At 68.7% G+C, this 110725-nt stretch carries 110 protein-coding genes and 1 pseudogene (2 of these 111 running past the window's edge); 74 read left to right on the top strand and 37 right to left on the bottom strand.

Going from position 1 to position 110725, the window contains the following annotated elements; all coding sequences use genetic code 11:
* Window positions 1-216, top strand: the 3' end of a protein-coding gene (locus tag BLW83_RS09990; protein ID WP_090848052.1) for an aldehyde dehydrogenase family protein. The gene continues 1236 nt to the left of window position 1, outside the view; the window shows 216 of its 1452 coding nt (coding positions 1237-1452); the start codon falls outside the window, past its left edge; it ends in the stop codon at window positions 214-216.
* 120 nt (window positions 217-336) lie between these two features.
* On the opposite strand, the gene BLW83_RS09985 is transcribed toward BLW83_RS09990, so the two are convergent.
* Window positions 337-1992 carry a long-chain fatty acid--CoA ligase gene (locus BLW83_RS09985; protein WP_245728765.1) on the bottom strand — a complete coding sequence of 552 codons (1656 nt, stop codon included), beginning with the start codon at window positions 1990-1992 and terminating at the stop codon, window positions 337-339.
* Window positions 1993-2168: 176 nt separating this feature from the next.
* Between BLW83_RS09985 and BLW83_RS09980 the strand changes: the two genes are divergently transcribed.
* The 16 genes from BLW83_RS09980 to BLW83_RS09905 all read left to right on the top strand — a co-directional run bounded on the left by BLW83_RS09980 (window position 2169) and on the right by BLW83_RS09905 (window position 15422).
* Entirely contained in the window at window positions 2169-2987 is an 819-nt protein-coding gene (locus BLW83_RS09980; RefSeq protein ID WP_218139111.1) for a CoA transferase, read from the top strand.
* A 142-nt stretch (window positions 2988-3129) separates the two neighbouring features.
* A complete protein-coding gene (rplO, locus tag BLW83_RS09975) occupies window positions 3130-3618 on the top strand; it encodes a 50S ribosomal protein L15 (RefSeq protein ID WP_090848050.1) in 489 nt (162 codons plus the stop codon).
* A gap of 144 nt (window positions 3619-3762) precedes the next feature.
* On the top strand, window positions 3763-5133 hold the full coding sequence (gene secY / locus BLW83_RS09970) for a preprotein translocase subunit SecY (protein ID WP_090848049.1): 1371 nt from the start codon (window positions 3763-3765) through the stop codon (window positions 5131-5133).
* Between the two features lie 66 nt (window positions 5134-5199).
* Window positions 5200-5859 carry an adenylate kinase gene (locus BLW83_RS09965; protein ID WP_090848048.1) on the top strand — a complete coding sequence of 220 codons (660 nt, stop codon included), beginning with the start codon at window positions 5200-5202 and terminating at the stop codon, window positions 5857-5859.
* 182 nt (window positions 5860-6041) lie between these two features.
* Window positions 6042-6410: a 30S ribosomal protein S13 gene (gene rpsM, locus BLW83_RS09960; RefSeq protein ID WP_090848047.1), complete on the top strand. Its 369-nt coding sequence runs from the start codon at window positions 6042-6044 to the stop codon at window positions 6408-6410.
* A 15-nt stretch (window positions 6411-6425) separates the two neighbouring features.
* Window positions 6426-6815, top strand: a complete 390-nt coding sequence (rpsK, locus tag BLW83_RS09955; protein ID WP_073067198.1) for a 30S ribosomal protein S11 — start codon at window positions 6426-6428, stop codon at window positions 6813-6815.
* Window positions 6816-6929: 114 nt separating this feature from the next.
* Window positions 6930-7946 carry a DNA-directed RNA polymerase subunit alpha gene (locus BLW83_RS09950; RefSeq protein ID WP_090848046.1) on the top strand — a complete coding sequence of 339 codons (1017 nt, stop codon included), beginning with the start codon at window positions 6930-6932 and terminating at the stop codon, window positions 7944-7946.
* Window positions 7947-8083: 137 nt separating this feature from the next.
* Window positions 8084-8497, top strand: a complete 414-nt coding sequence (gene rplQ / locus BLW83_RS09945) for a 50S ribosomal protein L17 (protein ID WP_090848045.1) — start codon at window positions 8084-8086, stop codon at window positions 8495-8497.
* A 227-nt stretch (window positions 8498-8724) separates the two neighbouring features.
* The gene (locus BLW83_RS09940; RefSeq protein ID WP_090848044.1) at window positions 8725-9336 is read left to right on the top strand and encodes a helix-turn-helix transcriptional regulator; all 612 of its coding nucleotides are present in this window, start codon (window positions 8725-8727) and stop codon (window positions 9334-9336) included.
* A 72-nt stretch (window positions 9337-9408) separates the two neighbouring features.
* Window positions 9409-10002, top strand: a complete 594-nt coding sequence (locus tag BLW83_RS09935; RefSeq protein ID WP_090848043.1) for an acyl-homoserine-lactone synthase — start codon at window positions 9409-9411, stop codon at window positions 10000-10002.
* Window positions 10003-10064: 62 nt separating this feature from the next.
* Entirely contained in the window at window positions 10065-11420 is a 1356-nt protein-coding gene (locus tag BLW83_RS09930; RefSeq protein WP_090848042.1) for a replication-associated recombination protein A, read from the top strand.
* A 46-nt stretch (window positions 11421-11466) separates the two neighbouring features.
* Window positions 11467-11841, top strand: coding sequence for a fluoride efflux transporter CrcB (gene crcB / locus BLW83_RS09925; RefSeq protein WP_090848041.1), 375 nt, complete (start codon window positions 11467-11469; stop codon window positions 11839-11841).
* Entirely contained in the window at window positions 11838-12887 is a 1050-nt protein-coding gene (locus tag BLW83_RS09920; protein ID WP_090848040.1) for an RluA family pseudouridine synthase, read from the top strand. Before crcB ends, BLW83_RS09920 begins: the two co-directional genes overlap by 4 nt.
* On the top strand, window positions 12884-13534 hold the full coding sequence (locus tag BLW83_RS09915) for an HAD-IA family hydrolase (protein WP_090848039.1): 651 nt from the start codon (window positions 12884-12886) through the stop codon (window positions 13532-13534). Before BLW83_RS09920 ends, BLW83_RS09915 begins: the two co-directional genes overlap by 4 nt.
* The gene (locus tag BLW83_RS09910; protein WP_090848183.1) at window positions 13531-14268 is read left to right on the top strand and encodes an ATP12 family chaperone protein; all 738 of its coding nucleotides are present in this window, start codon (window positions 13531-13533) and stop codon (window positions 14266-14268) included. Before BLW83_RS09915 ends, BLW83_RS09910 begins: the two co-directional genes overlap by 4 nt.
* Window positions 14269-14384: 116 nt before the next feature.
* Entirely contained in the window at window positions 14385-15422 is a 1038-nt protein-coding gene (locus tag BLW83_RS09905; RefSeq protein ID WP_090848038.1) for an amino acid ABC transporter substrate-binding protein, read from the top strand.
* A gap of 102 nt (window positions 15423-15524) precedes the next feature.
* On the opposite strand, the gene BLW83_RS09900 is transcribed toward BLW83_RS09905, so the two are convergent.
* Window positions 15525-16397 carry a D-amino-acid transaminase gene (locus tag BLW83_RS09900; RefSeq protein ID WP_090848037.1) on the bottom strand — a complete coding sequence of 291 codons (873 nt, stop codon included), beginning with the start codon at window positions 16395-16397 and terminating at the stop codon, window positions 15525-15527.
* Between the two features lie 170 nt (window positions 16398-16567).
* Between BLW83_RS09900 and BLW83_RS09895 the strand changes: the two genes are divergently transcribed.
* The gene (locus BLW83_RS09895) at window positions 16568-17530 is read left to right on the top strand and encodes an L-malyl-CoA/beta-methylmalyl-CoA lyase (RefSeq protein WP_090848036.1); all 963 of its coding nucleotides are present in this window, start codon (window positions 16568-16570) and stop codon (window positions 17528-17530) included.
* 127 nt (window positions 17531-17657) lie between these two features.
* On the opposite strand, the gene BLW83_RS09890 is transcribed toward BLW83_RS09895, so the two are convergent.
* A complete protein-coding gene (locus BLW83_RS09890) occupies window positions 17658-17927 on the bottom strand; it encodes a TFIIB-type zinc ribbon-containing protein (RefSeq protein ID WP_090848182.1) in 270 nt (89 codons plus the stop codon).
* 135 nt (window positions 17928-18062) lie between these two features.
* Window positions 18063-19709: an MFS transporter gene (locus tag BLW83_RS09885; RefSeq protein WP_090848035.1), complete on the bottom strand. Its 1647-nt coding sequence runs from the start codon at window positions 19707-19709 to the stop codon at window positions 18063-18065.
* A 146-nt stretch (window positions 19710-19855) separates the two neighbouring features.
* Between BLW83_RS09885 and BLW83_RS09880 the strand changes: the two genes are divergently transcribed.
* Complete coding sequence (locus tag BLW83_RS09880; protein WP_090848034.1) at window positions 19856-20278, top strand: hypothetical protein; 423 nt, start codon at window positions 19856-19858, stop codon at window positions 20276-20278.
* Window positions 20279-20283: 5 nt separating this feature from the next.
* Here BLW83_RS09880 and BLW83_RS09875 read toward each other — a convergent pair whose 3' ends face one another.
* Window positions 20284-20562, bottom strand: a complete 279-nt coding sequence (locus BLW83_RS09875; protein ID WP_090848033.1) for a GlsB/YeaQ/YmgE family stress response membrane protein — start codon at window positions 20560-20562, stop codon at window positions 20284-20286.
* Between the two features lie 368 nt (window positions 20563-20930).
* Here BLW83_RS09875 and BLW83_RS09870 point away from each other — a divergent pair, with 368 nt between their 5' ends.
* Together BLW83_RS09870 and BLW83_RS09865 are read left to right on the top strand one after the other, a co-directional pair.
* A complete protein-coding gene (locus BLW83_RS09870; protein WP_090848032.1) occupies window positions 20931-21725 on the top strand; it encodes a L,D-transpeptidase in 795 nt (264 codons plus the stop codon).
* 162 nt (window positions 21726-21887) lie between these two features.
* Complete coding sequence (locus tag BLW83_RS09865) at window positions 21888-22871, top strand: lytic transglycosylase domain-containing protein (protein WP_245728763.1); 984 nt, start codon at window positions 21888-21890, stop codon at window positions 22869-22871.
* On the opposite strand, the gene BLW83_RS09860 is transcribed toward BLW83_RS09865, so the two are convergent.
* Together BLW83_RS09860 and BLW83_RS09855 are read right to left on the bottom strand one after the other, a co-directional pair.
* Window positions 22868-23590, bottom strand: coding sequence for a CDP-alcohol phosphatidyltransferase family protein (locus BLW83_RS09860; protein ID WP_090848031.1), 723 nt, complete (start codon window positions 23588-23590; stop codon window positions 22868-22870). The genes BLW83_RS09865 and BLW83_RS09860 overlap by 4 nt on opposite strands.
* Before the next feature lie 70 nt (window positions 23591-23660).
* A complete protein-coding gene (locus tag BLW83_RS09855) occupies window positions 23661-24149 on the bottom strand; it encodes an Lrp/AsnC family transcriptional regulator (RefSeq protein WP_090848030.1) in 489 nt (162 codons plus the stop codon).
* A gap of 119 nt (window positions 24150-24268) precedes the next feature.
* Here BLW83_RS09855 and BLW83_RS09850 point away from each other — a divergent pair, with 119 nt between their 5' ends.
* The 25 genes and pseudogenes from BLW83_RS09850 to BLW83_RS09735 all read left to right on the top strand — a co-directional run bounded on the left by BLW83_RS09850 (window position 24269) and on the right by BLW83_RS09735 (window position 48389).
* Window positions 24269-24613 carry a DUF2849 domain-containing protein gene (locus BLW83_RS09850; protein ID WP_090848029.1) on the top strand — a complete coding sequence of 115 codons (345 nt, stop codon included), beginning with the start codon at window positions 24269-24271 and terminating at the stop codon, window positions 24611-24613.
* Window positions 24606-26279 (top strand): nitrite/sulfite reductase, encoded by a 1674-nt coding sequence (locus tag BLW83_RS09845; RefSeq protein ID WP_090848028.1) that lies wholly within the window; start codon window positions 24606-24608, stop codon window positions 26277-26279. Before BLW83_RS09850 ends, BLW83_RS09845 begins: the two co-directional genes overlap by 8 nt.
* Window positions 26276-26980, top strand: a pseudogene (locus BLW83_RS15830) (phosphoadenylyl-sulfate reductase); the annotation flags it as partial. The gene BLW83_RS09845 and the pseudogene BLW83_RS15830, both read left to right, overlap by 4 nt.
* A 111-nt stretch (window positions 26981-27091) precedes the next feature.
* Window positions 27092-27535: a DUF934 domain-containing protein gene (locus BLW83_RS15825; protein WP_218139117.1), complete on the top strand. Its 444-nt coding sequence runs from the start codon at window positions 27092-27094 to the stop codon at window positions 27533-27535.
* 43 nt (window positions 27536-27578) lie between these two features.
* Window positions 27579-28418, top strand: a complete 840-nt coding sequence (locus BLW83_RS09835) for a ferredoxin--NADP reductase (protein ID WP_177172540.1) — start codon at window positions 27579-27581, stop codon at window positions 28416-28418.
* Window positions 28419-28660: 242 nt separating this feature from the next.
* A complete protein-coding gene (topA, locus tag BLW83_RS09830; protein ID WP_090848026.1) occupies window positions 28661-31300 on the top strand; it encodes a type I DNA topoisomerase in 2640 nt (879 codons plus the stop codon).
* A gap of 134 nt (window positions 31301-31434) precedes the next feature.
* Window positions 31435-31884, top strand: a complete 450-nt coding sequence (locus BLW83_RS09825; protein ID WP_090848025.1) for an MliC family protein — start codon at window positions 31435-31437, stop codon at window positions 31882-31884.
* Window positions 31885-31952: 68 nt separating this feature from the next.
* A complete protein-coding gene (locus BLW83_RS09820) occupies window positions 31953-32657 on the top strand; it encodes a CoA transferase subunit A (protein WP_090848024.1) in 705 nt (234 codons plus the stop codon).
* Window positions 32657-33286 (top strand): CoA transferase subunit B, encoded by a 630-nt coding sequence (locus tag BLW83_RS09815; RefSeq protein WP_090848023.1) that lies wholly within the window; start codon window positions 32657-32659, stop codon window positions 33284-33286. Before BLW83_RS09820 ends, BLW83_RS09815 begins: the two co-directional genes overlap by 1 nt.
* A 226-nt stretch (window positions 33287-33512) precedes the next feature.
* A complete protein-coding gene (locus tag BLW83_RS09810; RefSeq protein WP_245728762.1) occupies window positions 33513-34649 on the top strand; it encodes a Hint domain-containing protein in 1137 nt (378 codons plus the stop codon).
* A 73-nt stretch (window positions 34650-34722) separates the two neighbouring features.
* A complete protein-coding gene (locus BLW83_RS09805; RefSeq protein ID WP_090848021.1) occupies window positions 34723-35307 on the top strand; it encodes a hypothetical protein in 585 nt (194 codons plus the stop codon).
* Window positions 35308-35387: 80 nt separating this feature from the next.
* Window positions 35388-35780, top strand: coding sequence for a tol-pal system-associated acyl-CoA thioesterase (gene ybgC / locus BLW83_RS09800; protein WP_090848020.1), 393 nt, complete (start codon window positions 35388-35390; stop codon window positions 35778-35780).
* A gap of 131 nt (window positions 35781-35911) precedes the next feature.
* Window positions 35912-36604: a protein TolQ gene (tolQ, locus tag BLW83_RS09795; protein ID WP_090848019.1), complete on the top strand. Its 693-nt coding sequence runs from the start codon at window positions 35912-35914 to the stop codon at window positions 36602-36604.
* Between the two features lie 44 nt (window positions 36605-36648).
* Complete coding sequence (locus tag BLW83_RS09790; protein ID WP_245728760.1) at window positions 36649-37050, top strand: ExbD/TolR family protein; 402 nt, start codon at window positions 36649-36651, stop codon at window positions 37048-37050.
* A complete protein-coding gene (gene tolA / locus BLW83_RS09785) occupies window positions 37043-38590 on the top strand; it encodes a cell envelope integrity protein TolA (protein ID WP_090848178.1) in 1548 nt (515 codons plus the stop codon). Before BLW83_RS09790 ends, tolA begins: the two co-directional genes overlap by 8 nt.
* A 68-nt stretch (window positions 38591-38658) precedes the next feature.
* Entirely contained in the window at window positions 38659-40041 is a 1383-nt protein-coding gene (gene tolB, locus BLW83_RS09780; protein WP_425433943.1) for a Tol-Pal system beta propeller repeat protein TolB, read from the top strand.
* An 11-nt stretch (window positions 40042-40052) separates the two neighbouring features.
* Window positions 40053-40562, top strand: a complete 510-nt coding sequence (locus BLW83_RS09775) for an OmpA family protein (RefSeq protein WP_090848017.1) — start codon at window positions 40053-40055, stop codon at window positions 40560-40562.
* A 2-nt stretch (window positions 40563-40564) separates the two neighbouring features.
* Window positions 40565-41470 carry a tol-pal system YbgF family protein gene (locus tag BLW83_RS09770; protein ID WP_090848016.1) on the top strand — a complete coding sequence of 302 codons (906 nt, stop codon included), beginning with the start codon at window positions 40565-40567 and terminating at the stop codon, window positions 41468-41470.
* 3 nt (window positions 41471-41473) lie between these two features.
* Window positions 41474-42736 (top strand): tRNA lysidine(34) synthetase TilS, encoded by a 1263-nt coding sequence (gene tilS, locus BLW83_RS09765; RefSeq protein WP_245728759.1) that lies wholly within the window; start codon window positions 41474-41476, stop codon window positions 42734-42736.
* Between the two features lie 61 nt (window positions 42737-42797).
* Window positions 42798-44696, top strand: coding sequence for an ATP-dependent zinc metalloprotease FtsH (gene ftsH, locus BLW83_RS09760; RefSeq protein WP_090848015.1), 1899 nt, complete (start codon window positions 42798-42800; stop codon window positions 44694-44696).
* Between the two features lie 108 nt (window positions 44697-44804).
* Window positions 44805-45113 carry a chorismate mutase gene (locus BLW83_RS09755; RefSeq protein ID WP_090848014.1) on the top strand — a complete coding sequence of 103 codons (309 nt, stop codon included), beginning with the start codon at window positions 44805-44807 and terminating at the stop codon, window positions 45111-45113.
* A complete protein-coding gene (folD, locus tag BLW83_RS09750; RefSeq protein ID WP_090848013.1) occupies window positions 45103-45999 on the top strand; it encodes a bifunctional methylenetetrahydrofolate dehydrogenase/methenyltetrahydrofolate cyclohydrolase FolD in 897 nt (298 codons plus the stop codon). The genes BLW83_RS09755 and folD overlap by 11 nt, the downstream gene beginning before the upstream one ends.
* A gap of 109 nt (window positions 46000-46108) precedes the next feature.
* Complete coding sequence (fsa, locus tag BLW83_RS09745; protein WP_090848012.1) at window positions 46109-46765, top strand: fructose-6-phosphate aldolase; 657 nt, start codon at window positions 46109-46111, stop codon at window positions 46763-46765.
* Window positions 46762-47451, top strand: a complete 690-nt coding sequence (locus tag BLW83_RS09740; protein ID WP_090848011.1) for a DUF484 family protein — start codon at window positions 46762-46764, stop codon at window positions 47449-47451. Before fsa ends, BLW83_RS09740 begins: the two co-directional genes overlap by 4 nt.
* Entirely contained in the window at window positions 47448-48389 is a 942-nt protein-coding gene (locus BLW83_RS09735) for a tyrosine recombinase XerC (protein ID WP_090848010.1), read from the top strand. The genes BLW83_RS09740 and BLW83_RS09735 overlap by 4 nt, the downstream gene beginning before the upstream one ends.
* Before the next feature lie 4 nt (window positions 48390-48393).
* On the opposite strand, the gene BLW83_RS09730 is transcribed toward BLW83_RS09735, so the two are convergent.
* Genes BLW83_RS09730 through BLW83_RS09705 form a run of 6 tightly spaced genes read right to left on the bottom strand, consistent with a single transcriptional unit; the run spans window position 48394 to window position 54294 of the window.
* Window positions 48394-48798, bottom strand: coding sequence for a Na+/H+ antiporter subunit G (locus tag BLW83_RS09730; protein WP_090848009.1), 405 nt, complete (start codon window positions 48796-48798; stop codon window positions 48394-48396).
* Window positions 48795-49046 carry a K+/H+ antiporter subunit F gene (locus tag BLW83_RS09725; protein WP_425433948.1) on the bottom strand — a complete coding sequence of 84 codons (252 nt, stop codon included), beginning with the start codon at window positions 49044-49046 and terminating at the stop codon, window positions 48795-48797. The genes BLW83_RS09730 and BLW83_RS09725 overlap by 4 nt, the downstream gene beginning before the upstream one ends.
* A 20-nt stretch (window positions 49047-49066) precedes the next feature.
* Window positions 49067-49558: a Na+/H+ antiporter subunit E gene (locus tag BLW83_RS09720; RefSeq protein ID WP_090848008.1), complete on the bottom strand. Its 492-nt coding sequence runs from the start codon at window positions 49556-49558 to the stop codon at window positions 49067-49069.
* Window positions 49555-51108: a monovalent cation/H+ antiporter subunit D gene (locus BLW83_RS09715; RefSeq protein WP_090848007.1), complete on the bottom strand. Its 1554-nt coding sequence runs from the start codon at window positions 51106-51108 to the stop codon at window positions 49555-49557. Before BLW83_RS09715 ends, BLW83_RS09720 begins: the two co-directional genes overlap by 4 nt.
* Entirely contained in the window at window positions 51105-51452 is a 348-nt protein-coding gene (locus BLW83_RS09710; RefSeq protein ID WP_090848006.1) for a Na+/H+ antiporter subunit C, read from the bottom strand. The genes BLW83_RS09715 and BLW83_RS09710 overlap by 4 nt, the downstream gene beginning before the upstream one ends.
* Before the next feature lie 13 nt (window positions 51453-51465).
* Complete coding sequence (locus BLW83_RS09705; protein ID WP_090848005.1) at window positions 51466-54294, bottom strand: monovalent cation/H+ antiporter subunit A; 2829 nt, start codon at window positions 54292-54294, stop codon at window positions 51466-51468.
* A 203-nt stretch (window positions 54295-54497) separates the two neighbouring features.
* On the opposite strand from BLW83_RS09705, the gene ruvC reads away from it, so the two are divergent.
* The 7 genes from ruvC to BLW83_RS09675 all read left to right on the top strand — a co-directional run bounded on the left by ruvC (window position 54498) and on the right by BLW83_RS09675 (window position 60679).
* A complete protein-coding gene (gene ruvC, locus BLW83_RS09700; protein ID WP_090848004.1) occupies window positions 54498-54992 on the top strand; it encodes a crossover junction endodeoxyribonuclease RuvC in 495 nt (164 codons plus the stop codon).
* Complete coding sequence (gene ruvA, locus BLW83_RS09695) at window positions 54989-55687, top strand: Holliday junction branch migration protein RuvA (RefSeq protein WP_090848003.1); 699 nt, start codon at window positions 54989-54991, stop codon at window positions 55685-55687. Before ruvC ends, ruvA begins: the two co-directional genes overlap by 4 nt.
* Window positions 55688-55712: 25 nt before the next feature.
* Entirely contained in the window at window positions 55713-56582 is an 870-nt protein-coding gene (locus tag BLW83_RS09690) for a M48 family metalloprotease (RefSeq protein WP_090848002.1), read from the top strand.
* Complete coding sequence (ruvB, locus tag BLW83_RS09685) at window positions 56579-57625, top strand: Holliday junction branch migration DNA helicase RuvB (protein ID WP_090848001.1); 1047 nt, start codon at window positions 56579-56581, stop codon at window positions 57623-57625. The genes BLW83_RS09690 and ruvB overlap by 4 nt, the downstream gene beginning before the upstream one ends.
* 53 nt (window positions 57626-57678) lie before the next feature.
* Window positions 57679-58098, top strand: coding sequence for a PaaI family thioesterase (locus BLW83_RS09680; protein ID WP_090848175.1), 420 nt, complete (start codon window positions 57679-57681; stop codon window positions 58096-58098).
* Between the two features lie 160 nt (window positions 58099-58258).
* A complete protein-coding gene (locus BLW83_RS15720) occupies window positions 58259-58414 on the top strand; it encodes a hypothetical protein (RefSeq protein ID WP_177172539.1) in 156 nt (51 codons plus the stop codon).
* A gap of 69 nt (window positions 58415-58483) precedes the next feature.
* Window positions 58484-60679: a primosomal protein N' gene (locus BLW83_RS09675; RefSeq protein ID WP_090848000.1), complete on the top strand. Its 2196-nt coding sequence runs from the start codon at window positions 58484-58486 to the stop codon at window positions 60677-60679.
* A 160-nt stretch (window positions 60680-60839) separates the two neighbouring features.
* On the opposite strand, the gene BLW83_RS09670 is transcribed toward BLW83_RS09675, so the two are convergent.
* Window positions 60840-61604: an N-formylglutamate amidohydrolase gene (locus tag BLW83_RS09670; RefSeq protein ID WP_245728758.1), complete on the bottom strand. Its 765-nt coding sequence runs from the start codon at window positions 61602-61604 to the stop codon at window positions 60840-60842.
* A 141-nt stretch (window positions 61605-61745) separates the two neighbouring features.
* On the opposite strand from BLW83_RS09670, the gene pyk reads away from it, so the two are divergent.
* From pyk to BLW83_RS15465, 7 genes are all read left to right on the top strand, one after another.
* A complete protein-coding gene (pyk, locus tag BLW83_RS09665; protein ID WP_090847999.1) occupies window positions 61746-63194 on the top strand; it encodes a pyruvate kinase in 1449 nt (482 codons plus the stop codon).
* Window positions 63195-63230: 36 nt separating this feature from the next.
* Window positions 63231-63455 carry a hypothetical protein gene (locus BLW83_RS09660; RefSeq protein WP_073067106.1) on the top strand — a complete coding sequence of 75 codons (225 nt, stop codon included), beginning with the start codon at window positions 63231-63233 and terminating at the stop codon, window positions 63453-63455.
* Window positions 63456-63573: 118 nt separating this feature from the next.
* Window positions 63574-63774, top strand: coding sequence for a 50S ribosomal protein L35 (rpmI, locus tag BLW83_RS09655; protein ID WP_090847998.1), 201 nt, complete (start codon window positions 63574-63576; stop codon window positions 63772-63774).
* Window positions 63775-63787: 13 nt separating this feature from the next.
* Complete coding sequence (gene rplT / locus BLW83_RS09650; RefSeq protein ID WP_090847997.1) at window positions 63788-64147, top strand: 50S ribosomal protein L20; 360 nt, start codon at window positions 63788-63790, stop codon at window positions 64145-64147.
* A 207-nt stretch (window positions 64148-64354) separates the two neighbouring features.
* Window positions 64355-65731 (top strand): cytochrome P450, encoded by a 1377-nt coding sequence (locus tag BLW83_RS09645; RefSeq protein WP_090847996.1) that lies wholly within the window; start codon window positions 64355-64357, stop codon window positions 65729-65731.
* 29 nt (window positions 65732-65760) lie between these two features.
* A complete protein-coding gene (gene pheS / locus BLW83_RS09640) occupies window positions 65761-66843 on the top strand; it encodes a phenylalanine--tRNA ligase subunit alpha (protein ID WP_090847995.1) in 1083 nt (360 codons plus the stop codon).
* Window positions 66844-66953: 110 nt separating this feature from the next.
* Window positions 66954-67409 (top strand): hypothetical protein, encoded by a 456-nt coding sequence (locus tag BLW83_RS15465; RefSeq protein WP_143042814.1) that lies wholly within the window; start codon window positions 66954-66956, stop codon window positions 67407-67409.
* A 121-nt stretch (window positions 67410-67530) separates the two neighbouring features.
* Here BLW83_RS15465 and BLW83_RS09635 read toward each other — a convergent pair whose 3' ends face one another.
* Window positions 67531-68043: an AmiS/UreI family transporter gene (locus BLW83_RS09635; RefSeq protein ID WP_090847994.1), complete on the bottom strand. Its 513-nt coding sequence runs from the start codon at window positions 68041-68043 to the stop codon at window positions 67531-67533.
* 165 nt (window positions 68044-68208) lie between these two features.
* On the opposite strand from BLW83_RS09635, the gene pheT reads away from it, so the two are divergent.
* Together pheT and BLW83_RS09625 are read left to right on the top strand one after the other, a co-directional pair.
* Window positions 68209-70614: a phenylalanine--tRNA ligase subunit beta gene (gene pheT / locus BLW83_RS09630; protein WP_090847993.1), complete on the top strand. Its 2406-nt coding sequence runs from the start codon at window positions 68209-68211 to the stop codon at window positions 70612-70614.
* Between the two features lie 238 nt (window positions 70615-70852).
* Window positions 70853-72559 (top strand): putative bifunctional diguanylate cyclase/phosphodiesterase, encoded by a 1707-nt coding sequence (locus BLW83_RS09625; protein WP_090847992.1) that lies wholly within the window; start codon window positions 70853-70855, stop codon window positions 72557-72559.
* A gap of 33 nt (window positions 72560-72592) precedes the next feature.
* Here the strand turns inward: BLW83_RS09625 and trxA (BLW83_RS09620) are convergent, their stop codons facing one another.
* Genes trxA (BLW83_RS09620) through BLW83_RS09595 form a run of 6 tightly spaced genes read right to left on the bottom strand, consistent with a single transcriptional unit; the run spans window position 72593 to window position 82303 of the window.
* Window positions 72593-72913: a thioredoxin gene (gene trxA / locus BLW83_RS09620; RefSeq protein ID WP_090847991.1), complete on the bottom strand. Its 321-nt coding sequence runs from the start codon at window positions 72911-72913 to the stop codon at window positions 72593-72595.
* 38 nt (window positions 72914-72951) lie between these two features.
* Window positions 72952-76389, bottom strand: a complete 3438-nt coding sequence (gene addA, locus BLW83_RS09615) for a double-strand break repair helicase AddA (protein ID WP_090847990.1) — start codon at window positions 76387-76389, stop codon at window positions 72952-72954.
* Window positions 76382-79318: a double-strand break repair protein AddB gene (gene addB, locus BLW83_RS09610; RefSeq protein ID WP_245728757.1), complete on the bottom strand. Its 2937-nt coding sequence runs from the start codon at window positions 79316-79318 to the stop codon at window positions 76382-76384. Before addB ends, addA begins: the two co-directional genes overlap by 8 nt.
* Window positions 79315-79995: a nucleotidyltransferase family protein gene (locus tag BLW83_RS09605; RefSeq protein WP_090847989.1), complete on the bottom strand. Its 681-nt coding sequence runs from the start codon at window positions 79993-79995 to the stop codon at window positions 79315-79317. Before BLW83_RS09605 ends, addB begins: the two co-directional genes overlap by 4 nt.
* Window positions 79992-81461 (bottom strand): tRNA (adenosine(37)-N6)-threonylcarbamoyltransferase complex ATPase subunit type 1 TsaE, encoded by a 1470-nt coding sequence (gene tsaE, locus BLW83_RS09600; RefSeq protein ID WP_090847988.1) that lies wholly within the window; start codon window positions 81459-81461, stop codon window positions 79992-79994. The genes BLW83_RS09605 and tsaE overlap by 4 nt, the downstream gene beginning before the upstream one ends.
* A gap of 11 nt (window positions 81462-81472) precedes the next feature.
* Window positions 81473-82303 carry an IclR family transcriptional regulator gene (locus tag BLW83_RS09595; RefSeq protein WP_177172537.1) on the bottom strand — a complete coding sequence of 277 codons (831 nt, stop codon included), beginning with the start codon at window positions 82301-82303 and terminating at the stop codon, window positions 81473-81475.
* Window positions 82304-82485: 182 nt separating this feature from the next.
* Between BLW83_RS09595 and BLW83_RS09590 the strand changes: the two genes are divergently transcribed.
* Window positions 82486-83964: a nucleobase:cation symporter-2 family protein gene (locus tag BLW83_RS09590; RefSeq protein WP_090848172.1), complete on the top strand. Its 1479-nt coding sequence runs from the start codon at window positions 82486-82488 to the stop codon at window positions 83962-83964.
* A 157-nt stretch (window positions 83965-84121) separates the two neighbouring features.
* Here the strand turns inward: BLW83_RS09590 and BLW83_RS09585 are convergent, their stop codons facing one another.
* The 3 genes from BLW83_RS09585 to BLW83_RS09575 all read right to left on the bottom strand — a co-directional run bounded on the left by BLW83_RS09585 (window position 84122) and on the right by BLW83_RS09575 (window position 87233).
* Window positions 84122-85090 (bottom strand): NAD(P)H-dependent flavin oxidoreductase, encoded by a 969-nt coding sequence (locus BLW83_RS09585; RefSeq protein ID WP_090847986.1) that lies wholly within the window; start codon window positions 85088-85090, stop codon window positions 84122-84124.
* 233 nt (window positions 85091-85323) lie between these two features.
* Window positions 85324-86382, bottom strand: a complete 1059-nt coding sequence (locus BLW83_RS09580) for an aldo/keto reductase (protein WP_090847985.1) — start codon at window positions 86380-86382, stop codon at window positions 85324-85326.
* Between the two features lie 65 nt (window positions 86383-86447).
* Complete coding sequence (locus BLW83_RS09575; protein ID WP_090847984.1) at window positions 86448-87233, bottom strand: quinoprotein dehydrogenase-associated SoxYZ-like carrier; 786 nt, start codon at window positions 87231-87233, stop codon at window positions 86448-86450.
* 126 nt (window positions 87234-87359) lie between these two features.
* Here BLW83_RS09575 and BLW83_RS09570 point away from each other — a divergent pair, with 126 nt between their 5' ends.
* From BLW83_RS09570 to argC, 3 genes are read left to right on the top strand one after another with little or no spacing between them, the layout of a single operon-like run.
* A complete protein-coding gene (locus BLW83_RS09570; protein WP_090847983.1) occupies window positions 87360-88412 on the top strand; it encodes a quinoprotein relay system zinc metallohydrolase 2 in 1053 nt (350 codons plus the stop codon).
* Window positions 88413-88416: 4 nt separating this feature from the next.
* The gene (locus BLW83_RS09565; RefSeq protein ID WP_245728756.1) at window positions 88417-88761 is read left to right on the top strand and encodes a DUF779 domain-containing protein; all 345 of its coding nucleotides are present in this window, start codon (window positions 88417-88419) and stop codon (window positions 88759-88761) included.
* Between the two features lie 45 nt (window positions 88762-88806).
* Entirely contained in the window at window positions 88807-89712 is a 906-nt protein-coding gene (argC, locus tag BLW83_RS09560) for an N-acetyl-gamma-glutamyl-phosphate reductase (protein WP_090847982.1), read from the top strand.
* A 105-nt stretch (window positions 89713-89817) separates the two neighbouring features.
* Here the strand turns inward: argC and BLW83_RS09555 are convergent, their stop codons facing one another.
* The 4 genes from BLW83_RS09555 to BLW83_RS09540 all read right to left on the bottom strand — a co-directional run bounded on the left by BLW83_RS09555 (window position 89818) and on the right by BLW83_RS09540 (window position 92488).
* Window positions 89818-89976: a Trm112 family protein gene (locus BLW83_RS09555; protein ID WP_090848170.1), complete on the bottom strand. Its 159-nt coding sequence runs from the start codon at window positions 89974-89976 to the stop codon at window positions 89818-89820.
* Window positions 89977-90017: 41 nt separating this feature from the next.
* Complete coding sequence (locus BLW83_RS09550; RefSeq protein ID WP_090847981.1) at window positions 90018-90662, bottom strand: LON peptidase substrate-binding domain-containing protein; 645 nt, start codon at window positions 90660-90662, stop codon at window positions 90018-90020.
* 28 nt (window positions 90663-90690) lie between these two features.
* Window positions 90691-91602 (bottom strand): thioredoxin, encoded by a 912-nt coding sequence (gene trxA / locus BLW83_RS09545; RefSeq protein WP_090847980.1) that lies wholly within the window; start codon window positions 91600-91602, stop codon window positions 90691-90693.
* A gap of 94 nt (window positions 91603-91696) precedes the next feature.
* A complete protein-coding gene (locus BLW83_RS09540; protein WP_090848169.1) occupies window positions 91697-92488 on the bottom strand; it encodes an exodeoxyribonuclease III in 792 nt (263 codons plus the stop codon).
* A 39-nt stretch (window positions 92489-92527) separates the two neighbouring features.
* Here BLW83_RS09540 and BLW83_RS09535 point away from each other — a divergent pair, with 39 nt between their 5' ends.
* A complete protein-coding gene (locus BLW83_RS09535) occupies window positions 92528-93502 on the top strand; it encodes a glutathione S-transferase family protein (protein ID WP_090847979.1) in 975 nt (324 codons plus the stop codon).
* A gap of 221 nt (window positions 93503-93723) precedes the next feature.
* Window positions 93724-94542: an LEM-3-like GIY-YIG domain-containing protein gene (locus BLW83_RS09530; RefSeq protein ID WP_090847978.1), complete on the top strand. Its 819-nt coding sequence runs from the start codon at window positions 93724-93726 to the stop codon at window positions 94540-94542.
* Between the two features lie 125 nt (window positions 94543-94667).
* Here BLW83_RS09530 and BLW83_RS09525 read toward each other — a convergent pair whose 3' ends face one another.
* Window positions 94668-95354: a response regulator transcription factor gene (locus tag BLW83_RS09525; protein ID WP_090848168.1), complete on the bottom strand. Its 687-nt coding sequence runs from the start codon at window positions 95352-95354 to the stop codon at window positions 94668-94670.
* A 140-nt stretch (window positions 95355-95494) separates the two neighbouring features.
* Here BLW83_RS09525 and ribA point away from each other — a divergent pair, with 140 nt between their 5' ends.
* From ribA to BLW83_RS09510, 3 genes are all read left to right on the top strand, one after another.
* Window positions 95495-96565: a GTP cyclohydrolase II gene (gene ribA, locus BLW83_RS09520; RefSeq protein ID WP_090847977.1), complete on the top strand. Its 1071-nt coding sequence runs from the start codon at window positions 95495-95497 to the stop codon at window positions 96563-96565.
* 109 nt (window positions 96566-96674) lie between these two features.
* Window positions 96675-97205 carry a L,D-transpeptidase family protein gene (locus BLW83_RS09515; RefSeq protein ID WP_090847976.1) on the top strand — a complete coding sequence of 177 codons (531 nt, stop codon included), beginning with the start codon at window positions 96675-96677 and terminating at the stop codon, window positions 97203-97205.
* Between the two features lie 37 nt (window positions 97206-97242).
* Window positions 97243-97860, top strand: coding sequence for a rhomboid family intramembrane serine protease (locus BLW83_RS09510; RefSeq protein ID WP_090847975.1), 618 nt, complete (start codon window positions 97243-97245; stop codon window positions 97858-97860).
* Between the two features lie 43 nt (window positions 97861-97903).
* Here BLW83_RS09510 and BLW83_RS09505 read toward each other — a convergent pair whose 3' ends face one another.
* From BLW83_RS09505 to BLW83_RS09490, 4 genes are all read right to left on the bottom strand, one after another.
* The gene (locus BLW83_RS09505) at window positions 97904-98602 is read right to left on the bottom strand and encodes a DUF2268 domain-containing putative Zn-dependent protease (protein WP_090847974.1); all 699 of its coding nucleotides are present in this window, start codon (window positions 98600-98602) and stop codon (window positions 97904-97906) included.
* A gap of 29 nt (window positions 98603-98631) precedes the next feature.
* Entirely contained in the window at window positions 98632-101268 is a 2637-nt protein-coding gene (locus BLW83_RS09500; protein WP_090847973.1) for a DNA translocase FtsK, read from the bottom strand.
* Between the two features lie 7 nt (window positions 101269-101275).
* Window positions 101276-102457 carry an aminotransferase class I/II-fold pyridoxal phosphate-dependent enzyme gene (locus BLW83_RS09495; RefSeq protein WP_090847972.1) on the bottom strand — a complete coding sequence of 394 codons (1182 nt, stop codon included), beginning with the start codon at window positions 102455-102457 and terminating at the stop codon, window positions 101276-101278.
* Window positions 102458-102637: 180 nt separating this feature from the next.
* Window positions 102638-103966, bottom strand: a complete 1329-nt coding sequence (locus BLW83_RS09490; RefSeq protein ID WP_090847971.1) for an amidase — start codon at window positions 103964-103966, stop codon at window positions 102638-102640.
* 112 nt (window positions 103967-104078) lie between these two features.
* Between BLW83_RS09490 and BLW83_RS09485 the strand changes: the two genes are divergently transcribed.
* Window positions 104079-105302, top strand: coding sequence for a UbiH/UbiF/VisC/COQ6 family ubiquinone biosynthesis hydroxylase (locus BLW83_RS09485; RefSeq protein ID WP_090847970.1), 1224 nt, complete (start codon window positions 104079-104081; stop codon window positions 105300-105302).
* 104 nt (window positions 105303-105406) lie between these two features.
* On the top strand, window positions 105407-106003 hold the full coding sequence (locus BLW83_RS09480; protein WP_090848167.1) for a LolA family protein: 597 nt from the start codon (window positions 105407-105409) through the stop codon (window positions 106001-106003).
* Between the two features lie 139 nt (window positions 106004-106142).
* On the opposite strand, the gene BLW83_RS09475 is transcribed toward BLW83_RS09480, so the two are convergent.
* Window positions 106143-106730 carry a transglycosylase SLT domain-containing protein gene (locus BLW83_RS09475; protein WP_090847969.1) on the bottom strand — a complete coding sequence of 196 codons (588 nt, stop codon included), beginning with the start codon at window positions 106728-106730 and terminating at the stop codon, window positions 106143-106145.
* 192 nt (window positions 106731-106922) lie between these two features.
* Between BLW83_RS09475 and BLW83_RS09470 the strand changes: the two genes are divergently transcribed.
* Window positions 106923-108104, top strand: coding sequence for an acetyl-CoA C-acyltransferase family protein (locus BLW83_RS09470; protein ID WP_090847968.1), 1182 nt, complete (start codon window positions 106923-106925; stop codon window positions 108102-108104).
* Window positions 108105-108467: 363 nt separating this feature from the next.
* On the opposite strand, the gene BLW83_RS09465 is transcribed toward BLW83_RS09470, so the two are convergent.
* From BLW83_RS09465 to mepA, 3 genes are all read right to left on the bottom strand, one after another.
* On the bottom strand, window positions 108468-109067 hold the full coding sequence (locus BLW83_RS09465; RefSeq protein ID WP_425433947.1) for a queuosine precursor transporter: 600 nt from the start codon (window positions 109065-109067) through the stop codon (window positions 108468-108470).
* Between the two features lie 259 nt (window positions 109068-109326).
* Window positions 109327-110244: an esterase-like activity of phytase family protein gene (locus tag BLW83_RS09460; protein ID WP_090847966.1), complete on the bottom strand. Its 918-nt coding sequence runs from the start codon at window positions 110242-110244 to the stop codon at window positions 109327-109329.
* Window positions 110217-110725, bottom strand: partial view of a penicillin-insensitive murein endopeptidase gene (gene mepA, locus BLW83_RS09455; RefSeq protein ID WP_090847965.1) — the 3' portion only. The gene runs 343 nt beyond the window's last position; only the last 509 of its 852 coding nucleotides appear in the window; its start codon lies off the right edge, out of view; it ends in the stop codon at window positions 110217-110219. Before mepA ends, BLW83_RS09460 begins: the two co-directional genes overlap by 28 nt.

Below are 110725 nucleotides of genomic sequence, written 5' to 3'. Positions count from 1 at the left end.
CTGACCAACTATGTGCAGACCGCGGACGGCGCCCGTCGCAACCGGCTGGCAAGGCAGCTGCAATCGGGCATGGTCGAGATGAACGGGACCAGCCGCGGCCGCGGCTCGCCCTTTGGCGGCGTCAAGGCGTCGGGCCGCGCCCGCGAAGGCGGCGTCTGGGGGCTTGAGGAATTCATGGACTCCAAGCAGATCTCGGGCTGGGATCCCGACGCTTGACCTGAACCGGCGATGCGCTGGACTGACGGCGCATCGCCCTGCATTCTTCATCACCGGAAATATCCTCCGGGGGCGCGGGGGTGGAAAACCCCCGCTCCGGTCGCGCAGCGCGGCGCGGCCTTAGCCGTTCTCAGCCTCCATCTCGGCCAGGGCGTCATCCCACAGCACATCGCCATAGGTCTCGCGCAGGGTCGCCTTGACCACCTTGCCGGTGGCGCCCAGCGGCAGGGTTTCCACAAAGATCACCCGGTCGGGTTTCTGCCAGCGCGGCACCTTGCCGTCGTAAAAGGCCAGCAGCTCGTCCTCGGTCAGGTCGCTTTGCGGGCGTTTCTGGGCGCAGATCACCGGGCGCTCGTCCCATTTCGGATGCCGCGCGGCGATGGCGGCGGCATTGGCGACCTTGGGGTGGGCGACGGCGATATTTTCCAGATCGACGGTGGAAATCCATTCGCCGCCCGACTTGATGATGTCCTTGGCGCGATCGCGGATCACCATGTAGCCGTCGGGGTCGATGGTGGAAATATCGCCGGTGTCGAACCAGCCGTCCCAGGTCAGCGTCGATTTTTCCTGACCGAAGTAATGGTCCACGATCCAGTGGCCGCGGATCTGCAACTGGCCCTCGGTCTCGCCATCGTCGGGCAGCAGGGTGCCGTCGGCGTTAACCACGCGCAGCTCGACGCCGTAGGGCGGGCGGCCCTGTCCGTTGCCGATCTGGTCCTGCTCGGCGGCGCTCAGCGCGGCATGTTTGGCCAGGGGCGCGTTCAGCGTGCCCAGCGGGCTGGTTTCCGTCATGCCCCAGGCGTGGATCAGCTCGACCCCGTAGCGGTCGCGGAACGCCGCGCGCATCGAGGGCGGCAGCGCCGAGCCGCCGACGATGGTGCGCCGCAGGCTGACCGGCTTTTCGTCCATCCCGTCCAGCGCGTTCAGCAGCCCCAGCCAGATTGTCGGCACGCCGGCGGCGATGGTCACCGATTCGTCGATGATCAGCCGCGCAAGGCTGTCGCCGTCCAGCCGCGGCCCCGGCAGCACCAGCCGTGCGCCCACGGCGGCGGCGGCATAGGGCGTGCCCCAGGCGTTGACGTGGAACATCGGCACCACCGGCATCAGCGAATCGGATGCGCTGATCGCCAGCCCGTCGCGGTTGTTGACGCAAAGCGCGTGCAGCAGCGTCGAGCGGTGCGAATACAGCACCCCCTTGGGGTTGCCGGTCGTCCCCGAGGTATAGCACAGCGACGAGGGCGCGGTTTCATCCACCTCGGCCCAGGGGGCGGCGGGGTCGCCCTCGGCCAGCAGGTCTTCGTAAAACAGCAGCCCGGGCAGTTCGGCCGCGGCCGATTCGTCGCGCGGCCCCAGCATGACCACGCCGCGCAGCGTGGTCAGCTGGTCGCGGATCGCGGCGATGACCGGGACAAAGCCCCGCTCGATGAACAGCATCCGGTCGGTGGCGTGGTTCACGATATAGGCCAGCTGCTCGGGCGCCAGCCGCGGGTTCAGCGTGTGGCAGACCATGCCCATGCCGGGAACGCCGAAATACAGTTCCAGGTGCCGGCGGTTGTTCCATGCCAGCGTGCCCACGCGGTCGCCGGGTTCCAGCCCGCGCCCTTGCAGGGCCGAGCCGATGCGGCGGGCATTCTCGCCGACCGTGGCCCAGTCGGTGCGTTCAAAGCCGCCCTCGGTCAGCGCCGACACGATCTCGGTGTCGCCATGATAGCGCGCGGCATGGTCGATCAGCGATCCCACGGTCAGCGGCTGGTGCATCATCTTGCCCAGAAGCATGGTTTCCCTTTTCCTCTGCCTTCGTTTCTGCCTGATACACTTTGCGCAGGGCCGACGCCTTGCCGCAAGGTCCGCGCCATCGTGACGCAAGGTCCGGCACAGCGGCCGCAGCCGGGCGCTGCTGTTGAACCCGCCGCCGGCTCATGCAAGCTGGCGTGAAACCAGCGGAGACGATGATGACCGACGACCTGCCCCTTTCCGGCCTGCGCGCCATCTGCATGGCCATCAACGTGCCCGGGCCCGCTGCCGCCGCGATCCTTGCCGCGCAGGGGATGGAGATCGTCAAGATCGAGCCTCCCACCGGCGACCTGACCGGCCACGCCATGCCCGGCTGGTATGCCGAGATCAACCGCGCGGCCAGCGTCGAGACGGTCGACCTGCGCGCCGACGACGGCAAGGCGCGGTTTCACGAGCTGCTGCGCGGGGCGGACCTGCTGATTTCCAGCCACCGCCGCGCGGCGCTGGAGCGGCTGGGCATCACCGTGCCGGCGCTGGCGGCGCTGAACCCGGCGCTGTGCTGGGTCGAGATCGTGGGCGACACCGATGCCCCCGACGTGCCCGGACACGACCTGACCTATCAGGCCGCCGCGGGGCTGTTGCAGGGGGCCGCGATGCCGCGCACGCTGCTGGCCGATCTGGCGGGGGCCGAGGCCGCGGCCGGCGCCGCGGCGGCGCTGCTGCTGGGGCGCGAACGTGGCCGGCCGGGCCGTCATGCGCCCGTGGGGCTGCGGCAGGCGGCCGAGCGCTTTGCCGCGCCCGTGCGCCACGGCGTGACCGTGGCGGGCGGGATCCTGTCCGGGGCGCGGCCGGAATATGCGATCTATGCGCTTGCGGACGGCCATGTCGCCTGCGCCGCGTTCGAGCCGCATTTCAAGGCGCGGCTGGATGCGCGGGCCGGGGACGACCCTTCCGGGTTCTTTGCGGCGATGACGATGGCGGAATGTCGCGCGCTGGCCCAGGCCGAGGATCTGCCGCTTGAGGTGTTCGCAGGCTGACCCGCGGGGCCTTGCATTGCGGCCGCGGCCGCTATAGACCCCGGCAGTCGCCGAGGGCCATGCCCCGGCTGCACAGTGATTCATCAGTCCGCGTGCGCCCCTTTGTCGCTGTTGGGGTGTTTCCGGCAAGGGAGATAGCGACATGAAACTGAACGAGCTTCGCGACAACGACGGCGCCAACCGCAAGAAAAAGCGCATCGGCCGCGGCCCGGGTTCGGGCAAGGGCAAGACCGGCGGTCGCGGCATCAAGGGCCAGACCTCGCGTTCCGGCGTCGCGCTGAACGGCTACGAAGGCGGCCAGATGCCGCTGTATCGCCGCCTGCCCAAGCGCGGCTTTTCCAAGCCGAACCGGCTGGAATTCGCCGTCGTCAACCTTGGCCAGCTGCAAAAGATGGTCGAGGCTGGTAAATTCGCCGCTGGCGCCGAACTGGACGAGGATGCGCTGGTCGCCGCCGGTGCCACCAATCACAAGCGCGACGGCATCCGCCTGCTGGCCAAGGGTGAGCTGAAAACCGCGCTGAAACTGACGCTGGCCGGGGCTTCGGCTGCGGCGGCCGCGGCGGTCGAGGCTGCGGGCGGTTCGCTGACCCTGACGCGCGCGGTTGCGGCGGCAGAGCCTGCGGCCGAGTAAGCGGCGGAATGGCTGTTGAAGCGGCGCCCGGCGCCGCCTAGATAGCGGACAGGTTTTTCCAGCGCCGCCGAACCGGCAACGGTCGGCGGCGCTGCCAAATCCGGCCCCGCCGGTGTGGGTCGGCCGACAGACAAAGGGGCAGTCATGGCGTCAGCCGCAGAACAGATGGCCGCGAATCTCAGCTGGGGGCAGCTGGGCCGCGCGACCGAGCTTCGCCAACGCATCTGGTTCACGCTGGGGCTGCTGATCATCTATCGGCTTGGCACCTATATCCCGGTTCCGGGCATCGACGGCAGCGCGCTGCGCAGTTTCATGGAACAGGCGCAGTCCGGCATCGGCGGCATCCTGTCGATGTTCACCGGCGGCGCGCTGGGGCGGATGGGCGTGTTTGCGCTGGGGATCATGCCCTATATCTCGGCCTCGATCATCGTGCAGCTGATGACCTCGATGGTGCCCTCGCTTGAGCAGCTCAAGAAAGAGGGCGAGCAGGGCCGCAAGAAGATCAACCAGTATACCCGCTATGGCACGGTGCTGCTGGCGCTGTTTCAGGCTTACGGCATCGCCGTCAGCCTTGAAGCGGGCGGCATGGCGCAGAACCCGGGGCTGTTCTTTCAGGCGTCGGTGATCATCACGCTGGTCGGGGGCACTATGTTCCTGATGTGGCTGGGCGAACAGATCACCTCGCGCGGGATCGGCAACGGAATTTCGCTGATCATCTATGTGGGCATTCTGGCGGAAATCCCCGGCAGCCTGGCGCAGTTCCTGGCGCAGGGGCGTTCGGGCGCGGTCTCGACCCCGGTGGTGCTGGGAATCATCGTGCTGGTCGCGGTGGTGATGACCTTTGTCGTGTTCATGGAACGCGCGTTGCGCAAGATCCGCATCCAGTATCCCCGCCGTCAGGTCGGGATGAAGGTGTATGACGGCCAGTCCAGCCACCTGCCGCTCAAAGTCAACCCGGCCGGGGTGATCCCGGCGATCTTTGCCAGCTCGCTGCTGCTGCTGCCGGTCACCATCTCGACCTTTTCGGGGAACGAGACCGGGCCGGTGATGTCCACGATCCTGGCTTATTTCGGCCCGGGACAGCCGCTGTATCTGCTGTTCTTTGCGGCGATGATCGTGTTCTTTACCTATTTCTACACGCAGAACGTGTCGTTCAAATCGGACGACGTGGCTGACAACCTCAAGAATCAGGGCGGGTTCATTCCCGGTATTCGGCCGGGCAAGCGGACGCAGGAATATCTGGATTATGTGGTCAACCGGGTGCTGGTGATCGGCTCGATCTACCTGACCGCGGTCTGCCTGATGCCGGAAATGGTGCGCGGCTGGTTCTCGGTCCCGTTCTATTTCGGCGGAACTTCGCTGCTGATCGTGGTTTCGGTGACGATGGACACGATCAACCAGGTCCAGAGCCACTTGCTTGCCCATCAATATGAAGCTTTGATCGAGAAATCCCAGCTGCGCGGCAAGCGCAAGCCGGGTGAAACCAAGCCTCGCCGCCTGCCGGCGCGGCGCTGACAACCGCTTGATAACGGAGCCTTTGGACGGGCAATCGAACTGAAGAATACCGAAAGGGGACACCGCGTGACGATCAACATCATCCTGTTGGGGCCGCCCGGCGCGGGCAAGGGCACCCAGGCCCGCACTCTGGTCGAAGAGCGGGGGCTGGTGCAGCTTTCCACCGGCGACATGCTGCGCGATGCGCGCAGCTCGGGCACCGAGATGGGCAAGATCGTGGCCGATGTGATGGACCGCGGCCAGCTGGTCACGGATGAGATCGTGATCGGCCTGATCCGCGAGAAACTGGACACGGTCGAGGCCCCCGGTTTCATCTTTGACGGGTTTCCGCGCACCCTGCCGCAGGCCGATGCGCTGGAAGAGCTGCTGGCCGGCATGGGCCGCAAGATCGACGCGGTGATCGAGATGCGCGTCGACGACGAGGCGCTGGTCGACCGCGTGTCCGGCCGCTATACCTGCGGCAACTGTGGCGAGGTCTATCACGACGCCACCCGGCCCACGAAAGAGACCGGCAAATGCGACGCCTGCGGCAGCACCGACATGAAGCGGCGTGCCGACGACAACCCTGAAAGCCTCAAGACCCGGCTGATGGAATACTATAAAAAGACCTCGCCGCTGGTGGGGTATTACTATGCCAAGAAGACCCTCGCCCCCGTCGACGGCATGGCGGAAATGGACGAGGTGGGGCGTCAGGTCGCCGAAATCGTGGACCGGATCGGCGGCTGAAACCGGCTTGCGCGGCCCGGCGTCCTGTTGACGCGGGGCGCGCGATACTTTAACCGCAGGCATCTCATCCGAGAATCACCCACGCGGGGTGAAGCGATGGCCCGAGGCGCGATGCCGAGGGCCATTGGTTGTGAAAAAAGGTTCCGGCACTACGGAACCGCAACGTAAAAGGAAGAACGGCTTTGGCCCGTATCGCTGGCGTCAATATCCCGACCGGCAAGCGCGTCCCGATCGCGCTGCAATATATCCACGGCATCGGCCCCATGTATGCCGAACAGATCGTCCAGGCTGTCGGCATCGACCCGGCCCGCCGCGTGAACGACCTGTCGGACGCCGAAGTCCTGCAAATCCGCGAATACATCGACGCGAACCTGTCCGTCGAGGGCGACCTGCGCCGCGACACCCAGATGAACATCAAGCGGATGATGGACCTGGGTTCCTATCGCGGCCTGCGTCACCGCCGCGGCCTGCCCGTGCGCGGCCAGCGCACCCATACCAACGCCCGCACCCGCAAGGGCCCGGCAAAGCCCATCGCCGGCAAGAAGAAGTAAGGAGGGTTCGGGACAATGGCACGCGACAAGACGCGCATGAAGCGCAAGGAACGCAAGAACATCGCCACTGGTGTGGCGCATGTGAACAGCTCGTTCAACAACACCAAGATCCTGATCTCGGACGTGCAGGGCAACGCGATCTCGTGGTCGTCGGCCGGCACCATGGGCTTCAAGGGCAGCCGGAAATCGACCCCCTACGCCGCGCAGATGGCCGCCGAGGACGCCGGCAAGAAGGCGCAGGAACACGGGATGCGCACCATCGAGGTCGAGGTGCAGGGCCCCGGTTCCGGCCGTGAATCGGCGCTGCGCGCGCTGGCCGCCGTCGGGTTCAATATCACCGCGATCCGCGACGTGACCCCGATCGCGCATAACGGCTGCCGCCCGCCCAAGCGCCGCCGCGTCTGATCCACCGGATTTCCTGCCGGCCCGCGCCTATGGCTGCGGGCCGGGTTTCGCATTTTACCTCGGGCGTTTCCGGCGGCTGGTCATGGGGCCGGGAACAAGAATGGAGGCAATCGCATGATCCACAAGAACTGGGCCGAACTGATCAAGCCCTTGCAGCTGGATATCCGGCCGGGCGCCGACGCGGCCCGCGTCGCCACCATCGTTGCCGAGCCGCTTGAGCGGGGCTTTGGCCTGACGCTGGGCAACGCGCTGCGCCGGGTGCTGATGTCCTCGCTACAGGGCGGGGCCATCACCAGCGTGCAGATCGACAATGTGCTGCATGAATTCTCGTCTGTGCCGGGCGTTCGCGAGGACGTCACCGACATCGTGCTGAACCTCAAGGGCGTCACGCTGAAGATGGACGTCGAGGGCCCCAAGCGGCTGACGCTGTCGGCCAAGGGCCCGGGCGAGGTCAAGGCCGGCCAGATCGCGGAAACCGCCGGCATCACCGTGCTGAACCGCGATCATGTCATCTGCAACCTCGACGAGGGTGCCGAGCTGAACATGGAACTGACGGTTTCCGTGGGCAAGGGCTACGTCGCCGCCGACAAGAACCGCGCCGAGGATTCGCCCATCGGGCTGATCCCGATCGACGCGATCTTTTCGCCGGTCAAGCGCGTCAGCTACGAAGTCACGCCCACCCGCGAGGGGCAGGTGCTGGACTATGACAAGCTGACGATGCGCATTGAAACCGATGGATCGCTGACCCCCGAGGACGCGGTGGCCTATGCCGCGCGCATCCTTCAGGATCAGCTGGCAGTGTTCGTCAACTTCGAAGAGCCGGAATCCGCCCGCACCCAGGATGCCGAGGACGGGCTGGAATTCGACCCGCGCCTGCTGAAGAAGGTTGACGAGCTGGAACTGTCGGTCCGCTCGGCCAACTGTCTCAAGAACGACAACATCGTCTATATCGGCGACCTGATCCAGAAGACCGAGGCCGAGATGCTGCGGACCCCGAACTTTGGCCGCAAGTCCTTGAACGAGATCAAGGAAGTGCTGTCGGGCATGGGGCTGCATCTGGGCATGGACGTCGTGGACTGGCCGCCGGAAAACATCGAGGATCTGGCCAAGCGCTTCGACGACCAGTTCTGATAACGGTGCGTGGGAACCACGCACCCTACGTAGGGTGCGTCCTGTGGACGCACCTTCGACACCCGGGCATCCCGCCCCAAGGAGAGCGTCCGCCACGCACGGCCGCCGGACAAAGCAAAATCTGATAGGAGACCACCATGCGTCACGCCCGCGGCTATCGCCGCCTCAACCGCACCCACGAACACCGCAAGTCGCTGTTTTCCAACATGGCATGCAGCCTGATCGAGCATGAGCAGATCAAGACCACCCTGCCCAAGGCCAAGGAACTGCGCCCGATCATCGAAAAGCTGATCACCCTGGCCAAGCGCGGCGATCTGCACGCCCGCCGCATGGCAGCCGCGCAGCTCAAGCAGGACGCGCCAGTCGCCAAGCTGTTCGAGCAGCTGGGCCCGCGCTACAAGGACCGTCAGGGCGGCTATGTTCGCGTGCTCAAGGCCGGGTTCCGCTATGGCGACATGGCGCCGATGGCGATCATCGAATTCGTCGAGCGCGACGTGTCGGCCAAGGGCGCCGGCGACCGCGCCCGTCTGGAAGCCGAGCTGGAAGAATAGGCGCCAGATCCTGCACCCGGCGGCTCAGCCCGTCGGGCGCAGAAAGATTTTTTGATGTGACGTTGCGTCAATTGCGGACCCGCGCAGGTTTCTGTGCGGGTTTTTTAACACTCTTATGCGCGAATGTTCGAATAAGACCACGTGATATTCGCCAAGACTCTGGCATAGTCCTTCTCATTCTGCATACTCGACCGATATCAAGTTCAACGCAATCTGTCTAAAAAGCCATGTCATTGAGAGCCGAGATTTCAGCGACCCTGTCCCGCCTGCAAAAGCTGGCCCAGACAGGCTATTTGATCGGGTTGCACATCCGCTTCACGTCCCCGATCATGACCTTCCAGACCTATCCTCAGGCATGGTCGGACCATTACACCGCCAATGCATTTGCCCTGCGCGACCCGACGATCGCCTGGGGGTTTTCGACGACCGGATCCGTCCGGTGGTCTGCGATGCCGATCCCGGATCCGTTCGGGATCATGGCAGACGCGGGTCGGCATGGGTTGACCTATGGCCTGACGGTGTCCTGCGGCCCGATCAAGTCGCGCACCATCGCCAGTTTCGCCCACAGCACCCGCGAATTCACGGATGACGAGATCGAGGTGATCTCGGCCCTGGTACGACGGCTCCATGACATTACCGAGCCGCCGGAGAGCCTGACGAAGGCTCAGCAAGAGGCCCTTCGGTGCATCGCGGAGGGTGATCGCCACGCAGCGGCGGCCGCTAAGCTCGGCATTACCGAAAGTGCGTTCAAGGCGCGTCTGATCTCGGCTCGTGAAAGGTTGATGGCCAAGACGACCGCCGAGGCGCTGCAACGAGCAAAGGATTACCGTCTGCTGTAAATCGTTCGCCACGAAGTTGATTTCTCCGCGTTCGCTCCAGGGGGCCAACCCTTAAACCCCAGGAGAAAACCCATGCAGACCACCACGCTTTCCTTCAGCAACCTTCACAATCACGGAGACCTGTTCGCCAATCTGTTCCGCGCCCGCCGTCAAAGCTTCATCATCCAGAAGAACTGGGATCTGCCCCAGGCCGACGGGATGGAGTATGACCAGTACGACAACCCGGCCAGCCGCTGGGTGGCCGTGCATGATGGCGAAAACCACGTGCTCGGAGGTTTCCGGCTGACCCCGACCACGGCGCAATGCGGCATCTATTCCTACATGATCCGGGATGCGCAGCGCGGGATTCTGGGCGGCTCGATCCCGCAGGATCTGCTGTTCGGCGAGGCTCCGGTCGACCCGCATGTGTGGGAATGCACCCGTGTGTTCGTCAACCACGCGACGCCGATGGCGATCCGGCGGCGGGTGCATATGACGATGGCCGGGGCCATGACGCGGGCGGCGCGCGAACTGGGCGCCACGCAGCTGGTGGCCCTGACCGACGCGAAATGGCCGCGCTGGTATGGCCGCTGCGGCGTCGAGGCCGAGGCCATCGGACGGGTGATGTGGATCGACGACGGCGAATTCCAGTGCGTCTCGATCAACCTCGCCAGCAAGATGCACTAAGATGGCCGGGGTAGGGGTGTGGGGGATACCCTCTGTGTGGCGGGCAGCGTAATCTGCCCGCCATGGCCGACCTGTTCGACAATCCCGCCCCAGACGACCGTGACCCTCGCAGCAGGGGCGATGCCCCGCGGGGGACCGCATCCGCCCGCCCGGCGCATCGCCCGCTGGCCGACCGCATCCGCCCGCAGCGTCTGGGGGATGTCATCGGCCAGGGCCATGTGCTGGGGCCGGACGGTCCGCTGGGGGCGATGCTCGCCGCCGGCAGCCTGTCGTCGCTGATCCTCTGGGGGCCGCCCGGGGTCGGCAAGACCACCATCGCGCGGCTGCTGGCCAGCCAGACCGACCGCGAATTCGTGCAGATTTCCGCAATCTTTTCCGGCGTCCCCGAGCTGCGCAAGCTGTTCGACGCCGCCCGCCAGCGTCACGCCACCGGCCAGGGCACGCTGCTGTTCGTCGATGAAATCCACCGTTTCAACAAGGCGCAGCAGGACAGCTTCCTGCCCCATATGGAGGATGGCACCATCCTGCTGGTCGGTGCCACCACCGAAAACCCCAGTTTCGAGTTGAACGCCGCGTTGCTGTCGCGCGCGCAGGTCGTCGTGCTGAAACGCCTTGAGCTGTCCGATCTGGAGCTGCTGGCCCAGCGGGCCGAGCGTGAACTGGGCCGCCCCTTGCCCCTGACCGGCGAGGCGCGCGAATCGCTGCTTTCCATGGCCGACGGCGACGGCCGCGCCGTGCTGAACCTGATCGAGCAGGTGATGGCGTGGAAGATCGACCATCCGCTTGGCCCGGCCGAGCTGTCGCAGCGGCTGATGCGGCGCGCGGCGAAATACGACAAGTCGGGCGATGAACATTACAACCTGATTTCCGCGCTGCATAAATCGGTGCGCGGCTCGGACCCCGATGCGGCGCTTTACTGGCTGGCGCGGATGCTTGAGGGGGGCGAGGATCCCCGCTATCTGGCCCGCCGCATCACCCGCATGGCGGTCGAGGATATCGGCCTGGCCGACCCCGCCGCGCAGCGCCACTGCCTGGACGCCTGGGCGCTGTATGAACGGCTTGGCTCGCCCGAGGGTGAACTCGCGCTGGCCAATGCGGTGATCTATCTGGCGCTGGCGCCGAAATCGAACGCCAGCTACGCCGCCTACAAGGCCGCGCGAGCCGAGGCGAAAAAGACCGGCAGCCTGATGCCGCCCGCCCATATCCTCAATGCCCCGACCAAGATGATGAAGGAACAGGGCTACGGCGCCGGCTATGCCTATGACCACGACGCAGAGGACGGGTTTTCCGGGCAGAATTATTTCCCCGAAGGGATGCGCCGCCCGGTGCTTTACACCCCCGTCGAGCGCGGCTTTGAGCGCGAGCTGAAAAAGCGGCTGGACTGGTTCGTCAGCCAGCGGCTGAAGCGAGGGGGCTGATGGCGGATCGGTTGACTTTGCACCTGCGCGGCTACAGGTCAGCGCGATGATGCATCCGGTTTTACAGGTGGCGCTTGGCGGCGCGGTGGGGGCCGTGGCGCGGCACGGCGTCAATATCGGCGCGGGGCGGCTGTTCGGGCCGGGGATTCCGGCGGGGACGCTGGCGGTGAATGTGGCGGGCTCGTTCCTGATGGGGCTGCTGGTGGTGGTGCTGGCGGGGCGCGGCAATGCGCTGGCGCCGCTGCTGATGACTGGCGCCTTGGGCGGGTTCACCACGTTTTCGGCGTTCTCGCTGGATGCGGTGACGCTGTGGCAGCGCGGGCAGGGCGCGGTGGCGCTGGCCTATGTCGCGGCCAGCGTCGGGCTGTCGCTGGCGGCGCTGCTGGCGGGGCTGACCCTTGGACAAAAGGTGCTGGCATGAGCGGCGTGCAGGTGATCCGCGTCGGCGCGGACGAGGGCGAGCAGCGGCTGGACCGCTGGCTCAAGCGCCGGTTTCCGCAGCTCAACCAGATCGCGGTCGAGAAACTGTGCCGCACCGGGCAGATCCGCGTCGATGCCGGGCGGGTCAAGCCCGCGACACGCATCGCAGCCGGGCAGGAGGTGCGCGTTCCGCCGCTACCCGCCGCCGCGCCGGTGCCCGCACAGCCCCGCGCGGTCGTGCGCGAATCGGACGCGCAGATGATCCAGTCGGCGGTGCTGTGGAGGGACGAACACGTCATCGCCCTGAACAAGCCCGCCGGGCTGCCCTCGCAAGGGGGCTCGGGGCAGGGGGACCGGCATGTCGACGGGCTGGGTGCGGCGCTGATGTTCGGCTACAAGGACCGGCCCAAGCTGGTGCATCGGCTGGACAAGGACACCTCGGGGGTGCTGCTGCTGGCGCGGACCGACCGCGTGGCGCGCCGCCTGTCCGAGGCATTCCGGGCCCGCACCACCCGCAAGATCTATTGGGCGGCGGTGGCCGGCGTGCCCTCGCCCAAGCTGGGCACGATCCGTTTCGGACTGGTCAAGGCGCCGGGCCATGGCCGCGGGGGCGAGGGCGAAAAGATGATCTGCGTCCACCCCTCCCGCGTGGACCAGACCGAGGGCGCCAAGCGCGCCACCACCGATTACGCGGTGCTGGACAGCCTTGGCAGCCGGGTGTCGTGGTGTGCGCTGGTGCCGGTCACCGGCCGCACCCACCAGCTGCGCGCCCATATGGCGGAACTGGGGCATCCGATCATCGGCGATGGGAAATACGGCGGCTCGGGGCAGGAAAACCTGGGCGACGGCTGGGGCGCGCAGCTGGGCGGCGAAATCAGCCGCAAGCTGCATCTGCACGCGCGCTCGATCGCCTTTGACCACCCGGTGACGGGGCGGCGCGTCACCATCACCGCGCCGCTGCCCGACCACATGGCGCGGACGTGGAAAACGCTGGGCTGGCACGAAAACGACGTGCCCGCCGACCCGTTCGAGGGGCTGGACACATGAAGCTGGTCATCTGGGACATCGACGGCACGCTGGTCGACAGCCACGCGCAGATCATGGCCGCGATGCAGGCGGGGACCACCCGCGCCGGGCTGCCGCCGCTGCCGGCGGCGCAGGTCAGCAGCATCGTCGGGCTGTCGTTGCCGGTTGCGGTGGCGACGCTGCTGCCCGACGCCGACCCCTCTGCCCACGCCGAGGTGGTCGAGGGCTATCGCAGCCATTACTTCGCCGCCCGCTCGGCCACCGAATCGCCGCTGTTTCCGGGGGCGCTGGACTGTCTGCGGAAGTTGGCCGGGCGAAACGACCTGCTGATGGCGGTGGCGACGGGCAAATCGCGGCGCGGGCTGGACGCGCTGCTGGTGGCGCATGGGCTGGGGGAATATTTCGCCGCCACCCATTGCGCTGACGGGCACCCGTCGAAACCGGCGCCGGGGATGATCCTGTCGTGTCTGTCGGACACCGGCGCGCGGGATGCGGTGATGATCGGGGACACCAGTTTCGACATGCTGATGGCACGCAACGCGGGCATCGCCGGGCTGGGCGTCGGCTGGGGCCACCACCCGGCGGCCGAGCTGTTTGCCGCCGGCGCCCGCTCGGTCGCGACGGATTTCCAGCAGCTGCACGCGCTGATCGAGGAGTGGGCGGCATGAGCGGCGAATGGCGGGCGCGGCGGTTCTGGACCACCACCACCATCGAGCCGCTGGGCGACGGCTGGCAGCTGCGGCTGGACCAGCGCGCCCTGCGCACCCCCGGCAAGCTGCCGCTGCTGCTGCCGACGCAGGCGCTGGCGCAGGCGGTGGCCGCGGAATGGGAGGCGCAGCAGGATGTGATTGCGCCTGCAACAATGCCGCTGACCCGGGCGGTCAATTCGGCCGTCGAACGGGTTGCGCCGCAATTTGCGGGGGTGGCGGGGATGCTGGCCGAATACGGCGGCACCGATCTTTTGTGCTATCGCGCCGCCCATCCCGAGGAACTTGCCGCGCAGCAGGCGGCGGGGTGGGATCCGCTGCTTGACTGGGCGGCAGGCGAGCTGGGCGCGAGGCTGCGGGTGACGCAAGGGGTGATCCCGGTCGCGCAGGACGTGGGGGCGCTGGCGCGGCTGCGGGCGCGGCTGGATGCGCTGACGCCCTGGCAACTGACGGCGGTGCATGATCTGGTGACGATCCCCGGCTCGCTGATCCTGGGGCTGGCGGTGCTGCACGGGCGTCTGGATGCGGCCGCGGCGCATGGGCTTGCGCGTATCGACGATGAACATCAGGCCGCGCTATGGGGCCGCGACGCCGAGGCAGACGCCGCCGCCGCCGCAAGGCTTGAGGCAATGCTTGTGGCCGAGCGGCTGTTGCGTCTATTGTGCGGCGGCCCCGACGCTGGCCATAACGCTTGACGGACGGCCCGATCCCGACAAATTGTTTCCGTATCAGGGCGTTTGGGTTGCGCCGGCGGGCAGGGCCGCGAATAACGCGTCGGGCGCAGATCCGGCCGTCAACAGAGAGGGTGTCCATGCGGAACAAGCTATTCCCGGCCTCGGTGGCAGCCATGGCCACGGCCATGGTGATGGGGCCCGTTGCCGCGATCGCCGACGAGGGCGACACCCTGGCCCAGGTCAGGGAACGCGACATGCTGAATTGCGGCGTCAATACCGGGCTGGTCGGTTTCGCCGCCCCCGACGCCAACGGCAACTGGTCGGGGTTCGACGTGGCGATCTGCAAGGCGGTGGCGGCGGCGGTTCTGGGCGACACCTCAAAGGTGAAATACGTCCCCACCACCGGCCAGTCCCGCTTTACCGCGCTGGAATCGGGCGAGGTGGATCTGCTGGCGCGCAACTCGACCTGGACCTTTCAGCGCGATGTCTCGATGAAGTTCAGCTTTACCGCGGTGAATTATTACGACGGGCAGGGGTTCATGGTCCGCAAGGATCTGGGCGTGACCTCGGCGATGGATCTGGACGACAAGACCATCTGCGTGCAGTCCGACACCTCGACGCAGATGAACCTTGCCGATTGGTTCCGCGCGAACAACCTGACCTATCAGGTGGTCCACGTCGATTCGAATTCCGAGGGCGAACAGCAATACATGGCGGGAGCCTGCGACGCCTATACCACCGATGCCTCGGGGCTGGCGGCCACCCGCGCGGCCTTTGCCGACCCCGACAACCATGTCATCCTGCCCGAGATCATTTCCAAGGAACCGCTGGCCCCGGCGGTGCGTCACGGCGACGACAACTGGGCCGATATCGTGCGCTGGACGCTGTTCGCGCTGATCTCGGCCGAGGAATACGGCGTGACCTCGGCCAATCTCGAAGAGCTGTCGAAATCGTCGAACAACCCCGATGTGCAGCGGATGCTGGGGATTTCGGACGATTACGGCGCGATGATGGGGCTGGACCGCGAATGGGCCAAGCGCGCCATTGCCGCCTCGGGCAATTATGGCGAGATCTTTGCCGCCAATATCGGCGAACAGACCCCCATCGGGCTGCCGCGCGGGTTGAACGCGCTGTGGACCCAGGGCGGGCTGATGTATGCGATGCCGTTCCGCTAAGGCAGCGCCGCGTTGACCGCGTGGCCGCAGGGGTATTTGCGCCAGAAAGAAGTCCCTGCCGGCGGATGAGGGCCGCGCCGGGGCGGGCGCGGCCGGCGCAGGTCAGATCGCGGTCTTGCGGCTTTCCTCAAGATAGATCTCGCGCAGGCGGAGGGCGACCGGGCCGGGCTGGCCGTCGCCCAGCCTTGCGCCGTCGATTTCCACCACCGGCATCACGAAGGCCGAGGCCGAGGTGATGAATGCCTCGTCCGCGGCCTTGGCCTCGTCCACGGTGAAGCTGCGTTCCTCGACATTCATCTGCGCCTCGCGCGCGAAGCGCAGCACCGCGGCGCGGGTGATGCCGTGCAGGATGTCGTTCGACAGCGCCCGGGTGACGATGCTGCCGCCCTTGACGATATAGGCGTTGTTCGAGGTGCCCTCGGTCACCACCTTGCCCGTCGGCCCGTCCTCCACCAGCCAGGCGTCGTCGCAGTCGCGGGCCTTGGCCTCCATCTTGGCCATCGAGGGGTAGAGCAGCTGCACCGTCTTGATGTCGCGCCGCGCCCAGCGGATGTCGGGGACGGTGCAGATGCGCAGCCCGGTCTGCGCCTGCGGGTTGTCGGCCAATCCCGGTTTCGACTGGGTGAACATCACCACGGTGGGCGGCGTGTCCGCGGGCGGATAGGCAAAGTCGCGGTCGCCGGGGTTGCCGCGGGTGACTTGCAGATAGACCAGACCGTCGGTGATGGCGTTGTCGGCGACCAGCCGGCGTTGGGCCGCCAGCCATTCCGTGTCGGTCATCGGCTGCGCGATCCCCAGCGCGTCCAGCGAGCGCCCCAGCCGCGCCATGTGCCCGTCGAAATCCAGCAGGCGGCCGTCCAGCACGCTGACCACCTCATACACGCCGTCGGCCATCAGAAAGCCGCGGTCAAAGATCGAGACGGTGGCTTGAGCCTCGGGCAGGTAGCTGCCGTTGACGAATACGGTGCGGGTCATTGGTTTCTCCGGGAAGGGTGCTGGGCCGGTTCTGCGCCAATGCGGCGGGCGGTTCAACCGTCGCCCGGGGGTGCAGGCGCAGAAAGCCTTGCCGCAAGCCTTGCTGCGGGTGCAGCAATAATCTATCACCCGCCCAGCAAGCGACGAAACATCATTGCCCAGAGGTGCCCATGTCCTTCCGGCTTCAACCCGCCCCGCCCGCCCGCCTGAACCGCTGCCAGCTGTTCGGACCCGGCTCGCGCACGCAACTGTTTGCCAAGATGGCGGCCTCGGCGGCGGATGTGATCAACCTCGACCTTGAGGATTCGGTGGCGCCCGACGACAAGGAGCAGGCGCGCCGGAACATCATCCAGGCCATTGACGACATCGACTGGGGCAACAAGACCCTGTCGGTGCGCATCAACGGGCTGGACACGCCCTATTGGTATCGCGACGTGGTGGACCTGCTGGAACAGGCTGGCGACCGGCTGGACCAGATCATGATCCCCAAGGCCGGCTGTGCCGCCGACATCTATGCCGTCGATGCGCTGGTCACCGCCATCGAGCGCGCAAAGGGTCGCAAGAAACCCATCAGCTTTGAAGTCATCATCGAGACCGCGGCCGGCATTTCCCATGTCGAGGAAATCGCGGCATCGAGCCCGCGCCTTCAGGCGATGAGCCTGGGCGCCGCCGATTTCGCCGCCAGCATGGGGATGGCGACCACCGGCATCGGCGGCACGCAGGAAAACTATTACATGGCGCGCGAGGGGCAGAAATACTGGTCCGACCCGTGGCACTGGGCGCAGACGGCAATCGTGGCGGCGTGCCGCACGCATGGGGTGCTGCCGGTGGACGGCCCCTTTGGCGATTTCAGCGACGAGGACGGGTTCCGCGCGCAGGCGCTGCGCTCGGCCACGCTGGGCATGGTCGGGAAATGGGCGATCCACCCCAGCCAGATCGCGCTGGCGAACGAGGTGTTTTCCCCTTCGGACGCTGCCGTGACCGAGGCGCGCGAGATCATCGCCGCCATGGATCAGGCGCAGAAATCTGGCGCTGGGGCCGCGGTATACAAAGGTAGACTGGTTGACATCGCCTCGATTCGTCAGGCAGAAGTGATCGTGCGTCAGGCTGAAATGATTTCGGCCGGGGCCTGAAGCCGGCGCAGACATACCCGGGACGGTCGGCGGGGAGGCCGCCGTTTTCGGGGGAGGAGTGACAGGTCCCGTGCCCAGCCCGGGGCCTGTCCCCATTCAGCAGGGCGCCCTTGCGGCACAGCTGTTATCAGAAATCGAACAGGTCCGACAGGAACAATTCGCGGCGCCGCGGCTTGCGGTGGCGGTCGTCGTATAGCGGCTGCCCGTGCAGGTCGGGCGCGGCGGTGGGGCGCGCGGCTTGCGGCGCAGGGGCGACCGCGGGGGGCGCGGCGCGTTCGATGATCTTGTCCAGCTCGCCCCGGTCCAGCCATACGCCGCGGCATTTCGGGCAATAGTCGATCTCGACCCCGCTGCGGTCGGTCATCACCAGCGTCTCGCCGTCCATCGGGCATTTCATCGCCACCATCCTCCCCTTGCTTTCCATCAGTTAGGGTGGCCGCGCGCCTGCGCAAGCCCTCGCACGCCCCTTCTTCCTTGTTCAAATATCCCGGGGTGAGGCCCCGCCGGGGCCGAGGGGCAGCGCCCATTTGCGTCACGACCCCGGCACCTCGATCTTGCCCAGCAGCGGCATGTCGTCGGCGGGGCTGATGCTGTGGCGCTCGATCATGCGGTGGACGACCGGCTTGGCCGCACCGCGATGCAGCGCCTGCACCGCCTCGGTCACTTCGGAATCGGCGATGGTGTGGCGCAGGTTGTGGCGGACATATTCGTCCCAGGTGGCGATGTGATAGCTTTCGGTCCAGTGCCGCGGGTTTTCCAGATCGCGCATCAGCGACCAGTTGCGGGCGCCGTCGCGGCGGCGGATGGCGCGGCGCTTGGACATCAGGCGCAGGAACTCGGGCGCGTCCTTCAGGTCGATTTCAAAGTCGATCATCACCACGATCGGCCCCGACCGCCCGCGCAGGTCCAGCGCCAGCGGCGGCTCGCGAAAGCGGTTGGCCGGGTCCAGGTCGAGCGTGCCGAATTCAGGCTGGCTGAACCAGCGCCCGATGATCGCGCCCAGGATCAGCAGCCCTGCCGCGCCGGCAAAGGCCGTGTCCAGCCCGCGCGCGCCCGCGACGCTGCCCCACAGCCAGCTGCCCGCCGCCATGCCGCCAAAGGTCGCGCTTTGATACAGCGCCATGGCCCGCGCCACCACCCAGCGCGGCGTGGACAGCTGCACGCTTACGTTGAACAGCGACAGCGCCAGCACCCAGCCGGCCCCGGCCACCAGCAGCGCCAGCGCCTGCCAGACCATGCTTTCGCTGCGCGACATGACCAGGCAGGCGATGGCAAACCCCATGAACGCCACCCGCACCACGTTTTCGTTGTTCAGCCGCTCGCGGATACGGGCGTTGATGACGGCGCCCAGGATCGCCCCCAGCCCGAAACAACCCAGCAGCAGCCCCAGCAGCAGCGACCCGCCAGAGGGGTGCTGCTTGGCGATCAGCGGCAGCAGCGCCAGGATCGACACGCCGGCAAAGCCGAACAGCATCGCGCGCAGCAGCACCCGCAGCAGGTTGGGCGACAGCGCCACATAGCGCAGCCCGGCGGCCAGGGCCGGTCCCAGCGGCTCGGGCGGGGCCTTCAGGTCGTTGCGGGGTGGCGGCTTCCACCTGGTCAGCGCCCCGATCAGCGGCACATAGCTGGCCGCGTTGACCGCAAAGGCCGCAGCGGCGCCAAAGGCGGCGACGATCAGCCCGCCCGCCGCCGGCCCGACCGAGCGCATCAGGTTGAACCCGACCGAGTTCAGCGTGACCGCCGCCGGCAGGTCCGCCCGCGGCACCAGATCGCCCATGCTCGCCTGCCACGGCGGGTTGTAAAGCGCCTGTCCCACCCCCAGCAGAAAGGTCAGCGCCAGCAGGCTATAGGGGTTCAGCCAGCCCATTGTCGCGACCACCGCCAGAAACAGCGATACCGACGCCATCATCGCCAGCGCGATCAGCAACTGGCGGCGCCGGTCAAAAATGTCGGCCAGCGCCCCCGACAACAGCGCGAACATCATGATCGGCAGGGTGTTTGACGCCTGCACCAGCGCCACCAGCGTGGCGCTGTCGGTCAGCTGGGTCATCAGCCACGCCGCGCCCACGGCCTGCACCATGCCGCCAAAATTGGAAAACAGGGTTGCCGACCACAGGGTCAGGAACGCCTTGTGGCGGAACGGGGACAGGGCAGAGGGGCGGCTGGCTGGGGACGGCATTGCGCGTTCAGGCTAGCGTATCGGACGGCAAGGGCAATCCGCTATCGCAGCCCCGCGCACCCCATCGCCGCCGGCCGGGCGGGCGATTGACGCGGGGGCTTTGGTGATCATGCTGGGACCGGTGGAATGGGCAGAGCGGGTGCGGAATGGGCAGCGATTTCGTGACGGCAGGCATGGCGGCGGGCAGGCGAGATCCGCGCGGGCTGCCTGCCCTGCGCCAGTTGGCGCTGCGGGCGATCATGGACGGGCGCGGGGTGGATTCGGTGATCCTGTCGGCGCCCGCCAGCATCGCCCATTATGGCGCGGGGCCGGGTCCGGTCGGCGGCCTGCTGATCGTCACGGCGTGCAATGCGCATCTGCTGGCAGCCGGCGCGGGCACCGAGGCCGATGCGCTTTGGATGCGGGCAGCCGGGCTGCTGAGGCGCGGCTGCGCGCTGGGGTATGAGGGGCGTGATCTTGACCCTCGTGCGGTGGCGCGGCTCAAGACCCTGCTGACGCCCGCCCGGCTGCTGGATATCGGGCCCCAGATCGCGCGGCAGATCGCCGACAACGCCGCGGCCCGGCCCTGACCGCCTCAGCGGCGGTTGAACAGTTGCAGGATCAGCAGCAGGATCACGGCACCGATGGTGGCAAAGATCACCGATCCCAGAAAGCTGGGTCCGGCGAGGGTGTTGCCGACCGCGGGACCGGCGCCGATGTTCCAGCCCATCGCCGGGAACAGAAAGGCGGCGATCAGCGCGCCGACCACGCCCACGACGATATTCATGACCGTGCCCTGGCCGTGGCCCTTGACGATCTGCCCGGCCAGCCAGCCGGCGATGGCGCCGATGATGATGGCGACGATAAAGCCCATGTCTTTGTCCTTTCATGTGCGGCGGCGCCTTGGCGCGCGCCCGGATGATGTAGGAACAACGACTTCCCCCCTTTTGGTTCCGTGAAGGGCGGCATTTGCCGCGGGCTTTGCGCCGCCGGGGCAGGCGGCCCGGTGCGGGCGTCATTCCGCCTGTAGCTGACGCGTGATCAAAAAATCGCGTGCGCGGCATTTTTGCCACGAACTCAGGCGCTCGCGGGGGCGTTTCTTGACGGCGTGTCGGGTCTCACGGCGTTATGGGTTGATCTGAGAGGTTTGCGCGACGGCGCGCGAATCATCTCTACAGCGTTGCCAACCCGGTGGCCGTCCCGCGGCACTTCTGCCCTGCCACCACTGAAGGAATATCCTAGATGCGTTTCGCCCCTGCTGCCCTTTTGGTCTGCGCTCTGGGCCTTGCGGCCTGCGGCCCCACCCCTCCTCCGACCGAAGGAGGGGCGCCGCCCGCCGCCAGCAATTTCGTGCCCGACATCTATCAGGCCCGCGTCGATACCGGCCCCCGCGGCGAGGCGATCGAGATCCCCGCGATCAAGGCCGCCTATCTGCGCGACCGCAACACCCGCACCCGCGTGCCCTATAACGGCCCCGAATCGGCGGGCACGGTGGTGGTCGATCCCTATGCGCGGTTGCTGTATCTGGTCGAGAACGGGGGCATGGCAACGCGCGTCGGCATCGCGGTCGGCAAGGCCGGCCTGGGCTATTCCGGCACCGCCACCATCCAGCGCAAGGCGCATTGGCCGTCCTGGACCCCCACCGCCAACATGGTCCGCACCGAGCCCGAGCTTTACGCCCAGTTCGCCAAGGGCGTTCCCGGCGGCACCTCGAACCCGCTGGGGTCGCGCGCGCTTTACCTGTATGAGGGCGGCCGGGACACCATGTATCGGATTCACGGCACCATGGACCCGTCCTCGATCGGCAAGGCGACCTCGGCCGGCTGCATCCGCCTGTTCAACCAGGACGTGATGGACCTGTATGACCTGATCCCGAACGGCACCGTGGTCAAGGTCCGCACCGCCGACGAATCGCGCCGGCTGGAGGGGCCGCTGCGCCAGACCCCGGACGGCTATCTTGAGCCGGTGGCCGCCGAGGCGCAGCCGATCGCCTTTGCCGACAGCGGTGACTATCAGGCGATCCCCGCCAGCTGGTGACCCGCGGCGCGGCCTGATCCCCGCCGCCTGATCCCCCCTGATCCATCGCAACGCCCGGCCGCCGCGCCGGGCGTTTGCCGTTCCCGCCGCGCGCCGCCCGCGCAGTTCACTTTTGCCGGCGGGTTTGCTAAGCGGGAGAGGTGGGCGAGAAAGGGTGGACCCGTGCGCTGCTGGCTCGATTTCGTTGCGACTGCGGTCGCGTTGGTCCTCAGCGGTCCCGTGCTGGCCGAACCCGCGCCGCAGGTGATCGCGCTGGCCGATCCGGCCGCCCAGCCCGCGCCCGTCCAGCCCGCGGTTCCCGCCGATTTCATCGGCCCGCGCCAGCCCCGCGCCGAGGGCGCCGACCGTCGCTGCACGCTGGACGAACGCAGCTGCATTTCCGCCGCGACCTATGTCGCCGATGTCTGTTCCACCATCGAGCGCGCGGCGGGCGAAAACGCGCTGGACCCGCATTTCCTGGCCCGGCTGCTGTGGAAGGAAAGCCTGTTCGAGCCGTCCGCGATCTCTCCGGCCGGGGCGTTGGGGATCGCGCAGTTCATGCCCGATACCGCCCGCATCCGCCGGCTGGACGATCCGCTGAACCCGGCCAAGGCGATCCATGCCTCGGCCGATTACCTGCGTTTCCTGATCGACGGTTTCGGCAATATCGGGCTGGCGGCGGTGGCCTATAACGGCGGCGAGCGGCGGGCGCGCAACTTTGTCGGCGGCGGGCAGGTGCTGCCCTATGAGACGCAGGATTACGTCGAGGCGATCACCGGCCACAATGCGTGGAAATGGCGCGATGAACCGCCCGCGCAGATCGACCTGCGGCTGGACAAGGCGGCGGCGTTCGCCGACGCCTGCGTCACGCTGGCGGCGAACCGCTCGCTCAAGGAATTCGCGCCGGCCGACCGGGCGTGGCCCTGGGGCGTGATCCTGGCCTCGCATCCCCGGCAGTCGGGCGCGCAGCAGCAGGTCGACCGGCTGAACCGGCAGCTGCGCCCGATCCTTGGCGGCAAGCGGATCGGCTATGTGCGCAAGACGCTGTCGGGCACCGGGCGGCGGGTCTATACCGCGCAGGTCGGCTATGCCTCGCGCGGCGAGGCGAACGCGTTCTGCAACCAGTTCCGCGCCGTCGGCGGCCGCTGCATCGTGCTGAAGAACTAGCGGGGCCGGGGCGCCTGTCGCACCCGCAGCGCCGGCGGCGGCAGCAGCTGCTGCGCCACGCCGACGCCGATCAGCCACAGCGAGCTGAGCGTAAGCCCCCACAGCGCCCAGCTTTGCGGGTGGAACCCGACCGCGATCGCCCAGGCCGCAAACACCACCCAGGCCGCCGCCATCGGCAGCGACACCGCCCGCCAGCGCGCGGTGCGCACCGGGTGGATGAAGCGCACCGGCAGGAACATCGCCACGGTCAGCACCACCACCACCAGCAGGATCGCCCATTCCGGCGGCTTCAGCGCGAACAGCACCAGCACCACCATGTTCCAGCAGGCCGGAAACCCGGAAAAGCTGTTGTCCACCGTCTTCATCCGCGTATCGACGAAATAGACGACCGAGCCATAGACGATGGCGATGATGGCCAGCCAGCCGCTCCACCCCGTCAGCAGCCCCGACTTGAACAGGGCAAAGGCGGGGATGAACACATAGGTCAGATAGTCGATGATCAGGTCCATCAGCACGCCGTCGTAGGTCGGCCAGTTGACCTTGACCAGATAGCGGCGCGCCAGCGGCCCGTCGACCGCATCCACCACCAGCGCCACGATCAGCCAGCTGAACATGGCCGACCAGTTTTCCTCGACCGCGGCCAGCAGGGCCAGCATCGACAGGACGGCGCCCGTGGCGGTAAGCAGGTGGACCCCAAGGGCCTTGTAGCGCAGATTCATGGGCGGCTGTGTCGCATTCCCAAAGGTTCCGCGCAAGTCGGCCTGCAACCCGGCCGGGGTGGCAGGCGGTTCAGCCCGGCGGGATCGGCAGGGCATGGGTCGCCTTCATTTCCTCCATCGACAGCAGCGCGGTGACGTTCTGGATGCGGACCTCGGCAATCAGCGACTGATAGAAGCGGTCATAGGCGCGCGCGTTGCGCACCACCACCTTGAGGATATAGTCCACGTCGCCCGCCAGCCGGTGCGCCTCGACCACCTCGGGGCGGGCGCGGACGGCGGCCAGAAAGCGCGCGGCCCAGTCGGCGTCGTGTTCGGTGGTGCGGACCAGCACAAAGAAACACGCCTCTAGCCCCAGCGCTTCGGCGTCCAGCAGCGCGACCTGCCCGCGGATCACCCCCTGCTCGCGCATCCGCCGGATCCGGTTCCACACCGGCGTGCGCGAGGCCCCGGCGCGGGTAGCGATTTCCTCCAGCGGCAGGCTGGCGTCCTGTTGCAGCAGGGACAGGATCTTGCGGTCCAGCGCATCCAGCCGGACCGGGTTCTGTTGCGGGTCGCTCATCTGGGCGGATTTTCCTTGTGGTGATCTTGGGGCGGAAGTCCGTCCTTATTTTGGTCGCTATCTGGCATTTTGCAACATGTATTTTCTAGAATGGCAGCGATTCATAACAGGTCAACACCATGTCCAGAAGCCTTGTCCCCTCGCCCTCGACCCCGGTCGTGCTGACGGCCAACCGTCTGCGTGACGGCCTGTCCGTGTGGATGACGCCCTGTGGCTGGGGCACCGACCCGCGCGCCGCGGTGCTGTTTGAGGATGCGCAAGCCGCCGATGCGGCGCTGGCCGCAGCCGAGGCGCAGCCGGGCGTCGTGGTCGGCCCCTATCTGACCCAATCGGGGCGCGACGCCGACGGCCTGCCGGTGCCTGTGCATTTCCGCGAGGCATTCCGCCAGTCCGGCCCCTCGGTCGAGACCAGCGCCCCCCATTTCAGCCAAAGCCATGAAACCCACGAGGCCGCCCATGTTTGACGCCGCCACCGACGGGCGCAGCTATCTGCGCCACCGCGCCGCGCAATTCCGCGCGCAGGTCGCCCGCCGCATCGACGGCAGCCTGACCGAGGACGAGTTCCGCCCCTTGCGGTTGATGAACGGGGTCTATCTGCAACTGCACGCATATATGCTGCGGGTAGCGATCCCCTATGGCACTATCAGCCCGGCGCAGATGCGCGGGCTGGCGCGCATCGCCGAGCGCTGGGACCGCGGCTACGGGCATTTCACCACGCGGCAGAACATCCAGTTCCACTGGGCGGCGCTGGTCGATATTCCCGACATGCTGGACGCGCTGGCCGATGTCGGGCTGCACGCCATCCAGACCAGCGGCAACACCGTGCGCAACGTCACCACCGACGCCTTTGCCGGCGCCGCCGCGGATGAGATCGAGGATCCGCGCCCCTGGGCCGAACTGCTGCGCTATTGGTCCACCGACCACGCCGAGTTCCAGTTCCTGCCCCGCAAGTTCAAGATCGCGATTTCGGGGGGCGAGCGTGACCGCGCCGTGATTCCCGCCCATGACATCGGCCTGCGCCTGCGCCGGCAGGGGCGCGAGGTGGGTTTCGAGGTCTGGATCGGCGGCGGCCTTGGCCGCACCCCCCTGATCGGCAAGGTGGTGCGTGATTTCCTGCCCGCCGCCGATCTGCTGCCCTATATCGAGTCGATCCTGGCCGCCTATAACCTGTCGGGCCGGCGGGACAACAAATACAAGGCCCGGCTCAAGATCACCGTGGCCGAGCGCGGGCTTGAGGTTCTGCGCGAGGAAATCGAGGCCGAGTTTCTTCGCCGCAAGGCCGTGTTCAGCAGCGGCGCCCCCGAGGCGCTGCTGGACGAGCTGCGCGCCCGTTTCGCCGCGCCGCGGTTCCGCGCGCCCGACGATACGGGGTATGAGATCGCCCTTGCCGCGAATCCCTCGTTTCGCGCCTGGTCCGACACCAACCTGTCGCCCCACCGCCAGCCGGGCCATGCCAGCGTGACCGTCACGCTGAAAGCCCCCGACATGACGCCGGGCGACTGCACCGCCGCGCAGATGCGGCTGCTGGCCGATCTGGCCGAACGCCACGCGTATTCCGACCTGCGCATCGCGCATGACCAGAACATCGTGCTGCCCCATGTCCACCGCAGCGAGCTGCCCGCGCTGTATGCGGCGCTGCGCGATGCGGGGCTGGCCACGGCGAACAAGGGCCGGATCACCGACATCATTTCCTGCCCCGGGATGGATTTCTGCACCCTCGCCACCGCCCGCTCGATCCCCATCGCGCGCGAGTTGGCCGATTACGTCCGCGCCCGCGATCTTGAGGACGACATCGGCCCCTTTGACCTGCGGATCTCGGGGTGCATCAACGCCTGCGGCCATCACCATCTGGGCCATGTCGGCATTCTCGGGCTGGATCGGGCGGGGGTGGAAAACTACCAGATCACACTGGGCGGCGACGGGTATGAAATCCCCTCGATTGGCGAGCGTGCCGGCGCCGGTTTCCCCTATGATCAGGTGGTGCCCGCGATCGGGCGGCTGATCGACGCCTATCTGGGCTTGCGCGACGCGCCCGAGGAACGCTTTATCGACGCGCTGCGCCGGCTGGGCGCGGCCCCGTTCCGCGCCGCGCTTTACCCCGAGGCCGCCGACGGGAAGGCCGCGAAATGATCGCCCCGGATCTTGAAACCCGCGCCGCCAGGCTGAACGCCCGCTATCGCAACCACGCCGCGGTGCAGGTGCTGCGCCATGCGCTGGCCGACCCGGAACTGGGGCGGGTGGCGCTGGTGTCCTCGTTCGGGGCGGAATCGGTGGTGCTGCTGCACATGCTGTCGGTGGCCGCGCCGGACACGCCGGTGCTGTTCGTCGACACGCGGATGCTGTTCCCCGAGACGCTGGAGTATCAGCGACAGATCGCCGCAGCCCTGCCGCTGACCGACATCCGCGTGATCCGCGCCGATGACGCCGCGCTGGCCGAGGCGGACCCCGACGGCCGGCTGCACCAGCGCGACACCGACGCCTGCTGCGACCTGCGCAAGGTGGTGCCGCTGGAACGGGCGCTGTCCGGCTTTGATGCCTGGATCACCGGCCGCAAGCGCTTTCAGGGCGGCGAGCGGAGCGGGCTGGACTTCTTTGAACCCGAGCCGCCGCTGCGGCTGCGCGTGAACCCGCTGGCGCATTGGCGCCCGCAGGATGTGGCTGAATACATGGAGGAAAACGCGCTGCCCCGGCATCCGCTGGTGGCGCGCGGCTACCCCTCGATCGGTTGCGCGCCCTGCACCTCGGCGGTGAAGGCCGGCGAGGATCCGCGTGCAGGCCGTTGGCGGGGCGCGGAAAAGACCGAATGCGGCATCCATTTCATCGGCGGCAAGCCCCGCCCCGTGGCGCCGCTGCCCGCCGAGCCTGTTTCCGCCCCCCGCCCATCGGCCGCGCCGCTGCCCCTGCGGGGCGCCGGTCCCGGCCCGCTTAGCAAGGACGACGAGATGACCACCGCCGCACCTACGGCCCCCGCGCGCCAGCCCGCCGCCGCCGCCGCTGGCCCCGCTGCCGCACCCGCGGATGCCCCCGTGCTGGTCCGCGACGACGGGTTCCACCCGGTCGATACCGCCCCCGACGTGGCCCTGCCGCCCGACAGCGACCCGGCGGCGCTCGCGCCCTGTCTGGGTGCAAGCCTGGTCGCAGTCGAGTTTCCGGCGATGACCGACGGGCGCGGGTTTACCCTGGCGCGGCTGCTGCGCGAACAGGGGTTCTCGGGCCGTATCCGCGCCACCGGCGCGCTGATCGCCGACCAATATGCCATGGCCCGCCGCGTCGGCATCGACGAGGTGCAGATCCCGGCCGAACTGGCCCGCCGCCAGCCGCAAGAGCAGTGGCTGGCCCGCGCCGACTGGCAGGACTGGGACCACAGGTCGCGGCTGGCGGGCTAGTCCCGGCCGCTGTTTTCACCTATCTGATTGCGGAACCCTGACGATGACGCTGGATATTCCCTTGGCCGACGCCCCGAAATCGACTGCCAACATCATGCCCGATGCGCAGACCGTGACCTCGGTCCAGCACTGGACCGACACGCTGTTTTCCTTTCGCGTGACGCGGCCGCCCAGCCTGCGCTTCCGTTCGGGCGAGTTCGTGATGATCGGGCTGCCGGACGAACGCGGCAAGCCGATCCTGCGCGCCTATTCCATCGCCTCGCCCAACTGGGACGACGAGCTGGAATTCTATTCGATCAAGGTGCCGGACGGGCCGCTGACCTCGCGGCTGCAACACATCAAGCCGGGCGACCAGATCATCCTGCGCCCGAAACCGGTGGGCACGCTGGTGCTGGACGCGCTGCTGCCCGGCAAGCGGCTGTGGTTCCTGGCCACCGGCACCGGCATCGCGCCCTTTGCCTCGCTGCTGCGCGACCCCGAGACGTATGAGCGGTATGAGCAGGTGATCCTGATGCACACCTGCCGCAAGGTCGCGGAACTGGAATACGGCCGCGAACTGGTCGAGGGTCTCAAGGACGACCCGCTGCTGACCGAGATCTACGGCGACAGCTTTGCCGACCGCCTGCTTTATTACCCCACCGCCACGCGCGAGGAATACCCCCGCCGCGGCCGGATCACCGACAACCTCGCCTCGGGCAAGGTGTTCGCGGACCTTGGGCTGCCCGCCATGAACCCGGCGGACGACCGCGCAATGGTCTGCGGCAGCATGGCGCTGAACCTTGATGTGACCAAGGTGCTTGAGGGGTTCGACCTGCGCGAGGGCGCCAATTCCGACCCGCGCGAATTCGTGGTCGAAAAGGCTTTCGTCGGCGAAGGCGTCTGATCCTCTGACCGCAGCGGGGGCCGGCCCCATCGTCGTATGCGACGATCCCCCGGATATTTATGGCAAGATGAAAGCAGGCCGCGGCGGCGGCAACTTCTTCCTTGCGCAAATATCCTCGGGGGTCCGGGGGCGGAAAGCCCCCGTTGCGGCCTCGATCCCCGGGCGCCGCGGCTGGCTGGCACGTTGACAGCCCGGCCCAGCCTGCCCATGTTCGCGGCCCGAATCGTCCGAAAGGTCCACCCATGCCAGTCGTCGTCGTCGAATCCCCCGCCAAGGCCAAGACGATCAACAAATATCTTGGCGACGACTATACGGTCCTGGCCTCTTTCGGCCATGTCCGCGACCTGCCGCCCAAGGACGGCTCGGTCGATACGGACGCCGATTTCGCGATGAAATGGGAAATCGCGGCGGATTCGAAAAAACACGTCAAGGCGATCAAGGACGCGCTGGCGGCCGACCCGAACCTGATCCTCGCCACCGACCCCGACCGCGAGGGCGAGGCGATTTCCTGGCATCTGCGCGAGGCGCTGGCCCCCGCCCTGAAAAAGGGCGCGCAGGTCAGCCGCGTCACCTTCAACGCGATCACCAAGGCCGCGGTGACCGAGGCGATGGCCAACCCGCGCGAGATCGACCAGCCGCTGGTCGACGCCTATCTGGCGCGCCGGGCGCTGGATTATCTGGTCGGCTTCAACCTGTCGCCGGTGCTGTGGCGCAAGCTGCCCGGCGCGAAATCCGCCGGCCGCGTCCAGTCGGTCGCTCTGCGCGTCATCGTCGACCGCGAGATGGAGATCGAGGCGTTCCGCGCCCGCGAATACTGGTCCGTCCATGCCGTGCTGGCGACGCCGCGCGGGCAGGAATATCGCGCGCAGCTGGTGTCCTATGCCGGGAAAAAGCTGGAACGCTACGATCTGGCGAACGAAGAGGCCGCGCATCTGGCCGTCTCGGCGGTGGAAAGTCGCGATCTGGCGGTGACCTCGGTCGCCTCGAAACCCGCCAGCCGCAACCCGTGGCCGCCGTTTATGACCTCGACCCTGCAACAAGAGGCCAGCCGCAAGCTGGGACTGGGCGCGCGGGCCTGCATGTCGGCGGCGCAGCGGCTGTATGAGGCGGGCTATATCACCTATATGCGGACCGACGGCATCGACATGGCCCCCGAGGCGGTGATGGCCGCGCGCGACGCGATCAAGGCGCGGTTCGGCGCCGATTACGTCCCCAAATCGCCGCGGATGTACAAGAACAAGGCCAAGAACGCGCAAGAAGCGCATGAATGTATCCGCCCCACCGACATGATGCTGTCGCCCGACCGGCTGAATATCGAACCCGAACAGCGCAAGCTTTACGATCTGATCTGGAAGCGCACCCTTGCCAGCCAGATGGAGGCCGCGCGGATGGAGCGCACCACCGTCGAGATCGGCAGCGCCGACGCTCAGGTCGGCCTGCGCGCCACCGGGCAGGTGATGCTGTTCGACGGCTTCCTGCGGGTTTACGATCAGGGCACCGACGACGACGAGGGCGAAGACAGCGCCCGCCTGCCCGCGATCGAGCAGGGCGAGGTGGCCTCCAAGCGCGGCGTGACGCCGGAACAGCATTTCACCCAGCCGCCCCCGCGCTATACCGAGGCCACGCTGGTCAAGCGCATGGAAGAGCTGGGGATCGGCCGCCCCTCGACCTATGCCAGCATTGTGACCACGATTCAGGACCGCGAATATGTCCGCAAGGACAAGAACCGCCTGTTCCCCGAGGACAAGGGCCGGCTGGTCACCGCGTTTCTGGTGAAATATTTCCCGCGCTACGTCAGCTATGATTTCACCGCCGATCTTGAGGGCGAGTTGGACGACATCTCTTCCGGCTCGCGCGAATATCGCGAGGTGCTGCGGCGGTTCTGGCGCGATTTCGCCGCCGCGCTGGCCGACACCAGCGAGCTGCGGATTTCCGAGGTACTGACCGCGATTGATGACGCGCTGGCCCCGCATCTTTACCCCGCACGCGCCGATGGCGGCGATCCGCGGCTGTGCCCGCTGTGCGGGGCAGGGCGGCTGAACCTCAAGACCGCGCGTTCGGGCGGGGCCTTCATCGGCTGCAATAACTATCCCGAATGTCGCTATACCCGCCCGCTGTCCGGCCCCGAGGGCGAGGCGATGGGCGATACCGTGCTGGGGCAGGACGCGCAGGGGCTGGAAATCAGCCTGCGCAACGGCCGTTTCGGCCCCTATGTCCAGCGCGGCGAGGCCACGGCTGACGCGCCGAAACCGCCTCGGGCCTCGATCCCCAAGGGGTGGGAACCCGCCGCGGTGGATCTGGAAAAGGCGCTGATGCTGCTGGATCTGCCCCGCGAGATCGGCCCCCACCCCGAGGACGGCGAGCCGGTCCAGGCGGGCATCGGGCGCTATGGCCCCTATGTCAAGCACGGGCCGAAATACGCCAATCTGCCCGAGGTGGACGAGGTGTTCACCATCGGCATGAACCGCGCGGTCGAGGTGCTGGCCTCGAAACCCCAGCGCGGGCGGGCGGCAGCCGCCGCGCCGCTGGCCGAACTGGGCGAACACCCCGAGGGCGGCGCCGTGCAGGTGCTGAACGGGCGGTTCGGCCCCTATGTCAAATGGGGCAAGGTGAACGCGACCCTGCCGCGCGATCTGGCCCCCGAGGCCGTGACGATGGAACGCGCGCTGGAACTGATCGCCGCCAAACAGGCCAAGGGCGGCAAGACCACCCGCAAGGCCCCGGCAAAGACCGCTGCGGCCAAAAAGGCGCCAGCGAAAAAGGCACCGGCGAAAAAACCGGCCGCCAAGAAAACCGCCGCGAAAAAGCCCGCCGCGAAAAAGGCGGCGGCCAAGAAACCCGCCTCGGAAACGGCAGCCAAGGACGCGCCGGCCGAGGGCTGATCCCGAGCCGGCCGGGATCGGGCTGAAACTCTTGCCCCGCTCGCGCAGTTGTGGCTGGCGGTGACGCGCCCGCGGCTTGCCTGCGGCGCGCGCCCGCCATAGCCCGAAAGCCAGGCACCATCAGGGGATCCGCCATGCGTCTTGTCACCGTCCTTTCCGCCACGCTGCTGCTTGCCGCCCCCGTGCTGGCGCAAACCCCGGCACAAGCGCCCGCGCCCCCTGACGCGGCGCCCGTCCAGTCCGCGGTCCCCGCCGCGAAACCGGCGGTCCCCCCGATGTCCGAGCCGGCGCCCAGGCCCGAAACCATGGATCAGGACAGCGTGGACGACATCAGCTATGCCTGCGACGGCGATGCCTCGTTGCAGGTGGTGTTCATCAACACCGCCTCGGGCAATTCCTATGCCATTGTGCAGGGTGATGACCGGATGATCCCGATGCAGGTCGCGGTGTCGGCCTCGGGGGCGCGCTACCTGTCGGCGGACGGCGGGTTCCAGCTGTGGACCAAGGGCGATTCCGCCGATCTGGTGGCGCTGGACGGCGACGCCGAAACCCCGCTGCGCAGCGGCTGTAACGTGGCAGGCTGACCCCCGCTTCGTTGACAGTCGCAACGACCCCGTGCAGAACCGGCAGGGAACGGATGCACGGGGGAGCCATGCGCAAGGTATATGAAACCGCGGACGCCGCGCTTGACGGTCTGCTCAAGGACGGGATCACGATCGCCGCCGGGGGGTTTGGCCTCAGCGGCATTCCGGAGCTGCTGATCGCCGCGATTCACAAGTCGGGCGTCAAGGATCTGACCATCGCCTCGAACAACTGCGGGGTGGACGGGTTCGGGCTGGGCGTGCTGCTGGACAGCAAGCAGATCCGCAAGATGCAGTCCTCCTATGTCGGCGAAAACGCCGAGTTCATGCGCCAGTATCTGAGCGGCGAGCTTGAGCTGGAGTTCAACCCCCAGGGCACGCTGGCCGAACGGATGCGCGCCGGCGGCGCCGGCATCCCCGGTTTCTACACGAAAACCGGCGTCGGCACGGTGATCGCCGAGGGGAAAGAGCACAAGGATTTCGACGGGGAAACCTATATCCTTGAACGCGGCATCGTGACCGATCTGGCCATCGTCAAGGCATGGAAGGCCGACGAGACCGGCAACCTGGTGTTTCGCAAGACCGCCCGCAACTTCAACGTGCCCGCCGCCACCTGCGGCCGCGTCTGCGTGGCCGAGGTCGAGGAAATCGTCCCCGCCGGCAGCCTCGACCCCGACTGCATCCACCTGCCCGGCATCTATGTCCACCGCATCGTGCAGGGCGAACACGAAAAGCGTATCGAGCAGCGCACCGTCCGGCAAAGGGAGACCGCGTGATGGCATGGGATCGTAACCAGATGGCCGCCCGCGCCGCGCAGGAATTGCAGGACGGCTGGTATGTGAACCTTGGCATCGGCATCCCGACGCTGGTGTCGAACTACATCCCCGAGGGCGTCCACGTCACGCTGCAATCCGAAAACGGGATGCTCGGCATGGGCCCTTTCCCCTATGAGGGCGAGGAAGACCCCGACCTGATCAACGCCGGCAAGCAGACCATCACCGAACTGCCCCATTCCGCCTATTTCGACAGCGCCACCAGTTTCGCGATGATCCGCGGCGGCAAGATCGCCATGGCGATCCTGGGCGCGATGGAGGTCGCCGAGAACGGCGATCTGGCGAACTGGATGATCCCCGGCAAGCTGGTCAAGGGCATGGGCGGCGCCATGGATCTGGTCGCCGGCGTCGGCCGGGTGGTGGTGGTGATGGACCACACCAACAAGGCCGGCGAATCCAAGGTGCTGCGCGAATGCACCCTGCCGCTGACCGGCAAGGCGGTGGTAGACCGCATCATCACCAATCTGGGCGTGCTGGACGTGGTGCCGGGCGGGTTGAAGATCGTCGAGATCGCCGACGGCGTGACCGAGGCCGAACTGCGCGCCGCGACCGAGGCCACCATCGTCGACTGATCCGGGTCTACGGACTTTACAAGGCGCCGCGGTTTTCGCGGCGCCTTTTTTCGTGTTCAGGCAGCAGCGTTGGCGCGAAATCCAGCGCACATGCAATAGTTGTATTTTTTATTTTGATAACTGTATTGCAAGTGGTTAGGTAAAATACGATGCATATTCGAGGGGCTGCCCCCGACCGCCCGCGCCGCCAAGGCGCATCCGTCACGACCACAAAAAGGAGCGCGCCTTGCCCAACACGAATGTGAATCTGATGTGGATCGGGAACGCCTCGCAACTCGATCCGACGCCGAACAACAACATCAACCAGCAGCAGGCCAATGCCATCCTGGGCTGGACCGCCGAGGGCAGGGATGAAATCGCGCCGGTTTCGCTTGACGGGAATTATTACGGCAGCGGGTCAAGCCGCCATTTCAATACGTCCTATCAGTCTCTTACAAGCCGGTTCTCCTATACCTCACCGACCAGCGGCAGCGCGCAGAGCAATCTTCGCATCACCGCATTTCTTGACGCGCGCTTTGCCATCACGGTGCACGATGACGAAGGCAACCCGAGCGTGGTCGAAAAGACCGGCGTCCTGATCCAGATGAGCAACGGCGATCTGTTTTTCCGCCCGGCGGCCGACACCGTAAACGACTGGAACGACATCACCCGGATTTCCAAGGTCGAGGTGATCTCGGTAAAGCCGTTTCCCAGCTTGACAACCGTCGCCACTATCGGCTTCAACCCCGAAATCTTTGAAACCGATATCATCTGCTTCACCCGCGGCACGCTGATCGACTGCGCGGACGGGCCGCGGCCGGTTGAAACGCTGCGCATCGGCGATCTGGTGCATACGCTCGACCGCGGCTTGCAGCCGGTCCGCTGGATCGCCTCGCGGCGGCTGGCGTCGGAACTGGCGGCACAGCCGCGCCTGTGCCCGATCCGCATCCGCAAGGGCGCGCTGGGGCAGGGGATGCCCGCCGCCGACCTTCTGGTCTCGCCCCAGCACCGTATCCTCGTGCGGTCGGGCATCGCGCAACGGATGTTCGGCGCGGCCGAGGTGCTGGTGGCCGCCAAGCAGCTGCTCGAACTCCAAGGGGTGGAAATCGCCCGGCTCGATTCGGTCGAATACGTGCATTTCGCCTTTGACCGGCATGAAATCGTCACCGCCAACGGCGCCCCGTCGGAATCGCTGTATCCCGGCCCGCAGGCGCTGAAATCGCTGGGCATTGCTGCGCGGGACGAGCTGTTCGCGATCTTCCCGCAGCTGCGCGAGGGGGATCAGCCCCCGGTGGCAGCGCGCGAACTGGTCTCGGGCCGGCAGGGACGCAAGCTGGCGGCGCGCCACGCCATGCACGCCCGGCCTCTGGTGGCGATGCACTGAGCCGCGGGGCTGGGTGCAGCGCAGCCTGCACCCGGCCCTTTATCCCGCAGCCGGCGCCGGCTAGTTACGGGCGATGACCCAGCCTGCCCGCCCCGACCCCGACGCCATCGCCGCCTTGTTCACCGGGGCGGACGGCGGCTTTCTCTGCGCCCGCTGGGGGCGGCCGGTCGCGCCGGTGGTGTTCGGGCTGGACGATGCCACGCTGTCGGTATTCCGGGCGGCGCTGATCGCGCCTTTTGCCCATGCTGGCCAGCCGCTGACCGACACCGACCCGGAAACCGGGGCGAACCTGATGATCTTTGCGGTCCGCGACTGGGCGGAACTGGACGGCATCCCCGATCTCGACCGCTTGACCGGCATCCCGGACCTTCCCGGCCGCCTCATGGCGGAAAACGCCGAGCGCTACCAGTTGCTGCGCTTTGACGGTGCCGGCGCGATAAGGGCCTGCCTGACCTTCCTGCGGCTGGGCGGTGCGCTGGCGCAGGCGCATCCGGCGCAGCTGGCCGAATCGGTCGCGGTCAACGCGCTGCTCAGCTGGGCGCGACCGGTCACGCCCTCGGCGCCGCTGGCGGCACTGATCCGCGCCGCCTACGACCCGCTGCTGCCCGCCTGCGCCCGCGACCCCAGCCACGCCCTGCGCCTTGCCGCCCGGCTCTGATGCTTTCTTCATCACGCAAATATCCCGGGGGAGCCGCCGCAGGCGGCGGGGGCAGCGCCCCCATTCTACAGGAGCCAGCCTTGACCCACCGCTTTCCCGTCCGCGTCTATTATGAGGACACCGACCTCGGCCAGGTCGTCTATTACGCCAATTATCTGAAATTCATCGAGCGCGGCCGCAGCGAATGGCTGCGGTCAGCAGGGGTGGACCAGACCGCGCTGCTGGACCGAGGCCTCGCCTTTGTCGTCCGCCGGGTCGAGGCCGATTACCTGCGCCCCGCCCGTTTCGACGACGCGCTCGAGGTGGTCACCACGCTCGACCGCGCGACCGGCCCGCGCATTACCGTGGCGCAGGTGGTGGAACGCGACGGCACGCCCCTGTTTCGCGCGCTGGTCACCGTGGTCTGCGTCGATCTGGCCGCCATGCGCCCGCAGCGCCTGCCGCCGGATGTGCTGGCGGCGCTGTCCCGCTGACCCGGCCCATACACATGCGGCGCACAGAATCTTGTTGTCGCCGCGACTGGCCTTTGCTGCTAGTTTGATGCCAAACGCGCCCGACCGCAGACAAGCACGAGGCGCGACCAGCGCAAGGACAGGCAAATCCGATGGAAAATCTCGCAATCGGCGCCCCGGCCGACTTTTCGTTGATCGCGCTGTTCCTGCGCGCCTCGATCACCGTCAAGATCGTGATGGTCCTGCTGGTGCTGGCCTCGGTCTGGTCCTGGGCGCTGATCGTGCAGAAACTGATGGTGCAGACCGCGGCGCGGCGCGATTCCGGCGCCTTTGACCGCCGCTTCTGGTCGGGCGATCCGCTGGACGACGTGTTCGACCGGATGAACGGGCGGCCCGCAGGCGCGGCGGCGCGGATCTTTTCCGCCGGCATGACCGAATGGCGCCGCTCGCAGACCGAAGACGGCGGGCTGATCCCCGGCGTGCTGTCGCGGGTGGAACGGGCGATGAACGTGGCGATCGGGCGCGAAAGCGACCGGCTGACGCGGGGGTTGCCGTTCCTGGCCTCGGTCGGCGCGACCGCGCCCTTTATCGGGCTGTTCGGCACCGTCTGGGGCATCAAGACCGCGTTCGAGGGCATCGCGCTGTCGCAGAACACCAGCCTTGCCGTCGTGGCCCCCGGCATCGCCGAGGCGCTGGTCGCGACCGCCCTTGGCCTGCTGGCCGCGATCCCGGCGGTGATCATGTATAACAAGCTGGCCACCGACGCCGACCGGATCAGCAGCGGGCACGAGGCATTCGCCGACGAATTCACCACCATCCTGTCGCGCCAGATCGAGGCCGAGTGATGGCGGGCGGGGCTTCTCGACGCGGACGGCGCCGCCACCGCCGCATGGCGCCGATGGCGGACATCAACGTCACGCCCTTTGTCGATGTGATGCTGGTGCTGCTGATCATCTTCATGGTGGCCGCGCCGCTGCTGACGGTCGGCGTGCCGCTGGAATTGCCCCGCACCGCGGCCGAGGCCGTGCGCGCCGAACCCGAGGAACCGCTGACCATCTCGCTGCCCGCCCAAGGCCCGCTGGTGCTGATGACGACCGAGGTTCCGGCGGGTGAACTGGTCCCCCGCCTGCGCGCCGTTGCCGCCGAACGCCGGTCCAGCCGCATCTATCTGCGCGCTGATGGTGCCGTCACCTATGCCCGCGTGATGGAGGTGATGGGCGCGCTGAATGCCGCCGGTTTCCACGACATCGTTCTGGTCACCGACGCCGGTGGCCCGCGGATGGATGGCTGATCCCTTTCCCCCGCTCGAGACGCGCGAGCGTCGGATCGGCCTGTGGGTCTCGGCCGCGATTCACGGGGCGCTGATCCTGTGGGTGGGGCTGGGCGGCGCGCTGTTTCGCGCGCCCACGGCGCCGACGATGCGCATGGCGCCGGTGGAAACCATGTCGGCCAGCGATTTCGAGGCGATGGCCGCGGCCTCGCGCGGGGCCGGGCCGGTGGGCGACGAGGCCGCGGCCACGCCTGCGCAGCCGCGCCCGCCCTCGGATCAGGTGATCGCGGGCGGCCCGACCGCGATGGCACCGCCCGCGCCCGATGCGGACCCGCTGGCCCTGCCCGCGCCCGAATTTGCCGGCGAGGCCGCGCCGAACCTGTCCGACCTGCAAACCCCGCAGGTGCCGGTGACGGTGGCCACGGTGGCGCCCGCGCCGCAGCAGCCCTCGACGCCCGCGGATGCGCAGGCGCTGCCCGACGCCCCGCCCGATGTGCTGCCCGACCCGCAGCGCAGCGCCACCGCGCCCTCGCTGCAAGCACCGGGGGCCGAGGCACCGCCGCCCGATGCCCCGCCCGCGCCGCCGCTGCTGACCACATCCGCCACGCCGCTGGATGCCACCACCGCCCGCCAGCGCCGGGCCGAGCGGATCGCGCAGGCCGAAGCCGCCGCCGAGGCGCAGCGCCAGGCCGAAGCGGCCGAGGCTGCCCGGCAAGCCGAAGCCGCGCGCGCCGCCGAGGCCGCCGCCCGCGAACTGGCCGAACGCGCCGCTGCCCAAGCCGCCGCAGAGGCCGCAGACCGTGCCGAGGCCGAGGCCCGCGCCGCGCTTGAGGCCGCGCGCCAGCAAGACGCCCGCCGTCAGGCCGAAGCCGAAGCCGAAGCCCAAGCCGAGGCCGCGCGTGCCGCCGAAGAACAGCGGCTTGCCGAACAGCGCGCCGCCGAGGAACAGCGCCGGCTGCAAGAACAGCTTGCCGAGGAACAGCGACAGGCCGAGGCCGCCCGCCGCCGCGCCGAGGAAGAAGCCGCCGCCGCCGAGGCCGCCCGCGCCCTTGCGCAAGCCGAGGAAGAAGCCGCCCGCGCCCGCGCCGAGGCGCAAGCGCGCGAGCAGGCCGAGGCCGCGCGCCAGGCCCCCGACGACCCCGACCCGCTGATGGCCGCCCTGTCCGAGGCGCTGGACCTGCCCGAGGGTGCCGGCTCGGACGGGGGCGGGGGGCGCGCGGCGACGGGGCCTCCGCTGAGCCAGGGCGAAAAGGACGGGCTGCGGCTGCGGATCGAGGCGTGCTGGAACATCGGATCACTGTCGCGCGAGGCGCAGCGGACCTCGGTCTCGGTGCAGTTTTCCATGACCCCGGACGGGATGCCCGAACCCGATTCGGTGCGGCTGGTCGATTCGCAGGGCGGGTCCGAGGCCGCCGCCGCGCAGGCGTTCGAGGCCGCCCGCCGCGCCATCCTGCGTTGCGCGATGCAGGCGCAGGGCTATGACCTGCCCGCCGAAAAATACGCGCGCTGGCGCGATACCATCGTCGATTTCCGCCCGCAGGGCGGCGCCGCGATACGTTAGGCCGCGCATGGTCTTCATGCGCCAATCAGTCTAGGTTTTCCCTCATGTCATTCCTCGCCAGACTTGCCTTGACCCGAACCGCCCCCTTTCGCCCGCCGCTGCTTGCCGCGGCGCTGCTGCTTGCGGCGTTGCCTGCGGCCGCAACGGCGCAAGGGCTGACCGCATCGGACCTGACCAACATGGCGCAAGAGGAATCAGACGGCCCCCTGCGCATCGAGATCACCGGCGGGCAGGTCGAGGCGATGCCGATCGCGGTGGCGCCGTTCTTTGACGAGGGCGGGGCGGGCGATCTGGCCGCCCGCATTCAAGAGGTCGTCACCGCAGACCTGACCGGCACCGACCTGTTTCGCGCGATTCCCGCCAGCGCCCATGTCGCGCAGCCGCAGGGGTTCGACGCCGCCGTCGCCTATCCCGACTGGCGCGCGATCAACGCCGAGGCGCTGATCGTCGGCGCGGTTTCGGCGCAGAACGGGCGGATCACCGCGAAATTCCGGCTTTACGACGTGTTTTCCGGCCAGCCGCTGGGCGACGGGATGCAGTTCGACGCCGATGAAGCGGGCTGGCGCCGGGTGGCGCACAAGGTGGCCGATCAGGTCTATGCGCGGATCACCGGCGAATCGCCCTATTTCGACAGCCGCGTGGTGTTCGTGTCGGAAACCGGTCCCAAGGACGCGCGGCTCAAGCGAATCGGGATCATGGATTACGACGGCGCCAACCCGCTGTGGGTGACCGACGACAGCGCACTGGTGGTCTCGCCCCGGTTTTCGCCCGACGGCTCGCAGCTGCTTTATACCAGCTTTGCCAACGGGTTGCCGCAGGTGATGCTGATGGACGTGGCCACGCTGTCGGCATGGCCGCTCAAGCAGGACGCCGGCACCATGAGCTTTGCGCCGCGGTTTTCCCCCGACGGGCGCTGGGTGGTCTATTCGCGCGAACAGGGCGGCAATACCGACATCTGGCAGATGGACGTGGCGACCGGGGCCGAGCGGGCGCTGACCGAGACCCAAGCGATCGAGACCTCGCCCAGCTATTCCCCCGACGGCCGCCGCATCGTGTTTGAAAGCGACCAGTCGGGCAGCCAGCAGATCTATGTGATGCCCGCGGATGGTTCAGCCGAACCCACAAGACTGAGCTTTGGCGAGGGCAGCTACGGCACCCCCGCGTGGTCGCCCAAGGGCGACCTGATCGCCTTTACCCGCCGCGACGGCGACAGGTTCCACATCGGGGTGATGCGCCCCGACGGGACCGAGGAAAAACTGCTGACGGAATCGTTCCTTGACGAGGGTCCGACCTGGGCACCCAATGGCCGCGTCGTGATGTTCACCCGCATGACGCCGGGCGGGGACGGTGTCTCGCGCCTGCATTCCGTCGATGTGACCGGCCGCAACATGCGCCCTCTGGACATCGAGGGCGCCGCGTCCGATCCCGACTGGGGCCCGCTTTTGCCATGAGGAGTCTGCCGATGAACCTGTATCGCATCGCTGCGGCCGCGGTCATGCTTGCGGGGCTGGCGGCCTGCGCCGCGCCGCCGCCCCCCACTGCCGTCGATCCCTATGCGGGCGGGCGCTATACCGGCGCGGTTCCGCCCGGCACCCTGCCCGGCGGTTCGGCCGAGGAATTCCGCCGCGTTGCCGGCGACACGGTGCTGTTTCCCGAAAACGACGCGACGCTGGACGCAACGGCGCGGGCGACGCTGGTGCGGCAGGCGGCGTGGCTGAAACAGCACGGCAGTTTCTCGACGGTGATCCAGGGGCATTCGGACGAACAGGGCACGCGCGAATACAACCTTGCGCTGGGGGCGCGGCGGGCCAGCGCGGTGCAGGAATACCTGATCCTGCAAGGGCTGGAACCGGGCCGCATCCGCACCAGCTCTTACGGCAAGGAACGCCCGGTCGAGGTCTGTTCCACCCCCGACTGCCAGGTGCGCAACCGCCGCGCCGTCACGGTGGTCGCGCCGGGCGCGGGCGTCTGACGATGCGGCGGCTGATGTTCGGCGCGGTGCTGGCGCTGGCCGGTGCCTCGGGCGCGGCGCTGGCGCAGCAGGGCGCACCCGAGACCCCGGCGGTCGTGGGCGAGGGTTCCTCGCGCACGCTGGCCGATCTGCGCGCCGATCTGCGCGCGGTCGGTGCCGAGCTGCGGGCGCTGCGGGTCGAGCTGACCGCTTCGGGGGCCGAGGGTTTCCGCGCCGCCGGTGGCGACAGCGCCATCGACCGCATGAACGCGATGGAACGCGAGATCACCCGCCTGACCGGCGACACCGAACGCCTGCGCCACCGTATCGACCGCATCGTGCGCGACGGCTCGAACCGGATCGGCGACATCGAATTTCGCCTGTGCGAGATGGAGGACGGCTGCGATCTGGGCGCGCTGACCACATCGCAGCTGGGCGATCTGGACGGGGGGGGCGCGGCGCTGATGGGGTCGGCCTTTGATGCGGCGCCATCGGGCCCGGCGTCGGCCGGGGGGGCGCCGGGGGCGCTGACGGGGCAGGAACAGGCCGATCTGGACCGCGCCCGCGCGGCGCTGGACGCGGGCGATTTCCCGCGCGCCGCCGAGCTGTTCGGCGGTTTTGCCGCCACCCACGCCGGCAGCCCCGCCGCGACCGAGGCGCTGTATCTGCAAGGCGCGGCGCTGGACAGCGCGGGTGATCCCAAGGGTGCGACCGGCGCGTGGTTACAGGCATTCGCCGCCGCCCCCGCCGGCCCCCGCGCCGCCGATGCGCTGCTGGGGCTGTCGCGGGTGTCGGCCGCGGGCCGTCCCGCCGCCGAGGGCTGCGTCTATCTGGACGAGCTGATCTCGCGCTTTCCGGGCACGCCGCAAGCGGATGAGGCCGCGCGCCGCAGCGCCGCGGCCGGCTGCGCGACGGCGGGGCAGCCTTAGGGCGTGCCTGCCCTGGCGATCGCCGCGGCGCTGGACCGGTTGGCCCGCGATCTGCCGGCGCTGGGGGTGGCGGTGTCGGGCGGCAGCGATTCGCTGGCGCTGCTGTATCTGGCGGCGGCTTGGGCCGGCCCGCGCGGCATCCGCATCGAAGCCGCCACCGTCGACCACCGCCTGCGTCCCGAATCAGCCGCCGAGGCCGAGGCCGTCGGCCGCGCCGCCGCTGCGCTGGGGATCGCGCACAAGGTGCTTGTCTGGGACCATGGCGGGCATGTGCCCGGCAATCTGATGGACGCTGCCCGCCGGGCGCGGCTGCGGCTGCTGGCCGATTGGGCCGGGGCGCGCGGCCTGGGCGCGGTGGCGCTGGGGCATACGCAGGACGATCAGGCGGAAACGCTGCTGATGCGGCTGGCGCGCGGGGCCGGGCTGGACGGGCTGTCCGGCATGGCAGATGCGCGGATGCAGCGGGGCGTGCTGTGGCTGCGGCCGCTGCTGGGATTGCGGCGCGAGGCTCTGCGCGACTGGCTGCGCGGGCAGGGGATTGCCTGGGCCGAGGATCCCTCGAATCACGACCCCGGGTATGAGCGGGTGCGGGCGCGGCAGGCGATTGCGGCGCTGGCGCTGCCGGTGCCGGCGCTGGCGCGCTCGGCCGCGAATCTGGCTGATGCGCGCTCGGCGCTGGCTGAAACCGCCGTGGCGGCCGCGGCCGGGGCCAGCGCCGACCGCGGGATGCTGCGCCTGCCGCTGGCGGCGTTGCAGGGCAGCCCGCCCGAGATCCGCCGCAGGCTGGTGCTGGCCGCGCTGCGCTGGGTGTCGGGCGCCGATTATCCGCCGCGCGGCGAGGATGCGGCGCGGCTGATCGCGACGCTGCTGGCGGGCGGGCAGGGGACGCTGGACGGCGTGATCGCGCGGGTGCGGCACGATGGGGTCGAGTTCCTGCGCGAACCCGCCGCCGCTGCGCGCAGTGGCGCGGCCGCACCGGGGCTCTGCCCCGGACCCCGGGATATTTATGCACCAAAGACGTTGCTGTGGGACCGGCGCTGGCGGCTGGAGGGCGTGCCCGAAGGGGCCGAAATCACGGCGGCGGGCAAGGCCGAGGTGGTGGCGCGCGACTGGCGCGGGGCGGGGCTGCCGCTGGCGGCGCTGGCGTCCTCGCCCCTGATCGTCGTGGGCGGGCGGGCGGTCATGCCTTTGCTGGAGGCTCAGGGAATCGGCGCGATCCCGCTGCGCGGGCTGGCAGAATTCGCGCAGATCCTGCGATCGCATTGATACCCGGCCCGTCAGCCCCTATTTTGACACCAAGACTTTCCATCCCGCGGAGGACAAGCCCTTGGGCAACGCGCGCAACATCGCCTTTTGGGTGGTCCTGTTCCTGATGATTCTCGCGTTGTTCAACGCCTTTGGCGGCAACAGCGCGCAGATGAACAGCACGCAGATCCCCTATTCGGATTTCATCCAACGGGTCGAGAACGATCAGGTCGGTTCCGTCACCATCGACGGCGAGACCGTGGTGATCACCGGCACCGACGGTCGGCGCTATTCGACCGTCCGCCCCCTGGGCGAAAACATCGCCGACCGGCTGATCGACAAGAAAGTCGAGGTAAAGGTCGAGCGTCAGCAGCAGTCCGGCTTTATGTCGCTGCTGGGGGTGTGGCTGCCGTTCATCCTGCTGATCGGGGTGTGGATCTTCATGATGAACCGGATGCAGGGCGGCGGTAAGGGCGGCGCCATGGGCTTTGGCAAGTCCAAGGCGCGGCTGCTGACCGAAAAACACGGCCGCGTCACCTTTGACGACGTGGCCGGTATCGACGAGGCCAAGGAAGAGCTGGAAGAAATCGTCGAATTCCTGCGCAACCCGCAGAAATTCAGCCGTCTGGGCGGCAAGATCCCCAAGGGCGCGCTGCTGGTCGGCCCGCCCGGCACCGGGAAAACCCTGCTGGCTCGGGCGATTGCGGGCGAGGCGGGGGTGCCCTTTTTCACCATCTCGGGCTCGGATTTCGTTGAAATGTTCGTCGGCGTCGGCGCCAGCCGCGTGCGCGACATGTTCGAGCAGGCCAAGAAATCCGCCCCCTGCATCGTTTTTATCGACGAGATCGACGCGGTGGGGCGCGCCCGCGGCGTCGGCATCGGCGGCGGTAACGACGAACGCGAGCAGACGCTGAACCAGCTGCTGGTCGAGATGGACGGGTTTGAGGCGAACGAGGGCATCATCATCATCGCCGCCACCAACCGCAAGGACGTGCTGGACCCGGCGCTGCTGCGCCCCGGCCGCTTCGACCGCCAGATCCATGTGCCGAACCCCGACATCAGGGGCCGCGAAAAGATCCTGGGCGTTCATGCCCGCAAGGTTCCGCAGGGGCCGGACGTGGATTTGCGCCTGATCGCGCGGGGCACGCCCGGGTTCTCGGGTGCCGACCTGATGAACCTGGTGAACGAGGCCGCGCTGATGGCCGCCCGCATCGGCCGCCGCTTTGTCACCATGGACGATTTTGAAAACGCCAAGGACAAGGTGATGCTGGGGGTCGAGCGCCGCAGCATGGTGCTGACGCCCGAGCAAAAGGAAAAGACCGCCTATCACGAGGCCGGCCACGCCATCGTCGGGCTGTCGATGCCGAAATGCGATCCGGTCTACAAGGCTACGATCATCCCGCGCGGCTCGGCGCTGGGGATGGTGGTCAGCCTGCCGGAAATGGACCGGCTGAACTATCACAAGGACGAGGCCAAGCAGAAGATCGCCATGACCATGGCCGGCAAGGCCGCCGAGATCATCAAATACGGCGAAGAAGGCGTGTCGAACGGCCCCGCCGGCGACATCCAGCAGGCCAGCGCGCTGGCCCGCGCCATGGTGATGCGCTGGGGCATGTCCGACAAGGTGGGCGCGGTCGATTATGCCGAGGCGCACCAGGGCTATTCCGGCAACACCGGCGGTTTTTCGGTCAGCGCCGCCACCAAGGAGCTGATCGAGCAGGAGGTCCGCGACCTGATCGACGAGGGCTACGAGGTCGCCTATCGCATCCTCACCGAGAAATCCGAGGAATTCGAGCGTCTGGCCAAGGGCCTGCTGGAACACGAGACCCTGACCGGCGAGGAAATCGGCCGGGTGATCCGGGGCGAGGACGTCGGCGGTTCCGACGACGGACCTGCGGGGACGGCGATCCCCTCGGTCCCGGCGGTGCCGAGGGTGCCTCCGGCGGCGGGCGGGGCGCAGCAGCCGGTGCCGACGGCCTGAGATTTCAGCCCTTGCGCGACGACCCCGGCCCCTGCGCCGGGGTTTTCCGTTGGGGTGCGACGGTATCCGGGGTTGCACCGGACGCGCCACCCGGGCAATCAGCAGGCCATGACGGACAACTATGCGCATCTGACCGACATGACCGCCCTGCGGGCCGAGATGGACCGGCTGGACCGCGAGCTTGCGGTGCTGTTGGGGCGCCGCTCGCGGCTGATTGACCGCGCGGCCGAGATCAAGGCCGGGGTCGGGCTGCCCGCCCGGATCGATTCGCGCGTCGAACAGGTCGCCGCCAACGCCCGCCGCAATGCCGTGCAGGCAGGCTATGACCCCGATCTGGCCGAGGCGCTGTGGCGGCTGATGATGGATCATTTCATCGCGCAGGAAGCGCGGGCGCTGGGGGAAGACGATGGCGGTTGAACTGGAACGGCCGGCAACGCTGATCGACGGGAAAGCCTTTGCCGCGGAACTGCGCGGGCGGATCGCCCGGCAGGTGGCGCGGATCAAGACCGACCACGGCGTCACGCCCGGGCTTGCGGTGGTGCTGGTGGGCGAAGACCCTGCCTCGGCGGTCTATGTGCGTTCAAAGGGGCGCGCGACGGTCGAGGTCGGGATGAACAGCTATGAACATCGCCTGCCGGCCCAGACCTCGCAGGCCGAACTGCTGGCGCTGATTGCGCGGCTGAACGCGGATCGGGCGGTGAACGGAATTCTGGTGCAACTGCCGCTGCCTGCGCATCTGGACGAAGCGGCGGTCGTCAACGCCATCGCGCCGGAAAAGGACGTGGACGGGTTCACGGTGCTGAATGCCGGCCGGCTGGCGACGGGGCAAAAGGCGATGGTGCCCTGCACGCCGCTGGGCTGCCTGATGCTGCTGCGCGACCGGCTGGGATCGCTGTCGGGCAAGGACGCGCTGGTGATCGGGCGCAGCAACATCGTCGGCAAGCCGATGGCGCAGCTTTTGCTGGCCGACAGCGCCACGGTGACGGTGGCGCATTCCCGCACCCGCGACCTGCCGGCGCTGTGCCGGCGCGCCGATATCGTGGTGGCGGCGGTGGGGCGGCCGCATTTCGTGCAGGGCGACTGGATCAAGCCGGGCGCGGTGGTGATCGACGTGGGCATCAACCGCACCGACGCCGGGCTGGTCGGCGACGTGGATTTTGCCGCCGCCCGCCGCGTGGCAGGCGCGATCACCCCGGTCCCGGGCGGGGTCGGGCCGATGACCATCGCCTGCCTGCTGGCCAACACCCTGACCGCGACCGCGCGGGTGAACGGGCTGCCCGATCCGCAGGGGCTGACCCCCTGAGCGCAAGGAAGCGGGCTGGCCCCGTTTCCTGTCGCCGCGATGCCTTCCCGCCCGACGCCTTCTGCGATAAACCCCTGCCAATCCTTTCGCCCAGCACAGGTGCCCTCTCATGAGATTCTTCGTCGACACCGCCGACATCGCCGCGATCCGCGAATTGCACGAACTGGGGATGGTGGACGGGGTGACGACCAACCCCTCGCTGATCCTCAAGTCCGGCCGCGACATCGCCGAGGTCACCCGCGAGATCTGCGATCTGGTCCCTGGCCCGGTCTCGGCCGAGGTGATCGCCTCGGACGCCGAGGGCATGATCCGCGAGGGCAAGCACCTGGCAGAAATCGCCCCCAACGTCACCGTCAAGGTGCCGCTGACCTGGGACGGGCTGAAAGCCTGCAAGGCGCTGACCGACGACGGCCACATGGTCAACGTGACGCTGTGTTTTTCGCCCGCGCAGGCGATTCTGGCCGCCAAGGCCGGCGCCACCTTTATCAGCCCCTTCATCGGGCGGCTGGACGACATCGGGCTGGACGGGATGGAGCTGATCGCCGACATCCGCCAGATCTACGACAATTACGGCTATGAAACGAACCTGCTGGCGGCCTCGATCCGCTCGGTCAACCATGTGATCGAATGCGCCCGCGTCGGCGCCGATGTGATCACGGCCCCGCCCTCGGTCATCAAGGCGATGGCCAGCCATGTGCTGACCGACAAGGGGCTGGATCTGTTCAACGCCGACTGGGCCAAGACCGGCCAGAAGATCGGCGCATGACCGACCCGCTGGACGACGCCACCCGCGCGCGGCTGCTGGCCGACCCGGCGCTGATCCTGTCCGACCGCGACGTGATGCGGGCGCTGGTCGCCGCGCGGGAATCCGAGCTGGGCGAAAACGTCATCGACATCCGCGGCCGCGCGATGGAGGCGCTGGAGCACCGCCTCGACCGGCTGGAATCGGCGCATGAAAGCGTGATCTCGGCGGCTTACGAAAATCAGGCGGGGACGCAGACCATCCACCGTGCGGTGCTGTCCCTGCTGGAGCCCGTGGATTTCGCCGGGTTTCTTGAGGCGCTTGAGGCCGACGTGGCCCCGGTCTTGCGGGTCGAAACGCTCAAGCTGGTGATGGAATCGGCCGAATCGGCCCCGGTCGCGGGCGACGGCGGGCCGCTGGTGGTGGTGCCTGCGGGCAGCGTCGGGCGGATCATCGCCGCCGGCCGCAAGGCGCCGCGCGGCGACGACATCGTGCTGCGCCGCGCCAGCGCCGAAACCCGGGATGTCCACGGCACCGAGGTCGCGTCCGAGGCGCTGCTGCCGCTGGACCTTGGCCCCGACACGCGGCCGGCGCTGCTGGTGATGGGCTCGCTCGACCCGTCGCGGTTTTCCCCGGCGCAGGCCACCGACCTGCTGCGGTTCTTTACGCAGGTGCTGCGGCTGGTGCTGATCGGCTGGCTGCGGGAATGAGCGGGCAGGGTCCGGTGCCGCTGGCGCTGGCCCCTGCGATGGCCGACGCGCTGGCGCGCTGGCTGGACGGCGAACGCGCGCTGCGCGGGCGGTCCGAACACACGATCACCGCCTATCAGGCCGATCTGCTGGCATTTCTGGGGTTTCTGGGCCTTTATCACGGCACGCCGGCGCTGCCCCGCACGCTGGCCGCCCTGACCCAGACCGACCTGCGCGGCTTTGCCGCCGATGAACGCCGGCGCGGGCTGTCGGCGCGCAGCCTGGCGCGGCGGCTGTCGGCCGTGCGGTCGTTTCTGCGCTGGCTGAGCGACCGCGAAGGGTTCGACGCCAGCCGGGCGCTGTCCACCCGCAGCCCGCGCTACCTTCGCAGCCTGCCGCGCCCCATTGCCCCCGAACAGGCCCGCGCCGTGCTGGATCTGGCCGGCGCGCAGCACCCCACCCCTTGGGTCGCCGCCCGCGACGCGGCGGTGCTGACGCTGCTTTACGGGCTGGGGCTGCGCATCGGCGAGGCGCTGGCGCTGGAGGGCGCCGACTGGCCGCCGGGCGAATCGCTGCTGATCCGCGGCAAGGGCGGGCGGGAACGGGTGGTGCCGGTGCTGCCCGTCGCGCGGCAGGCGGTGTCAGAATATCTGCGGCTCTGCCCCTGGCCGCTGGCGGCGGACGGGCCGCTGTTTCGGGGCGTGCGGGGCGGGCGGCTGAACCCGGGGGCGGTGGCGGGGGCCATGGCCCAGCTGCGGCAGTCGCTGGGGCTGCCGGAAACCGCCACCCCCCACGCGCTGCGCCACAGTTTCGCCACGCATCTGCTGGCCGCGGGGGGCGATCTGCGCACCATCCAGCAGCTGCTGGGCCACGCCAGCCTGTCCACCACGCAGGTCTATACCGGCGTCGATGACGCGCATCTGCTGGCGGTGCATCGCGCCGCGCATCCGCGGCGCTAGCGCGTCACTCGCAGGGTTTTTCCGGCCCCTCTACCGTCACGATGGGGCTGTTTTCCGCGCCTTCGCCATAGGTGCTCCACTCGACCCCCGATGGCGGGCGGGGCAGCTCGCCCTGCTGCCACGACAGGTGCATATGCGCCTTGGCGATGAACAGCCCGGTGATGGGCGAGGTGATGAACACGAAGATGGTGATCAGCAGCTCGTGCCAGCTGAGGATGCCGTGGTGCAGCCAGAAATGCAGCATCGAGGCGATCAGCACCGACCCCACCCCCAGCGTCGCGGCCTTGGTCGGTCCGTGCAGCCGCGTCATCATGTCGGGCAGCCGCACCAGCCCCCACGCGCCGACCAGCCCGAACACGCCGCCCGTCACCAGCAGCGCCGCCACCAGAATCTCGGTCAGGATGCTCATTCGACGACATCCCCCCGCAGGATGAACTTGGCAAAGGCGACGGTCGAGATGAACCCGACCAGGGCGAACAGCATCGACGCCTCGAAATAGACCTGCGTGCCGCGCTGGATCCCGAACAGCGTCAGCAGCGCGATCATGTTGATCGCCATGGTGTCCAGCGCCAGCACCCGGTCGGAAAATCCGGGCGCGCGCATCACGCGATACAGGCACAACAGCTGCGCCAGCGCGAAACAGCCAAAGGCGAACATCAGCGCCAGATTGAGGATGCTCACAGGAAGATCTCCTTAAGGCGGGCCTCGTAGCGGGTCTTCATCTCGTCGATGGCGTCTTGCGGATCGGGGCAGTGCAGCGCGTGGACCAGCAGCGCGCTGCCGTCCTCGGCCAGGTCGCAGCTGACGGTGCCGGGGGTCAGGGTGATGGTGCCCATCAGCACGGCGATGGCCTCGGGCGTCGTGATGTCCAGCGGCACCACCAGCCAGGCCGGTTGCAGTTCGCGCGAGGGCTTGAACAGCACGATTTTCGCCACGTCGATATTCGCCTTGATGATGTCGTGAAGGACGATGGCGATATACCCTGCGATGCCCAGCGGGTTGCGGATGCGGGCGCGATCGGGCCAGTAGCTTTCGGTGACGATGGGGATGATCAGCCCCAGCGCCAGCGCGAACACCAGCGAGCCCCAGGCGAAACGGTTGACCAGCAGCATCCAGATCAGCGCCACGAACAGCGACAGCAGCGGATGCGGAAGGATGCGGCGGATCATTTCACCCCCTCCTGCCGTTCCAGGACGGCCTCGATATAGCGCTGCGGGTCGGACAGCTGCGCGGCGGTGTCCTGCGCAAACCGCATCATCGGCCCGGCCAGCACCGTCAGCACCGCCATCGCGGCAATCAGCGCGCCCACCGAGGTCAGCGCCAGCGCGGCCGAGGGAAACCCCGCCTCGTCCGGTTGCGGTTCATCGGGGGCGTGGGGGGCGGGGGTGGCGCCGCTTTCATGCGCGCGCCAGAACACCATCGAGCCCGCGCGCGTCAGCCCCACGATCCCAAAGATCGAGGTGATCAGGATCACCGCCCAGATCAGCGCCGTCATGTCGGTGCCGCGCACGGATTGCAACACCGCCAGCTTGCCCAGGAACCCCGACAGCGGCGGCAGCCCGGCCATGGCGATGGCAGCGGCGAAATAGATCGCGGCGACGATGCCCGCCTGCACGATGGGCGGCGCGGGGCGCAGCCACAGGCTGCCGCCCTGCCGCCGGGTGCCGATCAGGTCCACGGCCAGAAACAGCGCCGCGGTGGCCAGCGTCGAATGCACCAGATACCAGATCCCCGCCGCCAGCCCGGCCGGCTGGAACTGCGCCACCGCGATCATCACCGTGCCCACCGATCCCACGGCGGCAAAGGCGGTCATCCGCCCCATGTGTCGCGCGCCCAGCACCCCCAGCTGGCCCACGATCAGCGTGACCAGCGCCGCGGGCAGCAGGATGTCGGCGGCAAACCGCATCAGCGCGTCGTCCGAGGGGAACACCAGCGTGAAAAAGCGGATGATCCCGTAGATGCCGACCTTGGTCATGATGGCAAACAGCGCCGCCACCGGCCCCGGCGCCCGCGCATAGGTGGCCGGCAGCCAGAAATGCAGCGGCACCAGCGCCGCCTTGACCGCAAAGACCAGCATCAGCAGCACCGCGCCCACCCGCAGCAGGGCGGTGTCCTGCGCCGGCAGCATGGCGACCTTGGCGGCCATGTCGGCCATGTTCAGCGTGCCGGTGACCGCATAAAGCGTCCCCAGCGCTGCCAGAAACAGCGATGATCCCAGCAGGTTGTAGACCACATATTGCACGCCCGCGCGCAGCCGCAGCTCTCCGCCCGCGTGGATCATCAGCCCGTAGCTGGCGATCAGCAAGATCTCGAACAGGACGAACAGGTTAAAGGCGTCTCCGGTCAGAAAGGCGCCGTTGATCCCCATCAGCTGGAACTGCCACAGCGAATGGAAATGCCGCCCGCGCCGGTCCCAGCCGGAACCGATGGCGTATAGCTGGATCACCAGCCCCAGCAGGCCCGCCAGCACCAGCATCAGCGCCGCCAGCCGGTCCAGCATCAGCACGATGCCAAAGGGCGCGGCCCAGTTGCCCAGCCGGTAAACCTGGATTTCTCCGCCCATGGATTGCAGCAGCAGCCACAGCGCCAGCAACAGCTGCGCGGCGGTGGCGGCGGTGGAAAACACCCGTTGCAGCACCAGATCGTGCCGCATCGCCAGCACGATCAGCGGCCCGGCGAATGCCGGCAGCACCACGGGAACGACAAGCCAGTGGTTCATGCGCCCGGTCCCTCGCGGTCGCGGCGGGGCAGGTCGATGTGATCGTCGCCCCCCTCGATAAAGCTGCCAAGCGCCATCACCACCACCACCGCGGTCATGCCGAATGAAATCACGATCGCGGTCAGCACCAGCGCCTGCGGCAGCGGGTCGGTATAGGCGGTGACGCCGTCGCGCAGCACCGGGGGCTGGTCGATCACCAGCCGGCCGGTGGTGAACAGGAACAGGTTGGTGGCATAGGTCAGCAGCGTCATGCCCAGCACGACGGCAAAGCTGCGCTTGCGCAGGGCCAGATAGACGCCGGCCGCAGTCAGGCTGCCGATGGCCGAGGCGATGAGGAACTCCATCCTGTCGGCCTCCTTACGGTTGGGTTGCTTGGGTGGGGGCGGTGCCGGTGGCATCGGGGGCGGCATGGTCCCGCCCCGCCTGCCGCGCGATCCGGGCAAAGGAATTCAGCGCCAGCATCACCGCGCCCACGACGCACAGGAACACCCCGGTATCAAAGCCCATGGCGGTGGCCAGCTCGATCGGCTCGATCCCCGGCAGATGCACATAGCCAAAGGCCGAGGTCAGGAACGGCTGCCCCGCGAACCACGCCCCCGCGCCGGTGACACCCGCCGCCAGCACCCCCAGCGCGATCAGCGCGTGATAGGGGATCGACTGGCGCTGCATCGCCCAGGCAAACCCCGAGGCCATATAATGCATCACCAGCGCCACCGACACGATCAGCCCGGCGATGAAGCCTCCGCCCGGGGCGTTGTGCCCGCGCAGAAAGATATACAGCCCCACCACCAGCGACAGCGGCAGCAGCACCCGGGTTGCGACGCCCAGCATCAGCGGGTGGCGGTCGCCGGCCCGGCGCATGTCGCGCACCCAGCCTTGCAGCCGGCGCGCTCCGCGCCCGCCCAGCATGGTCTCGGTCAGGGCAAAGATGGTCAGGGCGGCGATCCCCAGCACGGTGATTTCGCCATAGGTGTCATAGCCGCGGAAATCGACCAGGATCACGTTGACCACGTTGTCGCCTCCGCCCAGCTTGTGGCTGTTTTCGACCATGTAGCCGGAAATCGACGGAAAGGCGAAATCGCGGCGCAGGATGGCGAATGCCAGCCCGCCGACGCCCAGCCCCGCCAGCGCCGCCACGAATGCGTCGCCCCCGCGCTTGAGGTTCGAGGTGTCCAGCACCGTCCGCTTGGGCAGAAAGTTCAGCGCCAGCAGCAGGATGATGACCGTGACCACCTCGACCGAGATCTGGGTCAGCGCCAGGTCGGGGGCCGAGAAATAGACAAAGGTGACCGAGACGGTCAGCCCCACGATCCCCATCAGCACCAGCGCCAGGATTCGGCGGCGGTGCAGCGTCACCAGCGTGCCGATGCCGACCAGCATCATCACCCAGCCGACCAGCGCCACCGGGGTGACGGGCAGCATCGGGCGCGAGGCGGGGCCGGCCAGCCCGCTTTGCCAGGCGCCAAAGCCGCAGGCCAGCGCCACCAGCAGCTGCGCCGCCAGCGCCCGCGACATCGAGCCGTTCGAAAACCCGTCCGTAAAGGCGCCGGCCACGCGCTCGGCCCCGCCCACGACGGCGTCAAAGATCGCCTTGGCGTCGATACGCGGCAGGGACTGGCGCAGCCGGTCCGCGGGCTGCCACAGCGCCAGCAGCGCCGCGCCCCCCGTGATGGCCAGCGCCGACATCAGCAGCGCCGGGTTCACCCCGTGCCACAGCGCGAAATGCGGGTGCAGCGCCTGCCCGGTGACGGACGAGGCCGCGGCCGTGACGATCCAGCCCAGCGTGGCGTTCGGGAACAGCCCGCTGACGATCACCACCGCCACCAGCAGCGCCGGCCCCAGCCACAGCCCCGCGCCGGGGTCATGCGGCGCGGTCGGGTAATCCTCGCGCACCGGCCCCAGGAACACATGCACGATCAGCCGCAGCGAATAGGCCACCGAAAACACCGAGGCGAGCGTGGCCACCCACCCGAACAGCCCGGCCGCGCCGGCGGCCTGTTCCAGCATCATTTCCTTGGACAGGAACCCGTTGAAGGGCGGAATCCCCGCCATCGACAGCGAGGCGATCAGCACCAGCCCGAAGCTCAGCGGCATCAGCGTGCGCAAGCCCCCCAGCCGCCGGATCGACCGCGTATGCGCGGCGTGGTCGATGATGCCGGCGCCCATGAACAGCGCCGCCTTGAAGCTGGCATGGGCGATGATGTGGAACATGGCGGCGGTGGCCGCGGCCCCGGTCCCGAAGCCCAGCAGCATGGTGATCAGCCCCAGGTGGCTGACGGTGGAATAGGCCAGCAGCCCCTTGAGATCGTCCTGAAACAGCGCGATCGCGCCGCCGATCAGCATGGTGGCCAGCCCCACGGTGGCGACGATGCCGAACCATTCGGGCGTTCCCGCCAGCACCGGCCACAGCCGCGCCATCAGAAAGATCCCGGCTTTGACCATGGTGGCCGAATGCAGATAGGCGCTGACCGGCGTCGGCGCGGCCATGGCGCGCGGCAGCCAGAAATGGAACGGGAACTGCGCCGATTTGGTGAACGCGCCCAGCAGGATCAGCAACAACGCCGGCAGGTAAAGCGCCGAGGACTGGATCGCCTCGCGCTGCGCGATGATGTCGGACAGCCGATAGCTGCCTGCGACCTGCCCCAGCATCAGGCAGCCCGCGATCATCGCAAGCCCCCCCATCGCGGTCACGTTCAGCGCCATGCGCGCGCCCTGCCGCCCCTCGGGCAGGTGTTTCCAGAACCCGATCAGCAGGAACGACGACAGCGAGGTCAGTTCCCAGAACACCAGCAGCATCAGGATGTTGTCGGACAGCACGATGCCGGTCATCGCGCCCTGGAACAGCATCAGATAGGTAAAGAACGGCCCCGCCGCGTCGGCCTGCGACAGGTAGAACCGCGCATAGAGGATGATCAGCAGCCCGATCCCAAGGATCAGGATCCCGAACAGCAGCCCCAGCCCGTCCAGCATGAAATCGGCGTCCAGCCCGACCTGGGACATCCACGGGATGCGGGTCGTGACGATCTCTCCGGCCAGCACGGCGGGGGCGTTGAGGATCAGCCCCAGCAGCGCCAGCGCCGTGAACACACCGCAGGCCATGGCAGCAGCGTTGCGGCTGGTCCGGACCATCAGACCCGGCAACATGGCGCCCAGAAACGGCAGCGCGACGATCAAGGCAGGCGTCATTATTCCCCCGTTTCGGGTCTGAGTCACAGAACAGCAAGGGGATTGTCAAGCAGCCGGGCGAAACCGCTGGTCGATGTTCGCCTTTCGTGCTAACGACTTGGGAAAACACGGCAAGAGGCGGCAGGCATGAAAGCGGACCCGGCAGGGCTTGGTGGCGGCGCGGTGTTCCGGCAACGGGGCGGCGCGGGCAGGATGGCGGGCGCATGAAGGTGCTGGGCATCGACCCCGGGCTGGTCAACATGGGCTGGGGGATCATCATCGCGGACGGCTCGCGGTTGCGCCATGTGGCGAACGGGGTGATCCGCTCGCGCGCGGGCAGCCTTGCGGCGCGGCTGTGCGACCTGCACGCGGGGCTGGTCGAGGTGATCGCGGCACATGGCCCCGACGCGGCAGCGGTGGAACAGACCTTTGTCAACAAGGACGCGGTGGGCACGCTGAAACTGGGGCAGGCGCGCGGGGTGGCGCTGCTGGCCCCGGCGCAGGCGGGGCTTGAGGTCGGGGAATACGCCCCCAACGCGGTGAAAAAGACCGTGGTCGGGGTCGGCCACGCGCAAAAGGGACAGGTCGAGCATATGGTGCGCTTTCAACTGCCGGGGGTCGAGATCGCCGGCCCCGACGCCGCTGACGCGCTGGCCATCGCCATCTGCCACGCCCGCCACCTGCAAGGCCGCAGCCTGCGCATCAAGGTGGTGGCATGATCGGCCGCATCGCCGGGGTGATCCTGCACCGCGCCCCCGACCATGTGCTGATCGACGTGCGCGGCGTGGGCTATATCGTCCATGTGAATGAACGCACGGCGGCAGGGCTGCCCTCGGTCGGGCAGGCGGCGGCGCTGTATACCGAACTGGTCGTGCGCGAGGATCTGTTGCAGCTGTTCGGGTTTTCCTCGTTGCTGGAAAAGGAATGGCACCGGCTGCTGACCAGCGTGCAGGGAATCGGGGCCAAGGTCTCGCTGGCGATCCTGGGCACGCTGGGCCCCGAGGGGCTGGGCCGCGCCATCGCGCTGGGCGACTGGGCAACGGTGCGCAAATCCCCCGGTGTCGGCCCGAAACTGGCGCAGCGGGTGGTGCTGGAACTGAAGGACAAGGCACCCGGCATCATCGCCATGGGCGGCACGCTGACCGTGGACGCGGGCGCAGGCGGCGCCGAGGTTGCGGCCGGGCCGGGCATCGAGCCCGCCCCCGCCGCCGCGGCCCCGCCGGCCGCGCAGCCCCCCGCGCAGCCGGCGGTTTCGGCGGCGTCCATGGCGGATGCGCTGTCGGCGCTGACCAATCTGGGCTATGCTGCGCCCGAGGCGGCGGCCGCGGTGGCGCAGGCCGCGGCGCTGGATCCCGGCGCGGCCACGCCCTTGCTGATCCGCGCGGCCTTGCGGCTGCTGGCGCCAAGGGAATAGGCAGGCAGGGATCGGGGGCGGCAAGATGACGGGCAATCTGCGGACATTCCTGCTGATGGCGGCGATGACGGCGCTGCTGATGGGGATGGGCTGGCTGATCGGCGGGCGGGGCGGCGCGACCCTGGCGCTGCTGGTCGCTGGGGCGGGCAATCTCTGGGCGTGGTGGAACAGCGACAAGGCGGTGCTGCGCCAGCACGGCGCCATGCCCGTGACCGAGGCGCAGGCGCCGGAACTGGTCGGGCTGGTGCGCCAGCTGGCCGGCCGCGCCGGGCTGCCGATGCCCGCTGTGTATGTGCTGGCCACCGACCAGCCCAACGCCTTTGCCACCGGCCGCGACCCGCAGCACGCGGCGGTGGCAGTGACGCAGGGGTTGCTGCGCATCCTTGACCGCGACGAACTCGCCGGCGTGATCGCGCATGAGCTGGCCCATATCCGCCACCGCGACACGCTGACCATGACGGTGACCGCGACCATGGCGGGCGCCATCGCCATGCTGGGCAACATGATGCTGTTTGCGGGCAACCGCGAACGGCAGGGCGGCGCGCTGGGGGCAGTGCTTGCGATGTTTCTGGCGCCCTTGGCGGCGACGCTGGTGCAGCTGGCGATCTCGCGTTCACGCGAATATGTCGCCGACCGCTCGGGCGCGGAAATCAGCGGCAACCCGATGGCGCTGGCCTCGGCGCTGGCCAAGATCGCCAATGCGGCCGGGCGCACGGTGAACATGCCCGCCGAACGCAACCCGGCCTCGGCCGCGCTGTTCATCATCAACCCGCTGGGGGCGATGCGCATGGACCGGCTGTTCGCCACCCACCCCTCGACGCAGGAACGCATCGACCTGCTGGCGCAGATGCAGCCCTCGGGCAACAGCCGTATCCCGCGGGTGCCGCGCGCATGATCCCCGGCCCCGCCACCCCCGACCCCACCCTGCGCGGCGAGCCGATCGAGGGCGAGCCCGAGGACCGCGCCCTGCGCCCCCAGCGGCTTGAGGAATTCGTCGGCCAGGCCGAGGCCCGCGCCAATCTGCGCGTCTTTATCGACAGCGCCAGGATGCGCGGGCAGGCGATGGACCACACGCTGTTTCACGGCCCGCCGGGGCTGGGCAAGACCACGCTGGCGCAGATCATGGCGCGCGAGCTGGGGGTGAATTTCCGCATGACCTCGGGTCCGGTGCTGGCGCGGGCGGGCGATCTGGCCGCGATCCTGACCAATCTCGAATCCCGTGACGTGCTGTTCATCGACGAGATCCACCGCATGAACCCGGCGGTCGAGGAAATCCTTTACCCCGCGATGGAGGATTTCGAGCTGGACCTGGTGATCGGCGAAGGCCCCGCCGCACGCACCGTCCGCATCGAGCTGCAACCCTTTACCCTTGTCGGCGCCACCACTCGGCTGGGGCTGCTGACCACGCCGCTGCGCGACCGTTTCGGCATCCCGACGCGGTTGCAGTTCTATACCGTGGACGAGTTGGACCTGATCGTCGCCCGCGGCGCGCGGCTGATGGGGGTCGCGGCCGAGCCTGCGGGCACGCGCGAAATCGCCCGCCGCGCCCGCGGGACGCCGCGCATCGCCGGGCGTCTGCTGCGCCGGGTGGTGGATTTCGCGCTGGTCGAGGGCGACGGCCGGCTGACCCGCGACCTTGCCGACATGGCGCTGACCCGGCTGGGGGTGGACGATCTGGGGCTGGACGGCGCCGACCGCCGCTATCTGACGCTGATGGCGCAGCACTACGGCGGCGGCCCGGTCGGCGTGGAAACCCTTTCCGCGGCGCTGTCGGAAAGCCGCGACGCCATCGAAGAGGTGATCGAGCCATATCTGCTGCAACAGGGCTTGATCCAGCGGACTCCGCGTGGCCGGATGCTGGGACAGCTGGGCTGGAGGCATCTGGGGCTGGACGCGCCCGGCCCGCAGGACGGCCCGCAGGAAGGATTGTTCAAATGAATGACACGACAGCCGACACCACCGCCGACAAGACAGCCGATAGGACGGCGGAGATGGTCGAGCAGCGGCTGCGCGACAGCTTCGCGCGCCAGACCATGATGCAGACGCTGGGCGCCAGCCTTGACGAGATCGCGCCGGGCCGCATCCGCATTTCCGCCCCCATCGCGCCCCATGTGCTGCAACAGCAGGGGTTTGCCCATGCCGCGCTCAGCTTTGCCATCGGCGACACCGCCGCCGGCTATGCGGCGCTGACCACCCTGCCCGAGGGCGCCGAGGTCGTCACCGCCGAGATCAAGATCCACCTGCTTTCGCCCGCCATAGGCGACCGGCTGGTCGCCGAGGGCCGCGTCCTGCGCCCCGGCCGCCGCATCGTCACCGTCACGGCCGACGTCTTTGCCGAGGGCGCCACCCACAAGGGCGGCCGCAAACACGTGGCCACGCTGCTGGGAACCATGGTCCCGGTCAACGCCTGACGCCCCGCCCTTGCGCAGGCTGGCCTCTTTCATCTTGCCCAAAATATCCCGGGGTGCGGGGCAGAGCCCCGCTTTCCACCTCGCGGCCCGGGCGCCCGGCTTGCCTTTTACCCCCGGCCCGGTGCAGCCTCGTGACCACGCCCGGCAAGAGGAAGCCATCATGTCCACCTGGCCCCTGTTCCTGCGCCTGCTGGCGACCGCGATCGCCATCGGCCTGACCGTCGTTGCGTTTTCCGAAGGCGCCATGGTGCTGGCCGTCATCGGCATTGCTGTCACGGTCTTTGTGGTCCAGCGCTCGTTCCTGACGCAAATCTGACCCGACGCAGATCTGACCCGGGGCATCGGACGGTTGACGCCTTGGGCACTGCCGGGCGACAGGACGCGCATGACCACCCATTTCCCCCAAGGCGCCCGCATCGGCGTGCTGACGACCGAGCCGGTGGGCCTGCTGGACTACCTCGCGCCTCAGGGCGGCGTGGCGCTGGGGCAGCCGGTGGTGGCGCCGCTGGGGCCGCGCCGGGTGCTGGGCGTGGTCTGGGGCAAGGGGCAGGGCGGGTTCGATGCAGCGAAACTGCGCCCCATTGCGCGGCTGGTCGAATCGGCGCCGTTGTCGCCGGCGATGCTCGATTTCATCCAGCGCGCGGCCGACTATACGCTGACACCGCTGCCGGTGATGCTGCGCATGGCGCTGCGGGCGCCGGATCTGGACCAGCCGCCGGCCGCGCGCCGGGTGATCCACCGCGCGGGGCCGCCACCCGCGCGGATGACCGATGCCCGCGCCGCTGTGCTGCGGGTGCTGGACGATCACGGAGGGGCGGGGTTCGCACCCTCGGAACTGGCGCAGCTGGCCGGGGTGGGGGTGTCGGTGGTCAAGGGGCTGGTCGCCGCCGGCACGCTGGTGGAAACCATGGCGCCCAAGGACGCGCCGTTTCCGCGGCTCGACCCTGCGCTGCCGGGAAAGCCGCTGGCCCCCGACCAGTCGGCGGCGGCCGAGACGCTGCGCGGTGGCCTGCGCGGCGGCGGCTATGCCACCACCCTGCTGCGCGGCGTCACCGGCTCGGGCAAGACCGAGGTCTACCTTGAGGCCGTGGCCGAATGCCTGCGGCTGGGCCGGCAGGCGCTGGTGCTGCTGCCGGAAATCGCGCTGTCGGCCGAGTTTCTGGACCGGGTCGAGGCCCGTTTCGGCGCCCGCCCCGGCGAATGGCATTCGGGCATCACCCGCAGCGAACGCCGCCGCCTGTGGCACATGGCCGGGCGCGGCGAGGTCGGGCTGGTGGTCGGCGCCCGATCCGCGCTGTTCCTGCCCTTTCGCGACCTTGGCCTGATCGTGGTGGATGAGGAACACGACGGCTCTTACAAGCAGGACGAAACCGTCCATTACAGCGCCCGCGACATGGCGGTGCTGCGCGCCAGCATCGAGGGCGCGCAGGTGGTGCTGGCCTCGGCCACGCCTTCGGTCGAGACCTGGGTGAACGCGGCCAGCGGCAAATACCACCGGCTGGACCTGCGCGCCCGCTACGGCGAGGCCGAGCTGCCCGACATGCGCGCCATCGACCTGCGACGCGAGCAGATGACCCAAGGGCAGTGGATTTCCCCGACACTCGCCGCCGCGGTGACCGAGCGGCTGGGCCGCGGCGAACAATCGCTGCTGTTTCTCAACCGCCGCGGCTATGCGCCGGTGACCACCTGCCGCGGCTGCGGCCACCAGATCGGCTGCGAGGACTGCGACGCGCGGATGGTGGAACACCGTTTCCAGCGGCGGCTGGTCTGCCACCAATGCGGCGCCTCGCGCCCCATCCCCACCGCCTGCCCCGCCTGCGGGGCCGAGGGCAAGCTGGCCGCCATCGGCCCGGGGGTCGAGCGGCTGGCCGAAGAGGTCGCCGCCAGATTCCCCGAGGCTCGCGCGGTGGTGCTGTCCTCGGACCTCTACGGCTCGGCGAGGGCGCTGAAGGAAACGATCGCCTCGATCACGGCGGGGGGTGCCGACATCATCATCGGCACCCAGATCGTCGCCAAGGGGCACAATTTTCCGGCGCTGACGCTGGTCGGGGTGATCGACGCGGATCTTGGCCTGCAAGGCGCGGACCTGCGTGCGGCGGAACGGTCGTTTCAACTGATGCGACAGGTGGCGGGACGCGCCGGGCGGCAGGCCGGCGACCGCCCGGGGTTGGCGCTGCTGCAAACCCACCAGCCCGAACATCCGGTGATCCGCGCGATCCTGTCGGGCGACGACGAGGCGTTCTGGGACGCCGAGGCCGAATCGCGACGCGCCGCCGGGATGCCGCCGTTTTCACGGCTTGCTGGGATCATCCTGTCGCACCCCGAACAGGCGGTGGTCGAAAGCTACGCGCAGGAACTCGCCCGCCGCGCCGCGCCCTTGGCGGAAATCGGCGCCGAGCTGTTCGGCCCGGCGCCTGCGCCCATCGCGCGGGTGCGGGCGCGGTTCCGGGTGCGGATGCTGATCCGCGCGCCCCGCCAGGCGCCGCTGCAACCCGCCATCGCCCGCTGGCTGGCCACCGCGCCGAAAGCCCCCGCCAATCTGCGGCTGGCGGTGGACATCGACCCGCAAAGCTTTCTGTGACCTCGCGACCGGGGGTTTCACACCCCCGGACCCCCGTGGGATATTTGAAACCGCCCGAAGCGGCAGAGCTTGCTCGGTGTGAGGATACAGCCGGAAGAAAGCAGCCCGCGGACTTCTTCCTTGTCCAAATATCCCGGGGTGCGGGGCAGCGCGCCCCGCGTCAAAGACCGCTGTTCGCGAGCACCTGTTCCAGCACCGGGGCCAGCCGCTCGGCCCATTCCCCCTGTCCTTGGGGCGTGCGGATCAGGTCGTTTCGGACCTCGATCAGCAGGTTCGGGCGGCCGTGCGCAAGTGCGTGGCTGTCGATCGAATCGCCTTGCAGATGGCCGCTGTAGGGCTGGTTGTCGCCGGTGACCCATCCTTGCGCGCGGCATGCCCGCACCATCGCCGGCCCCAGCCTTTCGTCGCGGTGGGAATAGAGGATGCCGACCAGCCACGGCCGCGGCGGGCGCCCGCGCAGCTGCGGGGTAAAGCTGTGGATCGCGCAGATCGCCCGCGCCGGATGCGCCGCGGCCAGCCGCGCCAGTTCCCGGTGATAGGGGCGATAAAGCCGCTCCAGCCGCCGTTCTCGTTCTGCCGTATCCGCGTGGCGGTTGGCCGGGATCACCGTGCCGTCGTAAAGCCGCATCAGCAGCGTGGGATCATCCTCGCCCCGGTTCGGGTCGATCACCAGCCGCGAGAAATCCGAGGCGATCATCGGCGCCCCCAGCCGCGCCGCCAGCGCCGAGGCCAGCCCCCTTGCCCCCACGTCAAAGGCGATGTGGCGCGCCATGTCCGCCGCCGCGATGCCCAGATCGCCGCCGTTCACCCAGGGCGGCACGCGGTTGGTCGCATGGTCGCAGGTGATCAGCCAGCGCGAGGGGCGATGCTTGCCCTCGGTCATGAAGGGGGTGTCGGCGGGGCAGGGCGGCGGTGTCATGGTCATGTCGCCTATACCCTTTGCCGCCGCGCCCCGCCAGTTGCCCCCGCCTGTTGCGCTTCGGCCGGTTGCCCGTCCCCGCGAGGCGCGGTAGTGATAGCGCAAACAGCCGCGGGGCTGGCCCGCGACGTGCAGGAAGGAACCGGAATGAGACGTCATCGCAATGTCAAGATCGTGGCGACTCTGGGTCCATCGTCAAGCGACGTCGACACCATCCGCGCCCTGTTCGAGGCCGGAGCCGACGTGTTTCGCCTGAACATGAGCCATGGCGAGCAGTCCGAGCAGCGCGCCCGCTATCAGATGATCCGCCAGATCGAGGCCGAAACCGGCCGCCCCATCGGCGTGCTGGCCGACCTGCAAGGGCCCAAGCTGCGGGTGGGGGTCTTTGCCGCCGGCGCGCATGAGCTGGACGAGGGCGACCGCTTTCGCTTTGACCTCGACCCGGCGCCGGGAGGGCCGGAGCGGGTGCAGCTGCCCCACCCCGAGATCTTTGCCGCGCTGAAGCCCGGATCGCGGCTGCTGGTCAACGACGGCAAGATCCGCCTGCGGGTCGAGGATTGCGGCAAGGATTTCGCCGATTGCGTGGTGACCATCGGCGGCACGATTTCCAACCGCAAGGGCGTGAACGTGCCCGACGTGGTGCTGCCTCTGGCGGCGCTGTCCGACAAGGACCGCGCCGATCTGGAATTCGCCTGCGATCTGGGGGTGGACTGGATCGCGCTGTCCTTCGTCCAGCGCGCCCAGGATGTGACCGAGGCGCGCGGGCTGGTCCGGGGCCGCGCCGCGATCCTGTCCAAGATCGAAAAACCCGCCGCCGTCGATGCCTTTGCGGAAATCCTTGCCGTGTCCGACGGGATCATGGTGGCGCGCGGCGATCTGGGGGTCGAGCTGCCGGTCCATTCCGTCCCCCCCATCCAGAAACGCCTGGTCCGGGCCTGCCGGCAGGCGGCGAAACCTGTGATCGTCGCCACCCAGATGCTGGAATCGATGATCGAAAGCCCGATGCCGACCCGCGCCGAGGTCAGCGACGTGGCCACCGCCATCTATGAGGGCGCCGACGCGATCATGCTGTCGGCCGAATCGGCCGCCGGCCGCTATCCGGTCGAGGCGGTGCAGACGATGGACAGCGTTGCCCGCTCGGTCGAGGTGGACCCGGTCTATCGCGACGTGATCGACGCCTCGCGCGGGACCGCCAACCGCGCCAGCGTCGCCGATTCGATGGCCGTGGCCGCGCGCGAGATCGCCGAGACCACCGACATCGCGGTGATCTGTGCCTATACCCAGTCCTCGACCACGGTGCGGCTGGTGGCGCGCGAACGTCCCAGGGTGCCGATCATGGCGATGAGTTCAGAATTGCCGGTGCTGCGGCGCATGGCGCTGGTCTGGGGCGCGCATTGCGTGCTGACCCCGATTCTGGAACGTTTCAAGCAGGCGGTGGACAATGCCGCCGCCGCCGCCCGGCATTTCGAGTTCGCCGACGTCACCCGCAAGCTGATCGTGATCGCGGGCGTTCCGTTCAATACCGCGGGATCGACCAACATCCTGCGCGTCGCATCCTGCGGTGAAAGGTTGCTTTCGGGCAGCGACACGGACTAAAGCCCCCGCATCCGGGATCCAAGCAAGCGAGCGAGCATGTCCGATCTTCTTATCCTTCTGGGCACCGTGCTGATGGCGTTGTCGGTCGTGCTGGCCATCGCCTCGCTGGCGCGGACCGAACCGCCGCGCGGCGCCGCCATCGCATTCGTGATCGGGGTGGCCGCACTGTTCGCCGGCGCCTGGCTTGAGCCGACGCCCTTTCGCGTGCAGGATCTGGGCCTGGCCTGGCAGCGGCTGCTGAGCGGTGAAATCCGGCTATAGGCCGCTTGCGCCCTTGCCAATCGGCGGCGGCGGGGTTATCAGCCGCGCTTCAAGACTCCGCGCGGCCGGCCGGTAAGGCATTGCCGAGTCGCGCGCTCACTCTGACAAGGAGACGAAAATGCCGAAGATGAAGACCAAGGCGGCCGCGAAAAAGCGGTTCTCGATGACGGCGACCGGCAAGGTCAAGGCCGGCCCGGCCGGCAAGCGCCACGGCATGATCAAGCGCTCGACGAAATTCATCCGCGAAACCTCAGGGACCATGATCCTGTGCGAGGCGGACACGAAGATCGTCAAGAAATACATGCCCTACGACCGCTGAGAGGACCTGAACCATGTCACGAGTGAAATCCGGCAAGGTCACCCACGCCCGCCACAAGAAGATCCTGGATCAGGCCAAGGGCTATTACGGCAACCGCTCGCGGAACTTCCGCACCGCGACGCAGGCCGTGGACAAGGCCAACCAGTATGCGACCCGCGACCGCAAGACCCGCAAGCGCAATTTCCGCGCGCTGTGGATCACGCGGATCAACGCCGCCGTGCGCGCGGTGGACGCCGAGATGACCTATTCGCGCTTTGTCGCCGCGCTGGCGAAGGCGGGGATCGAGGTGGACCGCAAGGTTCTGGCCGATCTGGCCGTGCACGAACCCGAGGCGTTCAACGCCATCGTCGAACAGGCGAAAGCCGCGGCCTGAGGGTTTTCGCCAGTTCCGAATTGATCGACCCGCGCCCCTGTGGCGCGGGTTTTTCGTTGTGTCGGGCCTCGCGGCCCAAGCCGGGGCTGTCTGCCCCGGACCCCGAGGATATTTCCAGACAGAAGATCAAGCGGGCGTGGCGGCGCGGCGAAGTGGCCTGTCGCAGCGGGCTGTGCAACCCTTGTGCGGTAACGGGGGTTGGGGCGCATGGGCGATAAAGAACTGCCGCCGCGGGTCGCGCTGGCCAGCCGGCCGCTGGGCATCCTCGGCTCGGCCCTGACCGCGCGGCGCAACGTGCTGGAGCTGATCCCCGAGCTGGCCCTGCGCCAGCCGATGGTCTCGGGGCGGCTGGGGATTCGCTGGCACATGGTGATGGACCCGGCAGCGCTGCGCCGGGTGCTGAAGGATCGGGTCGAGGATTACCCGAAATCCGACGTGACGCGGCTGATCCTGGAACCTGCCATCGGCGACAGCCTGTTCGTGGCCGAGGGCACGCAATGGCGCTGGCAGCGTCTGGCTGCCGCCCCCGCCTTTGCAGCCCGCAATGTCGAGGCGCTGGCCCCGGTGATGACCGCCGCGGCCGAGGCATCCGCCGCGCGTATCGCCGCCGCCGAGCAGCCGTTCGATGCCTATGCGGAAATGGTCGCCGCCACCTTTGACGTGATCAGCGACGTGACGTTTTCCGGCGACGAGGGTTTCGACCGCGAGGCCGTGCATCTGGCGATCGACCGCTACATCGCCTCGACCGGGCGGGTGTCGCTGCTGGATGTGCTGGGGGCGCCGCCATGGGTGCCGCGGCCGGGTCGGCTGGTGTCGGGTGGCGCGCTGCGGCGGACCAAGCTGCTGGCCGACCGCGCCATTGCCGAGCGCGCCCGCCGCGGCCCAAGGGTGCCGCCGGACCTGCTGGACCTGCTGCGCGCCGGGGTGGACCCGGAAACCGGCCGCGCCATGAACCCGGCCGAGCTGCGCGACAACCTGCTGACCTTTATCGTTGCGGGGCATGAAACCACGGCGCTGACCCTGTCCTGGGCGCTGTATCTTTGCGCCTTTGACCCCGCCGTGCAGGCCCGTGGCGCGGCCGAGGCGCAGGCTGCCGGCCCCCGTATCGGTGCCGCACAGCTGCCGCGCCTGCCCTATATCCAGCAGATCGTGCAGGAGGCGCTGCGGCTGTATCCCCCGGCCGCGTTCCTGTCGCGCACGGCGCGCCGCGCCGACATGCTGGGCGGGCGCGAGATCCGCCCCGGCGATACGGTGATGCTGCCGATCTATGCGCTGCACCGCCACCGGCTGCTGTGGGACAACCCCGACGCCTTTGACCCCGACCGCTTTGCGCCGGGGGTGGAACGCGACCGCTTTGCCTTTCTGCCCTTTGGCGGCGGCCCGCGCATCTGCATCGGCGCGAATTTCGCCCTGCAAGAGGCCGCGATCATCCTGGCCACCCTGCTGGCGCGGTTCGATTTCGCGCGGGTTCCGGGGGCGGTGCCGCGCCCGCGGATGATCCTGACCCTGCGCCCGGACGGGGGCGTCTGGCTGCGTGCCTCGGCCCGCCCGGCCCTGCTGGAATCGCCCCCGCCCGTGTGTTAACCCCGGCCCGCACCAAGCCGAGGCCCGAGATGAGCGATACTGATACCCTGCGTTCCACATGGCTGTCCCGCGTGGCCGAGGCGCCCGACGCCCCTGCACTGGAAGAGGTGCGGCTGGCCGCGCTGGGAAAAAAGGGCGAAATCAGCGCCTTGATGAAGGAACTGGGCCGGATGACGCCCGAGGAACGCCAGACCCGCGGCGCCGCCCTGAACCGCCTGCGCGACGAAATCGACGCGGCCCTGCGCGCGCGCAAGCTGGCGCTGGACGATGCGGCGCTGGATGCGCGGCTGGCGGGCGAATGGCTGGACGTGACCCTGCCCGGGCGGCCGCGCCCGGCCGGTTCCATCCACCCGGTCAGCCAGGTGATGGACGAGATCACGGCGATCTTTGCCGACATGGGGTTTTCGGTGGCCGAAGGCCCGCAGGTCGAATCGGACTGGTATAATTTCGACGCGCTGAACATCCCGCCCGAACACCCGGCGCGGCAGGAACACGACACGTTTTTCATGGCGCGGGCAGAGGGCGACGACCGCCCGCCGCATGTGCTGCGCACCCATACCAGCCCCGTCCAGATCCGCGCGATGAAAGAGATGGGCGCGCCTCTGCGCATCATCTGCCCCGGCCGCGTCTATCGCATGGACATGGACCAGACCCACACGCCGATGTTCCATCAGGTCGAGGGGCTGGCCATCGGCCGCGAGATTTCCATGGCGAACCTGAAATGGACGCTTGAGGAATTCTGCCGCGCATTTTTCGAGGTGGATGAGGTCGAGCTGCGTTTCCGCGCTTCGCATTTCCCGTTCACGGAACCCTCGGCCGAGGTCGATATCCGCTGCGACTGGTCCGGCGGGCAGTTGAAGATCGGGCAGGGGGATTCGTGGCTGGAGATTCTGGGCAGCGGCATGGTCCACCCCAAGGTGCTGGCGGCGGCGGGGGTCGATCCTGACCAATGGCAGGGCTTTGCCTTTGGCATGGGTATCGACCGGCTGGCAATGCTGAAATACGGGATTCCGGATCTGCGGGCGTTCTTTGAGAGCGATTTGCGGTGGCTGCGGCATTACGGGTTTGCGGCTGGGGATGTGCCGTCGGTGAGTGGTGGGTTGTCGCGGTGAGAGACCTAATCCTTGATGTATGGCACAGCTTGGAGCCTTTCCATGAAATAGTTACTGCTATCCTTATTACACTGGTAAGTGCTTTCTTGCTGTGGTTGTTTAGGGCGAGGGTGAAGCTGATTTGGGGCTCAACCAGCGCCAATTATCATTCTTTTGCAATTAATGAGCATAATAAAGTATCGATTTGGACGGAGAAGTTTTTTGTCCAAAACTCCGGCAGGAAAGCTGCCTCGAAAATCGAAATTGTATTCAGTGATAGCTTGACCAGCTATAATCTTTGGACGCCACGTGACCATAAGTCCAAAAGATCGGATAATGGGAATTTTGTAATTCAGGTTCCGTCGCTTGCGCCGGGCGAGCTTTTAATCGTAGATGTGATTGATGTAGATATGCGGAGTCCAAAATTACTAACTGTAAATTGCCCTGACGCTCTTTCTGAGGAGGTGCAATTTGCAGCCATGCGACAATTTGGATGGTTGATGCAATCTTTGATCGTCTATCTAATTTTAGCGGGTTTCCTAGGTTCTGTCTATTTAGTGCTCAAAATTTTAATGGGTGGGAAGTAAGAATGAAGCATCGCTCTCTTGGATCCGTGAGCTTCTCAACATCATGACTTTGATCGCTGGTCTCGGGCCTGAGACCACCGACCCCGCCTCGGCCTTTGCTTTCCACCCCTGACCACGCCCCCTAAATCACCCCCTCAATCATCAGAAAACCCGGCAGCCAGCCCGTGAAAACTCCGGTCAGCAGGGTGAACCAGGCGGTCAGGCGCTCCACTGGACGCCCTACGGCCAGCAGCAGGAAATACAGCAGCCACAGCGCCGCCCAGACCAGCCAGTTCACCGCCATCCAGCCCTCGGCCAGCGTCCCTGCCTCGGCAAAGGCACGCAGGCTGACCGGCAGCGCGGTCACCGCCACCACCAGGCTGAACCAGCCCAGTCCCCGCCCGTCCATCCCCGTCAGCCGGTTATAAGCCACCCACAGATAGGTCGTGGCAAACAGCAGCGACAGCGTGGCATTGCGGACCGAGGCAAGGTCCGCCCCCGCCCCGAAGCCGTCGTGGATCACCACGCCCCCCGACACGCAGGCGGTGACAAGGTTGATGACCACGATCTCTCGGTCGGCGATCCGGCCCAGCATCCAGATCCCGTTCAGGATCAGCACCGCGCCGACATAGAACAATACGAAACCAAGCTGCATCAAGGGCCTCCTCAAGCCCGTCTGCGGGCCGGTGGGGCTGATCTAGCCTGCGGCGGCGCGCTCGCCCAGCCCTTTCGACGGGGGCGCGGCGGGTGCGGGGCGGGCCACTACACATCACGCCTCGGCTGGGTTACAGAACCCGCAACACGCGGATGGAGCCACCCCATGAAATTCACCCTCTCCTGGTTGAAAGAACATCTTGATACCTCCGCCTCGCTGACCGAAATCGCCGATGCGCTGACCGATCTCGGGCTTGAGGTCGAGGATATTCACGACCCGGCCTCGGCGCTGGCCCCGTTCACCATCGCCCAAATCGAACATGCCGAGCAGCACCCCGATGCCGACCGGCTGCGCGTCCTGAGGGTCGCCACGGACGAGGGCGAAAAGCAGATCGTCTGCGGCGCCCCGAATGCGCGGGCCGGGCTGATCGGCGTGCTGGCCAAGCCCGGCGATTACGTCCCCGGCATCGACCTGACGCTGGGCGTGGGCAAGATCCGGGGCGTGGAATCGCACGGCATGATGGCCTCGGAACGTGAAATGCAGATGTCGGATGAACATGACGGCATCATCGAACTGCCCTCGGGGGAAATCGGGCAGAAATTCACCGACTGGCTGGCGCAGAACGCGCCGGACAGGATCGACCCGATGATCCACATCAAGATCACCCCCAACCGCCCCGATGCGCTGGGGGTGCGGGGGATCGCGCGCGATCTGGCCGCGCGCGGGCTGGGGCGGCTGAAACCGCTTGCGATCCAGCCGGTTGCGGGCAGTTTCGACAGCCCCCTGGCCGTGACCATCGCGCCGGATGTGCTGGACCGCGCGCCGCATTTCGCCGGGCGGCTGATCCGGGGCGTCAGGAACGGCCCCTCGCCCGAGTGGTTGCAGCAGCGGCTGCGGGCCATCGGGCTGCGGCCGATTTCCGCGCTGGTCGATATCACCAACCTGTTCACCTATGACCTGAACCGGCCGCTGCATGTGTTCGACGCGGGCAAGGTCGCGGGCGATCTGTCCGTGCGCGCTGCCGTCGCGGACGAAACCATGCTGGCGCTGGACGGCAAGACCTATGCCCTGCGTGCGGGCGATCTGGTGATCGCGGACGCGAACGGCCCGCAAAGCCTTGCCGGGATCATGGGGGGCGAGGCTAGCGGCGTGACCGACGCCACCACCGACGTGTTCCTTGAAAGCGCGTGGTGGCAGCCGATCGGCGTGGCCGCGACGGGGCGGGCGCTGCGCATCAACTCGGACGCGCGCTATCGCTTTGAACGCGGCGCGGACCCCGCGTTCACCCTGCCGGGGCTGGAACTGGCGACGCAGCTGATCCTTGACCTGTGCGGGGGCGAGGCCAGCCATGTGGTCGAGGCGGGGGGCGCCCCCGACCATTCCCGCGCCTATCGGCTGGACCCCGCGCGGACGCAAAGCCTCGTTGGGCTGGACATCCCCGAGTCCGAACAGCGCGCCACGCTGCAGGCGCTGGGCTTCGTCATGGACGGCGACATGGCGCAGGTGCCCAGCTGGCGTCCCGACGTGCAGGGAGAGGCCGATCTGGTCGAGGAAATCGCCCGCATCGCCAGCCTGTCGCTGCTACAAGGTCAGCCGCTGCCGCGCCCGCGCGCGGGCGTTCCGCAGCCGGTGCTGACCCCGTTGCAGCGCCGTGAAAGCGCCGCGCGGCGGGCGGCGGCGGCGCTGGGTTACAACGAATGCGTCACCTACAGCTTTATCGAGCAAGGGGCGGCGGCGCTGTTTGGCGGCGGCAGTGATGCGGTGCGGATCGAGAATCCGATTTCGTCGGAAATGACCCATCTGCGCCCCGACCTGCTGCCCGGGCTGCTGGCGGCGGCGGCGCGCAATCAGGCACGCGGGTTCATGGATCTGGCGCTGTTCGAGATTGGCCCGGTGTTTAAGGGCGGCGAGCCGGGGCAGCAGACCGGGCAGATTTGCGGGCTGCTGGTCGGCGCCACTGCCCCGCGCGACCCTTACGGTTCGCGCCGCCCGGTCGATCTTTACGACGCCAAGGCCGATGCCGAGGCGATCCTGTCCGCCGTCGGGGCGCCGGCGCGGGCGCAGATCGACCGCAAGCTGGACGGCTGGTGGCACCCCGGCCGCGCCGGCAACATCGCGCTGGGACCGAACCGGCTGGCGAGTTTCGGCGAGCTGCACCCTCGCATCCTGCGCGCGCTGGACATCAAGGGGCCTGCGGTCGCCTTTACCGTCCATGTCGGCAACGTGCCGCTGCCCAAGACCCGCACCCCCACCCGCCCGGCGCTGGCGATCAGCGATCTGCAAGCGGTCGAGCGCGACTTTGCCTTTGTCGTGGACGAGCGGGTCGAGGCCGCGGCGCTGGTCAATGCCGCGCAGGGGGCCGACAAGGCGCTGATCGCCCGCGTGGCGGTGTTCGACGAGTTCCGGGGCGAACGTGCCGCCGCGCAGATGGGGCCGGGCAAGAAATCCCTTGCCCTGACCGTGCGGCTGCAACCCCGCGACAAGACCCTGACCGATGCCGAGATCGAGGCCGTGGCGGCAAAGATCGTCGACAAGGTGGCGCGCGCCACCGGCGGCACGCTGCGCGGCTGAGATCCGGCCGCAACAGGCGGCGGGCAACAGGCAACAGGCAGGGCGTCGCGGCGTGATGGCCGCGGCGCCGTTTTGCATTTCTGCCGGCGGCGGTCCCGCGGGGGCTGGCTTGTCGCTTTGCCACAGGTGGGAAAATCCTGGGACTGCCAGTTGACCGGCGGATTTTTGCCGATAAACATTGCCGTTAAGCATGAATTGGACAAATCTGTGTAATCAAATCGAATAAGTTGCTGAATTGATGAAAATGGACTGGCCGGAGCCTTGGCCCGAACCGGATGCCGCCAGCGACGGCGGCGCAGTGGTCCCGGCCAGCGATTTCATCGCGCGGGGCCGCGAACGCTATGCCGCGGCGCTCAAGGCCGGCTCGGTCGTGCTGTGGCACGCCGATCTCAGCGGCCGGATCATTGCGACGCTGGGCTGGGGGATGCTGACCGGCCGCCCGGAATCCGAATCGCGCGGGCGGTTCGGGCTGGACCGGATCCACCCCGACGACCGTCATCTGGCCGATTTTCGCGGCCGCGACATCGGCAATACGCTGCAACTCGAATGTCGGGTGCTGGACGCAAACGACCGCTGGCGCTGGATGCGCGCGCGCGGCGTGCTGATCGAGGAATCTGACGGGTTTCCCGCCGAATGGGTGGGCATCTTCGAGGATATCCACGAAGAGCGGCTGGCGCTGGAACGGGCGCGCTATCTGGCCGAACGCGATGCGCTGACCGGGCTGGGCAATCGCCGCACGCTTTATGAACAGCTCAACCGCCTGCGCTGGATGGGGGCCTCGGCCACGGTGGTGGTGATCGACGTGGACGGGTTCAAGGCGATCAACGACCTGCACGGCCACCACGCCGGCGACCGCTTTCTGCTGCGGCTGGCGCAGGGCCTGACTGCCTGCGCGCCGTCTCATGCCGTCTGCGCGCGCATGGGGGGCGACGAATTCTGCGCCGTGGTCGCCGATCAGGCCGAGGCGAGGGCGCTGGCCGGCCGGCTGGGCGAGATCTGCGGCGCGGGGCTGGCGGTGGGCGACAGCATCTGCCGCAGCGGCATCAGTGCCGGCATCGCCGACGCGGACTGGCAGGCGCCGGACCCCGTGTCCACGGTGCTGCGCCGCGCCGATCTGGCGCTGTATCACGCCAAGCGCAACAACAGCGTCCTGGCCTGTTTCCACCCCTCCATGCAGGCCGAGGCCGACGCCCGCCAGCAGTTGCTGCACGCAATCGGCGCCGCCTGCCGCAATGACGAATTCTTTCTGGAATATCAGCCGATCGTCCGCGTCGAAAACTGCACGATCAAGGCTTACGAGGCGCTGCTGCGCTGGCAGCATCCGCAGCACGGCCGGATCGAGCCGGCGCTGTTCATCCGGCTGGCCGAGGAAAACGGCCTGATCCGGGAACTGGGGCGCTGGGTTCTGGAACGCGCCTGCGACGACCTGGCCTCGGCCCCCCCCGACATCAGGGTGCATGTGAACGTGTCCGCACGGCAGCTGGCCGAGCCCGGCTTTGCCGATGAAACCGCCGCGATCCTGCGCCGGCACGGGCTGGACCCCGGGCGGCTGACCCTGGAGCTGACGGAAAGCCAGTCGGCCAGTGCCGTGGCCCCCGGCCCCGAGGTCGAGCGGCTGCGCGCCCACGGGTTCGGGCTGGTGCTGGACGACTTCGGCACTGAATACGGGGCGCTGTCGCAGGTGAGTTCGGGGGTTTTCGACGGCATCAAGCTGTCGCGCGATTTCATCGCCGACTGCTGCGCCGGCCGTCGGGCGTGGCTGGTGCTGCGCCATCTGGTCAGCCTGTGCGACGATCTGGGGATGAGCGTCGTCGCCGAGGGGATCGAAACCGACGCCGAGCTTTCCATCCTGCGCAGCGCCGGGGTGCGGCTGGTGCAGGGGTTCTATTTCGACCGCCCGCGCCCGCTGGCCGATCTGCCCGAGGTGTCCGCGGCGGCCTCGTGACCGCCGCGGCTGGCCCTGATCAGGCGGGCCGGATCACACCGATTCGTCGATCCAGGATTTGAGCGAGGCCTTGGGCGCAGCGCCCATGCGGTTCGATACCACCTCGCCGCCCTTGAACATGAACAGCGCCGGAATGCCGCGCACGCCCAGCGAGGCGGGGGTGTCGGGGTTTTCGTCCACGTTGATTTTGACGATCTTGATGCGACCGGCATACTCGTCCGACAGTTCTTCCAGCGCCGGACCGATCTGGCGGCAGGGTCCGCACCATTCGGCCCAGAAATCCACCAGCACGGGGATGTCGGACTGGCGCACGACGCTGTCGAAATCGGCGTCAGAGGCTTTCAACGTGGCCATTTGGAAAACTCCTTGAGGGGGATTTGGTCACCAGACAGCTATGGCCCGGTCGCGGCGGGTTCAAGCCCGCGCATTGCCGCGGCCCAGGCGTGGTCCAGCAGCGGGTCGGGCAGGGTCACCGCCTGCCGCGCGCGGGTCCACAGGATCACGCAGTCCACCGCGCGCCCGGGCCAGATCGCCCGCGCCGCGTGGCGATAGGCGGCCATCTGGCGCAGATAGCCTTGGGGCGTGGCGTGGGCGGTGTCGGGGACCGCGGTGTTGGATTTGTAATCGACGATGGTGATGCGGTCGTTTGTGATCACAAGCCGGTCGATGGTCCCCGACAGCAGCCGCCCGCCGGGCAGCGGCGCCGACAAAGGCGCCTCGCGCAGCACGGTGGCGCCGGGGGGCGGGGACAGCAGCGACGCCAGCGATTCCGCGGCAGTGATCTCGGCCAGCTCGTCCAGCAGGGCGGCGATTTCCGCGGCGGTGGGCAGCCCGCCCTCGGCCCCGGCCAGCAGGTCGGCGGCGCGGGCGGGCCAGTCCTGCGGTGGCAGGTCGGGCAGGTGTTCCAGCAGCAGATGCAGCCTTGTGCCTGCCAGCATCGCCGCATCGCGGTCGGCTGCTGCCATCGCCCCGTCCGCCGTCGCTCCGCCTGCGGGGGCCAGCAGCTTGTCGCCCCCCAGCGCGGTCGCGGCGATGGGGGCGGCGGCGCGCGGCGGCCGGGGCGCGGGGGTGGCTAGCCAGTCGGGCAGATCCGCGGCCGCGGGCGTGCTGAGTTGGACCGCAGGCGCGACCACGGGCCAGTCGCCAAAGCTCAGCCGCCGGATCGGCGCCTCGCTCCATTCGCAATCCAGCCGGGTCTCGGCCAGCCTGTGGTCGCGATCGCAGCCGGCGGCAACCATCGCGTGCCAGCTGTCCAGCCCCTCGCCGGTGTCGCCCGCCGCCGCCACGATCAGCCAGCTTTCGGCGCGGGTGATCGCCACATACAGCAGGCGGCGGCGTTCCTCGTCCTGCCGCTGGCGGTCGCGTTCGACCCATTCGGCCAGAAGCGGGGTCTGCTGCGCCTTGGGCGCGCGCCAATGCGCGGGCGGGCCGCCGTCGGGCAGGATGGTGGCGCGCGGCCGCCCCGCGCCCTTGCGGGCGGCGCAGTCGGGCAGGATCACCACCGGGCTTTCCAGCCCCTTGGCGCCATGCACGGTCATCACCCGGATCAGCCCGTCGCCGTCGCCGGCGCTGCCGGGCTGTCGGCGGACCTCGGCGGTGTCGTCGGCCAGCCACACCAGAAACCCGGTCAACGAGGGCGTCTCGGCCGTCTCATAGGTCAGGGCCTGCGACAGCAGCTCGTCGATGCCGTCCTCGGCCTCGGGCCCCAGCCGCCCGACCAGCCGCGCCCGTCCGCCGTGGCGCACCAGCAGCCGCGAGATCAGGTCGTAGGGGCGCAGGAAATCCGCGTGAGCCTGCAAATCCTCGATGATCGCCTTGACCCGTTCATGCCCGGATTTCCGCAGCGCCTCGATCAGATAGCCGCGGCGTCCCGCGGCCAGTTGGTAAAGCTGGTCCTCGTCCAGCCCGAAGATGGGCGAGCGCAGCACGGCGGCCAGCGACAGATCATCCTCGGGCAGGGCCAGCACGGACAGCAGGGCGCGGATGTCCTTGACCGCCAGTTCCCCCCCCAGCCGCAGCCGGTCGGCGCCGGCGACGGGCAGGGCCTGCTGTTTCAGCGCCCGGATCACCTCGTGGAAGATCTCGTTGCGGCGCTGGACGAGGATCAGGATATCGCCCGGCCGCACCGCGCGGGTCGGGCCGCCGCGCAGGGTGATCGGGGTGCCGATCGCATCCGCCGCCGCCTGTGCCACCTGCTGGGCCAGCACTTTAGACGCCGCGTTCCCCGCCACGCTGTCCACCGGCGCGTGCCATGGCGCGGGGTCGGGCCTGTCGGGCTCGGGGACCGGCGGCCACAAATCCACCCGCCCCGGCAGCGCCGCGTGAAAGGCGATATGGGTCGGCGCGTCACCCAGGCCCTGCGCGGCCTCGCCTGAAAACACCGCGTCGGTCAGCCGCAGGATGGCGGGTGAGGATCGGAAGGAATGACGCAGCGCCGCGTCCTGCATCGGCGCCCCGGCGGCGGTGAAATCCTGCGAGAACTGGCGGTGGCGGCCCTCGAACACCGCGATGTCGGCGCCCTGGAAGGAATAGATCGACTGTTTCGGGTCGCCCACCACGAACAGGGTGCGCGGCCGGTCGGCGGCGCCTGCGCCGGCGGTGAATTCGTCCGTCAGCCGCCGGATCACCTGCCATTGCAGGGGCGAGGTGTCCTGCGCCTCGTCCACCAGAATATGGTCGATGCCGCCGTCCAGCCGGAACAGCACCCATTGCGCCATGGACGAGCTGTCCAGCAGCCGCGCCGTCCGCGCGATCAAATCGTCGAAATCCAACCAGCCCCCGGCCAGTTTCGCCGCCCCGTAGCGGGTGCAGAACGCATGGCCGAAACGTTGCAGCGCCAGCGTGCGCCGCGCCTGCGCCAAGCCCAGCCGCAGCGGGCGGGCGGCCTCGACCCGGCCCATCAATTCGTCCAGATCGTCCATCAGCGCGGCGCAGGGGCCGCTGCGCAGGGCCTTGGTCGGAAAGCTGCCCAGCTTGGCGGAATAGGGTTCCTTGGCGCCCGCACCGTTCAGCAGCACGGTTTCGAGGATCTCAAGCTCGTCGACCCCGGCCTGCGCCCAGTTGCCGCGCCGCAGCTTTACTGCCGCGCCCTGATCGGTCTTGCCGCCCCGTTCCAGCAGCGGGATCAGCGCCGGAATCAGCGTGGACTCGCCGCCGTCAAAGCAGTCGCCCAGCAGTGCCGCATCGTCGAAACCGGGCGGCAGGTCGCAGGCGGCCCATAGCGCCGCCGGATCGGGGGGGGCGTCGTGGCCGCTCAGCCCCGACAGGAACTCGTCGATGCCGTGGTCCGAGCGCAGCGCCAGCAGGTCAGCCATCTCGGGCGCATTCTCGCGCGCCATGCGGTCCAGCACCTCGGCCCGCAGGATCGCGGCGCTGCGGTCGTCGAGTTCCGCGAAACCATGCGGCACACCCGCCTCAAGCGGAAAGCGGCGCAGCACGCCGGCGCAGAAACTGTGGATGGTCTGGACCTTGAGGCCGCCCGGAGCCTCGATCGCCTGCGCAAACAGCCGCCGCGCGGCGGGCAGGTCGGCGCCTGCCGCGATACCCATGCGGCCCAGCCGCGCGGTCAGCGCCGCGTCGTCCAGCATCGCCCATTCGCCCAGACGGCCAAGCAAGCGGTTCTGCATCTCGGTCGCGGCGGCCTTGGTATAGGTCAGGCACAGGATGCGTTCGGGGCGCGTCCCGCCCAGCAGCAACCGCGCCACCCGGTCGGTCAGCACGCTGGTCTTGCCCGACCCCGCGTTCGCCGTCAGCCAGGTCGAGCGGTCCGGGTCGGCGGCGACATGCTGCGCGCTGGTGGCGGCGTCCGGGCGTGGGATCGCGTCAGCCATGGCCCACCTCTTGCGGTTGCGGAGGGTCGGATTCCGACCACTCGCCAAGGCGCGACAGGTGGTCATAGTCGGAACCATGGGTCACCCGTTCCATCGCGCGGCGGGCGGTAAAGCCGTATTCGCCGCGCAAATAGGCCGAGATCAGCGCGACGAACTGGTCCCATGTCGCCTGCATCTCGTCGTCCCAGCCGTGGCTGCGGGTCTCGCCCTCGCCGCCCAGCCGGATATGGCGCAGGTCGGCCACGCTCATCGGTTCGCCAAAGGCGCCGCGTTCGGCCATGGCGGCGGTCAGCGGCAGTTGCTTGTCGAATTGCAGGATCTGCGGGCGGGTCGCGGGGGTGCCGGATTTATAGTCATAGATCACCGCCGCCCCGTCATGCAGCCGGTCGATGCGGTCGGGTTTCGCGGTCAGGGTAAAGTCCAGCCCGGCGACCGCCAGCCGGTGCCGGGTCTCCACCGCCAGCGGCGCGCCCTGTTGCAGCCGCGCGTGTTCGTCGCGGCACAGCTGCGCGGCGATGCCGCCGATGCGGGCGCGCCAGAACAGGCGGCTGGTGGGCCACGGCACCTGCGCCGCCAGCACCTCGTCGGCGGCTGCAAGCAGCCGGTCCTGCAACGCTTGCGGCGAATCCTGCGGGGATGGCGGCGGGGTCAGAAAGCGCTGGATGATCGCGTGCAGCACATTGCCGCGCTCGGCGGCGTCGGGTTCGGGGCGCAGCGGGTCCAGCGGCGACAGCCCCAGCACCTGCCGCGCATAGATCGCGTAAGGGTCGCGGATCAGCGTTTGCACTGCCGTCACCGACAATTCGCGCAGCGCGGGGGCCGGAGGGCGGGGCGAGGGGCGCGGCGCGGGGGGGGCAAGATCGGTATCAGCCGGGGCCTCGATGGCGCGGGCGCGGGCCAGCCAGACCTGCCCGCGCGCGCGCATCAGGGCCAGCGCCTGCGGCCCCCCTTGCGCCGGCAGCCCGCCCAGCAGGTTCACCAAGCGGTTGAGCCAGCGCGAGGGGATCGTCTCGGCCTCGTCACTGCGGCGCGCGCGGCTGAGCACCACCTGCGGCGCCGCGATGGCGATCTGGAAATCATGCGCGGCCAGCCCGATGCGGCGTTCGGGCAGGGTCAGCCCGGCTTCGGCCCGCATCGGGCGGCTGAGCCAGGGGTCGGGGTCCAGCGCCTGCGGCCAGCCGCCTTCGTTCAGCCCGCCAAGGATCACCAGCCCGGTGGCCTCGGTCCGCGCCTCTCGCGGGCCGCGGATGCGCACCAGAGGATGCGCGGCCACGTCCATGCGCACGGCCTGAGCCTGCAACTGGTCGGCCAGCAGCCGGGCAAAGTCGCGCGCCGTCATCGCTGGGCCGCGCGGCGCGTGCAGGGCCAGATGGTCCAGCACGGCGCGGGCTTTCTCGCCCGCGGCCTCGGCGTAAAGCTTTGATGCCTCGGCGGTGCCGGCGCCCGCGGCCCAAGCCTCGGCGATGCGGCGGTGGCGGCCGGCGCGTTCGGCCAGCGGTAGCGGGCCCGGGTCGGCGATCAGCGGCAGGGTTGCGTCCAGCACGGCGCCGATCACCTCGGCCCATGCGGCGCGTTCGGGGCTGGCCTCGCCCGATCCACGCGCGGGCCGCGCCCCCCATGCCCGCAGCGCCGCGCCGTCGGGAAAGGCCGGGCCGTGGCGGCGCAGATGCAATTCCAGCTCTCGGCTGTGCAGCAGATGGGCGCGCCGTGCCTCGTCCCCCGCGCCGGTCGCGGTCAGCGGGTGCTTGAGCAGCACCAGCAGGCTGTCGATGCCAAAGGGCTGCCCCGGCAGTTCCGCCACATGGCGCAGGAACAGCCCGGCGGCGGTCAGCGGCAGCGGCACCCCGGCGCTGTCGTCGGGGATGATCCCCCAGCGGTCCAGCGTCGCCGCCACGCGCCGGGTCAGGCTGCGGTCGGCGGCGATCAGGGTGACGGGTCGGTTTTCATGCACGGCGCCGCGGATCAGGGCGGCCAGCGCATTGGCCTCGGCCGCGGGGCTGTCGGCCTCGATCAGGGTCATCCGGTCGGTGGCCAAGGGCAGATCGCCCAGCGAGGGCCCCTCGGCCACCCATTGGTCGGTGACGGGGGCGGGGCGCAGCGCCAGCGCCATCAGCGCATTGCGGGCGGGGTCGGGGGCGGGCGTGTCGTCCCACGGCGCCGGTTCCCCGCAGGCCGCGACCAGCGGCGCGAAACGGGCCTGCGGGTGATCCTCGTGCATGGCGGCGGCCGCGCCCCTTGGCATCGGGGTATAGCCGGGCAGCACCACCGCGCCCTGCGGCAGCGCCGCCACCGCCTGCATGAACAGCCGCGTGGCCCCGTGCGAGCCGGTCGAGCCCGCCACGATCACCGGCCCCTCGGGCAGGTTCAGCCCCTGCTGCCAGTCGGCGGCCAGACGCTCTGCCGCTGCGCGCTGCTGTGCCTCGCGGTCCACTTGCGGGCCGTCCAGGTGAAAACCGGCGGCGATGCGCAGAAAGGCCAGCGCCTGCTGCCAATGCGCGGCATGGGCGCCGGCGTCGATGCGGTCCAGCGCTTCCGGCCCCAGCCCCTCGGCCTGCATCTCGGCCATCAGCGCGGATAATGAGGCCGCGAGCACCGGCACCGACTGCCCGGTCGCATCCCCGGTCAGCGCGCGCGCGACCAACTGCGCCAGATCCAGCTGCCGTGCCAGCGGCGGGGCGGGGGGCGCGAACCCGGCGCCGCTGCCCAGTTCCGCGATCAGCCGTAGCCGGGGCAGCAGCAGCGGGCCGCTGACCCGCAGCGCCGTATCAATCGCCCGCAGCGTGTGGCCCGAGTTGCACCAGACGGTGGTGGCGGCCAGCGCCTCGGGCGGGCGGGGCTGCATCCGGGCCAGCAGGCCGCGCACGAAACCGGCGGCGAAATTCGCGCCGGGGGGCAGGGCGTAAAGTCCGTGGATCGGAGCGGGCATCATGCGCCCCCGGCCAGCATCGTTTCAGCCAGAGGGATGCAGTCGGGGCGGCCCACGTCGCACCACTCGCCCGGGTGGACCATGCCGAACACCCGCCCTTGCGCCAGTAGCCGGTCCCACAGCAGGTTGAGCGAAAAGACCTGTTCAGGGATCGCCGCCAACCCCTCGGTCCTGATGATCTGGCAGCCGGTATAGACCAGATCGCCGCCGCGTCTGAGCCGCCCGCCCCCGTCCAGCGCGAAATCGCCGCCGCCGATGCGGCCGCGGGCGCGGTCGAGCGGCACCAGCATCAGCAGCGCGTCCATGCGCGCGCCGTCCCATGCGGCACGCAGCGCGGCGACCGGGTTCGCGCCGGTCCAGACCGCATCGGGGTTCAGCGTCAGAACGGGGCCGGCGCCCAGCAGCGGCAGCGCCCGGCGCAGCCCGCCGCCTGTTTCCAGCAGCAGATCGGTTTCATCTGAAACCAGCACCTCGCTGCCGGCAAGATGCCGGGCGATCTGGTCGCCCAGATGGTGGATGTTCACCACGATCCGCCGCGCGCCGCCCGCCCGCGCCAGATCCAGCGCGCGATCCAGCAGCGCCCGCCCGGCGACCGGGATCAGCGGCTTGGGGGTGGTGTCGGTCAGGGGTGCCATGCGGGTGCCCTTGCCGGCGGCGAACAGCATCAGGGTGTCGGTCATCTCACGCTTCCTGCCCGCGCCCGCAGCGCGGCGATGATTTTGGGCGAGGGCGGCGGCACCTCGCGCAGCGCCGCGGCCAAGGGTGCCAGCGCCGGGTGCGCGATGTCGCGGGCAAGGGCGTCCCAGACCCGCGGCATGAAATCCAGATAGCGGGTCTTGCCGTCGCGCAGGCACAGCCGCGTAAAGATGCCCATGATCCGCAGGTTCCGCGCCGCGCCCATCAGCGCATAGGCGGCGCGAAATCGCGCCTCGTCCCGCCCGGTGGCCGCGATATAGCGGGTCAGCGCGCGTTCCTCGGTCTCGGGCGCCACGTCGCGGCGGGCGTCTTGCAGGACCGAGGCAAGCTCATACGCCGGATGCACCGCCACCGCGTCCTGAAAATCCAGCAGCCCGATGGGCGCGTCGCCCCGCCAGACAAGGTTTTCCGCGTGGAAGTCGCGCAGGGACAGCGCCGGGGCGGCATCGGCGCAAAGCTGCGTGTGCAGGGCGGCGATGGCGGGCGCGACGCCTGCGCCCGCGCCGGGCCGGCCGGTGGTGGGGGGATACCACTCGGCGAACAGTTCCGACTGCTGCGCCAGCGCCGGGCCGTCCAGCGCCGGGACGAAACCGGGCGGAGCGTGCTGGTGCAGTTGCGCCACCAGATCGGCGATGCGGTCATAGACCGGCGCTGCCGCCTGGGGGTCGCGGTCAAGGACGCGGGCGATCAGGTCGTCGCCCAGATCCTCGGCCAGCAGCAGGCCCTCGGGTTCCGAAAGGGCAAGGATTTCAGGGGCATGAAAGCCGTGCGCCCGCAGCCAGTCGGTCATCGCCAGATAGCGGGCCATGTCGCTGCCCGCCGCGCCGTCGCTGGTCGGATCATCCATCAGCACCGCGGTGCCGCTGTCCCCGATCAGCCGGAAATAGCGGCGGGATGAGGCATCGCCCGCCAGCGGCTCGACCCGCGCGCCCGCCCGGCCAGCGCCATGCAGGAACTGCGCGATTTGCGCCATGCGCGGCACATGCGCCCAGCGGGCAGGGGCGCCCGACAGGGTGATGCGGCGATGCTCGTCGGCGGTGGTGGCCAGCGTCACGGTCAGCGCGCCGGGCGGGGGCGGGGCCATCCGGTCGGGCCACTCGATCAGCGCGATTGCGTGGTCCATTGCGTCGTCCAGCCCCAGCTCGACCAGTTCCGACGCATCGGTCAGACGGTAAAGATCGGCGTGCCAGATCTCGACCCCGCGCGCGTCCAGATAGGTCTGCACAAGGGTAAAGGTGGGGCTGGGCACGTCCTCGGGGGCATCGCCCTGGCGGGCGCGGATCAGGGCGCGGGCGAAATGGGTCTTGCCGGCGCCGACCGGCCCGTCCAGCAGCAGCACATCACCGGGGGCAAGCACCGCGGCCAGCGCCCGGGCAAGCCCGGCGGTCAGGGCCTCGTCGGCGCTGTCGATCACGCAAAGCGGGCGGGTCACTTGGGGGGCGCTGTCCATCGCGGCGCAACCTAGCGCTTGCCGGTTTGCGGGGAAAGGGCGGGGCCGCCAAGCGCGGCGCCCAGACCGGCCGCGGCCGCGGCCACGGCGGGGCCAAGCCGGGCCAGCGCCGCGTCGTCCAGCCGCACCGAGGGGCCGATGATCCCCAGCGCCGCCACCGGATCGCCGCTGCCGCCGAATACCGGGGCGGCGATGCCGCTTTGGCCGGGGACGGATTCGCCCCGCTCAGCCAGCCAGCCGCCGTGGCGCAGGGTGGCCAGCTCGGCGGTCAGCTCGCCCTGATCGGTAAAGCTGCGCGGGGTCAGCGCCGGCAACGCGCCCTGGCCCAGCAGCGCCCGCACCCGTGCCAGCGGCAGATGCGCGATCAGCGCCTTGCCCGGCGCGGTGGCGTGATAGGCCAGCCGCGCGCCCGGCGGCAGCACCACCCGCAGCGAGCCCGCCGCCTGCGATTCGGCCACCACCAGCGCCGCGTCGCCGTCGGCCACCGCCAGCACCGCGGTTTCGCCGCTGTCGGCCGCCAGCTGCGCCATCAGCGGGCGGGCGCGCTCGGCCAGCCCGCCCCGGCGCAGAAAGGCCGCGCCCAGCCGGAACGCCCCCGGCCCGACGTGCCACAGCTGGGTGAGGGGATCGGCCTCAACCAGCCGCCGCGCCGCCAGCGCCGCCAGCAGCCGATGCGTGGTCGAGGGCGCCAGCCCCAGCCGCCGCCCCAATTCCGACAGCGTGGCGCCGTCGCCCGCGGCCAGCACCTCAAGCAGCGCCAGCGCCCGGTCCACCACGGCAGACCCCGCCGCAGGCCCCCCGCTTGATGGCCGCCCGCGCGGACGGGTAGAGGTCGATTCCATAGATGCCCCTGCTTGCGCCATGTTCCGCGCAAGCTGCCGCAAACCCGGCCCCGCCGCAACGGGTCCGCAGGGCGTGCCCCTGCCCCGGCCCATCCGCATCGCGGAAACGCGCAATAAAGCCTTTGCCGATTCAGCATGATGCGCAAAGCTGGCCAGAACGGCCCTGCATCAAAGAGGACACCATGCACAGCACCCATCCGGCCGGAACGCATCCGGTCGACGAAATACTGCCCGCGCCGCGGTTGTTCGCGCTGGGGCTGCAACATGTGCTGGTGATGTATGCCGGCGCCATCGCCGTGCCGCTGATCGTCGGCCGCGCCTTGCAGCTGCCGCCCGAGGACGTGGCCTTTCTGATCTCGGCCGACCTGTTCGTCTGCGGGGTGGTCTCGATCATCCAGTCGCTGGGCGCGGGCCCGTGGCTGGGGGTCAGGATGCCGGTGATGATGGGGGTGACCTTTGCCGCGGTGGGGCCGATGGTCGCCATCGCCAACTCGATGCCGGGGATCGAGGGCGCGCGGGCGCTGTTCGGCGCGGTGATCGGGGCGGGGGTGATCTCGATCCTGATGGCGCCGCTGGTCAGCCGGATGCTGAGGTTCTTTCCGCCGGTGGTGACGGGAACGGTGATCCTGGTGATCGGGGTCAGCCTGATGCCGATCGGGATCAACTGGATCTTCGGCCTGCCGCAGGGCCCGACCGCGCCGCGGCTGGTCGACCCGGCGATGCAGGCGTGGCTGGAACAGCACATGTCCGAGGGCGGCGCGCCCGCCGGGCTGGCGCTGGCGCCCAGCGTGCCCAACCCGCTTTACGCGGCGCCGATGAACATGGTGATCGCAGGGATCGTGCTGGCAACGATCATGCTGATCGCGCGGATGGCACGGGGCTTTTTGTCCAATATCGCGGTGCTGGTGGGGATCGTGGTCGGCGGCGTCCTGGCCGCATCGCTGGGGCTGATGCATTTCGACAAGGTCGCCGCCGCCGCGTGGTTCGCACCGATCCGGCCGTTCCATTTCGGGATGCCCAGCTTTGACCCGGTGATGATCCTGACCATGACCATGGTGATGATCGTGGTGATGATCGAATCGACCGGCATGTTCCTGGCGCTGGGCGACATGGTGGACCAGAAGATCGACCAGCCGCGGCTGGCGGCCGGGCTGCGGGTGGACGGGGTCGGCACGCTGCTGGGCGGGATCTTCAACACCTTTCCCTATACCTCGTTCAGCCAGAACGTCGGGCTGGTCGGCGTGACCGGGGTGCGTTCGCGCCATGTCTGCGTGGCGGGGGGCGCGATCATGGTGGTGCTGGGGCTGATCCCCAAGATGGGCGCGCTGGTCGAGGCACTGCCCACCGTGGTGCTGGGCGGGGCCGGGCTGGTGATGTTCGGCATGGTCGCGGCGACCGGCATTCGCGTGCTGTCGCGCGTGGATTTCGCCGGCAACCGCAACAATCTGTTCGTGGTGGCGGTGTCGCTGGGCATGGGGATGATCCCGATGGTCGCCGGCAGCTTCGACCAGTGGCTGCCGCAATCGACCCGGGTGCTGACCCATTCCGGCATCCTGCTGGCCGCGGTCGCCGCGGTGGCGCTGAACTGGTTCCTGAACGGCGCCGCCCCTGTGGACGAGCAGGAAATCTCCGGCGCCGCCGCCCAGGCCGACTCGCATTGAAACCCAAGGGGCGGTGCAGCTGCCGCCCCTTCATCTTGCCGGAAATATCCGCCGGGCTTTCGAGCGCCCGGAAAACAGTCCAGTGGACTGTTTTCAGCGAGGAAGGCCACGGCAGTGGCCCGGGGGTGGAAAACCCCCGGTCCGGCCGCGCCGCCCGTCAGGCCAGCGCCAGTTCGCGCCGCGCGGCCAGATATTCGGATTCCAGCCGCTCGACCAGCCCGGCCACCGGCTGGATGGCGTCGACCGCGCCGATGCCCTGCCCGGCGCCCCAGATCTCGCTCCATGCCTTGACCTTGCGCTGGTCCTTGCCGAAATCCATCGCCTCGGGGGTGGCGTCGCCCAGGCCGTCGGGGTCGATCCCCGCCGCGCGGATCGAGGGTTTCAGATAGTTCCCCGGGATGCCGGTAAAGGCGGGGGTGTAGATGACATCCTCGGCGCTGCTGTCCACGATCATCTGTTTGTAACCGGGGGCGGCGTGCGCCTCGGTCGTGGCGATGAAGGGGCTGCCGATATAGGCCAGATCCGCGCCCGCCGCCTGCGCGGCCAGCACCGCGCGGCCGGTGGCGATGGCGCCCGACAGCAGCAGCGGCCCGTCGAAGAACGCCCGGATTTCCTGCAACAGCGCAAAGGGCGACTGCACACCCGCATGGCCGCCCGCGCCCGCCGCCACCGCGATCAGCCCGTCCGCGCCCTTTTCCAGCGCCTTGCGGGCAAAGGTCGCGTTGATCACGTCGTGCAGGCTGATGCCGCCGCAGTCATGGGCGGCCTCGTTCACCTCGACCCGCGCGCCAAGGCTGGTGATCCAGATCGGCACCTTGTGGCGGTGGCAGATTTCGATGTCGCGTTCCAGCCGCGCGTTCGAGCGGTGGACGATCTGGTTGACCGCAAAGGGCGCCGCCGGGCGATCGGGATTCTGCTGGTTGTGGCGGTCGAGTTCCTCGCGGATGCGGGTCAGCCAGGCGTCGAGCAGCGGCGGCTCTCCGTCCTTTTCGCGCGCGTTCAGCGCGGGGAACGAGCCGACGATCCCCGCTTTGCACTGGGCGATGACCAGTTCCGGCCCCGAGACGATGAACATGGGCGAGGCGACGACGGGGATACGCAGGTTCGACAGGATCGGGGGCAGCATCGCGTGTTCCTTGGCATGTGACGTTGGCGCGATCATGGCGCGCGCGGGGCGGACTGCAACCTCGCGGGGGTGGGACGTTGCGGAAACCTCGGGCCCGGCGGTGCGGGCAGAGCGGGGGTTTTCCACCCCCGGGCCACTGCCGTGGCCTTCCTCGCTGAAAACAGTCCACTGGACTGTTTTCCGGGCGCTCGAAAGCCCGGCGGATATTTCCGGCAAGATGAAAGCTGCGCCCGCTAGTAGGGCAGGGGGTGCGCGCGGTGGAAGCTGTCGATGGCGGCCAGCGCCCCATCGTCCAGCCGCAGGTCGAGGCCGGAAAGCAGGTGGTCGAGCTGCGCCAGCCGGGTCGCGCCGATGATCGGCACCGCGGGAAAGGGCCGCTGCCGGACAAAGGCGATGGCGGCGTGGATCGGGTCCAGCCCCAGCCCGCGCGCCATGTCCCCCCATGCGTCGGCGGCGTCCATGCCCCGCGCGGTGCGCCGCCCGCCCAGCATCCCGTCGCCGCCGCGGCTGCGCTCGCCACCCGCGCGGCTGTCCGCGGGCACCTCGCCGCCCGAATATTTCCCGGTCAGCAGCCCGGCGGCCAGCGGCGAATAGGCCAGCAGGGTGATGTCCTCTTTCTGGCCCAGCTCGGCCATGTCGGTGTCGTAAAGCCGGCAGAGCGGCCCGTATTCGTTCTGCACCGACACCACCCGCGGCCCGCCGGTGCGTTCAGCCGCCGCCAGCCAGGACATCGTGCCCCAGGCCGATTCGTTCGACAGCCCAAAGGCGCGCACCTTGCCCGCGGCCACGATGTCGCGCAGCGCCGTCAGGATGCCGTCCATGTGGTCCTGCACCTCGGCCTTGCTGGTCTTGCGCGGGTCGTAGGTCCAGTTCTGGCGGAACGCGTAGCTGCCGCGGGCGGGCCAGTGCAGCTGGTAAAGCTCGACCCGGTCGGTGCGCAGCCGGCGCAGCGAATCGTCCACCGCCTGCGCGATGGTGTCAGGGGTAAAGCCGCGCCCGTCGCGGGTGTGGCCACCGTTGGGGCCGCTGGCCTTGGTGGCGATCTGCACATCTTCGCGCCGGCCGCGGCTGGCAATCCAGGCGCCGATGATGTCCTCGGTCCGGCCGTGGGTTTCGGCGGTGGCGGGGTTGACCGGATACATCTCGGCCGTGTCCCACAGGGTGATCCCGGCGGCCAGGGCGCGGTCCATCTGGGCCAGCGCCTCGGGTTCCGGGGTGTCGCGGCCAAAGGTCATCGTGCCAAGGCAGACGCCGCTGACGGTCAGCGGGCCGAGCTTGCGGGGGTCGAGCATGGTTGCGTCCTGTCTGTTGCGGCTGCAACCTGTCAGCCGCGACGCAAGGACGCAACCATGTGGCCCTAGCCTCCGGCGCCGGGGAATGTCGCCTGAAAGACCCGGCCCTCGGTATCCTCGGCCCGAGCGGTGATCGCGGCCCCGTTGGGGCGGTAGCCCAGCCGGAACACCGGGTTTTCGGAAATCGAGATCCCGCCCTCCATCGTCATCAGGGGCTCGCCGCCCTGTTCCAGCACCACGGTCTGCACGAACTCGGCCGGGATGTTCAGCAGCGTCACCTGATCGCGCTGCAACCCTGAAAAATTCGGGTGCCGGATCATCAGCGTGCCCATGGCGCGCCCGTCCGCAGGTTCGCTGCGAAACCGCATCTCTCCGATCCCGGCATGGGGGTCCGCGCCCCCGCCCGCCGGCGCCGCGCAGCCGCCCGACGCCTTGACAAAGCGCCCGGCCATGACCTGCCGCCCATCCTCAAGCGTGGCGATGGCGCGGAGGTCGGAATAGGCGTCGACGCGCACGCGCAGCTCGAAATCCAGCGGCGCGGTGGCGGGGCCAAAGCTGAACTCTCCGGCCACGGGGGCGGGGTTCTGGTCCACCACCAGCGCCAGTTTCACGATGCGCGGCGCGTCCGGCGGCTGGGTGATGCGGACGGGCACCAGCGCCGGGTTGTCGGCGCGGGGCGGGGCGTCCAGCAGCAGGATCGCGGGGTCGAGCGGCGGTTCCGTATCGGTCCCGATCACGGCGGAACGCATGTCGTCCCACGCGGGCGAGGGTTGCAGGGGGTTGTCGGCCAGCGCAGGCGTGGCCAGGGCCAGCAGGGCAAGGGCATTGCGCAAGAGGGGCAGGGCGGACATGGCGACCTCTGGGCGGTAACTGCACCGATGGTGGCTGCCGCCGCCTGCCCGCGCGACCCCGACGAAAGTCGCAAGCGGTGGACAAGGGGCGCGGCGGCGCGGCGGGCCGGCATAGACTGCGCCCCCATGTATGCGCTGATCCTGAACGCCTGCCTTGCCGCCGCGCCCGACAACTGCGCGCCGCGGCTGCTGCCCGCCGGGGCTGCGCCGGATGCCGCGGCGTGCGAGGCAGCGGCAGGGGCGCTGGCGGCGGACTGGCTGGCCGCCCATCCGGCGCTGACCGGGCAGGGCTGGCGCTGCGCCCCCCTGTCTCAGGCGCCCTCGCTGGAACTGGCCGAGGTTGCGCCCGGCGTTCATGTCCACCGCGGCGCGGATGCCGCCCTGTCCCCCGAAAACCGCGGCTGGATCGCCAATCTGGGCGTGGTCGTCGGGCAGGACCGGGTGGCGGTGATCGACCCCGGCGGCTCTCGTGAACAGGGCGAGGCGCTGTTTGCCGCCATCGCCCAGCTGACCGACCTGCCCATCGGCCCGGTGATCCTGACCCACCCGCACCCCGACCACATCGCCGGGGCCGAGGTCTTTGCCGAGGCGGGGGCCGAAATCATCGCCGACGCCCGCTTGCCCGATGCGCTGGCCGCGCGCGCCGCGACCTGGGCCGAATCGATCCCGGCGCAGATCGGGGCGGGGCCTTGGGCGGGAACGGTGCTGATCCAGCCCGACCGCACCATCGCGGCGCCCGAGGTGGTTGAGCTTGGCGGCCGCAGCCTGACCCTGACCCCGGCGCCGCGCGCCCATAGCGACGCCGACCTGACCGTGCGCGACGGTGCCACGGGCGCGCTGTTCACCGGGGATCTGGTGTTTCGCGGGCTGACCCCGGTGGTGGATGGCTCGCTAAAGGGCTGGTTGGGCTGGCTTGCGGCCCCGCCAGATGGCGCGCCGGTGATCCCCGGCCACGGAGAGGTCGCTTCGTCGTTTCCCGATGCCGCGGCGGCGCAGTCGGATTATCTTTCCGCCCTGCGCGATGCGGTGCGGGCGGCGCTGGATGCGGGGCTGGGGCTGTCCGACACGGTGCCCGCGGTGCTGGAAAAGATGCAGCCGCTGGCCGATAACTGGCAGGACTTTACCGCCACCACCGCCCGCAACGCCGCCACCGCATATGCCGAGATGGAATGGGACTGAGCAGATGGAAAAGCCCCGCATGAACCGCATCACCGCCACCAAGGCCGCGCAGGAACTGCTGGCCGAGATCGAGGCCCAGCACGGGCCGGTGCTGTTCCACCTGTCGGGCGGCTGCTGCGACGGCAGCGCGCCGATGGTCTATCCGGCGGGCGAATTCCGCATCGGTTCGCACGACGTGCAGCTGGGCCGGATCGGCGACGCGCCCTTCTGGACCGGCGGCGCGCAGGCCGCCGCATGGGCCGATAACGACCTGATCGTGGACGCGGTGCCGGGGCGGGGGGCGGCCTTCAGCCTCGACAATGTGCTGGACCGGCATTTCGTGCTGCGCCCGCCCACTTGCACCCGCTGACCCGACAGGCCACATCGCAGGCGACAGCACGCGAAAGGGGACGACATGGCGCATAAGGTGTTCATCGACGGCGAGGCCGGCACCACGGGGCTTCAGATCCGCGACCGCCTGGCGCCGCGCGCCGATATCGAACTGGTGCAGCTCGACCCCGCCCGGCGCAAGGATCCGCTGGCGCGCCACGATGCGCTGGCCGAGGCCGACATCGCCATCCTCTGCCTGCCCGACGCCGCTGCGCGCGAGGCGGTCGAACTGGCCGAGGGCCTGCCGGTGCGCTTCATCGACGCCTCGACCGCGCACCGGGTGGCGCCGGGCTGGGTGTTCGGCTTTCCCGAACTGACCGCGGAAGCGCGCGACACCATCGCCAATGCCGCCCGCGTGTCGAACCCCGGCTGCTATTCCACCGGCGCCATCGCGCTGGCGGCGCCGCTGGTGGCGGCAGGGCTGGTCGCGCCGGACGAGATCGCCTCGATCAACGCGGTGTCGGGCTATACCGGCGGCGGCAAGGAACTGATCGCCGAGATGGAATCCCCCGGCGCACCCGCGCATTTCACCTATGCGCTGGCACAGGGCCACAAGCACCTGCCGGAAATCATCCGCCACGCCGGGCTGAGCCGGCGGCCGGTGTTCGCACCCTCGGTCGGGCAGTTCGCGCAAGGGATGACGGTGCAGATCCCGCTGCACCTGAACGGCCGCCGTATCGCGGACCTGCACGACGCGCTGGCCGCACATTACGCGGGCGCGCGCTTTGTGCGGGTGGTCGAGCCGGCAGCGCGTGTCGTGCCCACCGCGCTGAACGACACCAACGAACTGCACCTGTCCGTGCACGGCAGCGATGAAAACGGCTGCGCGGTGCTGGTCGCGGTGCTGGACAACCTGGGCAAGGGCGCGTCCGGCGCGGCGGTGCAGAACCTCAACCTGATGATCGGCGCGGCCGAGGACGCGGGGCTGTAACGCCCGGCGCTTCTTCATCATGTAAATATCCTCGGGGGGAATCGCCGCAGGCGATGGGGGGCGGAAAGCCCCCTTGCCGCGCCGCCGCCCACACCGACGTTGCCGTCAGTCCGCCTTGATCTGCCTCGCCTCGCCCACCAGCATGATCGGGATGCCGTCGCGGATCGGGAATGCCAGCCCAGCGGCGCGCGACACCAGCTCCTGCCGTGCCGCGTCGTAATGCAGGGTGGTGTGGGTCACCGGGCAGACCAGCGCTTCCAGCATGTGGCGGTCAAAGCCGGGGGCGCCGGCGGTCGGGTCGGGGGTCAATGCAGCGTCTCCTCGTCCTCGTCATCGCCGCCGTGCAGCGCGTATTCCAGCAGCCCGTCCAGCATCGCGCGCCTTGCGGCAAGGTCCGGTGCCTCAAGCAGCGCCTGTTTTTCCTCGACCCCCAGCGGCAGCAGCATCGACAGGCTGTTGACCAGCAATTCGTCGTCGGCTTCCTCGGCGGCGTTCCAGTCGGTGGACAGGCCGCGTTCCTCCATATAGCGGCCCAGCCGCGCGATGAAGGCGGGGCGGTCAAAGCCCGGATCGGCAGGGACCGAGGACAGCCGGTCGCCGCGCCAGTCCGTCCAGTCCACCTGACCGCGCAGATAGGGGGTGAAGCCCTCGATCGGCTCGACCAGCCGGAACCGCGACACCGCCCGCAGCGACACCATGAAGCGGCCGTCGTCGGTTTCGGAAAACATGGTCAGCCGTCCGGCAGTGCCGACCGCGGCCAGCCCGTCGCCCACGGGCTGGATCATCCCGATCAGCCGGTGCCCCGATTTCAGCACATCCTCGACCAGTTGCAGATAGCGCGGCTCGAAAATATGCAGCGGCAGCCGGGTGCGCGGCAGCAGCACCGCGCCGGGCAGCGGGAACAGCGGGATGGTGTCGGGCAGCGGCCCCGCGCCCAGCACGGCGCTCATGTCGCGGGGCCTTTCGACATGGAGCCTGTCACGCGAAGATCAGCGACGACAGCCGCCGCCGCCCCTTTTGCGCCAGCGGGTCGGTGGGTTTCAGCGCGTCAAAGATGGTGAACAGCTGCGCCTTGGCGGCGCCGTCGTTCCAGTCGCGGTCGCGGCGGAAACATTCCAGCAGCTGCTCGATCGCCTCGTCCACCCGCCCGGCGGCGTGCAGTGCCCCGGCATAGTCGAAACGCGCCTGTTGGTCGGCGGGATCGGCGTTCACCCGTGATTCAAGCTCGGCCAAGGGGCCGGCCGTCGCCGCCTGATGCGCCAGCGCCAGCTGCGCACGCGCCGCCTCGACCGGGGCGGTGCCGGATATAGCGGCAGGAACCTGCGCCAGCGTCTCTTCGGCAGAGGCGGCATCGCCCATCGCCAGCCGGGCGCGGATCAGCCCGCCCCAGGCGTCGGCGTTTTCGGGTTCCTCGCCCAGGATGGCGGCAAAGGTCTCGGCCGCGTCAGAGGCCGCGCCTTCGGCCAGCATCGCCTCGGCCGCCTCCAGCGCGGCGCCAAGCCCGCCGTCATCGCCGCCCAAGGCCACCAGCTTGTCGACGAACTGCTTGATCTGGCTGGGCGGAACCGCGCCCTGAAACGCATCGACCGGCTGGCCCTGAAAGAACGCAAACACCGTCGGGATCGACTGCACCCGCAGCTGCCCGGCGATCATCTGGTTTTCGTCCACATTGACCTTGGCCATGCGCACGCGGCCCTTGTGGCGGGCGACCTCGGCCTCAAGCTGCGGGCCCAGAGTCTTGCAGGGGCCGCACCACGGCGCCCAGAAATCCACGATCACTGGAACCTGCATCGAGGCGTCGATCACCTCGGCCATAAAGTCCGCTTCGGACACGTCCTTGATGAAATCGGCGGTGTTCGGCGGCGCCTCGCCCGAGCCTTGCAGCAGCATCTCGTCCTGATCCCCGGAATGTTACCTTGCTTGGCCCGCTATATGGGCGTTGCGGGGGCGGACGGAAAGAGGGGGCGGGAAAACGCCGCGATGCCTATGGCGCCAGATCGAAGCTTGCGAATACAGGCACATGGTCCGAGGGCTGTTCCCAGCCCCGCACCGGGCGCAGCACCCGGCTGCCGTGGCCCGCGGCCGCGATGTCGGCGGTGGCCCAGATGTGATCCAGCCGCCGCCCGCGGTCCGAGGCGTTCCAGTCGCGGTTGCGATAGCTCCACCAGGAATAAAGCTGGCCCTCGGGGATGTCCTGCCGGGTGATGTCCACCCAGTTGCCGGCCTCTTGCGTCTCGGCCAGCTGGGCGACCTCGATGGGGGTGTGGCTGACGACCTTGAGCAGCGCCTTGTGCGACCAGACGTCATCCTCGCGCGGGGCGATATTCAGGTCGCCCACCAGGATCGAGCGTTCCGGCCGGTCGGCGTGAAAAGCGTCGCGCATGTCGGTCAGGAAATCCAGCTTCTGACCGAATTTCTCGTTCACCTCGCGGTCGGGGATGTCGCCGCCGGCGGGCACATAGATATTGTGGATGGTGACGCCGTTTTCCAGCCGCGCCGCGACGTGGCGGGCGTGGCCAAGCGCCGCGTAATCGCGGTCGCCTGCGTCGGTGATCGGCAGCCGCGACAGGATCGCCACGCCGTTGTAGCCGCGCTGGCCGCGCGCGACCATCCAGCGATAGCCAAGGTCGTGGAACACATCGACCGGGATGTTTTCGACCGGCGACTTGCATTCCTGCAAGCACAGGATGTCCGGCGCCTCCTCCCCCAGCAGGCGGGCGACAAGGCCGGCCCGCAGACGGACCGAGTTGATGTTCCAGGTGGCAATGGTGAACATGGCGCCCATTTAACCCGCCAAGCGACGAAGGGAAAGCCGATGAACCAGCTGGTGGACGGAGCCTGGGTAAAAGGCAGCGTCGGCGCCGCCGCAGGCGAGGGCGAATTTCGCCGCCAGGACGCGGGTTTCCGCAACTGGATCACCCCGGACGGCAGCCCCGGCCCCTCGGGGCGGGGCGGGTTTCAGGCGGAAACCGGGCGCTATCATCTTTACGTCTCATACGCCTGCCCGTGGGCGCACCGGACGCTGATCTCTCGCGAACTCAAGGGGTTGAGGGACCACATCGGGGTCTCGGCCGTGCATCCGGTCATGGACGACGAGGGCTGGAGCTTTGCCACCGATTTCGACGGCGCCACCGGCGATCCGCTGTTCGGCGCGGACCGCCTGCGCGAGATCTATCTGCGCGCTGCGCCCCGGATGACCGGCAAGGTCACGGTGCCGGTGCTGTGGGACAAGGCGCGGGGCACCATCGTTTCAAACGAATCAAGCGAGATCATCCGCATGTTCGACAGCGCCTTTGACGGGCTGACCGGCAGCGCCGTGCATTTCTGGCCCAATGAACTGCGCGACCGGATCGAGGCGGTGAACAGCCGCGTCTATCCGAATTTCAACAACGGGGTGTATCGCGCCGGCTTTGCCTCGACCCAGGCTGCCTATGACGAGGCGGTGGGTCCGGTTTTCGACACCATGGCGTGGCTGGACGGGCTGCTGTCGCAAAGCCGCTACCTGACCGGCGACCGGCTGACCGAGGCCGACTGGCGCCTGTTCACCAGCGCCGTGCGCTTTGACACGGTCTATCACACGCATTTCAAGTGCAACCGGCAGTGGCTGCGCGATTACCCGAACCTGTGGGGCTGGACGCGCGAGCTTTACCAGATGCCGGGCGTTGCCCCCACAGTGCGGCAGGACCACATCACCCACCATTATTACCGCAGCCACCCCGACCTGAACCCCTACGGGCTGATCCCGATCAACCCGGTGATCGACTGGAACCAGCCGCACGGGCGGGGCTGAAACCAGAAACCCCGGCGCAATCTGCCGGGGTTCCCGAAAGAGGGAGAGAGAGTGTGGCCGCATCCCCGAACCACTGGGCTTCGGCAGGATAAACGCCTGTCTTGGGCATGGGTTCCCTCGAAAGCTGGGAAATCCTGCGGGTTTTATTGAATGGGCGCTTGTGATTGTTTTTGGGTTTGCGTAATTGGCAGGATATGGTGAAACTAGGGGTAGAGGGTAAAATGGACGGAGTGAAGAGAAAATTGGACGCATTCCCGGCAGGCGTGGGTGAAAAGTTAAAGTTTTACGTCTATCGATTGATTGATCCGCGCAATGGTGAGACGTTCTATATTGGCAAGGGAAAAGGGAACCGACTATTCCAGCATGTAACTGCCCAGAGTGCCACCGATGTTGCCATAGAGGTGGGTGACGATGACGATGCAGAGGTTGTGCGGGAAGATAGTGAAAGCCTAAAGGTTGCACGGATAAATGACATCAGGCGCGCACATCTTGATGTTATACATATTGTCCATCGCCATGGGATTGAAACTGCTACTACAGCATACGAGGTCGAAGCTGCTCTTATCGATGCCTACGCGGGGCTGTCCAACATTTCGTCGGGTCATTACAGCAATGACCGCGGCCCGATGCACGCCCAGGAGATAGTAGACAAGTATGCGCTGCCGGAAGTTGTTTTCCGCGACGACAAACTGGTCATGATTAATATCAACTCTGCCGAACATAATTCGGAAAAAGAATTGCTGGACCGGACAAGATACGCGTGGCGTATTTCTGAGCATCGCGCGAGGCAGGCTGACTACGTGCTGGCAGTGATCCACGGTATTGTGCGGGGTGTGTTCGTGCCAACGAAGTGGATGCGCGCCACCCCTGAAAACTTCCCGCCGCCGCGTTTCTCGGAAACCAGTCCTTCTCGGTTGGGGTTCGAGGGGGAGATCGCGCCCAAAGACGTCTGGGATCACTATGTCGGTGCACGAGGCAAGCGCTTGCCGGATGAAATGCGTAACAGGAGTCAGAATCCGATACGATATTACAACTGTTAGTAGGTTTCTGGAAGCGGCACAGTCGTTATAGGCGATGAAAATTTAATGCTTTCAGCTTCTCTGGCAAGGCCGAGATATAAGTATAAAAAGCCCGGCGCTGGCCGGGCTTTTCCATTCTCGTTGTTTCACGCCACCAGGCGGTATCCGCCCGATTCCGTCACCAGCAGCCGCGCGTTCGAGGGTTCCGGCTCGATCTTCTGGCGCAGGCGGTAGATGTGGGTTTCCAGCGTGTGGGTGGTCACCCCGGCGTTGTAGCCCCAGACCTCGTGCAGCAGCACGTCGCGCGCCACCACGGCATCCTGCGCCCGATACAGGAACTTGAGGATGTTGGTTTCCTTTTCGGTCAGCCGGATCTTGCGGTCCTTCTGGTCGATCAGCATCTTCATCGAGGGCTTGAACGTATAGGGGCCAAGCTGGAAGATCGCGTCCTCGGACTGTTCATGGGTGCGCAGCTGCGCCCGCAGCCGCGCCAGCAGCACCGGAAACTTGAAGGGCTTGGTGATATAGTCGTTCGCCCCGGAATCGAGGCCGAGGATGGTATCGGCATCGGTGTCGTGCCCGGTCAGCATGACGATGGGGCATTTCACCCCTTGCTTGCGCAGCCGCTTGCACAGCTCGCGCCCGTCGGTGTCGGGCAGGCCCACGTCCAGCAGCACCAGGTCAAAGATCGCGCCCTTGGTCTTTTCGACGGCCTCGGCGCCGGTGGCGGCCTCGAACACGTCGAAATCCTCGGTCGCGACCAGCTGCTCGGCCAGGGCCTCGCGCAGGTCGTCCTCATCATCCACAAGCAGGATTTTTTTCAGTCCGGCCATCAGAGCCTCCATTCCCGGGGGTTCACATTGCGGTCAACATGGCGCCGGGGGCCGCAAGGTCCAGCGGGTTGCAATCTTTCTCACAGGCTGTTGTGAGGGGCGGGGGTTATGTTACGGATTGTTTCAGGAATTATGCCGATATGACCCTGCTGCCCAGCCTGCCCGAAACCATCAGCCGCGCGCGGACCGACCTGCGAATCGGCCTGCCGGTGGTGATCGACGGAAATCTGGCCGCCGCGGTCGAGACGCTTTCGCCCGAGCGGTTGGCGGGCTTGCGCGCGCTGGGCCGGCCGGTGCTGGTGCTGACCGCGCGCCGGGCGGGGACGCTGAAGGTGCCGGCCTATGACGGCGATCTGGCGCGGATCGAGCTGCCCGAGGGCGCGGATGTGGCCTGGCTGCGGGCGGTGGCCGACCCATCGGACGACCTGAGGGTGCCGCTGAAAGGCCCGCTGGCCGCACGGCGAGACGCGGAGGATGTCACGCCCCACCGCGCCGCCATCGCGCTGGCGAAATCGGCGCAGCTTTTGCCCGCGGTGCTGCTGGTCGAGGCCCCGGCGGGCGAGATCCCGCAGGGCCTGACCCGCCTGCCCGCCGCGCCGGTGATCGCGCAGCTGGCCGCGGAAACCGTGCTGTCCCCGGTTGCCGCCGCCCACCTGCCCATATCGGCGGCCGAGCGCACGCGGCTGCATATCCTGCGCCCGGCAGCCGGGGGCGCAGAACATTACGCCATCGAGATCGGCGACCCGCCCCGCGATCGCCCGGTGCTGGCGCGGCTGCATTCGGCCTGTTTCACCGGCGACGTGCTGGGCAGCCTGAAATGCGACTGCGGCCCGCAGCTGCACGCGGCGCTGAACGCGATGGGGGCCGAGGGCGGGGGGGTGCTGCTGTATCTCAACCAAGAGGGCCGCGGCATCGGGCTGGCCAACAAGATGCGTGCCTATGATCTGCAATCGCAGGGGTTCGACACGGTCGAGGCTAACCACCGGCTGGGGTTCGAGGATGATGAGCGTGACTTTCGCCTGGGCGCGGCGTTGCTGCGGCAGTTGGGATTCGGCGCGGTGCGGCTGATGACCAACAACCCCCGCAAGGTCGAGATGATGCAGTCCCACGGCATCGAGGTGGCCGAACGTGTGCCCCTGATCGTCGGCCGCAACCCGTGGAACGACGCCTATCTGGCGGTCAAGCGCGACAAGTCGGGCCATATGCTGTGAGCATAGGGTCGGCTTTGTCGCCGGAGCGGGGGCCAGCCCCCGTCACTTCGTGACTCCCCCGGGATATTTGGATGATGAAGAAATCCATCGGAGCGTCGGACGCGGCGGCATGGTGCTGACCCCGATGGGCCTGCGGTTTCGGGGGCGGCTGCTGCCCTGTGCGGTGGGGCGGGGCGGGATCGCGGCCGACAAGCGCGAAGGGGACGGGGCGACTCCGGTCGGGGTGCATCGGGTGGTGGGGCTGCTTTATCGTGCCGACCGGATGGCGCGGCCGGCGCCCTGGGCGCGGCCGATCCTGCCGGGCGACCTGTGGTGCGACGAATCCGGCCATCCGCTTTACAACCAGCCTGCCCGCGCGCCGCTTGCCGCCAGCCATGAGGCGCTGCGCCGCGCCGATCCGCTGTATGATCTGGTGTTGCTGACCGACTGGAACTGGCCCCACGCCCAGCCGGGGCGGGGTTCGGCGATCTTTCTGCACCAGTGGCGGCGCCCGCGCTATCCAACCGCCGGCTGCATCGCTTTTTCCCGCGCCGATTTGCTGTGGCTGGCCGCCCGCGCCCGGCCGGGCACGCGGCTGCTGGTGCCGGGCGCGCTGGCGGGGCGGCTGGAGCGGCGCGCGGCTGTGGCGCGGCGGGAATAGGTCTTTCCGCCGGCGCAGCCGCCCCTATGCTGGCACCATGACCGACCGCGCCCGCTACCGCCCCACCGTCCCGCCCGTGTTCCTTGCGGTGATCGTGCTGTGCATCGCTATCCAGCTGCTGTCCGAGGCCGCCCCGGCGCTGCGGGAATGGCTGCTGCTGCACGGCGCCCTGTGGCCGCAGCTGTTGCAGGGCGTGCAGCCCATGTTTCCCGGCCAGCAGGTGACCATGTTCCTGACCTACGGCTTTCTGCATGGCGGGCTGCTGCATCTGGGGATGAACATGCTGGCGCTGTATGTGCTGGCGCGGTCGCTGGCGGTGGCCATGCCCGGGGGCGCGATGGTCGCGCTTTACGCGCTGTCGCAGCTGGTGGCGGGGGCGGTGCAGCTGTGGCTGTCGGACAGCCAGCTGCCGGTGGTGGGCGCCTCGGGGGCGATCTTCGGGCTGGCGGGGGCGGAAATCGCCATCGCGGCGCGGCTGCTGCTGGCAAGGGGTGGCAGCCTGCGCCCGCTGGCCGGGCCGGTCGCGCAATTCATCCTGCTGAACGTGGCGCTGACGCTGGCGGTGCCGAACATCGCCTGGCAGGCGCATCTGGGCGGCGCGCTGGCCGGGGTGGCGATGGGCGCGCTTTACCCGCCGCGGCGCCGGCGGCGCTGACCCGGCGCCCGCCCTTCTTCATCACGGAAATATCCCGGGGGAGTCACGAAGTGACGGGGGCAGCGCCCCCTTGCGCCGGTGCATCGTCGCCCTTTGCCTCGGCGGGTTCCGCATCCGCCCCGCTCAGCCGGCGCATGGCGGGGCGCAGCGTCTCGGCGGGCACCGCGGCCAGCGCCAGCACGTCCGCGCCATCCGAGCGCGCCAGATGCTCGGCCACCAGCCGGTGCGCCAGCCCGTAGCCCGCCCATTTGCGGATATTGCCGCGGCCCTCGAACCACAGCGCGCGGTCGTAATCGAGCCAGGCCCATTCCGTCATCGCCCGCTTGGCCACGCCCGCGGTCAGGGGCGTTGCGTCCCACGGGTCGGGGCGCCCGCCCAGCACCGCCTGCACGAAATGCCCGGCCAGCCCCTCGCTGACCAGCGCCTCGCCCAGCGAGCGGCCATAGCCCGGCCGGTCGCCGCGCAGGATCAGGAACAGCGCCCGCACCATGCGCCGCACCACCAGCGCGGCGTCGAAGCGGGACGGGGTCAGCGCCAGTTCGACCACCCCCGGCGCGGGCGAATGCGCCAGCACGCCCCAGTCGGGGATGTTTTCGTCCGCCCACACCACCACGTCGAAATCGGGCAGCTCGGCGTGGCTGGAAACCAGCGCCACCGATTCAGCCACGGCGGCGCGGGTCTCTGGCATGACGCCGGTCAGCGCGTGGCGCGCGTTCAGGAAATGGACCTGCCAATAGGGCATTGCGACCTCGATCTTGCGACCCGCGGGGCTTACACCTCGGGGATCAGCACCTCGCGCTTGCCGACGTGGTTGGCGGGGCTGACGATGCCCTGATCCTCCATCTGCTCGACCAGCCGCGCGGCCTTGTTATAGCCGATCGCCAGCTTGCGCTGAATATAGGATGTCGAGCATTTGCGGTCCTTGGCCACGATCGCCACCGCCATGTCGTAAAGCTGGTCGTCGGAATTGTCGCTGCCGCCCAGCCCCAGCACCGCGTCGATGTCGGATGCCACGTCGTCGTCCGGCCCCTCGACCACGTTCGACATGTATTGCGGCGGGCCAAAGCTCTTCAGGTGGTTGACGACTTCTTCGACCTCCTCGTCGCTGACAAAGGGGCCGTGGACGCGGGTGATACGGGCGCCGCCGGCCATATACAGCATGTCGCCCATGCCCAGCAGCTGTTCGGCCCCCTGTTCGCCCAGAATGGTGCGCGAGTCGATTTTCGAGGTGACCTGAAAGCTGATGCGGGTGGGGAAGTTCGCCTTGATCGTGCCGGTGATCACATCGACCGAGGGGCGCTGCGTCGCCATCACGATATGGATCCCCGAGGCCCGCGCCATCTGCGCCAGCCGCTGGATGCAGGCCTCGATTTCCTTGCCGGCGACCATCATCAGGTCGGCCATCTCGTCCACGATCACGACGATATAGGGGAAGGATTCGGGCTGGAATTCCTCGGTTTCAAAGATCGGCTCGCCGGTGTCCTCGTCAAAGCCGGTCTGCATGGTGCGGCGGAACAGCTCGCCCTTGTCCAGCGCCTCGCGCACGCGGCCGTTATAGCCCTCGATGTTGCGCACGCCCATCTTGGACATCTTGCGGTAGCGGTCCTCCATTTCCGAGACCACCCATTTCAGCGCCACCACGGCCTTTTTCGGGTCGGTCACCACCGGGGACAGCAGATGCGGGATGCCGTCATAAACCGACAGCTCCAGCATCTTGGGGTCGATCATGATCAGGCGGCATTCCTCGGGGGTCAGCTTGTAAAGCAGGCTCAGGATCATGGTGTTGATCGCCACCGATTTCCCCGAACCCGTGGTCCCGGCGATCAGCAGATGCGGCATCTTGGCAAGGTTCGCCACCACCGGCTCGCCCCCGATGTCCTTGCCCAGGGCCAGCGGCAGCGGCATCGAGGTATCGCCAAAGGCGCGGCTTGACAGGATTTCGCGCAGCACCACCTTTTCGCGGCGCTGGTTGGGCAGCTCGATCCCGATCACGGTGCGGCCCGGCACGGTCGAGACCCGCGCCGACAGCGCCGACATGGATCGCGCGATGTCGTCGGACAGGCCGATGACGCGGCTGGCCTTGAGCCCCGGCGCCGGTTCCAGCTCATACAGCGTGACCACCGGGCCGGGGTGGACGGCGGTGATCTGGCCCTTGACGCCGTAATCGTCCAGCACCGATTCCAGCAGCCTTGCGTTTTCGGCCAGCGCCTCGGGGGACAGGGCGTGGCGTTCCACCGTGCCCGCCGAGGCCAGCAGCGCCAGCGGCGGGCGTTCATAGCCGGTGGCGGCGGCGTCAAAGGCCAGGCTGGGCTGCGCCTCGGCCACGGCTTGACGCGAGGGCGCGGGCTTGCGCGCGGGCGGAATCATCACCCGGCTGGTGTCGGTGGGCGGCGCCGGCGGCACGGTCTGCGCGCGCCCGGTCAGCCGCGCGGTGACCGCCGACAGGACCGAGCGGGTATCGGATTCGTCGTCTGCCTCGGCGTCGGCCTCGGTGCGGTGGCGGATCGCATCAGAGATGCGGGCGCTGACCGCGCCGGCGTCGGGGGCAAGCGCGTCGTCGTCATAATGGCGGTCAGGCTCGACCAACTCGGACGGAAAGCTTTCGGCTGCATCCGGCACCGCGGCGCCGCGGCGCAGGCGCGAGAACAGCCCGCCGGGCAGCTCTGTTTCCTCGGGCGGGGTGGCGGTGCGGCTGTTGCGGGCGTCGGCGCGGCGGCGCAATTCGCCGGCCGCGGCCGAGGATGCGGCGACCGAGGCCAGCACCCCGCGCCGCAGCGCCCAGACCAGCATCCCGCGCGCGGTTTCCAGCCCGTTGGCCAGAAAACGCCCGATCGCGGTCACCTCGCGCCGGTCAAAGCCCAGCACGAAGCCCCCCAGCGCCACCGCGCCGACCGCGGTCAGCAGCGCGAGGAGCTTAAGCCCCACCGCCGGGCTGAACGGCATCAGCCCCAGCATGGCGCCCATCAGCATGTCGCCCAGATGCCCGCCCAGCCCGTAGCTTTGCGTCCAGCCCTGCGGCGGCACCATCGAGGTCGCGTGCGCGGACACCAGCACCATCGCAATGGGGGTGAACACGCCGCGCATCAGCCGGTCCTCGCCCCGGTGCAGCATCAGCCGCAGGCCCCAGACCACGGCGGCGACCGCCAGCCCCCAGCTGCCCAGCCCCAGGATCATGTTCAGCGCCGAGGCGACATAGGCGCCGACCCGGCCCAGATAATTCTGCGCCGGCTGGTCGGTGGCCGTGCCGATGCCGGGGTCGTCGGGGGTGTAGGACAGCAGCATCATCGCGACCAGCACGCCGGCCACGATCAGCCCGGCGCCGATCAGTTCCTTGACGCGGCGTTCCAGCGCCGCCTGGGTGGTCTGGTCGAACAGCGGATCGCGTTGCTTGGCCTGCCAGCTTGCCATGGGTCGGCTACCCCTCTTGATACAGCGTGTCGCGGATGCGGGTCAGCGCATCCTCGGTTTCCGCGGCCGGGCCGACCAGCGCCACGCGCACATAGCCCGCGCCCGGATTGCCCGCGCCGGTGTCGCGCGACAGATAGGCGCCGGGCAGCACCTGCACGCCGGCGCGGGTCCACAGCGTGCGGGCCGCCGCCTCGCCATCCTCGACCGGCAGCCACAGAAAGAACCCGCCCTGCGGCGGCACATAGCCCGGCACATTGCCCAGCACCCGGTCGGCAATGGCGTATTTTTCCTGATACAGCGCGCGGTTGGCGGCGACGTGGTCCTCGTCCGCCCAGGCGGCCTCGGTCACGCGCTGGTGGGGCAGGGGGACCGGCGCGCCGGCATAGCTGCGCAGGGTGCGCATCCGGGCGATATGCTCGCGCGCGCCCGCCGCAAAGCCCGACCGCAGCCCCGGCAGGTTCGAGCGCTTGGACAGCGAATTGAACATCACCACCCGATGCCCCAGCCCCAGCGCGCGCGCCACGACCAGCGCGCCGGGCGGAGGTTCGTCGCGCCAGATTTCCGAATAGCATTCGTCGGCAAAGATCAGGAAATCGTGACGCTCGGCCAGCAGCACCAACTGTTCCAGATAGTCGTGCCCGGCGACGGCGCCCTGCGGGTTCGCGGGCGAGCACAGATAGCAGATCGCGGCGGAATCCAGCACCTCGGCCGGCAGTGACGCGAAATCGGGCAGATGGCCGGTCTCGGCGGTGGCGTTGACGAACACCGGCTCGGCCCCCACGGCGGCGGCGGCGACGGCATAGACCTGATAGAACGGGTTCGGCACCAGGATCCGCGGCGCCGCGCCGTTCTTGCGTTCGGGGCACAGCGCAAGGGCGGCGTTGAACAGCCCCTCGCGCGTGCCGTTCAGCAGGGTGATTTCCTCGGGGGCGGCAATCAGCCCGTGGCGGCGTTCAAGCCAGCCCGAGATCGCGGCCAGCGCCTGCGGCGTGCCCTCGTTCGGGGGGTATTTGCCAAGCTGGTCCATGGTGGCGGCGATGATGGGGGCTGCGAAATCGGGGATGCCATGGCGCGGCTCTCCGATCGTCATGATGACGGGATCGGGGCCGGAGGGCAGGTCGGACAACAGCTTCCGCAGCCGCGGAAACGCGTAATCCGGCAGGTTCGAGAACCGCTCGGGGGGTGTCATGGCGCCTCACATTCGGGGTCGTGCCGCCCCGTTTGCGCCCACAGTATCGGCAAAGCGCCGATGCGTCCAGATAAAGGCGAATCGGTGGCCGGGTGCCCAGATCGGCGCGGCTGTGCGTGGCGGCGTGGGTGCAGTGGGTATTTGGGCCAGAAAGAAGCTGCTTTGCGGGTTCCCCGGCGGTCAGTCCCGCAGGGCGGTTTCCGCGGCGGCGGCGGTGCGCAGCAGCGCCAGGTCGCCCCCGGCCGCGCCCATCAGCATGATCCCGCAGGCGGGCTGCGCGGTCGGCAGGCTGATCGCGGGCAGGCCCAGCAGGTTCGCGATGCGGGTATTGCGCAGCGACAGCAGGTTTTCCGAGGCAAAGAACGCCGCGTCGGTTTCCAGCCGCGTGATTTCCGGCGGCAGGATCGGCGCGGTGGGCAGGATCACCGCATCGAACCCCGCCACCGCAGCCGCAAATTCGCGGCGCAGCTGGTCGAGCCGGTCCCAAGCGGCGACGTAATCGGCGGCCGAGATGTCGCGCCCGCCGCGGAACCGGTCGAGGATGGGGGGATACATCAGCTCGGGCGCGGCCTCGATCTGGTCGCGCCACAGGGCGTATGCCTCGGGGGCGAAAAGCAGGGGCGAGAGTGTGGCGGCTTGTTCCACGCAGCTGAGCGTGGCGTGGGTGATGCTGGCGCCGGCGGCCGCGAGCTGCGCCACCGCGGCCTCGAACGCGGCGACGGGTTCCTTGCGCGCCTGCTCGAACGGCAGCCCGTCCAGCACCATCAGCCGCAGGCGCGCGGGGGCGGCGCCGCGCAGGTCGGGGGCCGTGGTGCCGCGGATCAGGGCGAAGATTTCGGCGCAGTCCTCGGTGCTGCGGGCGATGGGGCCGGCCACGTCGAAGCGGCGGCAGAGCGGCAAGATTCCCGCCATGTCGACCGCGCCGGGGGTGGGCTTGAACCCGACCAGCCCGTTCCATGCCGCGGGCAGGCGGACCGAGCCGCCGGTGTCGGTGCCGATCGCCGCTGCCGCCAGCCCCAGCGCCACCGCCACCGCCGAGCCGCCCGACGAGCCGCCCCCCACCAGCGCCGCGTCATAGGCGTTGGGCACGGTGGCGACCGGCGGGTTCAGCCCCAGCCCGGAAAACGCCAGTTCCGTCATGTGGGTCTTGCCCAGGCAGACCGCGCCCTGCGCCGTCGCCGCCGACAGGATGCCGGCGTCATGCAGCGGGATGCGGCCCTTGAGCAGCGCGGATCCGGCCTCGGTCCCGACATGGGCGCTGTCGATGTTGTCCTTCCACGCGAGCGCCACCCCGTCCAGCAGCCCCCGGCGCAGCCCGGCGCGGGCGCGATCATGGGCGGCGACGGATTCGACGCGGGCGCGGTCGGGGGTCAGGCGGGCGTAGATGCGCGGCGCCAGCGGCGCGCGGGCGGCGGCCTCCAGATAGCCCTCGGTCAGGTCCACCGGGCTGACCAGCCCGGCCATGATCGCGCGCCCCTGTTCCGTCGCCGGTGCCTTGAGCCAGTCCATCCGCTGCCTTTCGGGTTGTCCGCGGGCAGGCTAGCCCCGTGGTTTCGTCGCGGCAATGGGGTGGATGTGGCGGATGGACCAGCGCCGGGGGCCGCGCTAGGGTGCGGGCAACATGGCAGTGGATCACGATATCATCATCGCGGGCGGCGGGCTGAACGGCCCGGCGCTGGCGTTGGCGCTGGCGCAGGCGGGGCTGTCGGTGGCGGTGATCGACGCCCGCCCCCTGCGCGACCGCGCGCAGGAAGGTTTCGACGGGCGCGCCTATGCGCTGGCGCTGGTGTCGCGGCGGCTGCTGTCGGCGCTGGCTCTGTGGCGCGGACTGGAACCTCATGCGCAGCCGATCAACCGCGTCGAGACCGCGCAGGGCCAGCCGGGCGAGGGCGCGGGGCCGTTCCACCTGATCTTTGATTCCGCCGAGATCGAGGAAGGCCCGGTTGGCCACATGCTCGAGGATCGCTTTCTTTACGCGGCGCTGGTTGACGCCATGGTGGGGCGGGTCACGCATCTGCCGGGGCGGCAGGTGGTGGGGCAGGCAGTGACGCCCGGCGGGGTCGAGGTCGCGCTGGACGACGGGCGCAAGCTTTCGGCGCGGCTGCTGGTGGGCGCGGACGGGCGCGGCTCGGGCGTGGCGGCGCGGGCGGGGATCACCCGGCGCGGCTGGGGTTACGGGCAGACCGCGCTGGTCTGCGCGCTGGACCACGAGCTGCCGCATCAAGGCATCGCCTGGCAGTATTTCATGCCCACCGGGCCGCTGGCGATCCTGCCGCTGCCGGGCAACCGCTCGTCCATCGTCTGGTCGGAAACCGACGCCAATGCCCGCACCATCGCGGCACTGCCGGATGCGGATTTCCTGTCGGTGCTGCGCCCCCGATTCGGCGATTTCCTGGGCGAGGTCACGCTGGCCGGGCCGCGGTTTTCCTATCCGCTGAGCCTCAGCCTGGCCGATGCCTATGTCGCCCCGCGCATCGCGCTGGTGGGGGATGCCGCGCATGGGGTGCATCCCGTTGCCGGGCAGGGGCTGAACCTTGGCCTGCGCGATGTCGCCGCCCTGGCCGAGGTGGTGGTCGAGGCCGCCCGCCGTGGCGAGGATATCGGCGCCCCCGACGTGCTGGAGCGTTACCAGCGCTGGCGCCGGTTCGACGCCACCGCGATGGGGCTGGGGATGGACCGGGTGAACGCGCTGTTTTCCAACGACATCCCGCTGCTGCGGGGGGCGCGGGGCCTGGGCATGGGGCTGGTCACGGCGGTCCCGGCGCTGCGGCGCGGCTTTATGCGGCAGGCGGCGGGGCTGGCGCTGGACCCGATGCCAAAGCTGCTGACCGGGCGCCCGCTATAGCGGATCGCGGCACACGGAACCCTCAACCAAGCGCGAGCGTTTCTGGCGCAGCCGTCCCGGTTTCGTGACGTGCAACCCGTTGGAACGGCGGTATGATCCAGACCATGAACCTTCGCTCTCTCGCTCTTGCGCCCGTCATCGTCCTTGGTCTTGCGCTGCCCGCGCTGGCCGAGAAAATTTCGCTCAACGAGATTTCGCGTTATCTCAACAGCCTGAAAACCGTGGCGGGGGATTTCACGCAGGTGAACCCGGATGGCTCGGTCGTGCCGGGCAAGGTGTATATCCACCGCCCCGGCCGCGTGCGCTTTGAATATCGCGGGGACAACACGCTGGTGCTGGCGTCAAGCGGCACCGTCGCCATCTTCGACCGCAAGTCGAACGGCGGCGCCCAGCAATACCCGCTGGCCAAGACGCCGCTGTCAATCATCCTCGCCGACAATGTGAACCTGGGCCGCAGCGGCATGGTGACGCAGCACGCGGAAAGCAAGAACACCACGGTGGTGACGGCACAGGATCCGCAGCACCCCGAATACGGCAATATCCAGATGGTGTTCACCGCCAACCCGACCGAGCTGCGGCAATGGGTGGTCACCGACGACACCGGCAAGCGCACCACGGTGATCCTGGGCGACATGCAGAAGGGCGTGAACATCCCCTCGTCGAGCTTTTCGATCACGCAAGAGGTGAACCGGCGCCGCTGACAGTCCGGCCCCGCTGCTTCTTTCTGGCGAAAATACCCCGGGGCTTCCGAGCGCCCGGAAAACGGTCCGATGGACCGTTTTCAGCGAGGAAGGCCGCGGCAGCGGCGGGGGCTGGCCCCCGCCTCTGCCCGCGCCGCGCCTATGCCCGCCCGCAGGACCGCAGCTGCGCCTGATACATCTGCGAGCGCCGCTGGACATCGCCCGAGACCCGCAGCAGCCATGATTTGTTCAGGTGGCTGCCACGGGAAAACCCGCCGCGGCCCTCGTGATAGGCCAGATACTGGTTCGCCGCGTCGCTTTTCGCGATTCCCAGCCGCCGGGTGGTGCCGTCCATGTACCAGCCCATGAAATCGGTGGCGTCGCGGATGTCGTCGCGACGTGCGCGGCGCTTGCCGGTGGCGCGCAGATATTCCTCCCATGTGCCGTCCAGCGCCTGCGAATAGCCAAAGGCCGAGCTTTGCCGGCCGATCGGGATGATCCCCAGCGCGAACTGATGCGGAGTCCGCGCGTTCCCGATGAATTTCGATTCCTGATGGATCGTCGCCATCTGCACCGCGATCGGAATGCCCCAGCGCCGTTCGGCGTCGCGCATCGCCCGCAGATAGGCCGGGCGTTCGGCCGTGATCGCGCAGGCGTTGTCCAGATTGCGCGGCGCCTTGTAATTGCCGCCCCCGCCACCGCAGGACGCAACCAGCATCACGATGGCGAGCTTGAGATAGTTGTTCATGCCTCTGCCCCGGTTCTCTTGTTTTTCCGCTACTCTACGGTTTCCGGGGCCAAGGTGAAATCGCCTTTGCGTCATGTGTGCCCGCATGGGGCCGGCAAGGCCGTTTTTGTCGCATCGCAGCAACGGCTCTTGTCACGCCGCCAAGGCGCTCGTTAATGTCGCGGTGACATTCTGTGTTTGGGGAATTGGATAATGGCAACGAACGACGTGGTGATCCTGGCGGGCGCACGCACCGCCATCGGCGGCTTCGGCGGCAGTCTGGCCAGCGTGCCGCCCATCGACCTGGCGGCGACAGTGACGAAAGCGGCGATGGAACGGGCGGGCGTGTCGCCCGACCAGATCGGCACCGTGGTTTTCGGCCATGTTATCAACACCGAGCCGCGCGACATGTATCTGGGCCGCGTGGCGATGCTGAATGCGGGTATCCCCGACACCGCCACGGCGATGAACGTGAACCGGCTGTGCGGCTCGGGCGCGCAGGCGATCGTGTCGGCGGTGCAGATGCTGATGCTGGGCGATGCGGAATTCGCCATCGGCGGCGGCGCCGAATCGATGAGCCGCGCGCCCTATGCGGTTCCCGCGCTGCGTCACGGCGCGCGCATGGGCGACACGCAGGCGCTGGACATGATGGTCGGCGCGCTGACCTGTCCGATGGGCACGGGCCACATGGGCATCACCGCCGAAAACGTCGCCTCGGAAAGCAGCATCACGCGTGAGGATCAGGACGCTTTCGCGGTTGAAAGCCAGGAACGCGCCGCCCGCGCCATCGCCGAGGGCCGCTTCAAGGACCAGATCGTCCCGGTCGAGATCAAGACCCGCAAGGGCGTGGTGACCTTTGACACCGACGAACACCCCAAGGCCACCACCCTGGAAAAGCTGGCCGGGCTGCGCCCCGCCTTTCAAAAGGACGGCAGCGTGACCGCCGGCAACGCCTCGGGGATCAACGACGGCGCGGGGGCTGTCGTGCTGGCCACCGCCGCCGCGGCCGAGGCTGCGGGGCTGAAGCCGCGCTTCCGCGTGCTGGGCTATGCGCTGGGCGGGGTGGCGCCGCGGGTGATGGGCTATGGCCCGATCCCGGCGGTCCGCGCGCTGTGCGAAAACACCGGCCTGTCGGTCGGCGATTTCGACGTCATCGAATCGAACGAGGCCTTTGCCGCGCAGGCGCTGGCTGTCAGCAAGGAACTGGGGCTTGACCCCGCCAAGGTGAACCCGAACGGCGGCGCCATCGCACTGGGCCACCCGGTCGGCGCCACCGGCGCCATCCTGACCGTCAAGGCGATGTATGAGCTGGACCGCATCGGCGGGAAAAAGGCCCTGATCACCATGTGCATCGGCGGCGGCCAGGGCATCGCGCTGGCGATCGAAAAGATCTGACGCACCGGCTGAGGTGCTGAACCTGACCCTGGCTGCGGCGACGCGGCCGGGGTTTTTCATGCCGGCACCGCAACGCCGGCGCTGAAACGGCTGGGGCAGGCACAGCTGGGGCAGGCACAGGGAGGGCAGAAACTCGAACGGGCCGCCCCCTGGGGACGGCCCGCGAGATCAGGAAGATGGTCCGGTTAGGGATGGAAAGATCCGTCCCAGACAGGGTTCGGCACCCTTGGGGCTGCCCTCAGGCGCTGACCCCCCTGACTGTCCCGGTTCCGTTCTCCAACATCACTCTCGACACTGGACCACCTCCTTTCAATGTTGCTCGTAGGGCGAGCCTGCCACAGGCCTGCCACAAGTCAATCGGTTTCAGGCCGGTGGTAACAAGATTTTGCGGACGATCAGGCGGAATGGCACAAGAGCCAGCAGCGCCAGTGCCAGCTTGACCCCCCAATCCGCCACCGCGAGCGAGGCCCACAGCGGCGCCGACGGCCCCGCGCCCAGCAGGGCCACGGCCTCGTTCGACCAACCGGTATTGGCGTCGGCAGGCAGGAACGCGGCAAAGGCGATGGTAAAGAACAGCACCGTATCCAGCACCGACCCGGCCAGCGAGGACAGGAACGGCGCCTGCCACCACTCGCGCCGCCGCAGCCAATCGAAAACCTGAACGTCCAGCAGCTGCGCCAGCAGGAATGCCGTCCCCGAGGCCACCGCGATCCGCAGCGTCGTCGCCCCCAGCGCGGCCGCCGTCAGCGAACACAGCACCCCCACGACAAACCCCGCGATCACCACCCGGCGCGCGGCCCCCGGCCCCTGCACCCGGTTGGTGATGTCGGTGATCAGAAACGCGAACGGATAGGTCAGCGCCCCCCAGGTCAGCCACTCGCCCAGCAAAAACTGCACGAGGATATTCGAGGCCAGCACAGTGGCGGCCATCGCCAGAACGGCGGGGACAAGCGGGTGCATGATTTTTTCCGTTTTACAAGGTGGCGGAACAACTCGGCCCCGCAGTGCGGGACGCGGCGTCGCTAACGCCCGCATCGGCCAAAGTCAAGAAAACGCTGCTCCTCGCGGTCGGAGCGGGGGCCAGCCCCCGACCCCGGGATATTTGCGGCAAGATGAAAGAGGCAGACAATTTCATCTTGCCGCAAATATCCTCGGGGGGAGACGCCGCAGGCGACGGGGGGGCAGAAAGCCCCCCTTTGCTGCGATCAGGCCAAGGCCGGGGTCAGTCGCGGATCCGGTATTCCACCAGCTCAGTGCGTTGCAGGAACAGGAAATTGTCGTCCGAGATCATGGTGATGCGGATGCCCTGTCCGTCCTGCCACACCGCGATGCCTTCGAGGTTGTCGAATTGCAGCAGGCTGGTCTCGATCAGGGTCTGGGGCGGGCCGATGTGATCCTCGCCGAACTCGTAACGCCGCACCCGGCTTTGAAATCCGCGCAGCCCGCGGAAATGCCGCTCAAGTATGTAAAGCCGTCCGTCCGGGCCGATGTCGGCGCCCACCGGCGCCCAGATTTCATCGCGCGGGATGTGAAAGGCGGTGCTCCATTCGCCCTCACGAAAGCGCCAGACCGGCGTGCCCCTTGGGTCGTCGGGCCAGAATTCCGGCATGGTCAGCAGGTTGCCGGTTTCGGTGACGGCCAGCGCTTCTAGCCCAAAGTTGCGGCGCAGCTTGCGAAACCACTCGGCGCGGGGAATCGGGACGGCCGGGCCGTCGGGGTCGTCGTAGCGGGCGATGCGGTCCAGCCCCTCGAAGCTGACAAAGATGCGCCCCTGCGCGTCGATCGCCAGCCCCTCGGCGTCGCCCAGATAGCCGGGTTTAAGCGGTCTGCCGTCGCTGTCTTGCAGCCGGGCGTGGCCGGCGGTGGTCAGCTCGGCGATGCGCCCTTGGCGGTCGCGGTGGATGCTGCCCCAGCGCAGGGTGCCGCGGTCGGACAGCGCCCAGAACCCGGTGCCGTCGCCCGAGATCTCAAGCCCCGAGAAACCGCCGAAATCCTCGTCAGCCTCGCGCCAGACATGGGTGCCCAGATACTCGATGACGGGCTGGGCGCCAGCGTGGCCGGTGCCCAGCAGACACAGGGCGGCCAGCGCCGGCAGCAGGCCGCGGCCCGGTTTCAGCGGCGGCCTGCCAGTGCCTGACATTCACGCGGCATCTCGCTTAGCCGGTAGCTGCGGGGATGGCGATAATTGGGATCGGCGGGGGCGGGCGGCGGCGGATTCACCCGGTTGCGGATCCACTGCGCGGCCTCTTCGCAGCCGTCGCCGGGGGGCGGGGGGGCCTGATCCTCGCAGCCCCTGTTGGTGCAGGCCAGCCGGACGTGAAAATGGTAATCATGCCCGCCCAGCGGTCGGATCTTGCGCAGATAGGCACGGTTGCCGCGTTCGTTCTGGCACATCATGACCTTGGCCACCGGATCGACGAAGATCCGCGCCACCCGCGGGTCCGAGGCCGCGGCCCGCAGCAGCGCATGGTGGCTGGCAGACCACAGCGGGCTGGGCCCCAGCCCGCCCTTGGCGACCACCGATTGCGACGAGATGCTTTCCCGCTGCGCCGCCGTCAGCCGGACCGTCGAGGGTGGCAGCATCCAGATATCCGCGTCCAGCCCGATCTGGTGGCTGGCGT

This window comes from Paracoccus alkenifer (assembly GCF_900108405.1).
Lineage (GTDB): Bacteria > Pseudomonadota > Alphaproteobacteria > Rhodobacterales > Rhodobacteraceae > Paracoccus > Paracoccus alkenifer.
Note: the sequence above shows the minus strand (reverse complement) of the source record. Positions and strands in the feature narration are given on the sequence as shown.

Excerpts from the sequence above, each read along its gene's own strand:
- ruvA (WP_090848003.1), top strand. The coding sequence starts at position 54,989 with ATGATCGGCCGCATCGCCGGGGTGATCCTGCACCGCGCCCCCGACCAT.
- BLW83_RS09500 (WP_090847973.1), bottom strand. The coding sequence starts at position 101,268 with ATGGCAAGCTGGCAGGCCAAGCAACGCGATCCGCTGTTCGACCAGACC.
- BLW83_RS09855 (WP_090848030.1), bottom strand. The coding sequence starts at position 24,149 with ATGAGCGACCCGCAACAGAACCCGGTCCGGCTGGATGCGCTGGACCGC.
- ribA (WP_090847977.1), top strand. The coding sequence starts at position 95,495 with ATGACCCTGCTGCCCAGCCTGCCCGAAACCATCAGCCGCGCGCGGACC.
- BLW83_RS09485 (WP_090847970.1), top strand. The coding sequence starts at position 104,079 with ATGGCAGTGGATCACGATATCATCATCGCGGGCGGCGGGCTGAACGGC.
- rpsK (WP_073067198.1), top strand. The coding sequence starts at position 6,426 with ATGGCACGCGACAAGACGCGCATGAAGCGCAAGGAACGCAAGAACATC.
- argC (WP_090847982.1), top strand. The coding sequence starts at position 88,807 with ATGGCGCATAAGGTGTTCATCGACGGCGAGGCCGGCACCACGGGGCTT.
- BLW83_RS09930 (WP_090848042.1), top strand. The coding sequence starts at position 10,065 with ATGGCCGACCTGTTCGACAATCCCGCCCCAGACGACCGTGACCCTCGC.
- BLW83_RS09770 (WP_090848016.1), top strand. The coding sequence starts at position 40,565 with ATGCGGCGGCTGATGTTCGGCGCGGTGCTGGCGCTGGCCGGTGCCTCG.
- BLW83_RS09805 (WP_090848021.1), top strand. The coding sequence starts at position 34,723 with ATGACCCAGCCTGCCCGCCCCGACCCCGACGCCATCGCCGCCTTGTTC.
- trxA (WP_090847980.1), bottom strand. The coding sequence starts at position 91,602 with ATGCTGCTGCAAGGCTCGGGCGAGGCGCCGCCGAACACCGCCGATTTC.
- BLW83_RS09495 (WP_090847972.1), bottom strand. The coding sequence starts at position 102,457 with ATGACACCCCCCGAGCGGTTCTCGAACCTGCCGGATTACGCGTTTCCG.
- BLW83_RS09475 (WP_090847969.1), bottom strand. The coding sequence starts at position 106,730 with ATGAACAACTATCTCAAGCTCGCCATCGTGATGCTGGTTGCGTCCTGC.
- BLW83_RS09670 (WP_245728758.1), bottom strand. The coding sequence starts at position 61,604 with ATGACCATGACACCGCCGCCCTGCCCCGCCGACACCCCCTTCATGACC.
- pyk (WP_090847999.1), top strand. The coding sequence starts at position 61,746 with ATGAGACGTCATCGCAATGTCAAGATCGTGGCGACTCTGGGTCCATCG.
- BLW83_RS09730 (WP_090848009.1), bottom strand. The coding sequence starts at position 48,798 with ATGAGCATCCTGACCGAGATTCTGGTGGCGGCGCTGCTGGTGACGGGC.
- rplT (WP_090847997.1), top strand. The coding sequence starts at position 63,788 with ATGTCACGAGTGAAATCCGGCAAGGTCACCCACGCCCGCCACAAGAAG.
- BLW83_RS09625 (WP_090847992.1), top strand. The coding sequence starts at position 70,853 with ATGAAAATGGACTGGCCGGAGCCTTGGCCCGAACCGGATGCCGCCAGC.
- fsa (WP_090848012.1), top strand. The coding sequence starts at position 46,109 with ATGAGATTCTTCGTCGACACCGCCGACATCGCCGCGATCCGCGAATTG.
- trxA (WP_090847991.1), bottom strand. The coding sequence starts at position 72,913 with ATGGCCACGTTGAAAGCCTCTGACGCCGATTTCGACAGCGTCGTGCGC.
- BLW83_RS09675 (WP_090848000.1), top strand. The coding sequence starts at position 58,484 with ATGACCACCCATTTCCCCCAAGGCGCCCGCATCGGCGTGCTGACGACC.
- BLW83_RS09535 (WP_090847979.1), top strand. The coding sequence starts at position 92,528 with ATGAACCAGCTGGTGGACGGAGCCTGGGTAAAAGGCAGCGTCGGCGCC.
- BLW83_RS09645 (WP_090847996.1), top strand. The coding sequence starts at position 64,355 with ATGGGCGATAAAGAACTGCCGCCGCGGGTCGCGCTGGCCAGCCGGCCG.
- ruvB (WP_090848001.1), top strand. The coding sequence starts at position 56,579 with ATGATCCCCGGCCCCGCCACCCCCGACCCCACCCTGCGCGGCGAGCCG.
- BLW83_RS09540 (WP_090848169.1), bottom strand. The coding sequence starts at position 92,488 with ATGTTCACCATTGCCACCTGGAACATCAACTCGGTCCGTCTGCGGGCC.
- pheS (WP_090847995.1), top strand. The coding sequence starts at position 65,761 with ATGAGCGATACTGATACCCTGCGTTCCACATGGCTGTCCCGCGTGGCC.
- tolQ (WP_090848019.1), top strand. The coding sequence starts at position 35,912 with ATGGAAAATCTCGCAATCGGCGCCCCGGCCGACTTTTCGTTGATCGCG.
- BLW83_RS09905 (WP_090848038.1), top strand. The coding sequence starts at position 14,385 with ATGCGGAACAAGCTATTCCCGGCCTCGGTGGCAGCCATGGCCACGGCC.
- BLW83_RS09635 (WP_090847994.1), bottom strand. The coding sequence starts at position 68,043 with ATGCAGCTTGGTTTCGTATTGTTCTATGTCGGCGCGGTGCTGATCCTG.
- tsaE (WP_090847988.1), bottom strand. The coding sequence starts at position 81,461 with ATGGACAGCGCCCCCCAAGTGACCCGCCCGCTTTGCGTGATCGACAGC.
- BLW83_RS09860 (WP_090848031.1), bottom strand. The coding sequence starts at position 23,590 with ATGAATCTGCGCTACAAGGCCCTTGGGGTCCACCTGCTTACCGCCACG.
- BLW83_RS09755 (WP_090848014.1), top strand. The coding sequence starts at position 44,805 with ATGACGGACAACTATGCGCATCTGACCGACATGACCGCCCTGCGGGCC.
- rplO (WP_090848050.1), top strand. The coding sequence starts at position 3,130 with ATGAAACTGAACGAGCTTCGCGACAACGACGGCGCCAACCGCAAGAAA.
- BLW83_RS09605 (WP_090847989.1), bottom strand. The coding sequence starts at position 79,995 with ATGACCGACACCCTGATGCTGTTCGCCGCCGGCAAGGGCACCCGCATG.
- BLW83_RS09575 (WP_090847984.1), bottom strand. The coding sequence starts at position 87,233 with ATGTCCGCCCTGCCCCTCTTGCGCAATGCCCTTGCCCTGCTGGCCCTG.
- BLW83_RS09980 (WP_218139111.1), top strand. The coding sequence starts at position 2,169 with ATGACCGACGACCTGCCCCTTTCCGGCCTGCGCGCCATCTGCATGGCC.
- rpmI (WP_090847998.1), top strand. The coding sequence starts at position 63,574 with ATGCCGAAGATGAAGACCAAGGCGGCCGCGAAAAAGCGGTTCTCGATG.
- BLW83_RS09790 (WP_245728760.1), top strand. The coding sequence starts at position 36,649 with ATGGCGCCGATGGCGGACATCAACGTCACGCCCTTTGTCGATGTGATG.
- BLW83_RS15720 (WP_177172539.1), top strand. The coding sequence starts at position 58,259 with ATGTCCACCTGGCCCCTGTTCCTGCGCCTGCTGGCGACCGCGATCGCC.
- rplQ (WP_090848045.1), top strand. The coding sequence starts at position 8,084 with ATGCGTCACGCCCGCGGCTATCGCCGCCTCAACCGCACCCACGAACAC.
- BLW83_RS09680 (WP_090848175.1), top strand. The coding sequence starts at position 57,679 with ATGGTCGAGCAGCGGCTGCGCGACAGCTTCGCGCGCCAGACCATGATG.
- BLW83_RS09590 (WP_090848172.1), top strand. The coding sequence starts at position 82,486 with ATGCACAGCACCCATCCGGCCGGAACGCATCCGGTCGACGAAATACTG.
- BLW83_RS09460 (WP_090847966.1), bottom strand. The coding sequence starts at position 110,244 with ATGTCAGGCACTGGCAGGCCGCCGCTGAAACCGGGCCGCGGCCTGCTG.
- BLW83_RS09870 (WP_090848032.1), top strand. The coding sequence starts at position 20,931 with ATGCGTTTCGCCCCTGCTGCCCTTTTGGTCTGCGCTCTGGGCCTTGCG.
- BLW83_RS09825 (WP_090848025.1), top strand. The coding sequence starts at position 31,435 with ATGCGTCTTGTCACCGTCCTTTCCGCCACGCTGCTGCTTGCCGCCCCC.
- pheT (WP_090847993.1), top strand. The coding sequence starts at position 68,209 with ATGAAATTCACCCTCTCCTGGTTGAAAGAACATCTTGATACCTCCGCC.
- BLW83_RS09950 (WP_090848046.1), top strand. The coding sequence starts at position 6,930 with ATGATCCACAAGAACTGGGCCGAACTGATCAAGCCCTTGCAGCTGGAT.
- crcB (WP_090848041.1), top strand. The coding sequence starts at position 11,467 with ATGATGCATCCGGTTTTACAGGTGGCGCTTGGCGGCGCGGTGGGGGCC.
- BLW83_RS09940 (WP_090848044.1), top strand. The coding sequence starts at position 8,725 with ATGTCATTGAGAGCCGAGATTTCAGCGACCCTGTCCCGCCTGCAAAAG.
- BLW83_RS09705 (WP_090848005.1), bottom strand. The coding sequence starts at position 54,294 with ATGACGCCTGCCTTGATCGTCGCGCTGCCGTTTCTGGGCGCCATGTTG.
- BLW83_RS09820 (WP_090848024.1), top strand. The coding sequence starts at position 31,953 with ATGCGCAAGGTATATGAAACCGCGGACGCCGCGCTTGACGGTCTGCTC.
- BLW83_RS09875 (WP_090848033.1), bottom strand. The coding sequence starts at position 20,562 with ATGGGCTTTATCGTCGCCATCATCATCGGCGCCATCGCCGGCTGGCTG.
- BLW83_RS09890 (WP_090848182.1), bottom strand. The coding sequence starts at position 17,927 with ATGAAATGCCCGATGGACGGCGAGACGCTGGTGATGACCGACCGCAGC.
- folD (WP_090848013.1), top strand. The coding sequence starts at position 45,103 with ATGGCGGTTGAACTGGAACGGCCGGCAACGCTGATCGACGGGAAAGCC.
- BLW83_RS09850 (WP_090848029.1), top strand. The coding sequence starts at position 24,269 with ATGTCCAGAAGCCTTGTCCCCTCGCCCTCGACCCCGGTCGTGCTGACG.
- BLW83_RS09880 (WP_090848034.1), top strand. The coding sequence starts at position 19,856 with ATGGGCAGCGATTTCGTGACGGCAGGCATGGCGGCGGGCAGGCGAGAT.
- BLW83_RS09885 (WP_090848035.1), bottom strand. The coding sequence starts at position 19,709 with ATGCCGTCCCCAGCCAGCCGCCCCTCTGCCCTGTCCCCGTTCCGCCAC.
- BLW83_RS09920 (WP_090848040.1), top strand. The coding sequence starts at position 11,838 with ATGAGCGGCGTGCAGGTGATCCGCGTCGGCGCGGACGAGGGCGAGCAG.
- BLW83_RS09910 (WP_090848183.1), top strand. The coding sequence starts at position 13,531 with ATGAGCGGCGAATGGCGGGCGCGGCGGTTCTGGACCACCACCACCATC.
- BLW83_RS09530 (WP_090847978.1), top strand. The coding sequence starts at position 93,724 with ATGGACGGAGTGAAGAGAAAATTGGACGCATTCCCGGCAGGCGTGGGT.
- BLW83_RS09585 (WP_090847986.1), bottom strand. The coding sequence starts at position 85,090 with ATGCTGCCCCCGATCCTGTCGAACCTGCGTATCCCCGTCGTCGCCTCG.
- BLW83_RS09660 (WP_073067106.1), top strand. The coding sequence starts at position 63,231 with ATGTCCGATCTTCTTATCCTTCTGGGCACCGTGCTGATGGCGTTGTCG.
- BLW83_RS09555 (WP_090848170.1), bottom strand. The coding sequence starts at position 89,976 with ATGCTGGAAGCGCTGGTCTGCCCGGTGACCCACACCACCCTGCATTAC.
- BLW83_RS09725 (WP_425433948.1), bottom strand. The coding sequence starts at position 49,046 with ATGTTCGCCTTTGGCTGTTTCGCGCTGGCGCAGCTGTTGTGCCTGTAT.
- BLW83_RS09570 (WP_090847983.1), top strand. The coding sequence starts at position 87,360 with ATGTATGCGCTGATCCTGAACGCCTGCCTTGCCGCCGCGCCCGACAAC.
- BLW83_RS09470 (WP_090847968.1), top strand. The coding sequence starts at position 106,923 with ATGGCAACGAACGACGTGGTGATCCTGGCGGGCGCACGCACCGCCATC.
- BLW83_RS09935 (WP_090848043.1), top strand. The coding sequence starts at position 9,409 with ATGCAGACCACCACGCTTTCCTTCAGCAACCTTCACAATCACGGAGAC.
- addA (WP_090847990.1), bottom strand. The coding sequence starts at position 76,389 with ATGGCTGACGCGATCCCACGCCCGGACGCCGCCACCAGCGCGCAGCAT.
- BLW83_RS09710 (WP_090848006.1), bottom strand. The coding sequence starts at position 51,452 with ATGGAGTTCCTCATCGCCTCGGCCATCGGCAGCCTGACTGCGGCCGGC.
- ruvC (WP_090848004.1), top strand. The coding sequence starts at position 54,498 with ATGAAGGTGCTGGGCATCGACCCCGGGCTGGTCAACATGGGCTGGGGG.
- BLW83_RS09690 (WP_090848002.1), top strand. The coding sequence starts at position 55,713 with ATGACGGGCAATCTGCGGACATTCCTGCTGATGGCGGCGATGACGGCG.
- BLW83_RS09480 (WP_090848167.1), top strand. The coding sequence starts at position 105,407 with ATGAACCTTCGCTCTCTCGCTCTTGCGCCCGTCATCGTCCTTGGTCTT.
- BLW83_RS09775 (WP_090848017.1), top strand. The coding sequence starts at position 40,053 with ATGAACCTGTATCGCATCGCTGCGGCCGCGGTCATGCTTGCGGGGCTG.
- BLW83_RS09720 (WP_090848008.1), bottom strand. The coding sequence starts at position 49,558 with ATGATCCGCCGCATCCTTCCGCATCCGCTGCTGTCGCTGTTCGTGGCG.
- BLW83_RS09835 (WP_177172540.1), top strand. The coding sequence starts at position 27,579 with ATGACGCTGGATATTCCCTTGGCCGACGCCCCGAAATCGACTGCCAAC.
- BLW83_RS09515 (WP_090847976.1), top strand. The coding sequence starts at position 96,675 with ATGGTGCTGACCCCGATGGGCCTGCGGTTTCGGGGGCGGCTGCTGCCC.
- BLW83_RS09525 (WP_090848168.1), bottom strand. The coding sequence starts at position 95,354 with ATGGCCGGACTGAAAAAAATCCTGCTTGTGGATGATGAGGACGACCTG.
- BLW83_RS09900 (WP_090848037.1), bottom strand. The coding sequence starts at position 16,397 with ATGACCCGCACCGTATTCGTCAACGGCAGCTACCTGCCCGAGGCTCAA.
- BLW83_RS09580 (WP_090847985.1), bottom strand. The coding sequence starts at position 86,382 with ATGCTCGACCCCCGCAAGCTCGGCCCGCTGACCGTCAGCGGCGTCTGC.
- BLW83_RS09550 (WP_090847981.1), bottom strand. The coding sequence starts at position 90,662 with ATGAGCGCCGTGCTGGGCGCGGGGCCGCTGCCCGACACCATCCCGCTG.
- BLW83_RS09595 (WP_177172537.1), bottom strand. The coding sequence starts at position 82,303 with ATGGAATCGACCTCTACCCGTCCGCGCGGGCGGCCATCAAGCGGGGGG.
- BLW83_RS09715 (WP_090848007.1), bottom strand. The coding sequence starts at position 51,108 with ATGAACCACTGGCTTGTCGTTCCCGTGGTGCTGCCGGCATTCGCCGGG.
- BLW83_RS09915 (WP_090848039.1), top strand. The coding sequence starts at position 12,884 with ATGAAGCTGGTCATCTGGGACATCGACGGCACGCTGGTCGACAGCCAC.
- BLW83_RS09895 (WP_090848036.1), top strand. The coding sequence starts at position 16,568 with ATGTCCTTCCGGCTTCAACCCGCCCCGCCCGCCCGCCTGAACCGCTGC.
- topA (WP_090848026.1), top strand. The coding sequence starts at position 28,661 with ATGCCAGTCGTCGTCGTCGAATCCCCCGCCAAGGCCAAGACGATCAAC.
- BLW83_RS09740 (WP_090848011.1), top strand. The coding sequence starts at position 46,762 with ATGACCGACCCGCTGGACGACGCCACCCGCGCGCGGCTGCTGGCCGAC.
- secY (WP_090848049.1), top strand. The coding sequence starts at position 3,763 with ATGGCGTCAGCCGCAGAACAGATGGCCGCGAATCTCAGCTGGGGGCAG.
- BLW83_RS09735 (WP_090848010.1), top strand. The coding sequence starts at position 47,448 with ATGAGCGGGCAGGGTCCGGTGCCGCTGGCGCTGGCCCCTGCGATGGCC.
- BLW83_RS15825 (WP_218139117.1), top strand. The coding sequence starts at position 27,092 with ATGACCACCGCCGCACCTACGGCCCCCGCGCGCCAGCCCGCCGCCGCC.
- BLW83_RS09510 (WP_090847975.1), top strand. The coding sequence starts at position 97,243 with ATGACCGACCGCGCCCGCTACCGCCCCACCGTCCCGCCCGTGTTCCTT.
- BLW83_RS09505 (WP_090847974.1), bottom strand. The coding sequence starts at position 98,602 with ATGCCCTATTGGCAGGTCCATTTCCTGAACGCGCGCCACGCGCTGACC.
- tolA (WP_090848178.1), top strand. The coding sequence starts at position 37,043 with ATGGCTGATCCCTTTCCCCCGCTCGAGACGCGCGAGCGTCGGATCGGC.
- BLW83_RS09845 (WP_090848028.1), top strand. The coding sequence starts at position 24,606 with ATGTTTGACGCCGCCACCGACGGGCGCAGCTATCTGCGCCACCGCGCC.
- BLW83_RS09815 (WP_090848023.1), top strand. The coding sequence starts at position 32,657 with ATGGCATGGGATCGTAACCAGATGGCCGCCCGCGCCGCGCAGGAATTG.
- addB (WP_245728757.1), bottom strand. The coding sequence starts at position 79,318 with ATGATGCCCGCTCCGATCCACGGACTTTACGCCCTGCCCCCCGGCGCG.
- BLW83_RS09565 (WP_245728756.1), top strand. The coding sequence starts at position 88,417 with ATGGAAAAGCCCCGCATGAACCGCATCACCGCCACCAAGGCCGCGCAG.
- BLW83_RS09985 (WP_245728765.1), bottom strand. The coding sequence starts at position 1,992 with ATGCTTCTGGGCAAGATGATGCACCAGCCGCTGACCGTGGGATCGCTG.
- BLW83_RS09490 (WP_090847971.1), bottom strand. The coding sequence starts at position 103,966 with ATGGACTGGCTCAAGGCACCGGCGACGGAACAGGGGCGCGCGATCATG.